The organism is Pontiella desulfatans (assembly GCF_900890425.1).
GTDB lineage: Bacteria > Verrucomicrobiota > Kiritimatiellia > Kiritimatiellales > Pontiellaceae > Pontiella > Pontiella desulfatans.
Genome location: NZ_CAAHFG010000001.1, coordinates 576,178 through 691,520, shown reverse-complemented (window position 1 = coordinate 691,520; position 115,343 = coordinate 576,178). Strand labels below are relative to the sequence as shown.

Below are 115,343 nucleotides of genomic sequence, written 5' to 3'. Positions count from 1 at the left end.
GCCTTGTTGCCCTGCTCGCGGATCTCGTTTCCCGTGCTCCACATCACGACGCACGGGTGGTTGCGGTCGCGCTTGATCATGGCGCGCAAATCCTTTTCGTGCCATTCGGGAAAGTGACGGGAATAGTCGTTGGATGCCTTGCCTTTTCCCCAGCAATCGAACGCCTCCACCTGCACCAGCATGCCCATGCGGTCGCAGAGGTCGAGCAATTCCGGCGACGGCGGATTGTGCGCGGTGCGGATGGCGTTGCACCCCATCTCCTGCAGGATCTCGATCTGCCGCTCCAGCGCGCGGGTGTTGACCGCCGCCCCAAGCGGCCCGAGGTCGTGATGCTGGCAGACGCCGTTCATTCGCACCTTTTTTCCATTCAGGAAAAATCCGTCCGCGGAGTACGAAAGGGTGCGGATGCCGAACGGGGTTTCGACTTCATCGACCGCCTCTCCTCCGCTAAATACCGTGGTCTTGAGCGTATAGAGATTAGGGGAATCCAGATCCCAGCGCCTGGGGAAATCGATGGACAACCGACACGTCGTGCCCTGGCCTGTTTTGCCCGTCTCGACGATCTCATGCACCACCTTGTCGTATGCCCCGTCAATCTCGGCTCGCACCTGCACGGTGGCGCAGTCGGACGACACCACGGGGGTAGAGACGAACACGCCCCAATGCGCAACATGCGTCTTAGCCGTTTTGACCAAACGCACGTTGCGGTAGATGCCGCCGCCCGGATACCAACGCGAAGATTCGGGTTTGTTGTCCAATCGAACGGCAAGCGTATTTTCCTGCCCCGGCTTCAGGAATGGGGTCAGCTCCAGCCGGAACGAGGAATAGCCGTAGGGCCACTCGCCAACATACTCGCCATTGAGCCAAACCGTTGAATCAGACATTGCACCGTCGAAATCGATAAACACCTTTTTGCCGGAGTCCGAAGCGGGCACATCGAAGGTTTTGCGGTACCAGCCGATACCCGCCCAAGGCAACTTGCCGGTCTGGTTGGGCAATTCCGCGCGGAACGGCCCCTCGATGCCCCAATCGTGCGGTACGTTTAACATGCGCCAGGCCGAATCATCGAACGCCGCTTTTTCCACCCCCTGCGGTTCAGCCTTTTCCGTACCGTCCGGCATCGCACCAAAGCGCGCAAAGCTCCAGCCCTCGTTAAAACGCAACGTTTCACGTTCCGCGGTCGCACAAACCGCGACCAGCGTTGCCATTGCCATCATCCATACTTTCATAGCTTCCATCATGATTCCTTACACATCGGATGAACGGTCATTCAATCCATTAAAAACAAACCGATGCCTTCTATTTAATTTCACCGGAGCAATTTCAGCAGCACATTTTCCTGTAAGATGGCCAAGTGCTCCAAACCAGGTCGATTTCAAAGTGAACATACTATCTGCAACCACCTTAATGGACTACTGGAGAAATCTCTAGGTAGGCAGGCTGAATAGTTAACCCAAAAGCCACAGAGGATGAAAAGGATCACCGGGCGGACGGCCCAGCGAACCGTCTGCCATTTTTCATTCCACCCGCAGTCGGATATATTGTTCCGGATGGACTTTGGCAGAGACGCGGTTGGTGACGGAATCGATTTCGGGGTCGATGGAGCCATAGCCGGCGCCTTGCACACCGGAGGAACTCCACAAACCGGAAACAAGATTGGTTGTTGCCTCTACCGAATAGTCCAAGCCACGGACAAGATAATCGCTGCGACGACGGTAGACATATTCCAGCCAATTGGCACCCGCCTCCATGGCGAACCGGGCTGTGGGACGAATGGTTGAGGCATCGTCGATGGTTGGATCACCGCCAAGCCAATATTCGGTTTGGTTATCCACTCCATCACCGTCCGAGTCCATCAACGCGTTGGCGACTTTGTTGGAAACCATCCATTGATCGAGTAGAGAAATCGAACCACTGACTTCAAGAGACACGTTGTCGATGTAATAGACATCGTTTCTCAGCGAGTTCGAGTCGCCATAAAGTTGGTCGTCGCCGTTGTTGTGATGGAAAAAGACGCCGATCCGATTCCCCGGGAAGGTCCCGGCCGCGGCAAGCTCCTCCGCTCCAAGCGTTACTTCGAACATGCCGGCGTCTCCGGTCACAGGGGCGTTCGTTTTTCCGAACACCAGTGAGTCGGGCGTCAACCGCTGAACCAGGGCGCCGTCGTCGGCCGAAAACTCGGCGACGCCCGCGATGAAGCCCCGCTGCACATCAACCACACTTCCGATCTCCCATCGTCCCCGGAAGGTGTAGGACTGGCCGGTATGGATCGGGACCGGCGTTGAGTAGAGCGCGACGACTTCGTCGTATCCCCAACCGATCCTTAGTTCATTGCCCTCGACCCCGTTAAACTCGCCGATATCGACGGACGCATCCGAGCCTTCCGCACTCCAACCATCCGTTCCCTGATGATGCCAACGGCTGACTGGATAAGGGGCCTCAGCAATGTTGCCCATATCATCCGACGTTTCAAAGTTATCTGAAAACAGGTCATAGCACGCGTGATGGTCCGGCAACCGGCATCGGACATGGGTGAAACTGGTACCCCCCACACTGAGCGGCAGCACGCGGAGGTCACCGACGATCTGCGCTTCGCCCACATTAACATCCTCCACGGTCGCCCCCTGGGCAAAGTTCATTACCACGGCTTCTACGATAGGTACGGGCAGTGCAATATCCAGTTCGACCGTTTCCGTGGATTTATTTAAAAAATAGAGATCAATGAAACCCTCATCCGCGGATTTTACGGCCAGGCTTCTGAACACCCCTGCCGTAACGGGTTCGTTAAGACCCAGCATCGTCCCCCCGGCGGCATTTGCGAATGCACGGTGAATATAGAATGCGGGCGATACATACGTTGCGGAACCATCGGTAAGATCACGGAAGCCGCCTCCGTCCGCCCCATCGTTCCACGTTAATGGCCAAATGCTTCCCATATGGATATTGCCGTCCATCATGACCATCAGCATGTCCGCCTGCACGAGCCCCTGATAGAGCGCAGTACCCGGGGTAGACCCGTCTGCCCCCTCGGCCGGGCCTAGGTTCCACTCCAGAAAGCCGATCTTCAGATGCGGTTTATCATAGGTATCGATCCATCCGTTAAACTGGTTGATATAACCCACCCGCCCATTCATGTCCCCGTCGTCCACGCGCCATTCATCGAGCCAGAACTGCCCCCAGGTGATGTTGTTGTAATACCAATGATGATCAATGAGATCCACATGGTCGCCATAATCGCGAATGATATCCTGAACCCTGTTGTTTCCCATGATATTCACCGCAATCCGGCCCAGCGGATCGGCGGCCTTGATTGCTGTGGAGTAGCCCGGAATGAGCAGGAGATAATCGTCGACGGGAACGTGGTTGTTCTTCTCGGGCTGGTGCCCAGCCTCGTTATCCAGATAGTAATACCGGGGGCCGTCAATCTGGTTTTTAACATAGTTCACCAGGCGAACAGCCTTATCAATGGAGTCCTGATCGCGGTTGAATTTGTAGCCTTGCAGCATGTTGATGCCGATTATGGGAGCCGCACCCGTCTCCCGGCATTCATCCAGATAATCATCGAGCGACAGCCGATGCTGGTTTGCCGCGAACAATGCATTGCTTTCGGCTGCAGTCGGGGCGTAGGACGCATTCCAGAAATCCCTGTAGCCCTCATGGTAGGGCCATTCCCAATCCCAGTAGGATACCACATGCCCCCCGGGGTATCGCAGATTACTCATCCCCGCACGCTTGAGCACCTCGGTCTTGTAGCCGTCTTCCCAGTCCGGCCCCACCTCCTTCGTGTAGACCACATTTGCCCCGACCAGATAGCGACCGATGGTTTCCGGAGCAACCACCGAACCCGACTCTATCACTGACGCGTTGTCGATGAAGATGCGGTGGGTCGCCTTTTCATTGGCCTTGATGATCCGGACCTGAATGTACTCCCCTGCATGGGTGCTCAGGTTGGCACCGTTAATGGTTCCTTCCAGCTTTTCCCAGCCACCGCCGGGGCGGGTGGTCGCGTTCCAGAAAAATCCCATCCTATAGCTATACGGGCCCTGCGGTGTTGCACCGGTATAGATCGAGGCATGCAGCGCCGGGACATTGGTACATGAAGAATTATCGGTGGGCTCATCGACCCGCATCATGACTGATAGCCGATAGTGTTTGGCCGGATTCACTTGCACGCCCAGGTTTTGAACCACAGCTCCCCGCTCCCAATAATTCGCGAACACGACGGATTGGCGCCCCGTATACGCCCGGTTGGTCGATACCCTCAACTGCCAATCGTCTTTTTCTCCGGACGAAAACCATGGGCTGGTTCCCTCGGCCGGTTCGCTTCCGCCCAGGGTTTCGAAACCCGGGTCGTTCAGGAGATTCCACGCTCCGGCCACATCGACCGTCATTGTGTGCACTGCGGCTCGGGAAGCGCCAACCAGCATAAGAAGGGCAACCGCCATTCGCATTCCCGGCATGATGCCTTGATGGTTCGTATATTTATGTTTTTTCATACAATACAGACCTTCTTACTTCAGGAGAACATGGCCGGACAGCATGCCCGGCCATGGCCAATCGATGCAGGGTGCTTCCAGTGCGGCTATTGCTCAACGACCAGTCTTGCAAACTTCCTGATCTCGTCAATTGGAATCGAGTTGGTCACAAAGTCAAACGATCCGCCAGTGACGTTGGTCGTCATAACCATGGTTCCGCTGTTGGTCCACGTGGAGGAAACAAGGTCGTCTGAAACCTCAATCCGGTACGTCAGCGCAGCATCGTCCGTGCGCATTGCATAGACATATTCAAGCACGGAACCGATATTGGCATAAACAGGAATATGGCCGTTAATAAAACCGTTGACCGGGTTTCCACCCAAAGCGTATTCCATCAGGTTGTCCCATCCGTCCCCGTCGAAATCATGATCCGGGTCGGCGTCCGGGCTGCCGCTCATGGAGGGATAGTCGGTCACCCAGGTTTCGTAGGAGGCATTGATAACTTCCCCGAAGATCGCAATATTGTCGAAGGCGCCTTTATCCCAGGGACCAACGGCATTATCAATGGAAAGACGGAAGGTCGCTTTTTCACCGTCTGCCAGCACGCGATCGGTCAGATTGCTGAGCGAAATGTCAAAATCATGGTAGTCGCCAGACGAGCCGGTCACGGCCAGATTGGTTGCGGTGAAAAGAACATCTTCATTGGCAATTCCAGAAAGATCGCCATAGGCATAGGCCAAGGCCACATCCTGCGGGCCGGCAGCCAACCAGCGTCCGTAATCAAAGCTGACTGAATCGAGCCGGAGCGGGCTCCCGGTATTGTTTAAAATCTGCACATCCACCCGTTGGTTTTTGTTCGTGGTGCCCATATGAACCTTGTAGCCCGTTGGTAGAATGGTAGCTCCGGAAAATGTGCCGTAGGTTCCGTCGGAAGAACCCGCCGTGGTATCAACTCCAATTCCATCCGCCGTACTGGTGTAAAGGCTTCCGCCAATTCCGGGTGCATGGAAATCGGGATTAGCCAATCTGGAACCGTAAAAACCCAGCAACAGATCCGCAGGAGGCGGGCCGGTCGTATACTCCCCGAACACAACATCGTCCACAAAAACCTCATATTCCGAATTCTTGGCATTGTTGAACTTCTTGAGCGTGAGCTGGAGGTATTCACCATGGTTGTCGACCAGAGCCGCATCCGAGCCATCGACCGTAAGCGTGATTGTCTCCCAGACGCCCGTTGTGGAAGGGGCCAGTTCGTAGAATGATTTCCCCGTCCAGGAATATGCACCTCCCAACACCGGACTACTCCCCAATGCAACACCGATAATGGTGGCATTGGTCTGGCTTGGGTTGGTCGACAGATTGTCCAACCGCATGGCGAAACTGATTTCATAGACCGTGTTCGAGTCAAGGGTGACTCCGAGGTTCTGGAGGGCGGCCGCATTGCCGGCCCATGTTGAAAACTTGAGCCCCTGCGCTCCGCTTTTTACAATGACCAGTTCCCGCGACACCCATCCAGCCTGATTCCCTTCCCCCGTAGAAAACCACGGGGCGGTATCCGCATTGGGATAGCTCCACACCGTCGACGTCTCAAACCCCGCATCAGCGACCAGATTACTGACCACCGCGCCATAACTAACGGCTGTAACTCCAACCACCAGTACCGCCAGGCCAACTCCTGACATTCTCATCATTCGCTCCTTGTTTCAGTTTCATTTTTTCGTACTGCAGTATTAAACTCTTCTAAATCTCTCTTGCCGGAGAAGCCCAGAGATCAACCCTGTTTTAAACTACTGTAAGTTCATCATCGCCCTCTCCATCCGGGTCATGACATGCGACAGTCGATGGCAGCACCACGATGGTGTAGGAAGGGTGAAGCGGAGACCGCCGAACGTAGCGAAGCTGCCGTAAGCAATTGAAGCTGTTATAGCATCACAAGGCGCCTTATCCAAAGCAGGCCGATTCCTCCCGCAGCGATTATCCCCAATGTAGCCGGTTCAGGGATGGTTTCGATCGCCAGCGAATCGAAGGCCATATTTTCACCGCTGCCGATATTGCTGAGCACGAAAAACCCGATGTCTTTGCCGAGAACCAAATCGTTGTTTGCCGTTTTGGTCGTAGCGGTGATGTTGTATGTGTCGACCCATTCCTCCCAGCCATCTACCGGATCCGTACGATCTGTCGTTACGGCAGAATTGATGCGTTCAGTCCATGCGTAAAGGCCATCGCCATTGACATCTGCAAACAGAAAGGCCGTTACGTCACCGGTCCAGGCCAAATCGTTTCGGTCTCCAACAGAATAGGTTACCTTAAGGCTCTCTTCCACAAATGTGTCAGAAAACAACTTCCATGTTCCCCGGGTATTGACCGCATTTGCCGCCGTCCAGAATTGAGTTCCAGAAACCGGGGCTAAACCACCAATGCTGGCCGTGTAAAATCCTCCACCGAGATTCGCCCAGCCATCGGTATTATCAACCGTATCCGTAATCAATGTGGCCGCAGCCAGCAGTGGAAAAACCGCCCCCAACGTGAAAACCGCCATTATCTGCTTTGACTTCCTCATTTCTTTTCCTTTCCTTGCCTGCTCGGGTGCTACTCATCAACGTGGACATCAAGATACCCCCACATACCGTATCCAATATAACATCAGAGTAAGTTATCACGAATAGCCGTGTCGTCTACTAGAGGAATCTCTAGGTGGGAAAAGACGGGTTGAGGTCGAACATCGGGAGGGTTTGAGCTTTGCAGGGCTGAAAGGAGTCCTGATTGACCATACAGGTATTCAGTTTGGCTGCGTTATCAAGCGGAGAAACTGTTCGGGAAATCCTTCGGTGGAGACACGGTTTGTGACGGAGTCGACTTCGGCGCTAATGGCCCCGGAACCGGCATCGAGCACCCCGTTGGTGCTCCAGGCTCCCGAAACAAGATTGGTTGTTGTTTTCACGGTGTAGGTCAGCCCGCGGGCGAGATAGTCGCTGCGACGGCGGTAGACATATTCCAACGTCTGGGAAGCTCCATCCATCTTGACACCAAACATTGGAAAAATGGAGTCGGCATCATCGACCATCGGATGCCCGCCAAAAAGATATTCGCCCCAGTTATCCACACCATCCGGTTCCAGATCGGCGGTTTTCCAGGCATTGGAACTGTAGAGTCCAAAGCGAGCGGCCCAGGATTCATAGTTTGCAAGGCCGGAAATCGAAATCGCCACATTATCAATTCCGCCACCCGAGTATTGACCTACAGCGTTAGAACCCTCCAGCCGGAAAACAGCATATTCGCTGTTCGCCAATGTGAAGTCGGGGAGATTGGTTAATGTGACTTCAAAGTCGTCATAATCAGCCACCCATCCCAAGATATTGTTTCCGGAGATCGTTGCCAGCAGAGTGTTCTCCGCGACCGCGAGATCGCCCGACAGATAGCTGACAGAAATCTTGGAAGGCGACAGATCGTACCAGCGGCAATAGTCGAACAGCATGGACTCGAGCTGGATGGCCGACCCGGTGTTGTTGGTGATCGACACGCTGATGCGGCTTTTATCGGCACTGTGCTCCACTCCCCGGACTTCATAGGAACCGTTAACCGTCGTTTCCACCCCGCTGAATGCCGACCCGAATGTTCCATCGGTGGACGATGCCCCCGCCCGAATCCCCTGCCCGCCCGGAACAATGATTCCGCCTATGCCGGTGATCGCCAGGGCCGGTTCCTTGCTGCCATCCCAGGCTATACCCATGACCGGGACTGTGATCGGCTGGAGTTTTTTGAGTACCAGCAGGCGAACGGAACCGGCAGGAATATCAACAGCCACTTCATCGCCGGGATCTGCCAGTATGCCGAGCGGGATCAACTGCGAGCCGAATTGATCGAAGACTTCCCATACACCGTCCGCGCTTCCGGATTTAAGGTTAACAGAACGGTTTGCCGGGGAAAGCGTGTTTGAATCCATAAAAACCCCGAACAGGGTATCCGGATCATCCTTCTGCTGGGTCACCTGCCAGAAGCATTCGTTCTCAACATAGAAAAGCTGATTGAATTTCTGGGCCACCAGCTCGGCGGCAATCGTGTCGCGGGCCGTCGCCAGGCTCCCGAACTCGTCCCAGCTGTCGCCATCGGTCTGAAATGCACGATTGCACCAGGCGTTGGATTCCAATGCCGCGCGATCTGAATACGGAACCACCGGCACAAATCCGCTCGGCGAAGTGGGCAGCAGGTTGTCCCACCGCCGCGTGTTGTTCAGCATGATCACGGTTAGATCGACATCAGGCGTATCCCTGTAGGCATCCCAGCAGGCCAGATGATTGATTACATAATCCTGCGGCGGGGCGGAATAGTTCTTGTAGTTATGGTTATAGGTCAGCTCCCGCAACCGGGTATGGTTCGGTTGGTACAGCGCGGCCGCCACGGGAGAAACCCCCTTGAGCCGGCTTCGGTCGGGGGTGTTGGGGTAGATGCCAGCCTCGACCATCTTCAGAAAGTTGAAGATCCCCTGCCGATAGGCGCTGCTGTATTCTGGCCCGGTTCCATCGCGGAGGAAAAGTGGATTCTCCTTGCCCTGGATTGAGGTGATACGGAAGACATCGGCCCCGAGGGCATATTGCGAAAGCAGGTGCCGCAGCACCACGTGTCCGTTGCGCATGCCGCCGAATTCCGTCACCCGGTTAGGTGTCAAATTGTCCCCGATGGAATTGCATCCCCAGCTTTCGACATCGCCGTTGAGCCAGAGCCCCACCCGCTCGGCGAAACTCCAATCCAGATCGCTGACGTTCGAGTTTTCCACTCCGGGAACAAAGACATCCTTGTAGGCCGGGAAATAAGTCGAGGCCTGCGAGGGCGTCATGACCGAAAAAACAGCACCCTTGGTGCAGATCATGATTTTCGGTGGTGCGACGCCCAGGCTGACGGCCCGCGCAATCACCGCGTCCATGTGCGGTTTATAGGAATCGATATCGTGCGCTTCGGCAAGTTCCTTCGTGCGCGCCATCATGTAGCAATGACCATTATGGATTGAGGCCTCGAAGATATCCGCCAGATGGCCAGGACTGATGTAGAGGTTGTTGCCCTTCCCGATAATCATGCAAAAGTGCGCCCCGCGTTCGGCCAGTGCGGCCGCGACATTTTCAAGGCCATTGGTGGCGGCGTGCTGAACCGTGGTGCCGTTGGATGCCGGGCTTAAACTTGCCGTCCAATAGATGCGCTGCGGCTCGTATCCGTTTCCGAACAACTCTTCGTTCCATTCGCCCATTGCGGCCACAACCTCATCCGCCCGCTCCGCAACCAATGAAGGATCGGTTTTATCCCAGAGGCCTAGGTAGCCCGCGAAATAGTCGATGTACCAGATGGGTTCGCCTCCCTCGGCAATGGTTCCTGCAAACGAATCGATGTCCCGAGCTAGATCATCCAGCGAACCGCGCACGTCGCCGAGCACACCGTTTCCGTCAATGGTCTTCGCATCTTCCTTCCACTGGTTGCTGTTCAACCCGACCACATAGAAATGGTCGTCGCCGTTTGCCGGGCCGGCGAGCACAACCTTATCCAGGCCGCCCGAGCGATCCTCGAGGCGCGCTGCATCGGTAAAGTGATACAGCGTGTGGGCATAACCATAATCCTTCACACGAAACCGCGTATTGGCCGATTCATTTACGGTGTCATAATCCAAAATGTAGAGATCGTCGCCATAGATCGTGAGCATTTCCGGCCCCGGGTAGGCCGCCCAGTTTCTGAAGTTGCCCGGAATCCCCTGTTGGAGAAGGTATTTTCCGGTATCCGTATCTTCATACACATCCGCGTATTCCTCCTGAAACCGCAACCGCTCACCCGTGGACAGCATCGTGGAAAGCAGCTGGGAGCCCGCCCCGTTTTCCGGATGCAGCACGCCCCAGTGGCCGACCAGTTCCTCATCGCCATCGCCATCCATGTCATAGGCGTGGGGCAATTGCTTGTCGGTCCATCCCATCGATTCCTGCACATCGTTGGTGTTCAACCCCGTCGCCCCCCAGTAGGCTGGCCGGGAAAGCGTATCGAGATCGGTTATTTCAAAATAGTTTCCACCGGAGAACGCATTGTCGTCGTAGAACGAAATAACCTCGTCGCCCCCGGCCCCATCATAGTTGCCCGCCACAACGCGGCGAACAACGCCCCATGACTGCGGACGGCTGCTGGAAAGCACCGCGCCGGTTTCATCGAGGATATAGATCCGCCCATCCACCCCGCCGGTCACAATGCGGATTGCTCCACTGCTGGAGACGCCGACATCGACACTATACAGCGCGCCTGCGCTGACCGCCCAATCTTCAAGCAACACCCCCGTTGAAGAAAGAATCCGCAAATGCCCATCCGTTCCCGGAACCAGCACCTCGTCGCCGGGGCTGTTCGTGATGGCCTCGCCCGCATCGATCATGATGTTAAACGAACAAGGTGTCTGGTATTCCCACAACCGGTTGGTGGTGGATGCTGGATCAACAATGAGCGCCGGACGTTGGAAAGCGATCACCTTGCCTTCAATGCTCATGCCGACGACATAATCCTTCGCCCCGACGCCATCGAAATCGGCCGTCGTCACATGGATCAGGTTATCGCCCTGTGCGCTGTAGGGCTGGAACGCGGTCTGCGATAAGGTATCATGCGCCAGCAAACCGGCAGAAAGCCCAATGCATAAACCGACCTTGTCCATATACGACATTTTCGAATCCCTCAAAAGCAACACCTGTCTTGCTTAGGTGATCACAAGACAGGTGCCGATTCCTTACCGCACTAAGCGGGATTTAGTTCTGCTCGACGCTAAGGCCGATAAATTTTGCGGCCGCGCCCATATCGGTTCGGTTGGTGACGGTCTTCCAGAGTCCGGGACCTGTTGTTGCACCGACTTGCTCAACATCGCCACTATTCCAGGACGGCTCGTACTGAAGGTTCCCTTTGGTGCCCACGCCATACGTAAGACTCGTGTCATCCTGACGTTCCGCATGCACATGGTACAACCAGTTGGTTCCGCTGTCTTCGGCCTGCCACATTGCGGCGGCAGATTCATCGGCTACCAGTGGATTACCGCCGGTGGCGTATTCCATCAGGTTGTCTTTGGAGTCGAAGTCCGGGTTGTCGTGCAGGGCGTCATTGACACCGACCGTCAGGCCTTCGCTGGCTGCCCATCCGCCAAACGCATCGGCCGTGCCCATCAGAGCAATATTATCGATCCACGTCCCGATGTTCTCCTGCCCCGCACTAATCGCGCCCAGGGTGTAGGTGAATATAACAGACTCGCCCGCCGCGAGGGTGTGGTCGGCCAGACCGGTCAGGTCCACGTCATAATCCTGGAAGTCATTATTCCTCCAGCCCAACGACACCAGACTACCTTCCAGCAACGCCGGAACCGAAGTTACGTCCCCTGAAATGGAAACCATGAAGTTGGTCGCACCATCATACCAACGGCCGATATCAAAATGGAAGCCGGTGAGTTCAATGGCGGCCACCGTTCGATTGGTGATGGTCAGCGTGGCCACGGGGTTCACTCCTTCAAATCTCCATGTCGTGGCACTATTGGTCGAAGCGAATGGGGCCGTTAGCGAACCATACGTTCCGTCCAGCGATCCCTTATCGGTAGTACTTTCAAGTCCGAAACCACCCTCAAACCTGCCCATCACGCCATTATAGGCAGCGTCCGGGGTCAGGAATTCGGTATGGAACAGGGCAACAATACCGTTGGTGGGCACGTCATCCGGACGGGTTCCGTAGGCATCGAAGGAATAGGTTCTGGGTCCGCCGCCCGGCTCTTCAAATTCCACAACGACTTCAGAGTACGCCCAGGTTCCGGGAGCGAGATTGGCCACGGAATTATCGAACACCAACGAGAAGACTGCGCTGTTGGTCACACCAGGCGTCGGCAGGGCCAGCGGGAACGATCCGATAGCACTGAAAGCACCCGGAACATCTTCATTCGCAAAGCTGACTCCGGTCACTACGATATTGGTATTCAGGTCACCCACGGCATACATCAGGTCGATCGTCTGACTCACGGTCGTATCCAAACCTGAAGCACCCAGGCTTTCCCATGGATAAGGGGAAATACGGCTCATGGTTGCCGGAGCAAAACCGCTTCCGATGATTGCAATATTGTCCAGCACCGCATATCCGGTGCCCAATCCCCCGTCAGCGAAGGCGAAAGTAAACGCAACACTCTCGCCATCCGACAACTTACGGTCGGCCAATCCGGTCAGGTCGATATCAAAGTCGCTGTAATTTCCAATATTACTTACCTGAACGAGTCCGGTGTGAGACAGCAACGTCGCACTGCCGAGATCGCCTGACATTGAGACCGTGACCGCATCCATAGAGGCGGCCCACTTTCTGGCGGCGTCAAAATTCAAGGAATCAAGTTCGAGTTCACCGCCCGTGTTGTTGGTGATGATTACCGTTGGATCCGGATTCCCATTGATCACGATGAACGTACCGCCACGGGTTTGCGCTCCGCCCAGCAGTGTTCCATAGCTGGTATCGTCGCTGCCAGAGTCACTGTTGCCCCAAGGGATTCCGGTAATCAGCGCATCAACGCCGGAAAAAGAAACATCGGCCCAACCACCATTTGCCGGACTTCTGAATGGCCCGTCCTCAAAAATGGCAATGACTTTGTTCGCAGCGAAACCAAGCCGGGTTGCACTGACCGCCACCGTCGAGGTTGAGCTTGAGGCCGATCCCATTTCATTCCAGATAACCTGAACGGTTCCGGTTGCTGATTCATTGGCCGAGAGCCCGGCGACACCATTGTCGAAGACCACCGATACCATCCGGTTGGAAGGATCCGGATCGGTGAGCATGAAGGAGCCCGGCGACACGGCAAAACCAGCATGGGACGGATTGATCAATGAAACCGATGAAACATTCACATTGGTCGGCGGGACGCCTTCTGAGTAGGATACTGCAATGCTATTCGAGACAACTGCGGCAGCATCGCTGAAATCCATCGTTATTTGGTCGGACGGATTCAGGAACAGCGTCGTCACCGGTTCATAGACCGCCAAGGACCAGAGGTAATGGCTGAGCACACCGAGGCCATTGTCATAAACATTCGCATAGTACCCTGCTTCGTCAAACGTTCCGCCAGTGATGATCGATACATCAACCACGGAACCGATGGTTCCGAGCGGAACCGTACCATTAACGGTGGATGGAGTGAACGTGTACCACGTGGCATCCGCAACTTCCACGGTATATTCAAATGTGCTGACCGTCGTTCTCGAGTGCAGCAGGGTGGCGTACCACCCATCCGCGGGGCCTTGCGTGCTGTCATGAAGGATCAGGTAGGTATCATCTCCCGCAACCCCGGCACCGTATGTAGACCCTTGCGTCGTGATCGTTTTCACCTTGGATGCCGGAAAATCAAACGCGACCATATAGTGGAAATTGGTGTTATCGTTGATTTGCATCCGATCATTAGCCAAAAATCTGGCCGTTGCAGGTTTGGCTGACTCGGAATTCACGCCGGCATACGAAAACGAAGGTCCCGTATAGCCGCTTGCCGGTGCGGATTCATAATTCTGCCAGGAGGTTGGTGTGGCAACAAAATTCTTATTCGCAGTGACATAATCATTGTTCTCCGAGTCATACACGAACACCTGCCCTCGGGCGGTTCCAGCACCGACTAGGAATACAGCAGCTAGTAAAGCAACAAAGCCTCTTTTCATCTCATCTCTCCCATCTTACTTGTGTTTAAACTCCCCACCACCTGGCGGAAGTTTCCAACCAGCCCCGGCACCCGCCGAACCAGTCCTGCATCGCAATTCCTTTTTTAAGCAATTACCCGTAGAAGATAGCGCAAAGCGATCCGACGTGTCACCTAGAGGAATCTCTAGGTTGTGATCAGGTGGCAAAAAAACCTCCCGTCTACGGGCTTCCCCGGCAGGATAACAGATGGACGCCTATCACAATCGTGCACCAGCCCCGCATGCCAATTTCCACCCGCTTCCTGCGTAAGCAACGGAAGCAGGTTTCCCGAATCATCCATCACCTGATCACGCAAGATTTCCTGTCCGGCAGATTCGGCAGCACCTGGTCAAACTCTCTTATCATATCAGCACACATATCCACGTGCTTCAAGGATGTGGCGAGGTTTCGTGTCTCCTGTGGATCGCTTTGATAATCGTATAGTTCGCGTCCGATCACTTCGCCAGAATGGGTATAGTGCAGGTTTTCCACCGTAGTCCTCCGCCATTCCACATAACGAAAGCGGCGGGTACGGACAGACCACCCCATCACCAGGCCTTCATCATCGATTTTCCGTAAATACTGACTTACGGCAGCGTTGTTCTCTTCGGGTCGCCTGCCCTGCATGAGGTCGACCAGGCTTTCGCCATCCAGCCCTGCCGGAGGCTCCAGCCCGACCAGTTCACACAGAGTTGGAAATACGTCAACCAGCTCGGTGAGCGCTTCATCCTCAACCCTGTTTCCTCGAATCGATGGCGATGCAATGATCAAGGGCGCGCGGGTGGCTTCTTCAAAATTGGTATGCTTGCCCCAGACCTGTTTATCGCCGAGATGGAAACCATGATCCCCCCAGAGACAAATCACGGTATCATCGATCAACCTGGACTCTTCCAATGCTTGGAGAAGTTTACCCACTTGGGCATCAACATAGGAAACGCAAGCCGCATATCCATGCATCATGTGGCGCTGGAGCTCTTCGGGTATCGGCCCCTTGCCCGGCACCGGATGAAAACCGCGTCCCTCATTATACGGCGTCTCAGCATACTTACTGCCCCCCTCAGGATAATCGGGAAAAGCGAGCCGGAAATCTTCCGGAGAATAAAGGTCCCAATATTTTTTCGGTGCCACAAACGGGAGGTGCGGCTTATAAAACCCAACCGCCAAAAAAAACGGTTTCCTGTTTTCACCGAACTGCTTAATGGCTTCGATTGCCGGTGCAGCCATGACGTTACCTTCGGCATAGGCCTCATCGGGAAGATCCATGGCCTCGCAGACCGGCCGAGCCCCTTCAACGGTCGATAGAAAAGCAGTACGATCCGGTTTTGTATCAATACCCAGTCGCTTCATATCAGCCATCGCTTTTCCGAGTATTCTCCGGGTAGCCGGATCCTGATAACCACCACCGGCGGGTTTAACCGGATAAAGGGAAGTATCCCACTCCCATCGAACGCCTTTCGGCCCGCTCCAACTTCGCGAATCCTGCCCCTTGTCGGTATTCCGGCTGTCCATGACTTTGCCGAATCCCATTGTGATATATCCATTCGCCTTGAAATATTCGGGGATCGTCCAGAGCTGAGGTGCGCGTTTACGGGCGGTGTCGATATGCCAGAGTTCCCCGCCCATATTGTAGACCTGCGTTGTATCGGGGCGCAGACCGGTCATGATACTCATACGCGTCGGGCCGCATAGCGCCACCTGGCAGTAGTTCCGGCGGAAAACCGTGCCCATCTCGGCCAAACGATCGATATTCGGGGTTTTCACCACCGGGTGGTCATAACACCCCAGCCAGGGCTTTAAATCATCGACCGCAATAAAGAGTACATTGTGCCGTTGCGCGTGAATATGCAAAGACAGCCCCGAAAAGAGGACAAGCAATACGTTCCTGACCATGATTTCCTTCATATTTTTAACCGACATGGATGAATCGCCAAGGCCCTTCCCCAATGATAAACAACCAGGATCGCGGAATAATTCAGGGCAAACCACGGGTGGAATCTCTAGGTCGGAAACACGTTGAACCCGGAACAGAACCGCTTCCCATTGTACCGACCGTACGCCCTCCGGCACTGATCGAAGCAACATCCATAGGAAACCTAAACCGGAGATGCGCTGGATGCTTAAACCATCTCCACCAGCCCCAAGAACCGGTAGCCCCTAGACCTTCGCGATTCCCGTTGCATAACGACTCAGGGAATCACCGAGGGAACGGGCAATTTCCGTAGCATCCGATTCTTTCAACAGATAGCCTGCGGCTCCGGCCTTCAGTGCTTTGGCAACCTTTTTCTTCTCGCTGAAAACCGTAAGCACCATCACCGCCAGCTCCGGCGTCTGAACCGATAATTTGCGGATGGCCTCGATGCCACCCATGCCCGGCAACCCCAAATCCATCAGGACAACATCAGGCACTTCGGAGGTCTCCAGCGCCACAAACAGATCCTCGCACGACGGAAACACCTGCCCCACCGAGATGCCGTCTTCCAATTCCAGCGACATCCGCAGATTCCGTCGATATCCGGGGTCATCTTCCACAATCCATACATTCATGGGCTTACCCATCCCAAATCCTTATTAATCCAGAAAGGACTATTCCGGTTCATGCGAGACCCGTCTACTGGAGAAATCTCTAGGTGGGATTCATGGATCAAATGTAGATTTCAAGCGCGCACAGCCCGAGGCAGAGGTAACATCCAGGCTTCCGGCATGCCGTTTTTCGATACATCCCAATACTCAGATCACCCCGGCACGAAGGGCCTTGGCAACCGCTCCGGTCTGAGACTGAACCTGAAGTTTCTTATAGATATTGGAGAGATGGAAACCAGCCGTGCTTATGCTGATCTCCAGATCGCTTGCGATCTCTTTCACCGCCAGTCCATCCGCCAGTTTTTCCAGAACTTCTATTTCCCTTTTAGACAACATGAAAACTTCTTCAGCAGAAGGTTTTCTCAGCTCCTGCACCACAATTTTAGCGACTGAAGGACTCAGGGGCGATCCCCCCATGAAAACCTGTTCGAGCGCTTTAATGATCTCCGTCTCATCGGACTCTTTAAGCAGATATCCTGCAGCACCGGCATCCAGGGCCTCCAGCACTTTTTCCTTATCCTTGAAAACCGTTAGAACCATCACCGCGAGATCGGGCGCGAAGTCGGACAGTTTCCGTATCGCATCAAGTCCACTCATTCCCGGAAGCCCCAAGTCCATGAGGACCACATCCGGCGCCTGCTCTGTTTCCAGTGCATCAAAGAATTCAATACAGGAAGGAAAAACCCGTTCAACGGAGATATGCTTCTCTTGCTCAAGTGACTTGCGCAGATTCCGCCGGTACCCGGCATCATCTTCCACAATCCATATATTTATCGAAATCATAAGATCTAGTTTGAAGTTTTATATGAATGGTCTGTTTTATCGGTTATTGCACGTAACGGCAATGTCAGAACGATGGTTGTTCCTTTCCCCGGAGCCGTCTGCAGATCCATTTTACCGCCGAGTTCTTCCGCCCGTTTGCGCATGCTATCCACCCCCCAACCTTCTCGATGAGCTTCCGGATCAAAGCCGCATCCATTATCCTGCAGGCGTAATTCCATGATCCCATCGTTTATTGAAGTGGATAAATCAACACGGGTCGCTCCGGAGTGCCGGGCGCAGTTATGAACCGCTTCCTTAAAAAACATAAGCAGGTGGCGTTTAAACGTCAGAGGCACTATGAGGTCTGGACAGTTTTCGGGCAGTTCCACTTCCAGAGCAATCCCGCTGAGAACGCGCGCGGCCCGCCCTCCCAACTTGTTCAACAGCTCCGGCAGGCGGATCTTGGCCTGATCAATAACCCAAACCACATCCTTTAACGAAGCGGAGGCCTCCCGGGCCATCAGAGAAAGTTCTGATAGGTCATCCTTCGTGGCTCCTTTATTTTCCATGCGCCGGGCCGCCAGATTGATACTGCCCAGACTACTCCCGACCTCATCGTGCAGATCCCGGGTAATTCGATTCTTCAGTTTCTTCAAGACCTTCCGGCGTTGCAGGCGCTGAAGTCCCATTGCCCCAATCAAGCAAAAACAAAGCAGGGCTCCTCCCCAAATGGCCGCACGAAGTTTCATATCACTCCAGGCCTTACGGGCCAGATTCAATTCATGCGCAACGACGACCAATCGCCGGTCTACCGGACGGCGCATCGCTAGGCCGCGGATCCACTCCACCTCACGCAAAATACGACGATTACGACTGAATCCATCCACCAGACGCGAAAGCTGGCCCTGGCCCGATTGAGGAATTCCCTCCGCAGATATTTCGCAGTTGAGAGACCACACTTCATCAAATTCTGATACACGGATCTCTCCGAGCCCCAGAATCTTCTGCTCCATATAGGTATCAAGATCACTGGCAACAATCCGGATATAGCGGGCTTTTTCTGCAGCAGTGATAACATTCAATACATTATCCGTATACAAACGGTCCCTGATTTTCTCCACCTCAAAACGGGTTGCATCTTTAAAGTGAGGATGAACGGAGATTTCGACGGTCACTTGATCAGGAAACCCAAAATGCGAAACCGCCATGCCATGGGGGGCCTTGGCCGGCCAGAGCTGCACCCGGCCAATAGGAAGAATCCGTCCCAGGTCCAACACAATCTGAACGGCCTCTCCGCCGGACGCATTTGCATCCCAGGCGACCATGAAATCATCAACCTTTGTAATCTCTTCGCTCAAAGGCATCCCTAACCCGACGATACCGTCATTCAGGTAGGCCACATCCCACAAGGGGGGTTTCGACAGGGCGCTCTGCGCATGCACCGAGACCGTATCCCAGGCCATCATATTATCCCCCAGTATCGGGCTGTGGTCGGGATCACGAAATAAATAGAGTTCCCCAAGGGCATGGAATGAGGAATCTCCCCCCCCCGTTGGCATCGTTAGCCGCAAGCGATTGATCCTGACCCGCTCCTGAATAGTAAAAAAAACCGGATAGGGGCCGGGATCTGGAAAATCGTCCTCCATCCAGTTGACTATTTCTTTCCATGAGTATGGAGGGGGCGGAACTTCCCATCGCCCGCCCTTGCCGCCGACCCACTTCCCGCCCCGATCCAACACCTCCATTTTAAAGCGTTTTGGAAACGCATACCCCCCCGACTCCCCCGGAACCAACGCGGGAACCATGGCAATCGCTCCCAGACCGGGATCAAAATCGAACTGAACTTCAATCGTATTGATCTTGCCCTCCCGACGAGAATCTTTCCAGGGCAAGGAATGATAGCCGAGATGATCGGATAGAGCCCGGGGTGCATGATGAGGCAGACGGGCAATTTTTTCCAGAAGCTCGCGGCGTTCCTGCTCCAGATTCCGAATGCGGTGCGGCAAAGAAAGCGCAGATACGTCCAGCTGGTTCTCGGCCTGCTGGTGTTTTTCGAGCGGATAAGGGGGATCCACGGGTGTTTTCTGCGCAACGGCTCGCGTAGCAAGCAACCACACCAGCACCATTCCTCTGCACGCCCAATATCTCATCTTCAGAACGATAACATCTTACGGATGCTTGTCGACACAGGAAAGGGAGGCGGAACATTCCGCAGATAAGATCCTGCAGGAATAGCGAATAGACACTGCTGATTAAAAGAAGGAGCAGCCCATGATTTGATTCCGCCAACGCCACGTTGATTCCGCGGGATCGCAACCGCCATCCCGGCAACCCAAAACGGTTGCATAGCCCTACTCTTTTTCCAGAGCATTTCTAAGGGTGTACATTTCATCCGAAACCGCCCGGCAAGCCTTGACCATTTCCGGATACGGGGTATCGGTTACATCAACAAATCCGATACGATAGTTTTCGCCGTCGGCTCGGCCAGTTAGCGGTTGATCCGAGAACTTAAACCAGTGCGAGCCTACGATCAGCCGATTCTTCACTGCCTCTCGGGTATAATTCCGGAACAGGTCGGAGGCTTGTTGAATATCCATTCCGGAACAGAGACCGCTACCCCACAGACCTCGTTCTGACACCGTGCCGAAATGATATTCCCCAATGATCACCGGAGCGTTGAACCCTTCAGGCGGCTCAAACCGGTTCGGCGTATAGTCATAGAAGTTAATGCTGACCACATCGGCATATTCACTGCAGATATTCAGCGCGCTTGAATTTTCCGTATGATTAATCCGGCTGCCCAGATAGAGCTTATCCGGTGCGCCCGCGCGCATGGCATCGCGACAGATCGAATAGTATTTCCGATACCACGCTTCACTGAATCCCACTAGGTCTGCATTGCGTTCCTCACTCCACTTTCCTTTAACAGGTGCGACAGCATCCCATCGCGCAAAGTCCGACTTCCAAACCTTGTTCAGCGCCCCAATCGTCGCATATTTTTCTTTAAGCTGAGCAATGAATACCATTCGGGAGGCATTATCCGCACCGGATTGCAGGGCCTTCTGCGCCGGGGTTACCGGTTGCTGAAACGGCAGTTCATTATCGATGAAGAAACCGATGCACCAGGGGTCTACCGCTTCTTTAGGAAATTTTTCCACAGCCTTGAACACCGCTTCCCGATAACCGGGATGAAAAACATCCGGCAAACTGCTGTGCGCATTATCGTCCGGCTCATGCAGCGACGGGCGGCGGAAATGGACTGCAACCACATACGGGGTCTTCTGTATCCGGTAAAAATCCGGACTACTCCAGTTTCCCAATGTATTCATGCCCCACGCCCGGATCCGGTCGTGGGTAAAGCGGGAATATTCTTCCTGCCAAGCCTCACCAAATTTCAACTTAAGATTACTTTGTCTCGGATTCCAGCTTCCGATTCCGGGCGTTTTTGTCCTTCCAAGGTTCAGATTGAAGCCGGTGGCACCGAGCGACCAGAACGGATGTCCCTCAGGATCCACCAGCCACCAGACGCCATTTTTTTCCACCGTCCGGAAATGCCCCGTGGCCTCGAACTGTACGTTGCCGGTCCACCCCCCATACCGGGTGCGGTCTTCCAAGGTCTTGAACTGTTCAAGCCACTGCAGCTCTGCGGCATGCGTAGCCGCAAGATCTTCATTCGATTTAATCTTAAACTTCCAGTCAGCATGACGGTTCTGGCCATATTGATCCGTCGCCGGAACATAATATTTTTTCAGTTCAGCCATTGTTGGAAGTTGAAAATCCACAGCACCGCGCAGGTTGGATACTTTACAATCCACCGACTCGGCATCCGTAAAAAACTCTAGTTTCACCCGGTTCAATAACGAGGCATTAATCACACGCCAGCTCGTTTGCTGATGTCCTCCGGGGTAGCCGCGCATACGATCGAACAGCCCCGTCAGCTCTTCCGTTCGCTCTCCGACTTCCCCCCGGATAATTAAAACCGGCAACGTTTTAGTCTGCCCAACCGGAACCACAACCGCCCCCTTATTCGACCCCCATCCTTGATTTTTCTCCGAGGATACCTCTGCGCGCACCAGCACCTGCCCGTTGCCCCGGTTTTCCACATCCAGTAAAAGCCACAGCTTCCTGGAACAGTCCCAAGGGGTTCCCGCGGGCCGGATCGCCGCCAGAAGGGGCCCTCCATCGTTCGGTCGTTCGCCCTGAATGATTCCATCTTCAAAATCCATAACTCGCATTGGCAGTTTTAGCGGAGCTGGATCCTCCAGCGGCGGGATCATTTTTTCCGCAACGCAAACCGCTACGCTACCTGCTGTAAAAACCCACCATACGGCAACATTTCGAAGCATGATCTTATTCACTCTAATTTTCATTTCATCCATCTTCTACTTGAGGCTGCGTATTCCCTTCGCCTCCACCCATTTTTTGAGTTGTTGCTCCAGTTCACCGGCCACTTCAGGATAGTCCGCAATCACGTTGGTCGTCTCCGAAGGATCCGTTGAAAGATTATAAAGGGATCGCTCTATAGCCGGTCGGCCCGGCGGCCATTTCGGCAGAGAAGGCTCGATGTACTTCCACTCGCCTTTGCGTAAGGCCAAGCCGAATGATTCTTCGATCATATATTCCTGCCCGTCGGGATCATCTCCAAGGAACGCCGCCAACGAACTGCGGCTGTCCGAACCGTCTCCATCACCCAACGAAACATCCAACAACTCGGCGAATGAAGCCAGCAGGTCAATCTGGCTCACCAATGCATCCGATGTGCCCGGCAGGACTCGTGCCGGCCAGCGAACAATAAACGGCACCCGCGTTCCACCTTCATAAATCTGGTATTTTCCGCCGCGCCAGACACCGGAGCCGTCATGCCCCTTTTCCCCTTCCTCTTGGGAGCAGAGCACGGTGGTTCCGTCGGCGTAGCCATCGTCATAAACCGGCCCGTTATCGCTGGAGAATATGACGATCGTATTTTCAGCCAGACCATGTTTATCGAGCGCCTTCATGATTTCCCCGACCGACCAGTCGAACTGCACCATGGCATCACCGCGATAACCCAGCTTGGTCTTCCCCCGGAAACGCGGGTGCGGCACACGCGGCACATGAATATCCTGCGAGGCAAAGTACAGGAAGAAGGGCGTCTCTTTATGATCCGCGATATAGCGTTCCATCTCTTCCACAAATACATCCGAGAGGGTCGCATCGTCCCACAGCGCTGACTTTCCGCCTGACTGGTAGCCGATACGGCCGACCCCATTGATAATGCTGTTATCATGATCGTGTGTGCTCGGATAAAAGGTCATGGCCTCACGGTGGGTCTTTCCATCCGGATACTGTGTACTGCCAAGTTTCTGAACCTCTTTCAGTTTATTCCCGACATAGAGCGGATCCTTCGGGTCCTGGCCGATCACCCGATGATTGCGCATCAGTACGCAAGGTACACGGTCATTGGTGGAGGGCAGCAGGAAGGAATAATCAAATCCGACTTCCAACGGACCGGGTTTCACATCCCCGTTCCAATCCACAGGTTTTCCCTTTTCACCGATACCTAGGTGCCATTTACCTATCACCGCGGTCTGATAGCCCGATTTTTTAAAAAGCTTCGGAAGGGTCAGCTTATCGGTCGGAACAATCAGCGGTGCATTCGGAGGCAGAACACGTGCATTGTGGCGGAAGCCATGAATGCCGGTCAGCATGGAAAAACGCGACGGAGTGCAGGTGGCGGCAGAACAATGACCATCCGTGAAACGCAACCCCTGAGCCGCCAACCGGTCAATGTTCGGTGTAGGAATCATTTCAGAGCCATATGCCCCAACATCGCCGTACCCGACATCATCACCGTAAATAATAACCACATTCGGTTGATCGGCTGCCTGAGCCAAAACCGCCAGCGTTCCCGCAAGCCCGATACCCATTATAGATCTATTTCTCATAAAAAAACTCAAGTTATTCATATAGAACAATATATGCACGAATACAGTTGTTCCATGATTACAATTACCTCTAAGCGTACCTCTGCCCTGTGAAAAAAGCATCTGGTGAAACCTACAGGTCAGCCAACTTGACCCCCTGGCCCGACTCATTCCTCAAAACGTCATCTTAAAACTCTCAAAAACTCTAATCCAAAACGACCCGCTTGTAGGGAGAAGAAATAGCGGTTTGCAGCGTTCTTAACGGCGCTTCAACATGCTTCCAATGACAGGAAAAAAGATCAATGCTTGTTGATCCATCCCGGACCGGAATCCTTCCAGACCAGCCTGTTTTTTCCTCATCCCATTTCATTTCCATCCAATTGTCATCGGGTATCAAGAGCTTCAGGTATGCATCCGACCCTTCCGGCGGACGATCAAACATCCAATACAAGCGCCCTCCTTCCGCCGGATCGTTTTCAGCAAACTTCACGGTCACGACTACTTCGTCATTTTCACGATGTATTTCCATTTCCGGCACCGAAAGCAATGAATCGGTCTCACCGGGGAAGAAGTGATACAGTAACAGCGCATCATGATTCTGCACCCCTTGTATGGCTCCGGGATGTTTAGACTTTTTTCCATGCCCGGAATTGGGCTGATAAAATACCGGGATTCCCGGATAATGCTCTCCGCCCCAGGCCACATCAAAACAGACAAAATCATGAGTCCCCGGCTCAAACAGCATTGCAGCGCCGCGTTTTTTCAATGCCTGGAAATTTTTGGAGATAAAAACCGCATCGGCCATCTCGCCTGCTAATTGCTGCAAATCCTCCCAGCTTCTTCCCATCCGGAGCGCATCCTCGTTATACACCGGGCCATAGGTTCCACCGAGGAAATGGTGCGGGCGTTTGACACCGGCCTCTTTATTGTAGTCCCGCAATCTATTCCAAGCCTTGGAATCACAAAGACGCAATGGAGATTCCCATAAGGGTGAAACCGTTGCATGCTGCGCGGTGATGCGATCATCATGAATCAGGGCCACTGAGGGGGATGCCCCGTTTTTAGAGCCGCCGGAAACCACGACGTTTCCAACTTCAAAATATTCCTCTTCCGCATACGCCGCCGTAACCGCCCGCATCAACGAAGCCGGCCATCCCCAATACTGAATGGAATATCGGGGATTCAGGGTTTTCAGAAAACGGGTACCCATCTCATTCCCCAGCGTCTTCTGTCCCCAGGTGCCCGGCTCCTGCACAATCGTATGCACGACACCGACGCCTCCCTCCAGCAGCTCTGTCGCTAAACGATTGAGCGCGGCATCGCCCTCAAATCCTTTCAGCTGATGTCCACCCGTCAGCCAGAAGCCTTTTGCTTTCGCCTCAGCAGGAACAATCAAGCGCACCGGCACCCGATAGTCCTGACCCGGCCAAAGTTCGCCGACGCTGATCGTCATTACTTTTTGCCGGGTTTTCAGTTTTCCGGAAACGGTATGCCAATCCCGCTGGATGTCCTCTTTCAATGTGGAGGCATCACGGATTTCGGTCATATTGAAAAGAGCAGGTGCTGCAAATCCAGCCACCACGCTCAATGCGCACCAGAACGATAACATGTATGCCGTCAATCCCATCCGTTTATTCCGCCGTCCATTGGATTATATTGAACAGGATCTTATCGGCCACCGGATCGGAACCCAGATTTTCCACCAGGCGCAGCGTATTAAGCACATATCGTCCGTTACCATGCGGCACGACTCCCATATCCATACCAAAGAACGCAGGTTCAGGACCGATGTAACTCTGCATATGCGTTTTTTCGCCGGCATAAAAACCATAGCTGATAGAACCCACAATCAGATCGTTCCCCATGTCTTTAAGGACATAGGGCGACCAGACATTTTCATATTCCTGCCCCATCATGCAATTGACCGGGAGTCCGTCAAATACCGGATGATCCGTCACGATGTGCGACACGCCGACCCACAGGCCCAGCGCATGCTCTTTATCTTTTTCGATCGGCAGGACCTCATCGGATGGGAGCTGCGCGCCCCAATAGACATTCCCCGGGCGGCGCAGAGCCTGAAGGTATACCGCCGTTCCGCCATCCTTCACAAATTGTTCCAGCGTCTGGAACCGGGTTTTGAGAGCCGAAGTCTTCGCTTCATTATCCACCACATAAACCGGCATCGACTCCGGGGTATCCTTATTGAATTCCACGAAGGGAATACCCGATTTTTCCAGGAAAGGTTTCAACTTATTATTCGAATCCAGCACCGCAATTTTTGCAGAAGGAGTTAGTAGATCCTTTGAACCGAAAACATCAAAGCCGAACGTGTTCTGGGCAACCAAAGCACCCGAGGCATCTTTCAGGGAAACCTCTGCCTTGAATGCGCCCGATAGCTTAGAGGCATCGAGAGCTTCTTCCAACAAGTTGGATACGCCTTTGCCTAGTTCAACGTTGCGCGACCACTTTTTCACCGGCTTACCCGATTCATTGACAAGCTGAACCGTAAGCGACCCGCCGATCATCCCTAAATCATTAATCCCGGTCACACGAACTTTCGCATCCTGTCCGGCATAAATATTACGAGGCATTACCCGAACCGCAAGATAACGCGGGGCGTTGGCTTCTTTGGTTCCATAGTAGGACTGCTTTGGATTACGCCACAGATCGAGCAGTCCCGCCCCGAGCACCCAATCACCACCGGTTAGCGCATGCACACAATACCCGCGAACCAAGGGGTTGGAACGTATCGCCTCGATCATGCGTTTATTGGCATCGGAATGAATCTGCTGTTGCTCAATACAAAACTCCTGCACACTTGGATAAATGGCATCCAGACCACTCTCTTTCAGCACCTGGGCCGTGGTCTCCTCAAGCATCTGGTGATATCGGTATGGCGGCACGAGCGGATTGCCCTTTTCACGGAACCGCTTATTATTCTCCACCACGTCCGGAATACTACCGTAACCAATCTCTGAAACCAGCGACATCAGCCCCGGATGAGCATGTTTATTTCTCACCCTTTTCGGATCAAAACCGACCGCGTTCATCTCCTGCGGGGTCATACCCAATGAAAGAAATGAGTTATAAGTATCGTCGTTAATCGGTGCGCCGCAATAAATATGAATGTCATTAAATTTCGTTGGTTCCACCTTATAGGGCAGATAGATATTCGCTCCGTCCGCAAAGCCCCCGGATTCATCAAGAATCATCCGCGATGGATCCAGCTCGCGGGCCAGCATCGACATCGGATGTTTCATCCGCTTGAGCTCGGCCCGCCAGATTTCATTAAAGATTTCCCACTGCACGATGCATGCACGGTTCCGGTCGCGCATGATGGCAGCACGCACTTCATGTTCAATGCGGCGCGGCATATCCGGCGTCACGGTCGGCCACTGTTTCATGCATTCAATCGGCAGCCCGCCAATGACGAGCACACCCATTTCATCACAAAGGTCAAGCCATGCCGGCGGCGGTGGTTTACGCCATGGGCGGATCATATTGAACCCGGCATCTTTCGCCAACTGGATTTCGCGATGTGCCATTTCCATATTATCCGGCAGGGCCAGTTTTGTCGGATAAAGGCCTTCAAAAAATGCCGCTTTGATATAAACCGGCTCACCGTTCAGTAAAAATTCCTTGTCTTTAATCGTCAGTTCACGCATCCCGAAGCGGGCGGACTCCTCATCGGAACCGTCCACCGAGACCGAAACGGTGTAGAGGTTCGGCGCATCGGGCAACCAGTATTGGGCATCAGGAATCTTAACCGTCCAATCGCCTTTGTTTGTCCCCGGATCCAGCAGCATTGACTCCTTATGTTCAGCTACGATCTGTCCCTCATGGGAGATCGAAACATGGACTTTTTTTCCCAGCCGCTTTGTACCGGTATTATTGAGCGTAAGTTCTACCTTGGCTGAATCGTCGGCCAATCGGGGGATCACAAATACATCGTCAATGGTGACGGGGCCGGCCGCCACCAATCGTACGGACTGCCAGATACCGCCGACAATGGCCCCACGCCAATGCGGCGCATCGTTTTTGCCCAGTCCATCAATCACCAGATCTTCGCGTGTCACAATCGGGCCCACTACGCGCAGGGAAAGAAAGTTTTCACGATCATAGTCCAGCAGGTCATCGACGCGGAACTCAAACGGACTGTATCCACCTTCATGACGTCCAACGCAATGATCATTCAGCCAAACTTCGGAAATATAGTTTACCGCATCAAACTGAAGCCGGACGGTCTTCCCTTTCCAATCCTTGGGAATACTGAAGGTTTTGCCATAGGTGACCACCCCTTCATAATCCTGTACAATCTCTTCCCAGCAGCTGGGCACTGGAATCGGCCGGCTTTCCAATGCCTGGAAAACGTCATGCGTATGCCATTCCGCAGCCCGTCCTTCATTGGCGGCATCAAAAACAATGTTCCATTCTCCGTCCAGCGATTGAGATTCACGCAACTCCGCATTTCCAATCATTGCAACCACCAGCGCCGCGAGGGCAAACATTAGTTTTTTCATTATATCGTCCTTTCAAAAAACGCTGCCGGAAATTAGTTCGAGCCGGCTTTCTTTGCATCCAACGCCGTCTTATGCGTCTTGTATTCCTCCCAGCTTAATTCACCATCGTTGTCTGTATCCGCATCAGGATGCCAGCCGAAATATTTATCCTTCCACAACTCATCCGCCGTCTTTGCAGCAGTCTCCTGTTTGGGCACATTTGCTTTCGGCGTTGTTTTTGGAACCATCGCATTCATTTGGGCAGCCAGTTTTACTTTGATGGCATCGTACTCCGGATGATGAGCCAGATTGTTCCATTCATTCGGATCATTGCGATGATCATACAACTCTTCGCCCCCGCCTTCATACCGGGTATATCGCCAGTCTTTTGTCCGGATAGAAAGATGCTGATCAACAGGCTTTTGCGATTTCCAACTGGCAATAACTGAAAGGGCGGCATCCGGCCCATCCCACTCGGTCGTTTGCGGATGCTCCAGGAATGGCCGAAGGCTGTGCCCATCGACCGGCGCACCACGGGAACCCTTCACCGTCTCCCCCGTAATACCGCAAAGATCGGTGATCGTGGGAAAAACATCAATCAGGCTGACCGGATGGCCGACCGTTTTCCCGGCACTTGCCGCGTAGCGCGAATCACGGATGATGAGCGGCACACGCGTGCTCTCTTCCCATAGATTATATTTCCAGAGATATTCTTTTTCCCCGATATTATAACCATGGTCACTGAACAGCACGACAACCGTGTTTTCCTTAAAACGGCTGCCGTCCAGAATCGCGAGCGTCTGCCCCACGATGTCGTCGGCAAAGGCCACCGAAGCCAGATAGGCCTGAACGTATTTTTTAAACTCCAGCTCGGGATCGTCCGCGCCGGCGCGCAACGCCTCTATGGTTTGTCGCCCACGCGAACCTTCGCCCCATGGAAGATCATCGATATCGTCTTTTTTCATGACGGGAAGCTGGACATCTTCGAGCGTGAATTGATCAAAAAAGGTTTGAGGAACCACCAGCGGCGTGTGCGGTCGCATGATGCCGAACGCCATCATAAACGGTTCGGCATTCTTGTTCCGCTCCAGCGCAACCATCTTTTTCCGGAACCATTCAACGCTCTGTTCATCGGTCATCAGATCGCGATCATCCTCAGATACATAACGAAACGGTTTTCTTGAATTGGAATCCCACCAACCGGTGTAGCCACCGACAGAAGGAACATCCGACAGAGAAGCATAGGTGGAATCCAGAGCGCCGAGTTCGGCCATGGTTTCAGGACAAGACGGATGCAAGGCTACCTTTTGGCCGTCCCATGCCATCGGCCCGTGATATTTTTTTATCCCTTTCTGTGTCCAGGCCGTTTGGGGAACATGGTGGAAGACCTTCCCCGTTTGATAGGCCTTGAATCCATTTTCGCGCGCTAGTTCCGGCAAGTTCTTCGAGTCATTCAGCACCTCGTTCTGCAACGGATTATTGAACCCCCAACACCCGCTTGAAAGCGGATGCACACCGGACATAAAGCTCGCACGCGAAGGCGAACAGACCCCGACATTCGCATGGGCATTCAGAAACAGCACTCCTTCACTCGCCAAACGGTCCATGTTCGGGGTCTTCGCCTGCGGATGTCCACCCATCACTCCTAGCCAGTCATTCATATCGTCTAACACGATCATCATGACGTTCTGCTTATCCGCAGAAGCCGAATGGAATGCCACCCCTAACAATATAGCTATAATACAGATTTTTTTCACAGATCTATTTCCCATCCTTATGCGCTTTCAGCTCCGCCCAGCTCAATACACCATCCCCGTTGCTATCCGCTGCGGGATTCTCTTCAAAATAGGTGTTCTTCCACTTTTCATTATCCGCCGCGGTAGGCGCAGGAAGCGGCTTCGATTTCGGAATGCGGGCCATCAGCTGGTCGCGGAAATTGGCTAACTGTTCTGCATACTCGGGATTCAGCGCCAGGTTGGTCCACTCTTTCGGATCCCGCGCGGTGTGGTACAATTCCTCTTTACTATTTTGATACCGGATATAGCGCCAGTCCTTAAAGCGCAACGAATAGCTCTGCTTCGCCGGATCATAGTAGGTATCCCATTTATAAAGGGCGGTCAATGCGGCATCGGGGCCGTCCCATCTTCCGGACACGGGATCCTCAAGCAACGGCTTCAGGCTGTGCCCATCCAGCGGACGGCCTTTTTCATTTTTCATCGTATCCGATGGAAGGCCGCAAAGATCAATCAGGGTCGGAAATAAATCAATCAGCGACACCGGCAGCGCCGTTGCCCCGCCGGCTTTAGCGATGCCGGGAGCACGAATCACCAGCGGAACACGGGTACTCTCCTGCCACAGGGAGTTTTTATACAGATAATCCTTCTCCCCCATGCCCCAGCCATGGTCGCTGGTGAGGACAATGATCGTGTTGTCTTTCAGCGGGGAGTTGTCAACCACCCCCAGAATGTCACCGATAAGATCATCCACCGAGGCCACGCTGGCCAGATAGGCCTGGATAAATTTCTTCAGCGCCAGCTCCCGATCCCCATCAAAGGAGGTGATCAGACTGTCATAGATTTTTGTTCCCCGGTCGCCGCCACGGTCATCTTCAGCAGATGTAACCGTTTTTTTATAGGTATCCGCGGCATCGTTTTCCTTGATCTGAGGTAGCTCAATAGACTCCAGCGGGAAACGATCAAAGTATTTCTGCGGAACAATCAGCGGTGTGTGCGGACGTAGAAAGCCCACCCCCATGAAAAATGGTTTTCCGCTCGGATCCTGCGCAATTTTTTTAAGATGCTCCACGGCCCAGATGCCGTTCAATTCATCGCCCGTCGAGTCCCGGTCGCTTTCCGACTCATAACGAAACACCCGCTGCTTCGCCCAGTTTCCAGTCCGCCAGGTAAATGGCCTGCCGTTCTCCGGAGAAATTTCACCCTGCAATTTAAAGAGCGGGCCGAAAGAACCATCGATCGCCCCGAAATCATCACGGAACGGCGCTTTATTCCAGGGATGCGCCACCGTCTTTTCTTCATTATACGCAAATGGACCATAGTCGGACGGGTGACCGAATTGCGTCCATTCCTGCTCGCCCCGGTTATGCATCATTTTACCCGTACCGAGAGAGACGTAGCCATTCTTACGAAAATGATCCATCAAGGTACGTGAATTTTTCAGCACCTCATAACCATCCCAGTTATCAAAGCCATAACACTGTGAGGTATGTGGATACAGCCCGGTCAGAAAACTTGCGCGCGAAGGGTTGCAGATTGGAATCGTGCAGTGCGCCTGCTTAAACGACACCCCGCTCTGGGCAAGCCGTTTCATATGCGGCGTGCTGATCTGGGGATGATCCCCAAACGACTCGACATAATCATTCAGATCATCGCAGACAATCAGAATCACATTAGGCTGCCGTGCTGCGCCGGTAACGTAGCAAAAGCCCAGTCCCAGTAGAATGCTTAAAACCTTCACACCCGATATTCCCCAATTGCTTCGGCAATGGTCCCCGCCTGGGTATAGGCCACGACATTAACCGCGACTTCAAAGCCCCGGATCCCGGAAATAATTCCGGGCAAAGCATCCACCCGCCTGTCAACCTCCAGGGCCAGATCGGCTTTTTCCATTCCATCCACCTGCGCCATAAGCTTCCACGAACCAACATGTTTATACATATAGCACTCCTTTCAGGCTCATTGAGCAACAGCATGCGCCTGTACCTAACGCAAAATGATTCCGTAATTTCGAATACAGCGTATAGACATAAAGCATAGGCGGCCATTTGGGCAACTGGTAGAATCTACAGGTAGGGAAACAAAAACGATACCGTGGGACTTATCAGGATTCTGGCTTCATCGGTCAACAACCACAGCTTGTCAGAAAAACCAAAAAAGAAACACCCCCCATTCGCAGGGGGAGGGGAAAACACCCCTCCGCCCGAAGTGGAAATCATTCGAGCCACTTGGGTTTCACCGCCATGATGCTGCCCCCCCCCTGCACCACCTTTGCAAACGTACCGGACCCACAAATGGATGCCGCTTTGGATCTACCTGATTTTCAGGGAGGCTATGCCGATGAGGGCGAAGATGATGGAAAGGATCCAGAAGCGGGTAACGATGACCGTTTCAACCAATCCGGGTTCGCGCTTTTCCTCGAGTGCGCGTTCTTTTTCAAGGAATTCAAAGTGGTGGTGCAACGGGGCGCACTTGAAAATGCGGCGCCCTTCCCCAAACCGTTTGCGGGAATATTTGAAATAGGAGCTCTGGAGCACAACGCTGGCGGCTTCGATCACAAACACCCCGCCGACAATGATGAGCAGCAACTCCTGCTTAATGAGGATGGCGAGCATGGCGATGGCGCCGCCCAGCGCGAGCGAACCGGTGTCGCCCATGAAAATCTTGGCCGGGTGGCAATTGTACCAGAGGAACCCGAGCCCGGCCCCCAGCAACGCGCCGCAAAAGACGGTCAGCTCGCCGCTGCCCCTGACAAACGGCACCTGCAGGTATTCGGCAAAGTTAAAGTGGCCGGCCACATAGGTCAGGAACAGGTAGGCTCCCGCAACCGAATTGGAACAGCCGATCGCCAATCCGTCGAGCCCGTCGGTCAGGTTGACGGCATTCGATGCCCCGACCAGCACCAGCACCAGGAAGATGAACGCGCCCACCATCGACATTTGAAACAAGGGGTGCTTGAGGAACGGCACCATGAAATCCGTCACACGATCGCGCATCTCCGGCACCGACCACAGCACCACAAAGGCAATCGCCGCCCAAACGAGCTGGGCCATGAACTTGGCCTTCACGCTCAGCCCGTTCTTGCGCTTGATCTTCCAATAGTCATCCAGAAAGCCAATCGCCCCCATCAGCACAAAGGTTCCGAGCGTGAGCAGCACATAGGTATTCGTGGGAATGGCCCAAAGCAAGGTGGAACCGACGGAAGCCGCAATGATCAACAGGCCGCCCATGGTCGGCGTTTCCACCTTGTCCCGCTTGTCCAGGTATTCCACCCGTTGATCGACTTTTTTTTCTTCGAAGTTGATGGCCCGGAGCCGCTTGATCAGCCAAGGCGCCAAGAGCAGCGAAATCACAAATGCGGTCGAAGCCGCCCCCAGTGTGCGAAACGTGATGTATTGGAAGAGCCGGAGTTCCGACAGGGAACCCTCCAGCAGCGAAAGATAGTATAGCATCCCCTAGTTCTCCTTAAAATAGGTCAGCACCCGTTCCAGCTGTTCGCCGCGCGACGCCTTCAGCAACACGCGATCCCCCGGATTCAGGTTGTTCGTTAAAATGGTTGCGGCCGCTTCGGCATCCGGGCACGGGTAGAACCGACCGGTCGAGTTGCAGACGATTCGCTGCCCCAGCTCGCCGACGGCAACCACGCCGTCGAGGCCGAGGGTATCGATGAACGCTCCCAGCGCCGCGTGTTCCTCTTCGGCCACCGAGCCAAGTTCCCGCATGCCGCCCACAACCGCCCACCGCTGTCCCGCGGTCGGCAACCGCGAAAACGTACGCAGGCTGGCGCGCATGGAAAGCGGGTTGGCGTTGTAGGCATCGTTGATGAACTGGACTCCGCGGATCTCCGACTCCTGCCAACGCATGGGCGGAGCCTTGAACCGGCGAAGCCCGGAGGCGATTTCATCCGGCTCCAGGCGGAGCTCCAGCCCGAGGGCAATGGCGCGCAGGGCGTTGCGCATGATGTGATCGCCGGGTTGCGGCATGATATAGTTGTGGCCGTTCACGTTCATGACACCATCGGCCATCTTGCGGCCCACATAGTCGGCAATCCCTTCGAAGGAGATGGTCCGGACCGTTGCACAGGTGTGGCGGCGCATCAAGGCATACCATTCGCTATCGCGGTCGAGAATCACGGTGCCGGAGCTGGGCACGCGCTCGGCCAGCTTCATTTTTTCCCGCGCAATGGCCTCCAACGAATCGAAGCTTTCGCGGTGTGCATTGCAGATGTCGGTCAGGATGCCAACCTTGGGCTGCAGCAGGTAGGCCAACCCTCCGATTTCGCCGGGCTGGCTCATGCCGACCTCGAAGACGCCGAAACGCGCCATTTGGGGCATGGCCAGCATGGTGAGCGGCAGGCCGATATGGTTGTTATAGTTGCCGGCGGTGCGGTGCACCTCCCCCTTCTGGGCCAGGATATCGGCACACATTTCCTTGACGGTGGTCTTGCCGACGCTTCCGGTGATGCCCACCGGGGAACCGATCCATTTCTTGCGGTAGCCGCGAGCGAGATCCTGCAAGCCCTTGATCGTGTCGGGCACCGCAAGCAACGGGTTTCCAGACCAGAGGAAACCATCGTTCACCAGGGCTCCGGCCGCCCCCTTGTCGAACGCGGCCGGAACAAAGGCATGGCCATCGAAGTTTTCACCGCGGATCGCAACATAGAGATTGCCCGGCTTGATGGTGCGGGTATCGTGCGAGATTCCCGTTACGACCCCTTCGGGCATCCCGTTTTTCCAAAGCCGGGAAACCCACTGCGACAATTCACCTGGACGGAACTGAACCATTATCCAACAAACTCCCTGACCGTCTCGCGGTCGTCGAACGGAATGACGGCCCCCCGGATTTCCTGATAGGTCTCGTGCCCTTTGCCGGCCACGAGCAGGATGTCTTTGCGCCCGACCGAACGTACACCCTTCTCGATTGCCTTGCGGCGGTCAAGCACGACTTCGAACTGCTCTTGGTTTTCGAAACCGGCCATCACCTCGGAAACGATGGCGCCGGGATCCTCGTTGCGGGGATTATCGGAGGTCACAATGCTGTAATCGGCGAGCTCCGCCGCCACACGCCCCATTTTTTCGCGCTTGCCGCTATCGCGGTTTCCACCGCAACCGAAAACCACCACCAACCGCCCCTTGCAGATTTCGCGCAGGGTGGTCAGCACATTCCTAAGCGCGTCGTCGGTGTGGGCATAATCGACGAACACCTTCTTGTTCCTGCGGTTGGGCACCAGTTCCAGCCGACCGGGGATGGCCTTGATGTTGCCCAGCGATTCCGCCATGCGCTTGAGGTCGATCCCGGCCAGGCCGCCAACGGCCAGCGCCGCCAGCGCATTGTGGACATTGAACCGGCCCAGCAGCTGCAACCCGACACGGGCTTCGCCCCATGGCGTGTAGACCTTGAAGGAGGTTCCGTTGGCATCGAGGTGGACATTGGAAGCGCAGACCATGGCGCGTTCGTTGAAACCATAGGTGACGACATTGGCCAACAGCTTGCGCTCCTCGACGAGCTTGCGCCCCCAGGGATCGTCCAGGTTGATGACGGCGGAGCGGTCGTGCCGCTTATCCAGGAGATGGAACAACTCCGCCTTCACATTGAAGTAGGTCTCCATGTCCTTGTGGAAATCGAGGTGGTCTTGCGTAAGGTTGGTGAAGACGCTGGTGTTGAAATCGATGCCATGGACGCGCTGCAGGGCAATCGCATGGGAAGAAACCTCCATCACGACCGAGTCGCAACCGGCCTCCTTCATCTGCTGGAGCATGGAGTGGATGTCCGGCGATTCGGGCGTTGTGCGCGATGCGGGAATGGAGCGCTCGCCGATTTCGTAGGCCACGGTGCCCAGCAATCCCGGCAAAAAGCCGCCGTCGCGCAGGATATCGCGAATCATGTAGGCCGTGGTGGTCTTGCCGTTGGTGCCGGTGATTCCCACCACGTGCATCTTGCGGGAGAGGTCGCCATAATAGGCGTTGGCGATTTCGGCAAGAGCGCGGCGCGCGCGCGGCACCTGGATGTGCACCGCACCGGCACCGAGTTCGAGCGGGTTTTCCGAAACCACGGCCACCGCCCCTTTCGAGAGCGCCTCGGTAATGAAGTCGGCCCCGTCCGCCCGCTGCCCGGATATGGCAACGAACAGCCAACCGGGCTTGACCAGCCGCGAGTCGTAGGCGATGCCCTCGATCCCCCCGTCGGTTTTCCCGGCGATGTCGAGCGTTGTTAAGGTTTCGAGCAGCTTGTTCAGCTTCATTCTTGTGGCCTCGCAACATAGACGCGGTTGCCGCCGGGGGCAATGCGCAGGTATTCCACCGCCATCGTGGCGATTTCCTGGAAGGCGGGGCCGCATACCGTGCCGCCGTAATAATTGATCTTCCGGCCGGAATCCGTGTATTCCCCCGGATCGTCGGCCACCACAATGATGCCGATCTCGGGATTCTCGACCGGCAGGAAGCCGGCGAACGAGGAGGTGAAGTTTTTGGAATAGTATCCGCCGCCCTCCTCCTTCGGGCGGATCTTCTGGGCGGTGCCGGTCTTGCCGGCCACGGTGTAGCCCTCGACCTGCGCCTTGGTGCCGGTGCCGCCTTCTTCCATCACGACCCGCGCCAACAATTGCTGCATGCGCCTTGCCGCCGGCGGGTCCAACGGGCGGCCGATCACCTCGGGCTTGTTTTCGTGCAACACCGTGCCGTCGGGAGTGACCACCCGTTTCACCAGGTAGGGCTGCATCTGCACGCCGTTGTAGGCGATCGCGTTCATCATCGAAAGCACCTGCAGGGCGGTGACACCAATCTCGTGCCCCATGCCGATGCGCGTGATGCTGATCTTCGACCAATGCTTGGGCGAGTAGAAAATGCCGCCCTCCTCCCCGGGCAAGCCGACGTCCAGGCGCTCGCCGAAATGGAATTTCCGGAGGCTGTCGTAGACCATTTGGTTGCCCATCTCCAAAGCGATCTTGGCCGTGCCGATGTTGCTCGAAACCTTGACGATGTCGGCGACGGTCAGGTCTTCTTCGCCGTGGCTGTCGCGCAGCGCCTTGCCGCCATAGACCCAGTAGCCTTTTTCGCAATCGAACACGTCGCCTTCGTCGACCACGTCGTGGTCGAGGGCGGCGGCGATGACGGCGGCCTTCATGGTGGATCCGGGTTCATAGTTGAAGCCGATGGCGCGGTTGCGCCGCCATTCCTCGGGTGCCTTGGAGTAGCGGTTCGGATCGTAGGTCGGGAACGAGGCCATTGCCAGGATTTCGCCGGTGCGCACATGCTGGACAATGGCCCAGACCGCCTTGGCGTTGAAGTCGTGGCAGGTTTTTTCGATGATCTTCTCCACCTGGTACTGGAGCCAGCTATCGAGCGTGAGCTCAACCGTGGCGCCGTCCTCGGGCGGGATATCCATTTCCCGCGTCCGGTAGATTTCGCGCCCGCTGCCATCGACCTGCCCCTTGCGGTAGCCCTCCTTGCCGCGAAGGTATTCGTTCATGCGCAGCTCGACCCCGGCGGAGCCGATGCCTTCAAGATTGGAAAAGCCCACCACGTGCGCCATCAGCGGCCCGTTGGGATATTTCCGGATCGGCGCCTCCTCGAACCACACGCCTTTGAGATAGATGTTGGTTTCAACTCCGCCTACCAGCTCCGCCGGCGTGTAGACGACGCCCATGTTCATGCGCTTGAAGCGCTTGATTTGATGGCCGGAAACATATTTCTTGATGCGGGTGTATTCACGGTGGGTCTGCGCCAAATCCCCGGCAAGGTCGGCCTCGGAAAGACGGAATTCGTCGGATAGATGGCGGGCAACCGCCACCGGATCGCCATGCTCGGATATCCACTTGGGATCGATGCACACGTGGTAGGATGGCGTGTCCATGGCCAGGATCCGCCCGGTTCGGTCGACGATGCGCCCGCGGTTCGCCGCCGGCTTCGATTCGAACGAACGCGCCTCCATGATGGGCCTGACCACCCAATCGACGGGCCGAAGATGGAGCATGGCCAAACGCGAACCAATGGCGGTGAACACCAACAGAACAACTGTTGCGAGCACCACGATCCTCCCTTTGAACCTGACTTCCGCCATGCGTTGGATTCCTACTCTGCATCAAGCCAAAACCCGCAACCTGCCGAGGCAATGTTACGGGCACCGGATTGCTGGCCTTAAGCCTCGCTAACGATGCTCAACCTTTGCCGTTCCCGCCTGGCCATCCCAGTTTGAAATCTTCACCACCTGGTTGCCCTTCGGCATCGTCATGTTGAGCCGGTATTTCTTGATGGCCCGCTCCAGGTTGACCGGGGAGGTGATGCTCGACCAACGATCCTGCTCGTGGGTCAGCCGTTTGTTGGCGGAGCGCAACTCGCGCTCCTTGTTCTTGATCTCCTTGCCAAGGGCATCGCAACGGGAACAGAGCCACATGTAGCTCAGGCCAAGCACGGCCACCATGACCAGCACGTTGGCCAGGACCACCGGGAAGGGAACCTGCACCTGGTTCTTCTTGGTTGGCTTTTTCTTTCTTACGGTTTTTCGTTTCGTTGCCATCTCATACCCCCACTTCCACGGCGCGCAGCTTTGCCGAGCGCGACCGCGGATTCACTGCCTGTTCCTGTGCCGTTGCAACCAACGGCTTTTTCCAAATCCATTTCACCGGCGGCTCCTCATAGATCCGCCGCACCCCGCCCTGCTGCAGCGATTCCTCGCGTGGCACATGGGCCCCGAAGAATTGCTTCACCAAGCGGTCTTCCAAACTATGGAAGGTCAGCACCACGATGCGGCCGCCCTCCTTCACCCGGTCAACCATCGTCTCCAGCACCTGCTCGATACCGGCCAATTCATCGTTCACCGCCATGCGCAACGCCTGGAACGTCTGCGTGGCCGGATGCGTTTTCCTGCCCTTGCGTCCACCCTTCGCGCGCTCGACAATCGCGGCCAACTGGCCCGTCGTCTCGATCCGCAGTTTGGCGCGCGCCTCGACGATGGCCCGGGCGATGCGCCGCGAGGCGCGGTCTTCGCCATAGCGGAAAATCAGATCGGCCAGCTCCTGCTCGCTTGCGGCATTGACCACCTCGGCGGCGGTCTGCCCCTGCGTCCGGTCCATCCGCATGTCCATCGGGGCATCCTGCTGGAAACTGAAGCCGCGTTCCGCCAAATCCAATTGGAAGGAGCTAACGCCAAGATCGAGCAACAGGCCGTCCACCTTATCGATGCCCAACCGGTCGAGTTGAGCGGCCATGTTCGCATAGTTGTCGTGCACCAGTTCCACGCGCCGGCCCTTTTCCGTTTTCAGCTTTTCCTGCACCCGCTCGATCGCATCGGTGTCGCGGTCGAAGCCGATCAGCATGCCGCCCTCTTCGAGGCGCGCCAGAATCGCCGCCGAGTGCCCGCCGTTTCCCAGCGTGCCGTCCACATAGATTCCCTTAGGATCGGTGACCAGCGCTTCAAGGCACTCATCGAGCATGACCGGTATATGCACTATTCTCCCTTGCCAGACTTTGGAAAACGCTCCTCCGGCATGTCGCGCCGACGGTCAGAATAAAGACACGAAAACAACCGGCCTGAATTGGCCATGTTCAGGTTGAAGTGGCGCTCCCGCTCACTCGGCATGTCCACCGACTTTGAATAGCTTAAAAATTTTGCCACATCCAACATGCTCATTCCGTTCCCCTTGCTCCCGTATTAATATCCACCGAAAAACAGATCCTCCGCCGCGGACGAATCCTGCGGCAGGGCCAAATCAAAATTCTCGGCGCTCCAAAGCTCAATGCGTGTGAGCGCCCCAACCAAAACCAACTGTTCCTTCACCTCGATGTGGGCGAGCAGGTTTTCGCCAACCCGAATGCGCCCCTGCGCATCCCACACCAGCATATCCCCGCCCGCCGTGATCGAGCGGATCGCCTGCTGGTCGTTGCGGTCGAGCGAGCCCCCGTTGCGCAGTCCGTCCAGCCGCCGCATCATTTCCGCCGCCGTATAGAGGTAAAGGCACTTTTCCTCCGGGTGCGGGAAGGCGAACAACTGGTTCGACTCCCCGGCCAGGTTGCGCCAGCTCGACGGGAAAATCATACGCCGCTTGGCATCAAGGGAATGCGTGAACGATCCCACGAACAGCGCTGGCATATTTTCTACCGTAGTCATCACTTATTCACCACCTTGCTCCCTTTCATGGGATTTTATGACACTTTGAACCACCGCACGTCAAAGGCTTTCCCTACTTTTTTTCCTGTTTTACAAACGCCCAAAAGCGGGCCAACACGGAATCGGAGGCGGAAATCCGGCATGGTCCCCCCCTCCACCCTCCTCCCCACGCCATCCCGGCAACAAAAAAGGCACCGGATCGCGATCCGGTGCCATGCTCCCCTCACCGTCTTTGCGACGGGAAGGATGCTGGAGGAAATCCTAGTTGGCGAAGTCGGCCAAGGCCGCCTTTTCGTTGGCCTCGTATTCCTTCATTTCCTTATCCAGCTCCTCGAATGCCTTGGAGGCCTGGAAGCGCTGGTAGAGGGAACGGTTGGAGGTGGCCTGCTGGGCAAGCGCCTTGTCGATGATGTTCGGGTCGATGGTCATCAGCACATAGGCCGAGGTGATGCCCTCTTCGGAGGTGCTGAACTTCTGCACCTTTGGCACACTGCCGGCGATCTCCTGGGAGGTGATGCTCTTGGTTGCGGAGCTGAAGAGCGCATTGATTTCGGTGTTGCCGCCCATTCCGACTTCTTCAGCGAAGCTCTTTTCGAGGTTTTCGATCTTCACCTTGATCTGCTGCGCGAGGTTTTTGCGGGCATCGAGCTTGGCTTCCGTAATCGCCAACTGCCGGTTGCGGGATTCGCCCACGCCCACTTCGGCGGGGATGCCATCGTCCGTCAGCTTCTTGACGGCTTCCTGCATATCCTCATAGGGCGTCTTGTTCGAGATTTTCGGAATCTTGCCCGACTTGCAACCTGCGAGCAGCCCCACCGCAACCAGCGCCGCAACCATTCCTGCCGTTTTCACTACCTGTTTCATGCTCTCTCCTTCTCCCGTCCACAAACGGGACTTTCCGGTTCAGGCCTGCTTCCAGGCCACATAACTCAGCGCCTATGGATTCCGGATTTCGGAACCTTCACCGCCACCAAACAAATTCCATCGTCAAGATCCACGGCGCGCCGCACCACCTGCACCCCGCGCAGTTCCAGATTGAACGATTCCTTGACCGCACTCTCCGTCAACGTCCAGCCATATCCGTGGGCCTCGACCTCCTCCGAGCGCTGCAGGCTGCGCACCTCCACCTGGATCCCCTCCGCCAAATCACGTACCGCCAGCTCTTCGGCCAAATGGAACGAACGCAGGGGAAATTCCGGATCGTATTTCCCCGCCACCGTGGTTTCTATCTCCTTTTCGGACTCGCGCCAGCCGATCGTCGGCAGATCATCGCGCCCCGGCTCGAAAAGCTCGACCGTCCGGGAAGTCCCCCGCCCGAAGGCATCCTCGGCCGGACTGAGCGTAAAGAGCGCATAGCGATCCAGCCACAGGCACTGGAGATGGCTAAAGATGATCTCGTTCAACTCGTCTTCGTTTTTCGCCTTCGAACAGGCACGGACGATGCGCATCAGGGTCGCGTGGATATCCTTGTCGGGAACAAAGTAAACCAGCGCATCCTCCTCGGGCAGCTCCGATGACCGGCCATCCACATCGAGGGCGAAGGATTTCACTTCCCCCTGCACGAGCATGCGTTGCATGCCGAGCGCGCGAACGGTTCCATAAATCATCCAGGGCGGGAGCGCATAGCGTTGCTCATAGGAACGCAACGTCTTCGGACACTTCATTTCCAGATCAACCGGCACCCCGTTGCGCTCCCGCGCATCCGGCGCCGTCATCCAGGCCGGCAACTTCAGACGCATCGCGGAAACCTGCCGCACGTCAGGAGCGGAAGCGCCCTGCCTAGTTGTGACGCAACCTGCGACCAAACATGTGGCAAAGGCGAATACTGTGGCAACAAGTAATCCGAAGATCGATTCAGTCAATTCCTGCACCGACATATTTCCGAGCCACCGCCAATATCATTTCCTAAAACAAAGGACGCATCATGCCATCAGACTTGGGCATGTAGGCTACTTATCTGGAACCCCATTGCTTGTTGAAGTCGAAGATTTATCAATGATATCAAAAAGTTCCTTCAACTCCTCTTCAAGCTTGGGCTCTTTACCGAAATAGACAATAAACTTTTTCTCCTCCTTGCCCTTTGTGTAAATGTCAAAAAGCTTCTTTGTGGCCGCCAAATAGAGTTCATATGCATCGCTTTCCCAATGGCGAGGCATCTTATATTCCTTGCCAGCCTGATCAAGTTGATGCTGGAGAGCTTTCCATTCATCAGGATAATATTCTTCAAGGTCTTCCTTGATCGAATCAGCGATATCATTATCCATTTCGGTATAGGTCTGAAGCGCTTTATTGGATATCCCCTTCAGCAAGTCTTCCAGCTTTTGCGAGGCAATCTCGTAGGCATTATAGACCGTCTCCCAGTCGTCCCCCGTTGCGTATGCCTCAGCGGCCGCTTTTTTCTGGACAGACAATGCTTTCCAATCCTCGGGAAACCACTTATCCGCCAAACCGATATCCAGTTTGGAGTAAAGCCGGTCAAACGCCTGTTTGGATTCATCTAATTTATCTTTCTCAGGCATCGACTCCGTCAAGCTGTTCAACATGGCCAGCGCCTCCCGGTAGAGCAGATTCACATCCTCCCACCGATCCCCTCGCTCGTGAGCCCGGTCGGCCTTTTTCTTTTGATCGGACAGCTTCTCCCATTGACCGGAAAACCACTTTTTCGCCAAGACCACATCCAGCTCGCCGTACAGGAGATCGAACTCCACCTTCTTATCGTCTTGATTCAGCTTGCCTATGAGCATCCTCACCTTTTCCGAGGCCGCCTTGTAGGACGTGTACGCCTCCCCCTTCCAGCGCTCCGGCTTGTCGTATTCGGTTTCCGCTTTTTCCTTCTGGTCGGACAAAGCCTGCCAATCGTCGGGCAAGCGCTCTTGCGCCATACCGACATCCAGCGCCTTGTACAAGTTAACAAACTCTTCCTTCGCCCGATCCATCTTGACCAGTTCGTCTCCAACCTCCAGCCGCTCTTTTCCAGAATCCTTGATATGCTCGATGGCCTGGATGTAAAGGAGCCGCGCATCATCAAACTCGAACTTCTCTTCTTGTTTCACCGCAGCCCCGGCCAGCCGTTGCGCTTCCTCCAAATTTCTTGAGGTATAGTTAAGCAGTCCCTGAACCTGGATTTTTTCCTCCTTCACCAAGTCTTCATATTGATCCTTGAACGGCTGCATGTTTTTTTCAGCGTCCATCAACACGGCCACCCGGTTGGTTATTTCAACCATCACGTTGTAGCGATCGACAATCAGGTTCAGGTTGGTCTGGGTTACATCCGTATCGCGCAATTGCTGAAGGTGCCCCCATTCCTCGTGGGCATAGTGCGCCGCATCCTTGTGGTTGCATGCACCGTACATTTCCTCGAACTCCTGCTCCATCGCACACAGATCACCACACTCCTGGATCAGGATTCTTGTTGTTCGCGAAGCCTGGCGCAACTGCTGAATCCCCTCGGGAAGGTCTTCGGCGGCCTCGGCCTGGGCAACCCATTCCTGCACCTCCTGCCATTTGATTCCGGCGTACTGGTCGAGGCTGGCCCGGGTTAGTTCCTGGCCGCACAGCTGGTTGAATTCATTTCTTTCATCCAGATAGCAGACCAGGTTGGATATCCCCGCCTCCGTATCGTAGCGCCAGCTAATCTGGATGGCACTTTTCGTTGCCTTTTCATAATCCCGATCCTCCAAGGCCACCAGGAAAGCCTCGATGTTTTTCCGGTACAACACCTGATCCACGCCAATGCCACAGAGAACCAAGACAATGACAACGGCGGCAACCGTCCGCTTTTTTTTCTTTTTGGCCAACGCCACATACTGCTGGCACTCCCGCTTGAGCTGCTCCGCCTCAGCATCCGAAACCTGCGGCCCGAGTTCCTGGAAATATGCGTCGTAGGCCTCGAGCGCCTGGGCATACTCCTTGGCAATATGCAAATCGACGGCCTTCCTTCGGTAGCGCTCCAGCCCGGTCTTGCGTTCGCTAACCTCCCGGCCCAGGGCTTTTTTCTCGTATTTATAATCTTCCAGCAGGGCTTTGACGGTGTAGGGCAGCTCATCCACCACGATCCCGCCCTTGAGGCGCTCAAGGACTTGCTGGCACTCTGCGATCCCCAAACATGCAAACCTGTTTTCCGGTGCCTTGCCTGCTCCGGATTCGTTCTCGATTCCATTCTCTTCCATCAGCCCATCATCCCGTTATCTTATCTATTCACACACCCCGTGTTTTCACCCTCAACCAACTTCAACGATGGCCTTGAGCTCAGTCCGGTTGGACTTTCCGAGGATCAAAAACGACAAAACCCTGGAAACCGAATTACCGCTGACGTTGGCGCAATCGTGGATGGAATTGTTGTAGGCCTCACCTTGCTGCACCGCCACCACCTTGAGATCGACGCTGGACACTTTTTCCGAAAGCCACTTGGCCAGAAGCGAATCGAAGCCCTCGCCCGTCCGCCCCGTCTCGTTGATCCACGCATAGAGCGCTTTCCCAACGGGCGAGATCTGGTTCACAAACGCCTGCAAGTCCCCCAGACGCGAACCCAGGCTAACCAGTTCGGCATAGAGCGCGGCGGCCGAGTTGCTTCCTTCCGCAAACGATTCCTTCACACACGCGCAAAACGCCCCAAGGGCCGGGGCCTCCCGGAACACCTCGGGCCAAAAATGCTTTTGGGAGGTTTCGAATTCGGAAAGCTGCTCCTCGAACCGCTTGCGCACCGCCGCCGCCTTGGTCTCGTATTGCTCCTGCGTGAGACGCAACTCCGCATCGTGCTTTGATTGCAGGGACTCCAGCTCCCGCCGGAGCTTCTCCTCCTCGTCCCGCAGTTTCTTCAACTCATCCTTGGCGCCGTCCAATTCCCGTTCGAAATTCCTTCTTTCCGCCTCAAACTTGGAAGACACCTTTTGCCTTCTATCGCGCTCCTTTTCGAGATCTTTTTCCATGCGCTCGATTTCAATCTCCTTGCGCTCGATCTCCTTGTCCTTGCGGTCGATCTCCTTGTCTTTCAGGTCATAAGGCTCGTTTGGGGATTGCGGCGAGGCTGCCTGCCCATCCGGCACGCCTCCGCCCAAGCCGGACGCCCCCCCCGTGCCGGCCCGGGTTTTACCGCCCGAGGATTTCCGGATCAAGAGCCAGGCCAACACGGCCACGGCCACCAGCAACAGCAGAATCGCCACCGTGGTGGCCATCCTGCTGCGGGCTTCCGCCCGCCTTAAGCGGTACTCCGCGAGGGCATCGGTGGGAACAGAGGTGCTCTGGCTGGAATAATCCGTGGCGGCAGAAAGCGATTTATATGGATTGGAGGCAAAATCCTTGAACCGAAGGTCCAGCCCCAGCCCTCCAAAAACATCGCCCAAGGATATATCGGTTACCGTTGTTTGCGGCATGGCATCCCCCTAGATTAGTTGTCCGATATTTTGTTGTAGTCGATTCCCAGCAAGACCCCTGCATCCAGGAAATGCTGCGCCTCGATCATTCCCCGGGGCACGATCTCGACATGCTCACCCACCACGGCTTCCACCACGGAACCATCCTCTGCCACGACCGAACCCTCGACCCCGGCAAGCACCAGGGATTCATCCGACCCGGCCTCCGCCCCGGCGCCGCGCTGGCAACTGAGCGTGGCCAACAGCCGCCCGTGGGGTTCGTAGCCTTTCGCGTAGCGCACGGCATAGGTAGGAACAGGCTGGCTACCGTCCCAACTGCTCAAACGCCTTGCGATGAAGATCTCGCGCCCGATGATCTCGACCACCTTTTCATCCCCGGCTTCGGCGGATTCGCCGGGTTTGAACAGCGCCTCGCTATTCCTGAAGGTCGTCTTGGTCTTGCTGACCTCTCCCCAGTAGTAGGAATAGAGTTGTTTCTTGTCGTCGTCCACTGTCACCTGCAGGCTCCCCAAGGAACCGTATACCTTGCAGAGGTGTTCGATTGCGCACCCGACCACCACCACGCTTTTCGGATCGCCGATAACCCCGGGGCGTTTGGGATCCGGCAACGGATACCACGACCCCGTGCGGTAGCTGCCCATGGGCACGATGCGCTTGTCCGGCAACGGCAGCATGGCCCGCACGAATTCCTGGATATCGTGCAGGTTGGAAGGCCTTCCCGCCAAGGTTACAATGTCGCAATCAAAACGGCATATCGTATCGCAGAAATTGGTCAGAACGGGGCGGAAAAGCTCCATGACAACACTCCGGAACTCATCGCGGTTGAAGCAGATTTCCTTTTCACCCAGCCCGCCGACAATAATGCTTCCACCCGACATGCTTTTAATCACATCTTCGAAATCATCCAGCGCCCGCTGGCTTTTCACCAGGCCGATCTCATTCAACTTGAATGAACCGCCGTCCTTTCCGTTGGCCATCGCAATATACCGGTTGGCCAGTGGCTTCCAGATTTCCCGCAGGAATCCGCTCTTCTTATTCACGAGCGTCTGGTCGCTCACGCCCTCGAAGAGCTGCCGGGTTGCATCGCGGCTCAACCGGACCTGGTTGGCTAATTGGGGAATAATGATTTTCTGCAGCACCGCCTCCAGCAGGTCGTCCCCGGCACGGTTGGCGCCATCGACGTGGCGGATTTCGCAAACGAGGCCGGTAACGGCCCCGCCGGCGCGATCCATGAAATCGGAGATCACCATGTCCGACGTACCGCCGCCGATATCGATCGTGGCGATCCTGACGCTGTGCTTGCCGTCCTGGCGCGGCCTTCCCACCACCTTCAGCCAGGAATCGGCGGATTCAAATGCGAGGGTTTCCCCGTAGATGAAGGCCAGCTGTCCGGCCGTCCCCTCGTCGATGGCCATGCGCAACTGGGTTCGCTCCTTGCCATCCAGCTTGTGGGTGTGGCAGAAGATCCGCACCGCCTTCTCCACCTGGATCCGGTAGCGCCCGAGCTCCTCGCGGGTCAACCCGGACGGGTAGCTCATAACCAAATGCTTCAGGAGACGCTTGCGGTTGGGATCCGGCGTATTCAGCCGGTACTCTTCGGAATTGATCTGCTGGTAGGCCCGGTTCAGCAATTCGAGCACACAGGCGGTGACCATGCTTCTCCGCGGATAGGCCGGCGCCGGGAGGGCCATGCTTTCATTTATCGGCACGGACTCCCAATCCCGGTCATTTTTGTCCAGGTGCTTGAAATATTCCCCCGCCACCTTTCCCATGGCATCCTGCCCGGGAATGAACTGGTGCCAATAGGATCCCGCCAGCTGGTCATGGGCCCAAAGATATCGTTTGGGGCTGCTCAAGCCCGCTTCCGGCCGACCTTCGCGTTCATAGCAAGATTGGGTGAGATGGAAATCCACTTCCGTCCCCATTCGAACCGGCGAAATATCGCGGAACAGATCCGTCCGGATCGCTTCATAGTATTCGCGCCCCGCCTCCAGCAGAACGGGACCGGACTTTTTCTTGAACACTTTGGCCATGAGCCCCTTGCCCGGATCCTCCTCCTCGTAACGGGGAGGGATCTTTTTCAAGACCTTGACGTCTACCGGAGGAACCGGGTCGGAAACGAAGACGAATCCGGACTCGAACACCTGTTGGCTGTGCTGCTCCTTCGACGTCGGGTTTCTCCAGAGCAGGTGATGGGAAGTCAGTTCAAAAGGCCGGGCGGGTAGCATATGGGTGACGCCCCCTCCCCGCGCGCCTTCGACCAGCAAGCCTACGGAACGGCTATTTCCCAGATCGAGCACCAGGGCCACATCCTTGGGCTGACCGGTTGCGCGGTCTTCCGAGATAATCGCCACCTCGATGCTTTCATCGATCCCCAGCGTCTCCAGCGGAATGCAGACGGGAGCCGGCGGGACGCCCTGCTCGGAACCCGAAACATGGAACGAAGATCCGGTATTCGTATCGACACAGAAAACCACTTCCCCCACATCCCGCGTGGTGCGGCATTGAATCCAAAGCTTATCGCCATCGAGATTGTGCCAACTCAGCCCCTGCTCAGGAGAAAGCAGCCCCGTGTAGATGAACTGCATGCCCGTGTTGGCGAACAGATTGTATTTTTTCGGCATTTCCCAGGTTCCTTTTTGCTATAGCGATGAGATCAGTTCAATCAATTCGTCGTTCCCCGCCGGCGGATCCACCAGCCCCTCCTCACCGAGCCCTTGGGACAACCGCTCCAGCAGGATGCGGCTGTAGCGGCTGGGTATGGTCGATGAGATCAGGTAATTTCCCGCCGCCGATTCCGCCGGCGAATCGCTGAAGCCTTCGCGCGGCCCGGGCGTCAGCAAATAATCGTCGAACACCATGGTGGAATAAATGGCCTGGCGATAGTCTTTCGGGTTTTCCACCAGGCTGCCCGGCGAAACATCGTCCCCAACCATTTCCTTCAAGGAGGCCGCCAGCTCTTTCGAGCAGCACTGGGTAATATAATCCTTCAAATACCCGGCATAATGGGTGAACACATCCACCTTGATGTCCGCTTCCCTGCACAGCAGCAGCATATCCTCCCATTTCCGGGACGACTCCCACTTCATCATGACTTCCGAGACCACCTCTTCGTAGTCCACTTTATTCTGGATGGCCATCGTACCCATCGCATCCGAAATCGTCCCGGCGATGAGGGCAGGGTCGCAACTGATCGCGTCGCGGAAATACTTCGAGCGCCATCCGGTATTGTCGCGCTCAAACCAGTCGATGATCTTCTCCGTGGATTCCTGCATCCGCTTCTTCACCTTGGCCAGGGAGGGATCGACAAACAGCCGTTCCATCTCGGACGACAACGCGCTCCAATGGTTGTCGAGCGAAAGTTTCAGCCGTTTGCGATGCGCTTCCCCATCGATGGATTGCGTCAGTTCCTTCAAGTACAAGGCCACCCCACCGTCATCCGTAAACGCGGCATCCCATTTTTCCCCTGGATTGGCGACATGCTTCCTGACTGCGGAACTATCGAGGAATTCGGCTTTCCAGTTCTTTTCATGGTCGGCATCGGTGAAGGCCGGGTTCCGGTCTGTCTTGCCCGGGTGGCGCAGCAGATAGACATTGTCGAACGGCGTGGAATCGCCGCCGAAACCCACCATGAAATGAAGGTTCGCGGCCAGCTGCCCGTGGATGATCCCGTCGAACACCTCGGTTTTGGGCGCGGCGTTCCACGAACACTCCTTATCGATCTGGGTCATGGCAATATACAAGGCATTCCGCGTCTCCTTACTGGTTCCCATGGCTCGGGGCCAGGCGGGGCCATAGGTGGATTTGCCCCATTTATCAAGCTGGGGGCCGATCTCGGATTTTGCGGTAATGTTTCCCCACCGCTGCATATACGCCAGGGAGACGATCTGTTTTTCCGCCGCATACTTTTCGAACAGGTAGCCCACGCGGCCACGCTTGAGAATTTCATATTCGGGGGGCGTCTGGCTGGTTTCCGCCTTTTTCTGAAGTTGGTCGGCAGAGAGCCGGGCCCGGCCGGCATCCCCCACCGCGCCGGGAATGTCCAGCACGTCGGCGGTTTCGAACAGGTGCCGAACCTGATCGGTCAGGTTTTCGGCATAGAGCGGAACCACCAGTTCGCAGATCAGCCCTTGGAACAGGCGCAAGTCCAGCCGGTTTCCACCGCCTTTCCCGACCAGCACTTTGCCGTCCTTGTGCACGGCCCCGAAATCGTTCCACGATGTATGCGGCAGCCGCTTGTGTTTGAATTCGTCCGGAGCCAGCGAGTCCAGGATGTAGGGAATCACGTCCCATTCCATGAAAACCAGGTCGGAGTCGCCGCCCACTTCATCCCGCAGCCCAAGGAGCTTCACGAACAGATTGTTCAGCAGCTCCATGTCATACCAGAACAAATGGCAGCAGAGTTTAACATAGCCCTGGTGATTCAACGGATATCGCCGCATGAGATCCGCCAGCGCGTCCTCTGAAATGGCAATGCTCCTGTCGCAATATTCCTTAACCAGGAAGTCATGCGCCTCGCAGATGTCCAGCCGCCAATCGGTATCGACCACCTCGGAAGGATAACTCCGATGGAGATCATCCTTCAAAAGACGCTCCACTTGATCGCCGTCCCAAACCTGTTCCTGATCGTCCGATTTGCATTCGCCCTTAAATCCCCGGGCCAGCGACTTGAGCAAATCGCTCCGGTTCAGCATGCGTCCCATAATCGGGTACCCTTCGGCCTTCATGGCATCCGTCAAGCCCTTGCCCAACGTGAACCGCGTCACCACGGCGGTGGCTTCGCCCCCGCCCTGGGGATTGAAATCGTTGAGAAAGTCCAAGTCGGGGATCGGCGCATCCTTGGGATCGAAACCAAGAACCGTTTCGCCCGGTTTGCGGCTTTCGAGCAACCGGCCAACAAACAAGGACTTGCCCGCCTGGCTCGCCCCATACACCGCAACGGCAACCGGCATCGAAGCGGCGAGGTTCAGATTCTTCAGCTCCCGGCACCGCTTCCGGTTCAGGTCGGCCAATTCGGAAGAGAGCTGATGCCGCGTTCCTACGCGTTTGGGAAGATTGCGCGCAATCCAATTATCGAAGTCCTTCGCACGGCAGAGGCACTTCTCCGTCAGTTCCTGCAACTCACTACTCATACTATTTATCTCCATGACTTCCCTTGGCACGCTGAAAACATCCATTGTCTTATGGCCATGCCAAACGCCCCCAAAACACCCCTACCACAATGCCGAAATGCCCCATGAACAACCGCTTGGATTATAAAGAAATCGTTTTTCCTTAACATGTCAATCTTTGGGTCATTGGTTTTATATCTTTCGGCGCTTGGATTCGACCCAGTCCCTACGCCCTTTAATCTGGGTTTCGAATTCCGGAGGCATGGAAACGGCTAGATCCAATATCTCCAGGATTTTCCCGGCTTTATCCACACACGCATCGCGCTCCGGGCCATCCAAAGCCAAACCTTCGGCACACTCCTTTTTCAACCGGTCAACCACGCGCATCAGGCAGTCGTTGCCCACCCGTTCGGCGGTCCGCGTGCTTTCCTCGCGCAGCTTGCTGAACACCTCGTGCTCCAGATACCGATGGCATAGGTTGTAGGCAAGAATCAGTTTTTTGGCATCGCTCAGATCCAGCTCATCCCCGGGTTTGAGACGGTCGGTGATCTGCCGGTATTGATTCAGGCCGGCATCCAAATCCGCCGCGCTTTTCAACGAGGCCTCAACGCACAGCCGATCCACCAGTGGCAGGACCCGATCTATTTCCCCGAAGCCGAGTTGCCGTTGCTCAAGCCCGCTTTTCCAACCACTGCAATGGGTTAGGAACTCAAGATTCGTCCATGTGCTGGAAATCGCCTCCAGCTGGCCGTAAAGATAGCTCGACACAGCGGCCAGCGGCGGAGGTTCCCCATAATAGTTCGGCACGGGGGCATCAATGGTCGTCCTTAGCGGCTGCATGACCCATCGTTCAGGTTCACACACCTTGGACTCGCCAGACTCCGTGTAGTTCGTCAAAACGGTGCCAACCTGATCAATCAAGCCTTGGTAGACGCTCCACATTTGCTCCCGGTAGTTGATGATTCCCCCGATTTTGGCGCACACGTCCGGGGCAATGCCTTCACCGGGATACAGCGCGTCGATGGATAGCTTCATCTCCTTTTCCTTGAACTTGGAAGGGGCGTCAAACGAGCTGTTCTCCAAATCGGTCCAGATATAGGAAATACTCTGGGTCTCATCCTGATACAACCTTGCCTTTTCGACAAGGTCCGCGGCTGCGACCGTCAGTTCAGCCGGGAATTCAGGTGCCTCGAGGCCGATCCCCTGCAACAGGGAGGAAACGGTGGCATACGAGGCCATCAGCTTGTCGCTTTCATTCTTGAGCGCCCCGAAGGAGAGCGAGGTGGAAAAATCAAACTCCAACCGCTCAATCGAGCCTCTTGCCTCCTCCATCCGTTTTTCATATTCCTTCAGCAACTCGACATTCATTTTTTCCAGCTTGCCGCACTGGGAATAGTATTCATCCAACTGCTTGCAGAACGGCACCAGGCTTTTGAACTTCGAATCTTTCGCCAGCCCGGCAAACCGATAGGCTTTCTTATCAAAGGAGGCATCATCCCGAATAATCGCCTGGATCCGATCGATATTCCGCTGACGAGCCGACTCTTCCTCATTCCGTGGTGGTTCGGTTGGGCGCAAGGGCAGATCGGAAACACCGGTTTCCTGAGTGGTTCCGGCAACAGAGGGAGAAGATTCATCCGGCTCTACGGATGGCCCGTCCGAGCCTCCGGGCTTCAACACCAAGAAGAGGGCGGAAGAAATGAGCAGCAATAGCACCACCACCAACACAGCCGGCAGGGCGATCGGCTTCCTGCCTCCGGACTCCTGCCCCTTCTTTTCTAAAACGCATTCGATGTCGCCAATGAGGAATTTTACGCCACACGGGACTTCCATGTCGGGGCTTTCAGGCTGCAACTCCCCCTTCAAGAACAGCCGGACTCCGTTAACGCTTCCCAGATCATGGACGTTCAGGACCTCGCCCGCTTCCAATTGCAATCTGCAATGGCGCCTCGACACCCCCGACGAATCCAGCGTGATATCGCATTCGGGGCTCCTGCCCACGGTATACTTCCGGTCGCGCTCGATCTCGAATTCAGCGCGCCCCCCGGCTCCTTTGGTCTTCAAGCAATAAACCTCGGGGACTTCAACATCGAAACGAAGCTTGCTTTCCCGGAACGTGACTTCCAAACCAGAGTCAATATTGATTTCCGCCCCCGAAGCCAGTTGCTTCCGGCCGCTCTTGTAGACCACGGGATTCCTGCCGGTGTTCTTGAGCGTTGGCGAACCTCCACGAAACGAGACTTCGAACTGGTGCCGGGAAACGGATTGATCACCCTCGCCGAATCGAATGTCCGCCTCGCCGCCTCGGCCAATGGTGATGGTCGATTCCGACATCTTGACCAAAGGAAGCTCCGTGGAATTACCGCCGCCATCGGTTTCCGTTAGTCGCAACACTGCATTAGAGTCCATAACAACACCTGCATTCATACCTAATCGGAGACCGCATCTATCGCCCTTTGCCTGGTTTTGTAGATTTTGCCTTGCTCTTCATGAGCCTTTGGAGTTCCACCGGATCGATGTAGCTGGTCTCATCCCCACGGTCGCCAACGGACGCAACCGTATGTCCGGCATCGCCCCCTTTTAGCGAAGTCCCCGAGCGAGCCGCTCCCTTTTTGCCGAAGGGGCCGGACTTTGCTTTCATGAGCTTCTGGAGCTCCGCCGGGTCGATATAGCTGGTTTCATCTTGCCGACCGGCACCATCCGAAACCGACATGCCCGATTCCCCCGTCAAAATCTTTTGAAGTTCCGCCGGATCAACATAGTTGGTTTCATCCCCTTGGTCTCCAACGGGCAAAGCTTGGTTCCCGGCCTTGCCCTGCGGTTGTTCGTGGAATCCCATCGTCTCAACAACGACCGTGTCATCCTCGATACCGGCTTCCGACGGCCCCGGCATAGCGGCCTCTTCATCCCCCGAAGCCCCGTCATCGCCCACGTTCCGCTCCGCATTTATAATCGTCGGGGATGGCTTGCTTTGCTTTGGAAGGATCAACTTTCCCGACAGGGACTGCCCCAGGATTTTCTCGTGGTCTTGATCAGCTTCATTCTTAGGAACCTGCTCCACTTCGCATGCTTGCCCGTCGGGCCGAGGTTGAGCCTCAGGCCCATCAAAGTCAACAAGGCTGGTTTCATCCGGTCGACCGGACGGCTCGGTTGCGCTTGTCGGAGCCTGCGGGGGCGTATTGCCCCGGCTCTCCTCGCCGGGGTCATCCTCAATAGGCTTCCCTTCGGCATTCCCGGAACGGCCTTTAGCACCCGCATCAATCGGATCTTCGGCCGGCCCCGATCCGACAACCTCGGCCGGAGCGGATTCCTCCAACTCCGTGGTGGGGGTTGCCGAATCCTCATCGGCATCCGGGCCATGCCCCAGCCCGCCTGAAGATTTTTCCCCCATGCAGTCAACCTGTATGAAAGAAGAACGTCCCAAGCAGACCTGGCAGCCGTCCTCGACCGTGGCGGCGCAACCCTCTTCAACGGCGGTTCCGTTCAGCAAGGTTTTATGCCGGGCTCCGAGATCGAACAGCTTCAAGACCCCATCTTCGCCAACGCTGAAAAAGCAGTGCTTGCGGGATACCAACGGATCATTGAGAACAATCTCGCAGGTTCGGGTTCGCCCCACCACAACCTTGTGGCCACGCGACAACATCACCTTGAACGGAGGCCTTGCTCCATCCCTAACCGTGAGCATCCAATGTGTTTGCATCCTCATGTCACGCCCTAGCATCACGACAACACCGATGAACAGGTATGGAATCCCTATTCATCGAATTATTGTTTATCCAACTCAACCCGGAGATCAATCGCCGTCTTGAAAATTTTGGCCAGTTCTTTCTTCACGACAGAGTCCTCGGCCGGCCAACGCTTCGCGTTCCACATCTCAATGTTGCTTTCGATCTGTTTCTTGCGGTGAATCCACTTGAAGTCGCGGTCGTTTTGCAGGTCGCCCTCGGAAAGCTTACCGCAATAAACGAGCACCAGGCCAAGGCGATCGCAACGTTCATCGAGTGAACTCCCCGGATTGCCTTTCATGAGTTGCAGCGGATAGCGCCCCAGCAATTTTTCCAAGCGGCCCATGAGACCTCCCAAAATCAATAGGTCAACCTCCTCGTAGATCGCGCTATCCTTAGCCAATTCCTTTCGGTTGTCGCTCGGGAACGTATCCACCGTCAGCAGGTCGCGGTTGGGATTGAGCCGGGGCTGGGACGATTCCGACGGATCGCCATATTCCTTGCCCTTCGCCCAGATCACGGCTTCCAGGTCATCGTTCACAAAATCCTTCGTCAGGGCAAACAACTCCATCGCCCGCTCGCCGCCATGGTCGCAAGAGACCTTGAGATCGACCGAAACGCGCTTTTGCCGTTCCACTTCCTTGCAGGGGTAAATGTCGACCGCCTGCTCGTGGATGGTCTGGTGTTCGCTAAAGTCCAGGCCTTTGATTCCATAATTCGGGTTCGGCTTGTGCGCGATGCGCTCCGTCCCCCGCTCAAGCGGTTTGACCGGGGTGTAGACGGGGTCTTTTTGCTCTACCGAATAATCCGACACCTCCCCCGAAACCACATAGTCGGTCTCGCCGGGAACCGGTGGAGGGAGCGACTCCTCGTCCAAGGTCTTGCCGCCGGGAACGGTGACGGCCCAGGCATAGGCGTTGCCGGAGCGTTCAAACGATTGCGCGGCCAGCAACCGGAGCTCCCGGCCGAGTTTACGCTCATCGGATTCAAAATCGTAGATGACCAACCGGCGCGACAGGAATTCCCCGACTCTCTTCTCCACATCCACCATAAGGTCGGCGATGTTCTTGCTCCAGGATTTCGCCTGGGTGTTGGGCTCAATGCCGGCTTCCTTGCAGAAATCAATCATTTCCAGCGCCATGCATCCGTAGACATGGGAGATGCCGAAAAAGTCCTCGCTATACTTCGAGTTAGCCCGGTCAAGATAATGCTTCATGGCCTGGTCGAGCACGATCCGATAGCCAACGCCGATCGCCTTCACCAAGTCCGCCCTGCGCGAAGCATATTGTTCCTTCACCACACCGACTTTTTCCCGGGCAAGTTGATAGGCCTCCCAATAGGCCCGGTTCTCCCCCAGCTCGGTAATCCGTTGGCGCCAATTGTTGCCCAGCGTATCGATGGTATCGTCCATAACCGCGTCGAAACGCTTGGGCATACCGCTCTTCACCTTAAAGGAATTGATTGTTGTATAGATCTTGAACAACTCGGGTTCCTGGGCCTCCGGCTCGCGTCGCTTGCAATCGACCAACCACTCGCGCACCAACCCCACCCAATGCACGGTGGCTTCTTCCAAGACGATCTCTTTCAGGCTCCCAATATCGCCATAGGCCATCAGGGCGGGAATTTCATCGAGCGCTTTGAAATAGTCGCGTTTTTGGCGGTAGGAATCCAATCGAAGCCGCGCGTTCTCGCTTTCCTTCTTCAGGTTGGTCAGGAACAATCCCGACTCGGTCAACTCACGTTCCCACGGGGTCGATGCCTTCGCCCCTTCGAATGAAAGCTTATCCTGGGAACGGCTCCAAAAATCCCGGAGCGCCATGAGCTCCTTCTGTTTGAGCACCGAAGCGGCACCCATCCACTGGTCCTCCTGGACAACAATCACCCGCTCCAACTCGTTCACATAGTTTTGCCACTGATCGAGCTTCTTGATGCCTTCGGCGGGCTTGACGACCATGCGCGACTTCAATTCGCTACTGGCAATCTGCTCCTGATAGCTCTCAATCTGCTTGCTGAAGGCATGGTAGTCGGCCTTCTGGCTGGCATCGTCCAGAATGGCCTTGCAACGCACATAGCCCAAATAGGGGTTTTCACTGATCGGCGGCGAAATGGTTCCGCATCCGGCAATCAACAACAGCAACGATGGCACGGCAAGCCGAACCCTTCTCCTTCTCGCATTTTTCATATCCAGCTCCTTGAACGTCTATCCTTAAAAATCATGGAACGGCAACGGGCGCACCACCCGGAAACCATATATGGATTCGCCGCCGATTTGGCCGCCCGACCAAGGCATCACCTGGGCAATGGAACAACGGCTTGCCGAGCCCCCACCCCGGGTAACCAGGTCGACCACCATCTGGCCCTCCGGCTGATCGGCGAGAGAGGCCATGCAGATTTCTTCAACGTTGCCGCACATGTCGTAAACGCCAAGGGGATAGGCATGGGCGGTATCCTTCTCGCGCGGCTCGCTCTTTTCATAGTACCAAACCAACTCGTTCTTCCGGTCTAGCGACGGCGCCATCTCCTGCCAACTCTTCCTGCCCGACTCCGGCCCGAAATCGAAGCCGAACCGGGCGGCATACTCCCATTCGTAGTCGAAGGGCAAACGGTAGCCATCCCTGCGCAAGTCGAGCGCCCACCCGCCGCTTTCCGTGCGGGAATACAGCTCCTCCAGCCCATCGGCCCGGCTTAACCAGTTGCAGAAAAGGATCGCCAGGTCCTCCGCCCCCTCGTCGAAGGGGCCCGACCCAGTAAAGCGCTTCGTCGGGAAAATGCTCGCCCTCTCGCCTGCTTCCAGCGAATCCTTGAAACAGCGTATGACCTGCTTGGAGACCTCGGTCTTCGAGAGGTAGAACGGATTGCGCACCTCCTCGCCGGTAAAGCCATCGTCCCCCATGGGAGATTGCCTGAAGCCATTGGGCACGAGAACAAAATCGAGAACCTCCTCGCGCGTCACCGTCCCTGTTTCCGACGTCAGCTTCAGGCGCCCGTTTTCGGGGAACAGCTTCGCCTTATGGGTGAAGGGCAGGGTTCCAACCACCCTTCTCAGATATTGGCCGGCTGCGTCGTTGGGCATCGTTTTCCAAACCTCGAATCCGGTCGACTTGCGCAAGGGAAGATAATCCGCCACCCCTTGCCCCTCAGGAAGCTCAACATCCATCCTGGCTTCAATGTTCCCCGTCATGGACGCGAAAATGGAGTCCACCTTCGATGTGCCGATGTCGAGCGCATGGCAGGGAAGCGCGGCGAAGAACTGCCCGCGGGCAATGGCCAGCAAATCGGTGGATCCATCCGCAACCGCATCCATCACATAGGCAATCTGCTTTTCCCAGAACACCCTTCGGGCCTTCAGCACCTCCGGCTTGCCGGAACGCTCGTCCTCAATGATTTCAAAATAGGTTTTCAAGCGGGCTTCACACGCTTTGGACAAACCATTGTAGTCGATCACCTCGGGATAGTTGCGGGCCTCGTCCTCGATGTCTTTGACCAGGTCTGAAACATCGACCTCCTTCGCAAAGATACTACCCAGCCCCTTCTTTTCGTCCACGGGCACGACCTGCGGTTCGGCAACGACTTCCGGCACGGGCACGGCCTCCACCACGGGAACAGGTTCCGCCACCGGATCGGCCGGTGCGACCGGCTCCGCGACGGGGGCGGATGCCACGACAGGCACCGTCTTGCCCAGCGCGGGGAATTTATTGTTTATCAGCGCCAGAAGGGCATCGCGTTTCCAGATGCCCACTCCAGCCGCAGCGCCGAGCAGGAAAAGCACCAGCACAAACACGACGCCCCGCCCTTTGCCCTTTCCTTTGGCCACGCGCCCCTTCTTTCCCGGGCGGAGATCGCCGGGATCAATGAACCGGGAGAGGTCGGCCGCTTCGCCCTGAACCAGGGTTGCGCTGCGTAGCTTATCGATTTCGCCTGCGGGGAAGGCGAAGGAACGGCAGAGCACATCCGCAACATCCTCCCACATCGCGGCCGCAGAGGCGTAGCGGGTTTGGGGATCCTGCTGGATGGCCTTTTGGACAATGTTGATCAGGTCGTGGCATTGCTTGAACGATTCATGGCCATAGTTGATCCGGTATTCCTTCTTGCCCTGGGATCGTTCAACCATCTCCACGATGGCATCCTTGTCGTTCTTCGGCAGACGGGGAAAGGCCGGCTGGCCGGTCAATGCCTCGTAGAAAGCCAATCCAAGGGCGTAGATATCGGTCTGCGGCGTGCCGCGGTTGTTGGTGGTGAACATTTCCGGCGCCATATAGTAGTAGGTGCCGGGCAGCTTGCCGGAGGTTTGCGTCCCGCTGACATCCTTGACAATGCCCATGTCCAGGATCTTGGCCGTGAAGGGGTCGTCCTCCGGCACGTGCAGGTTGGAGGGCTTGATGTCGCGGTGGATGATGGGGTTTTCGGCGTTATGCAGGAAATCGAGGGCGGAGAGATATTGCAGGAATAGCTTGAGCGTGAACGCGGTATCCATTCCGCTCTTGTTCTCGGCAACCGCCCGGTTGAGGGTTTCGCCTTCGAGGTATTCGAGCACCAGGATCGAGTTCCGCGAACCCGACGAACTTACCGTTTCAAAATAATCCAGATATTTGACGATCGCCGGATGCGAATATTGGCGCAGCACGCTGGCTTCCTTAATGAAACGCTTGTTTGGCCGGTTCGAATAAAGGCGCTTGACCGCCACCAGTTCCTTGTCCGACTTTTTCCGGCTCAGATACACCTCGCCGAAGCCCCCGGCCCCCAGTCCATCAAGCAACTCGTATTCTTCGACATTCTGGTGATTGATGGTGCGGTTGCGAAGGGTGCCCAGTTCCGAACGAACCTTTGCAAAGGTTTGGTAGCGCTCCTTGTGGTCGGCAGCCAGCCCCTTGCTGAAAAAGCGCGACAAGTGCGATACGACCCGGAAAACGATGTGCTTGTTCGAAAGCCGCGCATCCCCGGCCTTCCAGCGGTTCAGGTATTCCAACTCCTGGCGCTCGCCGAATTTGGGATAGGGCAACGCACCGGTAATCGCTTCGTGGAAGCAGGCGAACAGGCTGAAGATATCCGAAACCATGTCGCCACGGAAATTGGGTTCGTCCCGCAGAACAAAATCGGGGGCCATGTAGTCGAACGACCCCATCATGCCCGAACCGCCGGTATGGGTGCTCTCGGAATCCATGCGGGATATGCCGAAGTCGATCAACTTGGCCGTGCCATCCTCCAGAATGAAGATGTTGGAGGGTTTGATGTCGCGGTGGATGACGTTATGCTCATCATACGCGTGGATCAGGCCATCCAGGCACTGCTCGAAGATATCGCGCGCCTTTTCCCAGGGCATCCCCTTGGGATAGTCGGCAATCATTTCCTTGAGCGTCTTGCCTTTCAGGAATTCCATCACCAAATAGCGCTTGGACTCCCCCCACTCGCCTTCAACCTCGAAGACGCCGCGGTATTCCACAATATTGCGGTGGGACAACCGTTCGAGAATCTTGATTTCCCGCTGGAACCGCGCTTCGGACACATGGTCGCTGATATCGTGGGTGAACAGCTTGAGGGCAACCTCTTCCCCGGACGTCTCGTCGCTCCCGTGAAACAGCATCGCCTGCCCGCTCTGGGCCAGCTTGGAATGGATGGTATAGCGATTCGCCTGCGTATCGCCCTCGGCGGCCTGGGTTTCCATGGTGGCATCGACGGCTTCGAGCTGATCCTGAATGGAATCATGGTCGATGAACATGGTGGCGGCGGTTTCCGGATCGTGGGTTTCATCCTCTTCGCCATACAGGGATTCCGACGAGGCGTCCAGCTCCTCGGCCAAGGTGTACTTTAGCACGGTCTTGCCTAATTGAATTATGTCACCATGTGCAAGTTCGGCGTTTTCAACCTGATCGCCGTTTACGCGGGTCGGATTTGACCCGCTCACGTTTTTCACCTGAACCGCCCCCTCGACCTGCACAATCGAACAATGCGCTTTCGAAACCGTTAGATCGCTTAGGATCGCATCGTTGTCTTCCGTTCGGCCAATGTTTACCGTTTCCTGGGAAAATTCCCAGGACATCCCGGTTTCAGGACCATCGCAAACTTCGATGAAAATTTTTTTCAAATTATCCATAGTACCACTATCTACCTATACCGTTGGCAGTGCCTACTCCTGCTCCAGGCCATCCAAGGCCGCCAAGAATTCCCTTACGGCGGTGGAATCCAATGTTTTTGAATCATAGGCCCTTGTTCTTTGCCGGGGCGCCTGGGCAACTAGCAGATCCCGTGCCTTGTTAAACCGTTCAATGGCCGCACCTTTTTGCTCCAGGGCTTCCGCCGCGACAATCCCTTCCGCCTCAACCGAACGGGCAACCTGCGCAATCTCCATTGAAAGCCCGTTGAGCGTCTCGATGATTGCGGCAACCGTGGAAGCCGACAGCCGCGACATGCTTTCCACCTCAACCGGATAGCGCTCGTTTTTACCGACCCAACGCCGGAAGCCCTTAACCCTTGTCTCCAACGCATCGAAGCGTTCCATAAGGGTCTTGGCATCCCCGGCGGGATCTGCCGAATAGTGGCACAAGTCCTCAAAAACGGAACCGCCATCGGCCTTGAAATAGGCCAGCGAATCGTTCACCTCGGTACTGAAGCGGTCAAGCTCGCCGAACACGCGCAATTGCATGGAATATATTTTCCGGCAATAGGCATTCGCCAAGCCGGCGCCCGGTGCCGGCCAGGCATTGGAAACTTCAATAACAATCCGACCGCGGCCGATCAAGGCAACCAAGTCCGCATACGCCTGCTGGTAGGCTCCAAATTCACCCGCCGCATCGAACGAGGAACCAGAGGCTGCATCCCAGAAATCCTTCCAAGCCTGGATGGCCTCGAAATCCTGTTCATTCTTGACCGATGCATACCGCTCCGGGGACGCCTTCGCTGCACGATAGGCTCCAGCCCAGTCCCCCGTCTGGACGGCATGGTCCAGAATATCGGCCATGGAACCGCTCGGGATTCCCGAGGCTTGGCTGGACTTCGAAACAGCCCTTTCGGGTACAACCAACCCATTCGGACGCGGCTCCTCGATCGCATTTTTAGCGCGCGGTGTCAGGAAATAGACCACTGCCAGGACAACGACCACCCCCAGCCCCAGCCAAACTCTCCAACGACTGGAAGACGTTGCATCGTCGGCCACGGTATGCAACCCCGTATTCTCCATCCCGGCGGTTTGAATGCTCACCAAATCTGAACTATCGGTCGTTTCGCGCGGAAGCAAGGATTCGGTTGCTGCCGTTTCCGGCGTATCGGTGATGGAAGCATCACGTGGAAGCGGATTTTCAAACGGGATCGCGGCGGCTCCCTCAGGTAATTCGCTGCACTCATCAACCCGAACAACAACCACTGAGATATTGTCCCGCCCGCCCATTTTGTTGGCTTCGTCCACCAAGGTCTGGGCAATGGATTCAGGACTTCCCGCTTTCTTCGCACCAACGATTTCTCCAATCCGACTATCCGAAACCATATTCGAAAGTCCATCGGAGCAAAGAATCCAGATATCCCCGGCCTGCTGGTCGGAATGGGTCACCTCAAGGGAAACCTTTCGTTTCAGCCCCAGCGCATTGGTGATCAATCCCTTGAACTGGCTCGGAATCTCCTTGCCGTCATTGTTCCCGATGGCCTCCTCAATGGAATGGTCGGTCGAAACCTGCCTCAGCCCGCCGCCCCTGTAGAGATAGATGCGGCTGTCGCCCGCATGGAGAATATAGGGTGCCCACGGATAATCCTCCGACAACACCAGTGACACCAACGTGGTGCCCGTCCCCTTAACCTGATTCTGCTGAGCCCAGTTGAAAATCCAATCGCTAGCCTCGTTGGCGGCATCCGCAATGCACCGGATCTTTTCATCGAGCGGCATTTGGGGCGAATGGGTTGAGAGATGCGCCTCGATCAACTCAACGGTCTTTTGACTGGCAAGATCGCCACCGGACGCCCCTCCCATACCATCCGCCACGCAACAAAAACCGTATCGATCCATAATCAAGATCGAATCTTCGTTTTTCTTGCGAACGCGGCCGGCGTCCGTCGCACCACCACAACTCAACCTCAATGAATACATACCACCCCATTGCAACCTGCCACAGACTTTCAGCGGAAGGATTACCCATCTATATATTTATATACTTGCCGGTTATTTTTGCATCCCCGAAGTACTACAACAAGAAAAACATTAGAATTACTCGACCGGCAGATTGTAAATCAAACAGTCCAATATTAGAGAAAGAAAAAACCCATGCCAAAACGACCGATTTCTACAGCGCCTAAACCATAGGAAAAGAATCTCGGCATGGGACAGGAAGAAGGGACGCTCTTCCGGAAAGAACAAAAAAAAACGCCGGCTCCACTTGCTGGATGCCGACGTTTTTCAATGCCTATGGAAGAATCAGGCGTCTTCGAAAAGCCAGGTCGAGAGATAGCGCTCGCCGGTGTCGCAGATGACGGTGACGATCAGCTTCCCAGCGTTTTCAGCCTTTTTCGCAAGCTGAACGGCGGCGAACACATTGCCCCCGGCCGAGATGCCGCAAAGGATACCTTCCTCCTTGGCCAAACGACGCGCCATGTTGCCGGCGTCATCGCCATCGATCTGGATAATCTCATCGATGATGTCGGTATCGAGGTTGTTCGGGATGAACCCCGCCCCGATGCCCTGGATCTTGTGGGGCCCCGGCTTGCCTCCGGAAATGACGGGCGACTGGATCGGCTCGACGGCAACGGCCTTGACGGCCGGATTCTTTTCCTTCAACCCGGCACCAACCCCCGAAATAGTGCCACCGGTTCCAACACCGGCCACGAAGATATCGACCTTCCCGTCCGTATCCGCCCAGATTTCCTCGGCCGTGGTTTTACGATGGATCTCCGGATTCGACGGATTGTCGAACTGCTGGAGCATGATGGCGTCGGGATTCTTTTCGACCAGCTCCTCCGCGGCGGCAATGGCCCCGGGCATGCCTTTTTCAGCCGGCGTCAGCACCAGCTGGGCGCCAAGCACCTGCAACAGGCGCCGCCGTTCGATGCTCATGCTTTCGGGCATGGTGAGGATCAGCTTATATCCTTTGGCCGCGGCGGTGAACGCCAAGGCAATGCCGGTGTTGCCGCTGGTCGGCTCAATCAGTGTGGCCCCGGGCTTGATCAACCCCTTGGCCTCGGCATCCTCGATCATGGCCACTCCAATACGGTCTTTCACGCTGGAAAGCGGATTGCGCGATTCCAGCTTTACAGCCACCGTGCCCGGCAGGCCTTCCGTGATCCGGTTCAGCCTTACCAGCTGGGTATGTCCGACGGTTTTCGTGATGTCATCATAGATAGGCATGGCATATCTCCTGTTATTAAATACTGAAATTGATCGGTTGGTTTGCGGTGCGTTTCACATAGTCGTCGTGCAGCTCCTGCAGGGTGATCTTCGAGAAGTAAACCCGAAGCTGGTCGCTGGCGCCCTGCCAAACGCGCTGAACCACGCAACTGTCGGAATTGCTACAGCCTTCCGCAAGGCAACCCACCAGATTTATATCCCCTTCCGAAGCGGAAAGAATGTCGTAGACGGTGATGTCGGCCGGGTCCTTGGCCAAGCGGAAACCGCCGCGCAGACCGCGCACACTGTTCACCAGTCCGGCGTTTTTCAGCGGAACAATGATCTGCTCGATGTAGTCGGTGGAAATGCCTTCCTGCTCGGAAATACGCTTCTTCGGCACGGGCTGGTCTCCCTGAAGCCGGGAAATGCACAGCAGGATGCGGGTGGCGTAGCGTCCTTTGGTCGAGAGTTTCATGCTTTTTTTCTCCTGTTAAACTGTGAATTGTTTATAGCTTTTATCATCTATAAAGATGATCCCCTTACCCGTCAAGTCGATTGTTGGAAAAACCTGTAAGGGTTTTAGGGAGAAGCCAAGGGAAAGCCCCGAGAAGCCAAAACCGACGCCACACATCTCACGACGGCCGTGGCGAGATGCGTGGCCCCGGATTAGTAGTCGTACCGCCAGTTGGCGCCGATTCCGGGGCGCATCTTGGGGCCGGTGTAGGTTTCCAGGGAAAAGTGGCGGGTCACCTCGAATTCAGCCATGAGGTCGGTCTGTCCGCGGGCGTCGAGCGACCGGCTGACTTCGACATAGAGGCCGGAGGAGATATATTTTCCGGCCACCACCTCGGAGGCCTCCCCGGCGACTTCGGATTCGCGCCACTCGAGGGTATCGACCCCCACGGCCTGGCGCACCTGGTACATGAAGCCCGGGCCATTCAAGCCCCCGGAAAGCTGCCGTGCGGCGGCGGCGATCTGATAGGCCTGGTAGGGCGAGATCGAGCTGGTATCGCGATTGAAAAGCACGTGGGAGAGCACTTCGTCCTCCGGCATGGCGGGCGTCGACTCCAGCCTGAAACGAGGATCGTTCGCCCGGCCATTGAGCACCAGGCGCGCGGTTACATCGCGGCGGGAATATTCCGATGTCAGGTTGTCGAGGATGGCCTCCGTCGGCACCGCCCCGTCAAACACAATGTCGCCATCGGTGAAACGGAACTTCTTGCCGATAAAGTTCACGAATCCGCGGCGGGGCTCGATCTTGCCCTTCACGGAAACCCCGCGCGGGGTATCGGTGATGAGCAGGTTGCCCACCAGCAGCGTCTCGATCATGGATGCATTCACGAACACCTGGGGGAGCTCGACGCGCACATCCAACCCAACCGGAGGCGGCTTCCGCACCTTTTGCCCGGCCACGGCCACGGCATTGGTCGGTTGCTCCTCCAAATTGGTTAGAACCGGCGGAGGTGCGGAAGGAATGTTGTCGAGCAGGATTTCGGCGCGGTCGATAACGAGCGTCCCGCTGATATCCGGATGGAACGGACTGCCCTCCACCTTAAGCAGGCCGGAGACCTTTGCCTCGATTTCGTCGCGCCGGATAATGTTCGCACCATCGAACACCAACTGCAGATCAAGCCCTCCCTTGCCCAGACCGCCTTCCATTCCAACCGCCCCCGAGGCCCCGTCGGTGGCGATGGCATGGCCAACCTCGAAGCCCCCCGGAACAGCATTGAAGCCGGCATCGAAATCGCGGAAAAGGATGCCCCAGTCATAGTGCTCGTAGCGGCCATCCGCGATCCAGAGATATCCATTGGGCGTCTGGTTGGAATAGGTTATTTCGGTGGTGAGCAATCCCCCGATCAACTGGTTCTGGAACATGGCCAGCTGGTTAAAGATGCCCAGATCCAGGTCGGCTTCCACGCGGGCGTCGGCCGCGCGGAGGGATGGTTTGAAGTGGAACGGCGCAATGGAAAAACCACACGGAATGGCAGCGCTTGCGGCAAAGTGCCCGCTGGCATAGTTCGTCAACGTGGTGTCAGCGAACAGCCGGCCATCCTTCACACCGGCGTTGATGCCGAAGTCGAGCTCCGGAAGTTCATCGAGCGCCTCCTGCGCACTGGAAAATCCCTCCACCCGCACGCCGGCAACGACGGAGGGATCTGCCAACGATCCCGTCACCGAAATATCGCCCCGCACCGTTCCGGTAAAGTTGGAGCTACCGGCGATCGGCAGCAGGGCAACATCGAACTCCTTCAAGGCGCCACTTAGCGAGACCTGTTCCGGATCCACGGTGCCGGCCAAGGTAAAGGCCACGGCATTCCACCCCTCGATTTCCAGCGTTCCAACATCCACCCCCCAGGTTCCGTTGCTCGTCGAAACCGCAACCAGGCCGTGGATTCCGTAGTGGTTGGTGCTGGCATCGGTGAACGAGGAATCGAGCGACACATCGATCAGCCCGGGCGAGAACGCCAGCGCCAGCTCGCCGATGGCGGAATAGTCCGTATGGATGAATTCAAACTGCCGGAGGCGCAAGTTGCTGCCGGCAAACTGCAGCATCGTCGAGATTCGCCCGAGCCGGCCGGCCTCGCCCACATCGGCCTCAATCCGCGCCTCGACACCTTGTGCATTGATGGTGGCCGAGCCCTGTCCCGACAATCCATCGAGCCCAAAGGTTGGATTCGACATCTGCTGCAGCGCAACCTTGATCCCCAGGTTGTCCTCCGCACATCCGGTCAGCAGGGCATCGAGTTCCACCCGCCCTTCGGCATCGCCACCGACCATCAGCTCACCATTCAACCGGCCCGAAGAAAGATAGGCAATGCCTCCGGAGTGCACGGTGTATTCCAATGGAATTCCGGCCACGCCGCGTTCCAGCCTGAAGCGCTTGATATTGAGCCCGTCCAAATGCATTTCATACGGCTGGAACTCGGTTCGTTCCCGCGGCCCGGCCACCGGGCGGCCACCGGATTTAGGGAACCGGTGCAGCACGATTTCCTCCGCCCCGAGCCGGGCAAACCGGATGCGCTCGTCCAGCAGCTCGCGGATCATCCAGCGGCAATGCAGGTTGCGGGCGGAAAGCCACACCCCGTGCCCATCGCCGATTTCGAATTCGGCGATGTTCAGATCGCCGGGGATCCATCCGGTGATCCCCCCGATCCGGACATCCAGATGATCCGGCGAACTCAACAGCTTCGACAACGCAGAGGCCACCGCCGTCTTGCCCGGCGGCGTCTGGATCAAGGCGAACAGGAGCACCGGCAACAACGCCAGAAGCAGCAACAGCTTCAATAGCCTGGATATTCGTTTCTTCATCGCACTTCGGAATTCGACATTCCCTGTTCGTTATTCGTCATTCTAAAAGGCCTGCCCCAAACTAATGTAGAACTGTACGCGTTCAACCTGCGAATCGTCGGCATTGAGCGGATAGGCCATGTCGGCGCGCAAGGGGCCGATGGTGGTGAACCAGCGCAAGCCGATTCCGGCACCGTAGCGCAACGACCGGTTTTCGTCGTGCAGCAGATCGTTGTAGACCGTGCCGCCGTCGATGAAGACCACATAGCCCAACCGGTTGCCGGGCTGCATGCGCAGCTCCGCCGAAAACTCCAGCAGCTTGTCGCCGCCGGTCGGGGTGCCGTCCAGCTTGGGACCGACCGCCTGGTATTCGTAGCCGCGGATGGAGCCGCCGCCGCCGGCATAGTAGCGTTCGTCGGCCGGCACCGAATCAATCGCTCCGCCATCGATGCTTCCGAGGGTTAGGCGCAGCGCGCTCGACAGGCGGTATTTGTCCCAGAGCAGGAAGTAGTCGCGGCCCTCGAGATAGGTCTTGAGGAACGAGTCGTTCCCATGGGTGTCCTCGAACCAGGTTGACCGGCCGAACAGCTGGTGGCCGCGCATGGGGTTCAGCCGGTCGTCGCGATAGTCGAACACCGCCTGCAAGGGAAAGAGCACGTAGGCATAGCGATCAACCAAGTCGAACTGCTCCACCTTGGAGAACGAGTATCCCAGGCCAAGACCGCCCTGGATCTTGGCGGTGAAATCGCGCAGCACCATGCCGCCGGCGCGAACCTTTTCGGCATCGTAGGCATCCGGGGTTTCGATGGTTGCCGTGATATCCAGAACCAACGACTGGTTGGCATCGAGAAAGCCGGAACGGGTCAGCTTGCCTTCCAGCTCGGTCTCGATGGGGTTCCAGCCCAGGGACGATTCCAGCCGCTCGCCGCCGCCAAAGACATTGCGGTGCTCCCAATAGATCCGGCCGCCAGGGCCGATATCGGAATAGTTCACGCCCAGCCGGATGGTTCGTTGGTCGCGCTCGTTCACGGCCACCCGGATGGGAATGGCATTGGTCTCGGCGGAGGGCTGTTGCGGGGAAACGCGCGCCGAACCGAACAAGCCGCTACCGAGCAGCTTGGTTTCGAAATCGTGGACATCCTTGTCGTCGTAGCGGCGCCCCTCCCGCCAGGGAACCTGGCGGTGGATATATTTGGGTTCCAGGCTTTCCAACCCCTCAACCACCACCGGGCCGAAATAGGCCAGCAGGCCGGGATCGAACTCCAGCAACAGATCGACCTTTTTGTTTTCACGATCCACCGCGATGGTGCGCCGCGCCAGCTTGGGGAACGGGTAGCCCCGGCGCTTCATCAAATCCAGGATGCGCTGCTGCTCCCCGAACACGTTGGCCGCCACCACCCGGTTTTTCCGGCGCACCATTGGCTTGATCTTCTGCAACAGTTCGTCCGGTTCCCCCGAAAAACGCAACTCGACGTTGCGGAAGCGGTATTGCTCGCCTTGGTCCACCCGGATGTAGACGCGTGGCGGACTCTCCTCCACATCGAGATCCATCGTCACCTTGCCGTCATAGTAGCCGCGCGATTCGAGGATGGTTTCGATGCGGGTAATATCCTTTTCCATGCGGTGGCGCAACTGGCCGACGGTCGAAGGAGGACGCCTGCGCATCGTGACGGTCATGGCGGTTTCCTTGATGGCCTTCTTCACCGTGCCGTCCTTGGCCCCCTTGATCTTGACCTTGTAGACGATCCCTTCGTCGTCCGTTTTCATGGAAGCGCATCCGGCGCATGCCAGCACGCACGCCGCGACAACGATTCTATGGAGGAGCCATCTCATAACCACGCGAACAAGGTATGAAATTCCAGGCGCAAGGTCTACGAATCCCGCAAACTCTTTCCCATCGATTTACTGCGCAGCTGGCCGCATGCGGCGTTGACATCCACGCCCTTCGACCAGCGGACGGTGGTATTGATGCCGGCCCGTTCGAGTTGCTTGATGAAATACTCAACCGTTTCCCGCGCGGAGGTTTTTCCTTCGTATTCCTCGATCTCGCTGAGCGGGATCAGGTTCACGCGGCACGGGAATTTCGTGAGCAATCCGATCAGCTCGCGGCAGTCCTCTTGCGAGTCGTTCACATCGCGGATCATGGTGTATTCGAAGGTGATGATGCGCTTGGTGTTCCGGGTATAGAGGCGGCAAACCTCCATGAGTTCCTCGAGCGGCCACGACTGGTTCACCGGCATGAGCGAATCGCGAACCGTTTCCGATGGCGCATGCAACGAAACCGAGAGCTCCACCTGCAAGCCCTCGTTTTCCAGCCGCTGGATGCCCGGCACCACCCCGCAGGTGCTGATGGTGATGCGGCGCGCACCCAGGCAGAAGCCGTCGGGATCGTTGAGGATGCGGACGGCCCGCATGACTTCGTCGTAGTTATCGAACGGCTCGCCGATCCCCATGAAAACCAGGTTGGTGATGCGGTCGCCATATTCGCGCTGGGCGGCCAGCGCCTCGCCGACGATCTCGCCGGCCTTCAGGTTGCGCTTCACGCCCAGCTGCCCGCTGGCGCAAAAGGCGCAGCCAAACATGCAACCCACCTGGCTCGACACGCAAACCGTGCGGCGGTCGGGCGCGGGAATGAGCACCTCCTCGATCAGCTCGCCATCCACCAGCCGGCTCAAGATCTTGCGGGTGCCGGTGCTCGACTCCTGCACCTCCACCTTTTCCAAGGCCTGGAAGACAAAGGCGGCCTCCAGCCTGTCGCGCAACGCCTGCGGAATGTTCTTCATTTCGCCCCAGCCCTGCACCTCGTGGTGGTAGAGCCACTGCCAGATCTGCTTCGCGCGGAACTTTTTCTCGCCCGCCGCCACGATCCACTCCTCCAGCTCGGAAAGAAAGATGCCGTGGATGAATTGTTTTTCGCCTGTTTCCATAACGCGGCGGAGTAAGGCAGAAACGAAGGAAACTTGAAACCTGAAACTTGAAACAATAAACTGCGTTTTATGAAAATTCACCTTGGAGTGCTGGGGCCGCACACGACCACCGAAGAGCAATACCGGCTGGGCGTGGAGGTCGGCCAGGAAATCGCGAAAGCCGGGGCCATCCTCTTTTGCGGCGGGCTCGACGGCATGATGCGCGCCGCCGCCGAAGGGGCCAAGTCCGCCGGAGGCCAGACCGTCGGCATCCTGCCCGGCACCGACAAAACCACGGCCAACGAATTCATCGACATCGGCATCCCCACCGACCTCGGGGCCTACCGCAACGCCCTGCTCGTTCGCTCCTGCGATGCCGTCATCGCCGTCCACGGCGCCTACGGCACCCTCTCCGAAATCGCCTTCGCCCTGCGCCTCAAAGTCCCCGTCGTCGGGCTCCACACCTGGACGGTCTCCCGCGAAGGCCACCCCGACCCCGGCATCCACGTTGCCGAATCGGCAAAGCAAGCCGTTCAATTGGCGCTTCAGCTCGCGCGCACGCCGTAACGCCTAAACCATGAACCGGCGGCGAATAAACAGAATGGCCGCGCCGCTCAGAACGACGAATCCCAGGGTTGCCGGTTCCGGAATCACCTCGGCGAAGGCCGCGCCGGAAATCCCCCCGCTCTCGGCATTGGCCGCATCGGCGTTGGTGATGTCCCAGATATGCTTGACGTTGACCTCGCCGGAGCGGTCGGAATATCCGGCAAGACGCTTGCCGGATTTATCGATGTCCAGGAAAAAGCCGCCGACCGAATCGGTATTGGAAATCGTTCCCCGCAGCGAGGAGCCAACACCGATGGTTGCAATTCCGTCGTAGTCGCCCGCATTGGCGTTGGACCCCCACCCCATGAAATTGGTGATCGACCGCGACTCTCCGACCGCCATGTTGTAGCTTTTCGCATTGTAGGCCGCGAGTTCGATCAGGCCACTGTCGGCCGACAGCTTGTAGGCCCCCACCGTCGCGGTCATGCCCAGCACATCGGTGGTTCCGATAAAGTCGTAGGTGCCGGCCGTATCGATGACCAAGTAGCTCAGGTAGGAGTTTGGGTTGGCATCGTTGGCCAGCTGGGTGGCCGTATCCAGATCCACGAACGTACCCGCCGATGAGGTGAAGGTGAGCTTGTTCACGCTTTTCTTTTTGTTGGTTGCACCCACCATCACAACCACATCGCCCGCCGCAACGGTCAGCGCATTGGTTAATGCCCCAACGCTTGCGGACATGTTGCCGAGGTTTGAATAGGTTGTGGTAATGGATGCCATTGCGCACTGCGCCCCCATGGCGGCACTCATCAACAACACGGTATTTCTCTTCATTGCTTTTCTCCTGTTCTCTATTGAAATCAAGGGTTGTATTCGACATTCACGCGAATGAAGCCGGCGCCGGCTGCGACCGGCAGCCGATTCGTGACAACATTGAACGCGGCACCGGATCCGCCCGCACCCACGAAGACGAAGCCGCCGTTTGTCCAGGAACCGGAAAGGTCGCCGGTGGTTTCGACAACATAGCCAAGACCGCGCGCCTCGGCATCGTTGCGCTCGTAGTGGACATACTCCAGCCCGCCCTCAACGACCTGGTATTCCGGCCAGTTGCCGGTGGTTGCCGGATTGGTTGGATTGGCGCCGAAGGCATAGAAAAGAAGATTGTCTTCGATGTTGGTGCTTCCAACGGAAGGATAGTCCGCCAGCCAATCTTCATAGAGCGATGCGGGTGTCGCGGTGGCCGTCAGCAACGAGAACACGAGGTTGTCGGTGATGGCCGCATCGCCAAGCGCCCAGGCCGTTCCGCCGTTGGTGGTCTGCACGGCATAGCGCAGCAGGTCGATCCGGAACAAGGGGTGCAGCATGCCGGCCACCGTGCCCGCCATTTCGCCGCCGCCATTCGGTGTGTAGAAGAGCTTGAGAGAACCGGCCGCACCCCGGCTATCGAGATCGAGCACCATGCGAACGCTGAGATTGGTGAGTTGGTTTCCGGCAAAGGTGGCCAGGGTCTGGTTCGCGCCGTTGGCATCGGTGAGCTGCAGCAGGAACTCGTTGGCGGTTCCGTCGTAGCGGAGGCGGAAGGCCGCATCCTGGTTGCCGTCGGCCTCGGAGCGGATGCCGAAGCCGATGTTGGCCGACCCATCGGCGGCATCCGTGTTGGCGAAGTCGGCCGAGACATAGTCCCAGCCCACCTGGAACAAACCGGAGGTGGCGCCTGCCTGGCTCGAAGGCGCGGTGGTCTTGAATGCCGAGGGATCGGCGCCGTCCCACGCCCAGCGCGTGGCATTGTTCGAGATCGAAACAATGGCATCGTCCCCGAAGGCCGCGCCCCCCACGGCCCCCACGCTAAGCGCCTCGGAAAGCCCCGCCCCGTTGGCCAGCCCGTCGAAATACCAGCCGTCGATCACGGTTTCGCTGGGGGGCGGCGGCGGATCGCCGAGCTTGCGGAGCACGAGGTTGTCGGTAAAGAGTTGGTCGCCGGCGGCCCAGTTGGCACCACCATTGTAGGTCTGCACCACGGCACGCAATTGATCAAGCGCGAATCCGGCCACCAGCTGGCCGGTATGCGCCAGCACCTCTGAGGCGCCGTTCTTGCGATAGTAGACCTTGAATGATCCGGCGGAGCCGCTGGCAGCCAGATCGTAGACGGCACGCACCGCCAGATGATCCAGCGTGGTTCCGGAGAAAGAGGCCACGTTCAAATTGTTGTTGAGGGCGTCCTTCACCTCCAGTCGGTATTGGGCATTTGATCCTCCGCCGCTGACAAAGGTCAGGCGGAAGTAGGCATCGTTTCCACTGCCGTCCTTGATCCCATAATTCACCCGTCCGGTTCCGTTGGACAAAGCGGATGTCGCCGTGAAGTCGGCATCGAGGAAATCGACCGACAATTGGAAGAGGCCGTTGCTTGCCCCGTCGTAGGAGGAGCTATCCTTGCCTTGGTACATGCTGTCTGCAACACCATCGGACCGCCAGCGCACCGTCCCGTTCCCGATGGACGCGAGAGCATTGTTGTTGAAGAACACACCACCCACCACGCCGGTGCTGACCCCCTGCGCCAGCCCTGCCCCATTCGTCAGCCCGTCGTAGTGCCAGGCATCGACCACCTCGGAGGTGTTCGGATCGTCAGCTACGGATGAAACCAAACTGAAGACGACCGATTCATCGTTGGTTAGGGACAGGGCAGAGGCATATTCCTGCCCCTGATAGGTCACGGTGATATCGTACTCGCCCTTGAAGGCGCGCAGGCCGGTGCGGCCATCAAGACCCGAAGCGAGGGTGGCATCGGTGTTGAAGCGGATCCGGTGGAGGTAGTACCAAACCAGTCCATGGATGGTGGGTCTTCCAGCGTAGTCGACCAGCGCTTCGGTATCATCGTTGATGGCATTCCAGGCATTGAATCCGGTGACGAGAGGATGACTGAAATATTGCGTCATCATCTCCTCGGTAATCTGTGAGCGCTCTTCCTCGGTGTAGATATATTCCATCCAATCCCCGGGATCGGAATCCACCACTTCGAATTCAGTGCCGGCCATTTCCAGACCGTAGGCGTTGCCCCACTCTTCGAGACGGTCATAAATCAGCTGGGGTTCGCGGCGTTCCAGCTTGATGCGACTTTGGAAGCCGATACGATTAAGCGGCGCATTGTTAGCGATTAGACGGTCAATTTCGGCCATATAGCCATCACGACGGTTAATGTACGAATTCTCACTGCGGTTTGAGCTCATGGCGGAGATAATCTGGTATTCATTGATGAGCAACTTGCAGTCCGCCGAAACCTTGTTGCTTTCGGCAATTTCAAACCAGTCCGCCATGACATCATAGTCGTCCAGCGCATCCTGAACACGGTGGTTGCCCAATGGTTCGTTGATGACATCCCACTCGTAGACATCGTGCTGGGAAGCCCAGGCCTCCATCTCTGTTTTGATGGTCAGTTTCAAGTCATCGCGCAGGCCATCGATCACGGCCTGCGACGATCCGTTGGTCAGTGCAGCTTCCACGGCTTCGACATCGGCCAGCACCGCCGAGGTGAGATGGTTGTTGTTGGTGTTGCCCGGCCAGATCAGCAGGTGGCCGCGGATGGGCAGATCGTTCGCCGCCGCCCAGCTTTTCACGGCTGGCAAATAGGGATGGATTCCGGTCAGGCGCGGCTTGAATCCATTATTCAGGCCAACCGCATTGAACATCGAAAGCAACCGCTCCTTGTAGGTGGATGTCGTCATGGTCGGAGGAAGCGTTACCCCGTCAAAATCCTTGGCGGAAAAGGTGCCACCGAATTTGAAGTCGTTGCGCTTGAGTTTCACGTCAACCTGCGCCCCTTCGACGGGATCGCCGTTCATATCGACCACCTGGATGCCCAGCTCGGCTTTCCGATGGGTGTCAATGCGGCCATAAGCATCGGAACGCCACTGCGCGGAGTTGGTTGGATAAACCACCGCACTCAGTTTTGTGATTTCATTGGAGGAGAGCGTCATTCCGAACTCGGCCTCGATCTGGCCTATTTCAGCCGCGGTCAAAGAACCCGCCCGCGCTGTCAGCGCAAGAAAAATGACGAATGCCAGTGATGCAATGATTTTCATGAAAGCTCTTCCTCTCTTACGAGACCCGACGGGTCTTCACCCAAAAAGCCCCCCGCGCAAACGGGAGGCTTTCGTTTTGGTTGAAACTATGGTTACGGAGTGAACTGCGCTTTCGTGTTAATGAACCGCACACCCGCGCCTGCGTTAACCGCATTGGTGATGGAGCGCCAAGTATCATCGACGTTAGCTGCTCCGTAGATGGTGTAGAGGCTGGTGTCGTTTGTGAATGCCGGATCGAATATCAGATCGGTGTCCAACTCAATCCAGTGGCTAAGCCCCCGGATGGAGTTGTCTTGCCGACGCTGGTAAACGTGCAGGATGTAGTTGGTGCCACCGATATCAACCGTGTCGCCCATATTCGGAACATAACCAATATCATTTGGATCATCCGGATCACCACCAAATGCATATTCACCAAGGTTGTCCAGCGCATCCCCGTCCTTGTTGTCGGTCAGGTTGGTCAGAGCTCCGAGGGTCGGATACTCCGCTAACCAGGCATTATAAAACTCGGCCGCGGTCGGAATAACCGCAGTGGAAGTATACCTTAGGTAATCCACATTGATGTAGTCAGCTGGATCCATTCCGATTGTACCACCCACATTCAGCGTAAGCTTGACTTGCGCAATGTCACTGAGCGCGCCGAGACTCGCACCACTCACTACAGACACAGCATCATCCTCAGTCTGGTTGTCATACCACCATGAGGCACTGTAGGTTCCGGCATCCAGGTTAGCGTCGATACGAAGCACAACACCCGTGGATGCAACATAACCTGCATGATCATAGAAGTCCTGACCGGCTCCACCTCCATTGTTGGCCGCAGCACGGAAGCGCACGGTTCCATTGTTGGTGTTGACATCGATGCCGAACTGAACATTGTTGTTCCCGGTGGAATCGCCGAACCCAAACTTTAATGAGGAACTATCTTCAGAAGCAACAAGGTTCCATTCATCGAATGCAAACTCGAGGCGATGCAATCCATCAACATATGCAAAATCCAGATCGTGGGCGCGATAGACATCATTTGTGCCGTCACCGGAAGCCACGAGACTGCCCAAGCCGTTGGCAGCAATATTGGCATCGGCACCGACGAATTGACCCCCGTCCGTGCCGGTTTGTGCCAGCGCGTTCAGCAGGGTATCAACCGGGTCGTTCATCTCATAAACGACCAAGTTGCCGTAGACCGGTGGAAGTGGCATGGCTGCAACCTTTTCAAATCGAAGGTTGTCGGTTAGAATAGTATCGCCCAACTGCCAGCCGTTTCCGCCATTGACCGTCTGGACAATCATACGGTATTGGCTCAGTTCAAAGTTTGCATGAACCGTACCTTCATACGTTGCTCCAATTTCAACGCCTCCATCCAAGGTGTAAAGCAGTGCTGCCGAACCGGCTGATCCCGAATTGTCCAGATCCATGACCAAGCGGACACTCAGATTGCTTAGGGTACTGCCGGGGAAGGTTGCCATCGTCTGATTGTTTCCGTTGGCATCATCCATTTGCAGCAGGTGGTTGTTTCCATCAAACCGCAGGCGGAAGCCCATGGCAACATTTCCGTTTGCCGTGTCCCGAATGGTCATCCCCGCATTGCCGGTCGTGTTCGATGCGTCGGAGATGGAAAAGTCCGAAGCAACATAGTCCCATGCCAACTCATAAATACCTGTCGTTCCGCTGGCATACAGTGAAGGCGTGGCCGTCCGGAAAATACTGTCCTGGGATTCGTTGGTGCTCGTGTGCTGGAAGAGCAGCATGTTGTTCGTAATCACGGCCACATCGGCATTGCCAAAGCTAACCCCTCCTACATATCCCGTACTCACACCCTCACCCATGCCGGCGCCATTCGTATTGTCGGTATACGTCCATAGATCGATCAGCGCCAGAGCCGGCGGCGGCGCGGCGGATTCGAGCTGCGTGAAGGTTATGTTGTCAACGAAAAGCTCATCACCGACTTCCCAAATGGAGCCGCCGTTCAGAAACTGGGCTGCAATACGATACGTGGATATCGCCCACCCCGAGGGAAGCGTGCCATCGTGCAGCAAGGTTTCACTACCGCCATCAGGCGCGTAGTACGTTGTGAAAGTGGAATTATCGAGATCGTAGACCAGCCTGAGATGCAGATTGGCGATACTGCTCCCCGAAAAAGTCGCCGCCTCTGTCCAGTTGAAATTCGCATCCTTGACCAGCAGGGCTATGTGGTTTGCATCTGCATATATGTTGGTTACGCCCGCAACATTCACGTTTGTTACGTTTAACTGGCCTTCATACTGCAACCGAACCATGGCATCTGAGTTTCCGGCTCCCCGTATACCCAATGCCCACGTTGTTTTTTGATCTAGCAGCGCGGTATTGGCAAAATCAACCGATGTGAAATCCCATTCACACTGGAACTTACCAGTCGTTGCGCCTGCAATGCCAACCACTGAAGGAATAGCATCCTTGAAATAGTTCTGCGTCCCCGCGCGAATGAACTTGGCCTCCCCGCCTTCAATACTGGAGTTATTGTTGTCTGCCCAGGTAGCGCCACCGCCCCCAGCAATATCGGACGTACTTAGCGACGTCGCGATACTCGCATTAGGATCCGGATCCACAGTAAAGCTCCAACTATCTATAATATCCTGACCGTGCGAAATACCCGCATAGGCCACTGCCATTAATATTGCCAACCACTTTTTCATCTCTACCTCCATCGGTCTTTCGCTCTCTCTCCATCGCAGGAAGCACCCGCCCCCATGCACGAACAAGATCCACCTACTCCTTAGGCTGGAATGTGTATATATCATGACTATATCAATGTCAACCGGTTTTTTTACTTTTGATCAGCTGGTGCCCCCGATCGAGGCAACCCATACGGCATAAATAAGATTTTTGCGTTGGACTACAGCGACTTATCCCACCAGCAAGCGCACACAAATGGATGCCTATAAGATATATCACTTCGAACACTCTTGCCACTTTGATATAGCTATGTTCTACTCCACCATATCAAACACTTAGCACTGCGAGGCCGATATGAGAACCACAGCAACACTCCTTTTCGCGCTCCTGGCGGCCACCGGCCGCGCAAACGGACCGCAAAACCTGAAAGACCCCGAACAGATCCATCAACCGGTTATCGTGTTCGACCATTCCACCGAGCTCCTGCACAAGCGCCCGCCCTACCCGCCGGAAACAATCGGCTTCTCCACCGACCCCGTCGCGGGGATGCCCTTCGGCCAGTGCCTCACGCTGGACATCAAAAACCCCGGCTCCAGCCCCTATGCGCTGAACCTCCAGTTTTTCGAGACCAACCGCTGGGAGGTGGGCGACACCGGCCTCATCGCCTTCCACTGCCGCACGCTCGAAACCCGCAGCCGGCATGGCGCCAGCAGCCTCATGATCCAATACAAACCCAACTACGACGACTGGCGCGGGCACGTCCAGACCGACCTCTTCCTCACCCGGGAATGGAAGCAAGTCCTGATCCCGTTCGAGATCAAAATCGCGGCCACCGACACCCCGCAAACCGTGCTGAACCTTTTCCTCGGCGGCGTCGATCCGCATACCTTCCAAATAGCCGGCCTGCGCGTCCATGGCTTCGGGAAAACGGTTCCCCTTGCCAAGCTGCCCCGGTCGCAGATCCACTACCCCGGCATGGAACCCGACGCCCCATGGCGCACCGCCGCGCGCCAACGGATCGAGCAACACCGCAAGGCCAACCTGCAACTGAAGCTGGTCGACCCCACCGGCCAACCCGTGGAAGGTGCAACCATCCACGCAAAGCTCGAACGCCACCAATTCGGATTCGGCGCGGCCGTCCATACGCCGATGCTCGTTTCGCCGAACGTCCCGCAGGAGGAGCGGGAAAAGTATTCGGCGATCCTCACGCGCACCTGCAGCAAGATCACCCCCACCAACGCCATGAAGTGGCGGCTGCACAACCACTTCAAGCAACATGTTCCGGGCCTCGTCGCCTGGTGCGAAACGCACAACATGACCCTGCGCGGACACCTTTTCATCTGGCCCGGATTCGAACGGCTGCCAGACGGATACGATCTCCACAAAACCAACCCCGCCGCCTTCCGGAAAGACCTCACCGACCACATCGAAACGTTCGCCAACCTCTACCCGGATGCCTTCAGCGAGTGGGACGTCATGAACGAACCCTACACCGAACACGACTACATGGACCTGCTGGGTAAGGAGATTGTGCTCGAATGGTTCGAAACCGCGCGCAAGGCAAACCCCAACTACCTCACCTACATCAACGACTACGGCATCCTCTCCGACAACAACCAGGAACATCGGGACAACTACTACGGCTGGATTGAATACCTCATCCAAAACAACGCCCCGCTCGACGGCATCGGCTTCCAAGGCCACTTCACCACCCCCATGCCACCGGAGCTGATCCTCGAGCGCATCGACCGCTACGCCGCGTTCGGCAAAAAAATGCAGATCACCGAGTTCGACTTCGACCACCCCGACCCGGACCTGCAGGCGCGCTTCTTCGAGGACTTCGTCACCTTGATCTACAGCCACCCCCAAATGTCGGCGCTCATCAACTGGATCTTCCTCGAAGACAACTTTCGCCCCTCCGCCGCCCTCTACCGCAAAGACTTCACCCCAACCGCCATGGGCCAGGTTTGGGAGCGGCTGCTAACGAAAGAGTGGCACACCGAAGAACGCCGGAAAACCAACCCCGAAGGCATCGTCGAACTCCGTGGTTTCAAAGGAAGCTATTCCATCACCATTGAACACAACAACCAGACCCGCACGCACCACATCAAACTGGATGCCGACAAAACCATGCAACTGATTGCCAACTAACCCCCGGCGGCAGTCAACCCCGAACCCTCAATCGTTAAACAAAATGATGGCTGTCCGACGAAGGGCCGCTGAACGCTCCCGGCGTTCGGAACGTGGACAAAAACTCCAGTGATCCCTGTAATGTTTTGAATGGAAATTCAGTGTCTTTGGCGGCGGGTGTGGTTTAGCATCGGAAACCAATGAAGGGGATTTCCCATTTTATCTCGGGTGTGGCGGTGGCCTCGTGCTTTCCGTGGGCGGTTGCGGCGGCCCTCGAGAAGAATCCGGCCTACTTTATCCTGGGGGCGGCTTTCGGGATCCTGCCGGACACGATCGACTTCAAGTTCTACCGCTTTTTCTATCGCTACCACCAATCCATCACCCCCGATCCGCGCCGGCCCGATCCGCAGGCCATCGCCGACCGGATTGCCGAAGCCGTTTCCGCCTCGCTCGATCAAAAGGGCATGTTCCGGCTCAAGATCAACACCTTGCGGCTCTCGGCCGACCAGTGGCGGCAGTTCAGGATTCGCTTCGATCCGCAGAGGCAGGGCGTCGAGGTCGAACTCGGACCGGTGGTTACCACCGGCCAGCTCCCCGTCCCCGGCTCCTTCCCGGAAGCCGATGCCGCCAAGGGATGGGCAAGACTGGCGGCCCCCATCGAGGAAACCTACGAAGCCGTGACCACCGTCGATATCTTCGACGGCCCCGCCTTTGGTTTCGAGCAAGACGCCGACGGGCGGGTGAACATCCATTTTTTACCGTGGCACCGCAGCTGGACGCACAGCCTGGTGCTCGGGGCCGCGCTGGCGGCGCCGATGGCGGCATGGCTCGGGTGGCGGGCCGGAATCGTGGCGTTTTGCGCCTATGCCATCCATATCCTGGAAGACCAGCTGGGCTTCATGGGTTCGAACCTCTTTGCGCCATTCACCAAACGCCGGCTCAAGGGGCTGCATTGGATGCGCTCGGGCGATGCACTGCCCAACTTTGCAACCGTCTGGTTTTGCTGCATGCTGGTTTTCTGGAACTGCTACCGCATCATTCCCGATCCAACCTACCATTTTGGCTTCATCCGCCTCATGCTCTACGGTTTCGTTGCTCCGCTCGGCCTCTATGGCCTGTTGCATTTCCTGCTGAACCGGAAGTCGCTTGCCCGCGAGCCCATCGACAGCGCCAATGAATGGGGAGAAGGGTTTTGAGCGGCCTCGGTCGGCATGGCCTGTGGCTCAGCCATCTGCTTTGCGCGGTGGTGGTGCTGGCCACCTCGTGGCCGGCGCTTGAAAACCCGCGCCTGGAGGCCGACGACTACCGCTATCTTCACAACATCCAGCAGGTGAAGGCCGGCAACATGGCCGTCATCGAGGCCATGACCGTCGAAAACCGCTGGGACCATCTCTGGTTCATGGAGGAAGAGGGCCGCATCCGGTTTTTCAGGCCAACGGTTCTCGTGTCGTATGCCATCGATCAAGCGGTTTGGGGCACGGCCTATCCGCTTGGCCTCACCCTGACCAACGTCATGATCCACCTCGCCTGCTGCATGCTGGTGGGTTTCGTGTTGTTCCGGTTGCTGGGTGCGGGCTGGCCCGCGCTGTGGTCGGCCCTGCTCTTCGCCGGCTGGGCCGCGCATGCGGAATGCATCTGGTATATCGCCGGACGAACCGACTCGCTTGCGGCGCTCGGGTTCCTGGCCGCCCTGGCCTTGCACCTTGCCGGAAAACCGTGGTGGGCGCTGCCCTGTTTCATCTTTGGCCTCACAACCAAGGAACTGGTGGTGGTTGCCCCGGTGGTTTTCATCGTCCATGACGCATGGGTCGAAAAGCGCAGGATCGATTGGCTGCTATACATCGCCTACGGGGCCATCGCAATGGCGGTGCTGATTCTAAAAAACCTGGCACTCGGGGGCGAAGGAAGCGACTTCCTCCCTCCCTACCTCGTTTCGCCGCTCAGCCCGGGATTTCCGCAACACCTTTGGCTCCAGCTGCGGAGCTACACCGGCAACCTGCTGGCGGCGGAGGTTACCGTGCCGTTCGCCGATGCCGAAACCGTTGCCCTGCTGCATCGTCCCCTCTTTTTGGCGGTCGGCCTTTCACTGCTCGCGGCCATGGGGTGGTTGCTTCGCCGCGACCGGCGGTTTGGGTTGCTGGTCCTGCTCGGCGTCCTGACCTGGCTGCCCACCAGCTTTGTCTATTTGAGCGAGCGCTATCTCTACCTGCCATCGGTGGCCCTGGCTGGAAGCATCGGGCTCGTGCTGGCCAACCAACCGCTGAAGCGGAGGCTTCCGCTGGGCGTTGCCATGGCTGCATTCGTGGCCTTCCAGGCATGGGCGCTGCGGGCCCGGCAGGCCGAAATCGTCAACCAGCCCGGCTCCGTTCAGGAAATGGTGCGCCAGCTGGAGCCGGTTCGCGACGCAATACGAACAAGCGACCACCTGCTATTGGTCAACCTGCCCGGATTGTTTGTCCGCGCGCAGTTTGTGCTGGATATTCTCCGGGTGGAACTGGATAACCCCGACTTGGCGGTCGATGTGCTGACGATGATGCCCGGCCAAAACGGCACCGAATGGCACCCCGGCGATCCATTGCCGGTGATGGGCGCGGCGGTGCAGGTGCTGCCGAAGGGCCAGCACGGCCTGCTGCTCCAGGGGCGCGCGCTGGCGCCCGGGCAACCACCGCACCGAATTCAGGAATACGGACTCAAACAATTCAACTGGTCGGCCCTCGACGAAAACGAAATCCACTCAACCCCGTCGCTTCAGGCGCGCATTGTGTCGGCGGATCCCATCGGCGCAACGGGGATCGAATTCGAGGTGCCAAAGCCCTTGGGGCGGCATGGCATCCTGGTTTGGCAAGCGGACTGCTCCGATCTCAACGCGCATCCCTGGGCCCGCCGGAAAAATGCCACCGTGAGGTGCATGCGGCTCGATGGATAGGAGCTCCGCACGTCCGCCTTGCGCCGCCGTTCCAACCCTGTGACGGGCATACACAGAGATGCCAAAATCCTACAAGCCGGACCCAGGCGCCCCTGCTACCTTGGCTGCATGAACAGTGTTGCGCATGTGAAAAGAACGGGACGACGAATCAGGAATTCGAAATTATCCGCCTGCGTATTCCTTGGATTCCTTTGCTTCATCCTGCCGACCGGATTGCACGCAGACCATGCGGTGCTGGCGGGCTGGCATGATTTTTCGTCGGCCTTCCAGGCCCACCGCTGGTTGAATTCCGCGAAGGAAGCCGTCAGCGATCTCGACCAGGTTTCCGGTTCCCTGTATGGCGGCGATGGCGCCCGCAATACGTGGGGATCCACCGACGGAACCTATGGACCGGCCGTGGAAACCGGGAGCACGGCCGCCGATGGCGCCATGAGCATCCGCGTCGATAAGAACACCATTCATTTTTCGGTATCGAATGGCACCTCGCGCAATATCCACCTGGACAAGGTGGTGTTCGATTTCGCGAGCATCAACGGTAACTCGCCCCGGAACCTGGAACTCTATTATGACAGCGGCGACCTTGCCGATCCGGACGGAACCCTGCTGATGCGATGGACATCCATCCTGAACGGGCTGGCTTCCGTTTCGGACTACGAGGACAAGGAACTGGATTTAAGCCTGCTTGGCGACCAGATCCTGGGGCCCGGCGAAGAGGCCGTCTTCCGCTTCCAGGTCGATACGGCCAATGTCAACAACCAGGCGCTGGGGCTTGATAACATCGCCATCCTCGGAGGCTACGCCGACTTCGCCATCCTGACCTACAACATCCACGGGGGGTATGGCCCCGATGGCGAAGGAACCCCGCAGGACAACCTGACGGCCTTCCGCAACACGTTCATGAACGGCGAGGATGTCCTCTGCTTGCAGGAGGTCGACAACGGCGACTGCTGGACCGCCGTCCAGTCGGTCTTCCTCGACTATCCCTACCGCTTCCGCACCGTCAACCAGGAGACGGATTACTGGCCCTGGGAAACGCCCAAGCAAACCTCCATCGCCATCCTTTCGAAGCATCCCTTCCTCTCCACCGACGAGGAGTTGATCCAGACCGACCCCCAATACGACCAATGGGAGCGCCATGCCCAGCACGTTGCCATCCAGCTGGGCGCAAGCGAGGTTGATCTCTTCCACTTCCACAACACCTACAACTTTAACGACAACGACTGGGAATATGAAAAATCCGGATTAACCCGTTTCCGCGACTATGTGTACAACGAGCTGGGCATCGGCTCGCTGGGCGAGGCCGAAAACCTGATCATGCTCGGCGACTTCAACCTCCTCCACACCAATGTCGCCGCAATCCTCGACACACCGGACCGGAAATCCGACGGGCGCGACCACATCTGCAGCGTCCCGCATTTCACCTCGTCGGGAAAATATGCCACCGTCTCGGCCGACCTTTCGGATCATCCCGCGCTATGGGCCGCGCTGGACCTGCAGGCACCGGCCCCGGACCCGATGCAGTGGGCCTCCGCCCCTGCGGCCAACGGCGCATCGGCCCTATCGATGGAGGCTGCGGCGGCGTCCGATCCGTACGAAGTGGAATACTATTTCTCGAACACCACCATTGCCGACGGATCCCACGACAGCGGCTGGCAGAACAGCCCCACCTATCTGGACAGCGACCTCACCCAGGGAACCACCTATTCCTACACCGTAACGGCACGCGATAAATCGGCGAATGCCAACGCAACCCAACCCTCGGCGGCCGCATCCGCCGTTGCCATCATCAACTACATCGTGCCTCCCTATGCGGAAAGCTTCGAGGACGGCTCCAGCGGAGACTGGGTGCAAGTCCGCGACGACGACTACGACTGGACGGTCAACAGCGGCGGAACAACCACGGCCGCATCCGGCCCAAGCGGCGCCTCCGATGGATCCTACTATCTCTATGCCGAAGGTCATCATGGCCTGGGTTTATACAAAACCGCTTCCGTGGTCGCCTATTTCGATCTCAGCGGGCTGAGCGCCCCCGTAATGAAATTCGACTACCACATGTATGGCGAATACATCGACCACCTTTCCCTCGATGTTCACGACGGAGCATCCTGGACGTCCAATGTCTGGACGAAAAGCAGGCAGCAACACACCGGCAGTGACGATCCGTGGTCCACGGCAACCGTAGACCTTTCGGCCTATTCCGCCACCGGAAAAATCAAGCTCCGCTTCCGCACTGCGAATTTGCTTTGGAATGCCGCAGACCCGGCCATCGATCATATCCTCGTGGAGGATGCGCTTGGCACCACCTATGCGCTATGGGCAGACGCAGCGTTTTCCAATGCGCCACCCGGAACCGACGAAACCTTCGGCGGCAACCCGGACAGCGACCGCTTCAACAACCGGCAGGAGTGGGCCCTAGCGCTCAATCCGCTGGTGGCCGACCAACCCGCCGTGGAGCTTGCCGCAAGCAACGCCACCTTTGTGGCCATCTATCGCCGCCGCAACAACACCGGGCTGTCCGTCGATACCGTCTGGGCATCGGCCCTCACCTCGGCGGTCTGGCGCGGTGTCGGCGATGGCCTCACCGAGCTGATCCTCGAAACCAATGACCATCTGGAAACCGTCGCCGTGCAGGTTGCAACCGATGAAGACCGCAAATTCATCCAAATTAAAGTCTCCGAATAACGAGTCCCCAAAACCCGTACGGGTTCCCTTCCATGGAGAAAGTTCAAACGCCCCGCTCCGGCCGTCCGGGGCTGACGGAGACCCGATGTGCCGCTTGCTGTACCGCAGGCGTCCCGCCTGCCCCGCCGAGCGACCCCATTCCCATCAACGAATCTTTTTGACCGGATAACCGGATGGAAAGAATCGATGGGTGCTCCCAACGGAGCGGGGGCTTTCCTGCCCCGTCGGGGAAATACCACCGCACGCTTACGCTCCACTTGCTGTACCGCAGGCGTCCCGCCTGCCCCGCCGAACGGGCAACCACCGCGCGCCCCCAAAACCGCTAGTGATCCTTTGCATCCTTAAAGACCGGCTCCTGGTGGTTCCCACGGCACATCACGTGGTAGGTCGCACCTTCAAATTCAGCTCGAGGTTTTCTCGCCATGCCAGGCTCTCAAGCAAAGACATAGGCACTCGTCAACCAAAATGACGATTTAGGCGGCCTGACCCCTTTTCCATGCCTTCAAATTGTTTGTCAGCATGTTCTGCCCATTCCTCAAAGGTGTCTTCAATCACTTCTTTATCAACGGAGTAGGCTTTTAATAATGCCCACTGCTCAGGTTTGTACCATGCAATTGCAATTCTAGCTTTTTTACTCATGATATTTCCTTATTCGAACGTTAATCCTGACCCGCTTGGGAAATAGACGTTGCCTTCAAAATCGGGCGTTGTCCAAGTAGGGTCAAGGATCTGGTTAGGCCTGTTTTTCTTTCCATAGACTAAGTGAATTTACTGTTTTTGTCTCGGCCTTCTATAATCTCTTGCTTTTGAATATCTCTCTTTTTGCCCGCTCTCAAACCAATCTTGTTTCCAGTCCCCACATGATGTTTCCAAAATGAGATCCCTGAGATGGGAGATAGAATTTTTGTGTTTCTCAAAATAATAATCAGATATCAAGTTTGAATGGTATGAGTCTCGAATACAAACCATAAGATGTCCGTCAGAAACAAATACCTTCACAGCGATCTCCACTGATGAAAATTTATTAGCGGTTGTTGCAACGAGGTGATGATTATTCTTATACACCATAAGTTTATTGTCTTTAAGAACGCTTTCTATCACCGGAATCGGATCGCTTTCTATTTTTACTATCTCATGTGTTAGATCACATTTGATAAAGAAAGAAGATCTAAAATCGCTGCAGCTCAACCATCTAACTGCATCTGAACGAACCTTTTTTGCATTGGTAACAATAGACACCAAATAAAAGGTTATAAATGCAATGGATAATGCTATTAATACACTCATATTCATCACTGCCTAACGTTAAACGTGAGCCTGAGTGGATTGTGCTTCAACTTCATCAACGGGCGTTGTCACGATAGGTTCTACGTTCTGGTTAGCAATTATTTTTCTAAGTTCTCGGTAATCCGATCATATGTTGAGTAGTAATATTTGGATGGTTCGGACATCATTTTACTTTTGTAGCTGTTATATGGTTCTGAGTTTTTCTCAAATCCAGATTTGAAATTCAGAGAATAGAAGTATTGGACATCCATGTAGAGGTCTGACTTGGGATGCAAACCTTCTCTCACTCCACCCCGTGCCGCAGCATCTATTTCGATTAATTGCGCAAATGGTGTTCCAAGACTATTAAGACAAATGTGGTTTTGTGATTTTGAAATATGAAGTAATGGGTCGTCATAATACTCATTAGAACCTTGAGTGATGATTGCATATGTCGATAAGCCAAGTGTTTTAGAATAGATCTCGTTAATTTTTATCGATAGTTCAATGAACACCTCGGGAGAGTATGTATATTTTTGCTTAACTCTGAAATTTGCGGTAGTCCAATTGCTTTTTAATATCAGGCTGTCCGCAAATGATATAAACGAAATATTTTTATATTCCGTTGCAAGTTCATCGATTTGGTCTCGCAAAGAAAGTAGGACATCCCTTTTAACGAGACCGTCATCCATTCCCTTTTTAAAATCAGCGACATCTATTAGTGTAAAAATCGAATAATTTCTTCGGTACAGAGTGTTGTGCCAATCTGTTTTAACGAAAAGGTGTGGTTTTTCATCTGTTTGCCATGAACCGACACAGGTAACAAACTGATCCCGAGGGAGAGTTATATTAACGTGGTGATATCTGTCCCAAATATTTACTGCTAATGAAATTTCTACCGACTTGCTGTTAACTGCGCTGACAGACGCATAGCTTATGTAGCCAACGGGGTCGAAGTTTTCTCCATCACTAAAGAATTTTACTAGCTGTGCCTCATATTCTTCGAGGTAGATTTCATCCATGATGTAAATATCTTCGTTAAGAGGGATATCCTCATAATCGTAGACATCAAATTTTTCGTGTTCGAACAATGATCTGTTTTCCTATTTGCTGCTAACGTTACTCATGACCCGCTTGGGGGTTAATCGTTGCCTGACTCGACGGGCGTTGTCCAAGTAGGGTCAATGAGCTTGATACTCATCTAAGTCCTTCAGTTAGGACGATTATTCCTTAAACTAAAATTAGATGCCCCCCTCTGGCCAAGCAATACGGCTGACCACCCGAGGATGGCGTCTCCAATTAGCACTAATCGAAGGAGGCATGAATGAAGTATTACAAAACAACGACGAAATTCAACTGCGGAATCGACCTGCATACCCGACAAATGTACATCTGTGTGATGGATCAGGAGGGAAATATCCTGGTGCATCGAAATATTAGAAACAATGACTTCGCTTTTTTCTTAAAACTGGTGGAGCCGTACCGTCATGATCTGACCGTAACATGCGAGAGCTGCTTTGTATGTTTCTGGCTGGCCGATGCCTGCGAGGATGCCGGAATCAACTTTGTACTGGCCCATGCGTACTATGTGAAATCAATCGCAGCGAATAAGCATAAGAACGACAAAGAGGATTGCCGTGAACTGGCCGAATGCCTGCGCACGAACCGGATCCCGCCGGCTTATGTCTGTCCCCGTGATCTGCGACCTGTGCGTAAGCTGCTCAGGCGTCGAAACAAGTTTGTTAAAAACCGCTCAGAACTCACCGGCCATTCTACCAGCGAAGTCATGGCCGCAGGCAACCAGCCTCTGACGATCAGCTCCAATAGTAAGGAGCGCTGGAGAGAAGGCGTGCGGGCGAGTTTTGATAATCCGGTGGATTCGTTTACGAGTGAAGCTGAACTGTTCATTATTGAAAGCTACGATGAGATTATTCTTAAAATGGAGCAGCGCATCGAAAAGCATGCCCGGGATTTTCAGCAACAGGATTATCGGTTGATTCGCACAGCGTCGGGCATCGGAAAGATTCTGGCTCTCACGATTATTTACGAAACGATCGATATTAAACGTTTTCCTACGGTGAAGGATTACATCAGTTATTGCCGCCTGGTTTGCGGGACTAATGAAAGCGGCGGCAAGGACTTTGGCGGCAAAGGGCGTAAGATGGGTAATCCATATTTAAAGTGGGCTTTCATGCAGGCCGCTATTCTTGGTAAACGTGCCGACCCGAAACTCAATGCCTACTACCAGAAACTCGAGCGCAAGAAGGGCAAGCACACGGCCAACGCTATTATCGCAGCCAAGATTGCCAGGGCGGTTTATTTCATGCTCGATCGCAAAACCGGCTTTAATGTCGACCAGCTGATTAAGGGGCGACGATGATTTAATATACACTTTTATAAGGAGGCGGTGGTGATCCGGATATTCTAACTGGGACAAAGTGGTCATCCGATGCACGGCATAATAAAATGGTTTGAATCCGAATCAGCCGCGCTGGAAAGAACCCGTACCCGATCGTCTTGATTGGAACCGCCGCCTCCGGTTTTTACAGAACCTGATTTAATAAGGAGCCGACCCTGTCGCAAGCCCGCACCAAACTGGACTCTGCCTTCCACTGCATTATCGTTACACCGGAAGACGGTAAGCGATCCGCGAAGCACCCCTTGACAACTATTGATCATAGATTTTGAAAACGTCATAGGTGGCCATCTATGACGTCTATGATGCGAGTTTCATAGACCGGGCCTTGGCCCAGGCGCGGGGTGTGACCGAGGGGATCTGCCGGATGGTCATGTCCGGCAGGCGTTCGAGCACGTCCTTGAGGTAGGCGTAGGGGTCGAGGCCGTGGGTTTTGCAGCTGGCGAGGATGGTGTAGATGACGGCGCTGCGCCAGCCGGCGTCCTTGTCGCCGATGAACAGCCAGTTCTTGCGGCCGAGCGCGGCGGGGCGGATGGCGTTTTCGACGCCGTTGTTGTCGATCTCGACCTGGCCGAGTTCGACGTAGGCCCGCAGTCCTTCGCGCTGGCGCAGGGCGTAGGCGACGGCGGTGCCGGTGAGCGATCTGGGTTTGTAGTATCCGCCTTCGAACATGGCCCCGAAGACTCGGAAGAGGCGGTCGAGGATGGGACGGCTTTCGCTTTCGCGGATGGCGGCGCGCAGGTTGGGCCCGGCGTTTTGTTCGCGAAGCTTTTTTTCGATTTGGTAGAGCTGTCCGATTTGGTGGAGGATCCAGCCGTTGCGCGCCCGGTGTTCGCCCATCTCGTATGCCTTGAAGAAGCGGCGGCGCACGTGTGCCCAGCACGCGGCGTGCGCGGGCAATGCGAGTTCCTTCGTTAGTTTGGCATACGGTTGGTATTCGTCGGTCTGGATGATGCAGTCGAATTGGTCGGGCAGCCATCGCTTCAGGTGTTCGTAGCCGCGGCCCGGCGCCCAGTGGAAGACGGTGTCTTTGTTCCGGGGTGCGTTCGACACCCACAGGTAGCCTTTGGCGGTTTTGCCGCGCCCGGCACTCAGATACTGCACCGGTGTTTCATCGAGCTGGACATAGCCGCCGGCGAGCTGTTCCTTGAACATCTGTTGTGCGACCGGCTTGAGCCATTCGGCAACGAGCTCGACGCCGCGGCAGAGGGTGTTGCGCCCGAGGTGGACGTCGTACCGTTGTTTGAAGATCTGTTCCTGCCGGTAGAGCGGAAGATGGTCGGCGTACTTGCCCACGACCACATGCGCCAGCAGGCCGGGGGCCATCATGCCGCGCTCGAGCAGTTTCGGCGGAAGCGCCGCGGTGGTCGGCACGGCATCGGGATCGTTGCGCTTCACGAAGGTGCGGCGAACCTGCCGTTTGATTTTGAAACGGCCTGGCTCGTAGTCGAGCTGTTCGCTGACCTGCTCGCCGATCTGGCGGAAGAGCGAGGGGTTGGCCTTGACGGGCTCGGGGTCGATGATCTCTTCCTCGACGGGAAGGTTTTCCGGATAGCGGGGCCGGCGGGGCTGGCGCTTGCGCGCGGGTTCCGGGGCTTCCACAGCGGCCGGTTCATCAGCGGAAGCCTCCGGCTGTCCCGGCGTTTCGTCTCCGAAAAGCATCTCGATCTGGTCGGGGGAAAGCTTCTCGCTTTTGCCGCCGCCGAAGATCTGGCGAACGAGCAGATCCACCTTCTGGCGCAGCAACCGGTTCTCCTCGCGGAGGAACTCGATTTCCTGGTTTTGGCGGGCGATGATGTCAGCTTCACTCATGCCTCCCTTAGACAGCAAAGGCCCCGTTGCATTCAGATTTTTCCAGACTTTATTCGCGCTCGTACCACGGGCGCATCTTCGCGCCTTTGAGATCCACCCCGTCGGTCAGCAGCGCCAGCGCCTCCGGCGTGAGCGACAGCCGCTTCTGGCCGGAACGCGACGGCTGCGGCCAGCTGAAGCACCCCTGTTCGAGACGTTTCGCCGCAACCCACAACCCGGTGCCGTCCCAGAACAGGATCTTGAGCCGGTTGCGCCGCTTGTTTGTGAACAGGTAGAGCGCCCCCTGGTATGGATCGCCCCCGAGGTGCTCCTGCACCACCGCCGCCAGCCCGTTGAAACTCTTGCGCATGTCCTGCGGTTCCATCGCCGCATACACCTTCAGCGCCCCCGTGAAACTCAGCATGAGTGCTCCAGGTACTTCAGCAGCGCCGCCACCATCGGGAACTGATCGGCCCGGTCGATAACCAAGCGGGCCCCGCCCGGCAGCTCGATCCCCAACCCACCTGGGCCCGCCGCCGCCCGTTGGATTTCAATCTCCTCGAAAAACGGACCCGAGCGCGCGTCGTCTTCGTTGCGCGCCTCCTCGCGGCGTTTCCGCCAATACGCAAAGGTCGGGTACTTGATTCCATGCAGTTTCGCAAACGCGGCCCCCGACATGCCGCTCTGCTCGAACGCGTCAAGCAGCGCGTTCCGTTGTTCAATGGGGGTTCTCACGCGGCCGGCCGTGTCGGCCTTGAGTATCGTCAGTTCGGTTGGAGGTATTGAATCATTCATAGGTCATAGCCTATGACATTTTCAGAGCCTATGAATAGAGAGGCTTGGCGGAACGCTTGCGGAAGACGAACGCAGACAGCCGCTGTTTTTCTTGAATAGGTAGCGCACAGGGATGTACCGCATGATTTTCTGGGACGTCATGGATCTTAGTAATCCGTGACAGCCGCCACCCCGTTCGTCGGGGAGATCTGGCCGCCTGAGCCCGCACGGTTGTTTGAGGGAGCCTTGCTCCACTCGCCCATGTAGAAATAAAAACGGCACAAGTTGAATCCGGGTTGGATAGTTCAATCGATAGCGAAAGTTGGAAAAACGCAAAAAGATTGGATCAGGGGATTTTTTGTCTTTACTCAAAAGGACTTAATGGTGGTTCGAATCATTTATTCATTTTTTGCTGAAGAGCCTCTTTTGCCTCAAGTACTTTTTCATAAGCAAAATCGGAAAGTGGTTTAGTATCAATTTCCCCACCACAAGCTGAGCAGAATGAATTTTCCTCAAACCAACTTAGGGGCACTGATATCTTTTTTTTACAATAGGGGTATTCACTTCGCTGGACTAGACCCACATGTTGTGGTACACACGTTTCATGGAAGCGTATCCAAAGGATCTGGAAGAATTGGAACTGAACTTTTCAAGTGAAGAAGCATGTCGCGACTATCTTGCATCATTGCGATGGCCGAACGGCTTCCTTTGCCCGGCCTGTGGCCATGGGGAGTCGTGGCGACTGGCAGACGGCCTTTTCAAGTGCAAGAAGTGCAGTCGTAAAACATCTGTAACCTCGGGTACGATCTTTGAGGGCACCCGCAAACCGCTGGCGTCCTGGTTCAGGGCGATCTGGTGGGTGACAAGCCAGAAGAACGGAGCCAGCGCCCTGGGACTGATGCGCGTTCTCGGCCTCGGAAGCTACAAGACCGCATGGACGTGGCTGCACAAGCTCCGCCGGGCGATGGTACGTCCGGGACGGGAAAGACTGACCGGAACCGTGCAGGTGGATGAAACCTTCATAGGCGGCACAAGGCCCGGGAAACGGGGGCGCGGAGCCGAAGGTAAGACCCTTGTGCTGATCGTGGCGCAGGAGAATGGTAAGGCCGTCGGTCGCATTCGCCTTGTAAAAATACCCGATGCCTCATCCAAAAGTCTTGAAGGGGCCATCCGAGAAACAGTTGATCCGGGTACGCAGGTGAAGACGGACGGGTGGAAGGGGTACAATGGTTTGGGAGCTTTGGGCTACGACCATAAAGTCGTTCGGAAATCCGAGGATGTTGGCGCGAACCTGCTCCCCCTTTGCCATCGAGTCGCCAGTTTGCTTAAGCGGTGGCTTGGCGGAACACATCAGGGCGCAGTAAGTCACGAGCATTTGGCATACTATCTCGACGAATACACGTTCCGCTTCAACCGGCGCACTTCCCGCTCGCGGGGAATGCTGTTTTACCGTCTGCTACAAAATGCAGTCGCTATGGAACCCGTTCGGTTCAAGGAAATATCCCTGTCGGTCAGGGGAAGAAACCACAAGATACAGACTTAGTCCAGCGAAGTGAATACCCCTATTTTACAATTTGTGCATGCTGTTTCAATGATTGGTTCTTCACTCATTTTACTTCCTTTCTGTGTGGGTTGAAATGTTGAGTTATAGCTTTACTCCAAATGTTTCATTAACCTTTTTAGAGAATTCACCATATGAAATCGGAATTTGACTTTTTCCTTCACGCACACCAGAAACTCGGATTAACATCCCATCTTTGATCCCATAAATAGCGATGGAATTCATTATGTCTGAACAGGACACTCTCACGACAACGAAGTTGTAGTTTCCTTTTGTTAAAACCCATGATTTGGATTCTAGTGGGATGGGTTTATTGGTTTTTCCATATTTTTCTTCATAGAGGTTCTTGAAGTTCTTTTGCATCCTGTTCTTTATACTTTTCTCCAAAAGACTACAGGCATTCGAGCTGTTTAGACTTTCATTCGTTGCTCCCTGTGCATCTTGCTTTGTAACAGAAAGGACAATGTCATTTTTGGCTGAAACCAATGTCGTCATGGAAAGTAACGATATGATCAACAATAGCATTAATTTTGGTTTCATAATCTTCCTTCTATTTTTTATTCGAACAGTTGCGTCCATGGAAAATATTCCACCTACGTACCCTATGGGCTGGACGGATTCTCCATGTATGACGCTATTTTATGTTAAAACCGGAAAAATCGCTGGCCAATAATCCATAGATGACCTAATCTTACGATCCACTCCAGATATGAATATATTAGTGAGGTTTTTATGGAAGACAAGAAGAAGTTTAAACCCGACAAAAACCATAAACTAATGGATCAAGTGCGCGAAACGATGCGCTATTACCACTATGCCTACCGGACGGAGCAAACGTACTGCGACTGGATCAAGCGTTTCCTGGCGTTCGCGGAGGGATGCCGTCTCATGCCGTAGAACCAGGCTGTGGTCTTTGTACTTTTTGCGCCTCCTCGTGGCCATCCCAACGCCTGCGATGCCTTGCTGGAGGGGCGCACGCCGTGCGCCCGGGCGGACGGCGTCCGCCCCTCCACGAACGGCTCGGATGGAACCTCGCCCTCCAACCCGTTTTTTTCACAAGACGATTAACGACAGGACACTTTCCGGTGCGGCGCAGGGGAAATTCGTGTTCATTGGTGTTCATTCGCGGTTAAGCAAATCGTGCAATTTTTTTGACAGAATAATTAGGACAAAATAATTCATGGTTACGGCATAAAGGAAATCATTCTGTCCTAATTGTTCTGTCATTTTTTCTGCTGCGAAGCCGCTTTGGTGAGAATCATACCCAATTAAACAGGTTTGTTTTTCACCACAGAGGTCACCGAGACACAGAGCAATTGAACATTCCCGCTCCTCTGTGCCTTCGTGTCCTCTGTGGTGAGACCATTCAAGTTAAGTTCATATTAGGGATGAAGAGCCTGGCGGTGGTCTTTGTGCTATGCGCGCAATTGCTTCTCAATTGTGTGGCCATCCCAACGCCTGCGATGCCTTGCTGGAGTGGGCGCACGCCGTGCGCCCGGGCGGACGGCGTCCGCCCCTCCACGAACGGCTCGGATGCAACCTCGCCCTCCAACCCGTTTTTTTCACAAGACGATTAACGACAGGACACTTTCCGGTGCGGACGCAGCGGTTTAAAAAATCCACCCGCACCGAAATAGTCTTGTCGTTCAATTGTCCTGTAGAAATACCATCCGCACCGGTTTTTAAAGCGGCGTGGTCTTTCAGTTCCCGCAGCACTCCAAAAAATCTTTCCGCCCCGTCCTTGCGTTTCCCTGCGCGATACTTGACCGCCGTAGCCTTGGCGAAGGAGGTTCGCGGCGAATAACGATCCGGGGCGGCGGGCGGCTCGGATGGAACCTCGCCCTCCAACCCGTTTTTTTCACAAGACGATTAACAACAGGACTATTTCCGATGCGGACGCAACGGTTTAAAAAATCCACCCGCACCGAAATAGTCTTATCGTTCAATTGTCCTGTAGAAATACCATCCGCACCGGTTTTTAAAGCGGCGTGGCCTTTCCGTTCCCGCCGCACTCCAAGATTTCTTTCCGCCCCTCCACGAAAGGGCCTTACGGTCTAGCGTCCCGGTGCGGTGGGTTGGCCGGATTGCAGGATGTCCATGTATTCCTTGAACATGGTTTCGACGAGCTTCTTGTATTCCGGATTCTTGATCAGGTCTTTCTTTTCGCCGGGATCGTCCTTCAGGTTGTAGAGGGCCTTGGGTTCATACTGGGTGCGTTTGAAGTTGCTCTGGATGATGAGTTTCCACGGCATTTTCCGATACATCAGCTCCTGGTTGGCGCCGGCCTGGTTGACGAAAAAGTCGCGTTGGACAAACCGGCCTTTCCCGGTGAGCAGCGGCAGCAGGTTGTTGGAATCCTGCGCCTGGCCTTTGGGGATCGTGGTGCCGACCAATGCGGCGAAGGTGGCGACCATGTCCTGGTTGACCGCCAGCTCGCCGGTGACGCCGGGCTGGATGTGGCCCGGCCAGACGGCGAAGGTCGGGACGCGGTGGCCGCCTTCCAAGGGCAGGTTCTTGCTGCCGTTCCATCCGCCGCCCGGCTCGTATCCGATTTCCTGCTTGGCCTTGCCATCGGTCAGGCCGCCGTTGTCGGAGGAAAAGACGATCAGCGTGTTTTCGAATTCGCCGGAGGCCTTGAGCGCATCGACGATGCGTTTGACCTGCATGTCGAGATCGGCGGTCATGTCCAGATGGTCGGAGACCGAGCTGCCTTTGATCTTTCGGCCGTCGAACTCGTCGGGCGGGCAATGAGGCAGGTGGACCGTCGGGCTGCAGTAGTAGAGGAAGAAGGGTTCCTTTTTCTGCGCGTTGGCCTTGATGAAGTCCACGGCCTTGGCGGAAAGCAACTTACCGACCTTGCGCGCGTCCCAGTTCGAGTCGCCCGGCCCCGGCCCCTTGTCGCTTACATCCTTGGGGTTGGTGGCATTGTCCTTGTTGAAGAAGACGATCTTCGAATCCTTGGCCAAGGGGGCCCACTGCTGGTTTTCATAAAACAGATACATGGGGCCTTGCACGCCGCACGGGGTGGTGAAGTCGTAGTCGAAGCCGCAATATTTCGGGCCGCCGCCGATCCAGCGGGTCACATCGACCTGGTCGATGATGTCGCCCGACTTGGGGCCGCGGTAAACCTGCTGGGTGCCGGGCACCTGGAAATCGCCGCCCATATGCCACTTGCCGAAAAAGCCGGTGCGGTAGCCGGCGTCGCGCATCAACGTGCCGAGTGTAACCTCTCCTTCCTTGAAGGCCGTCGGCGCGAAGGTGCTCCACACGCCGGCGGGCGCGTAGGAGCGATAGTTGTTGTTGCCGCTCATCACGCAGTAGCGCGTTGGTGCGCAGAGCGCGGTGGCCGAATGGCCGTCGGTGAACCAGAGGCCCTGCTCCGCCAGCGCATCGATGTTCGGCGTTTCAACGAACGGCTCCTTGTTCAAAATCCTGCGCGCATGGTAGCTGACGTCGCCCAGCCCGAGATCATCCGCCAGGATGAAAACAACGTTCGGCTTTTCAGCGACCGCGGCTGAAACAACCGCAAGGAATGTAGTAATAAACAGTTTTTTCATGTATCGGATTCTCCGAATTTATTGACCGCAAAGTCGCAAAGAAACAAAGGTTCTCCCTTCTTCGCGCCTTAGCGTCTTCGCGGTTAAGTCACTCAAGTTAGAGTTTAAGTTTTTTATCGTCCGCGCCGGGGGCGAAGTTGCTGCGGGAGACCTCGGTTCCGTCGCCTTTGGCATTCCAGATTACTTCCACGCGGTTGTCGCCGATCACGATATTGAGCAGCTTATCCTTCATTTTCATCGCAATGCCTTTGTACTCCGGATTGAAGGCGAGGTTGTTGAGTTCGTCCGGATCGCGCTTCATGTCGTAGAGCACCGGTTCGAGGTCTTTGTATGAGGCGGTCATGGCCCACTTCATGTCCTTTCCGCCCATTTTGTTCTTCGGGCGGGACTTGATGGAAAACATGTAGTCCGGGGTGCGCAGCGTTGCGCGCGGCCCGGTTACGGCATGGCTTTCACCAACGATGTAGTCGCGGGGTTCCAGCTCGCCGGAGGTGACCTTGGCGAGGTCGTAGCCATCGAGGTAGGCATACTGCGGCTGTTCCAGGTTGGCGCCGCCGGCCGCCATGATGGTGGGCGCAATATCGACGAATTCGGTCAGGTCGGTGACGACCTTGCCGGCGGGAAACCGCTTCTTGTCGGAGGAGACGACAATGATCGGATCGAGCGCGTCGGTTTTCCACGGGGCGAACTTATAGATGGATCCATGCTCGTTGAGCCGCCATCCATGGTCGCCGCAGACATAGACGATCATCCACGGTTGCTTCTGCTTTTTGCTGTAGGCCAGGAACGCCTCGACCGCCTCGCCAATGAGGTGGTCGCCGTATGCGCAGTAGGCATAATAGTCCTGAACCATCTGCTGCTTGTCTGCATCGGAATAGTGTTCCGACGCCGCCTTTTTGATGAGGCCCTGCAACTGCGGCGGCAGCTTGCCGAACTCATCCTTATCGACCACCGGAATGGTGTATTTCTTTTTGAGGAAGCGATCCCGGAACGATTTTGGCGGCAGCACCGGGGTGTGCGGGAAATCGTAGCCAATGTTGGCGAACAGCGGCTTGCTTGGGTTCACGCCGGTAAAGGTCTGCGAGCCGACGGCCAGTGTTTGGCTGGGGTTTTCCAGGAAGCGGACCAGCTCGGTCGTATAGCGGCCGTCGCGGTTTTTTCCGGCCGGCTGGGAACTGACGCCGCCGATGATCTCGCCATAGCCCGGCTGTTTTTCCTCCGGAGATGCATACTTGCGCAGGATGTCGTATTTTTCATCGACCTGCTTGCTGTGGTTTTCGAGCCCGGCGATTTTGTTGAGTTCATAACCGGTATATTCCCACGTCCCTTCCAGCGTCCGCAACCAGTCGCAATGGGTAGGTTTGTCCAGTTTAATCCCGGCCACCTCGGTTACCTCGCCTTTGCTCCAACCGGTCAGGCCTTCATCGAACATTCTATGGAAGCTGATATCCTGCTGGTAGATTTGGTGGGTCCCGAATTTTCCGTTCCTGTTGGTGGTGCGGACGCGCACGCCCAGCTTGCCCACGTGGAAGGTCTGGTAGCCCAGCGCGGCCATCTGCTCGGGCAGCGAGGGTTTCCAATGCTCGGTATCCTTGTTGAACCACTCGAACTCATAGATCCCGGAGCGGAACGGATAGCGCCCGAGGTGCATCGACGCCCGCGACGGCGCACAGCCCTGCGCATGGCAATAGGTATTGATGAAGGTCGTGCCCATTTCCGCCAGCTTGTCGGTGCTCGGCGACTCCACATAACCCAGCGGGCTCATCTCGTCGCCGGTCATCATTTGATTGAATGCGCGGATCGAGTCGTAGCGGTGGTCGTCGGTCAGAACCCACAGCACATTGGGCTGCGTCTTCGCGAAAGCCGATCCTGCGATCAGCAGTGTCAGGTAAAAACTATGTTTCATCATGCGCCTCTCCTATTTTGCGTAATACGCCTTTTGCTCTTCCTTGGTTGCAAGGCCATCCTGGTTGGCATCGATCTGATCGAACAGCTTTTCGACCTGGGCCTGGACATAGGTTTTGCCCTTCTTCTCCATCTCGGTCTTTTTCCAGCTGCAGAAGGCGTCCTTCGTTTTCCCCTGCCCCTTCGGGGTGGCGGACGGCATGGAACGCGGAGGTTCCTTTTTTGCCGGAGGGGCCGGCTTTGCCACCTCTTCGGGCTTGCGGCCGTAGCGTTTCGGGTTGAAGGTTGACCCTCCGGGAACGCCGGGGGCATTGAACTCCTCATAATACAGATCGAAATCCGGCAGGATGTGCAGCAGCTCCTCGCGCTCCGCGCGGTGGACTTCCGAAACGCCGCCCCACTCCCTGATTTCCGAGAAACTGATCAGGTCGGCCGGGTTATCGGCAACGTTCCACCATTGGTCCCGCCCGTCCTTGAGGACGTGCGTTCCGCGGATCAGCTGCTCGGGGCCGCGCTGGGTATAGAGCCAGTCGCGGTGCTCCTTCCCGTCGGTATAAAGGAACGGCACCAGGCTTTTCCCGTTGACTTCATAATCGGCCGGAATCTCAAACCCGACCAGGTCGGCGATGGTCGGCATGATGTCGGCCAGGCTGACGAGCACATCCTGACCGCCCTGTTTTTTCATGCCCGGCGCGTAGATGATCATCGGCACGTGGCAGCCCTTCTGCTGCTCGCCCTTGTTCTTGCCGTATTCGGCCGAGCCATTGTCGGCACAGAAAACAATGACGGTGTTTTCGGCAATGCCCATTTCCTCCAGCTTCTGCCGATACCGCCAGATCTGGTAGTCGATGTAGTTGATATGGCTGTGCATGCCCGGCTCCGTGATGGTTCCGTGCAGGTCGTAGACCCCGTTGTCGCCGGTCACAACCGGCTCGGTGCGCGTGTATCTTCCCCCCTCCCAGGCAATCTTCGGCGTACCGGGCCAACACTGGCCGTTTGCGGGCGTAAGCCAGTCCCACGCGCCGTGTCCGAGATGGGTGGTGTGGTAGATAAAGAACGGCTTGCCCTGCTGGTGCATGCGTTCCATGAAATCGATGGAAAACGCCTGCTCCACATCCGGGCCGAAGGTGGACAGCCCGAAACGCTTCTTCGCTTCCGGTGTATTCGGCCACCAGACCGTCTTGCCGGGATCGGTCGGATGGTTCATTAGCTTAACGTGGGGGCAAAAGTTCCAGCCATGCTGCAGATAGGTGTCGCAGATTTCGCCGTTGTCCACATTGACCAGCACCTTTTCGCCATTGACCTTTTTATACACGTGCTTGAGGTCGGTATAGGGGTTGTCCGTGTCGCTCAGGCTGCCCGGGGTGAAGCACCCTTCGTCGAAGCCGTGCTCGGCGTATCCCCCCGCCATCTGGGTTTTCCCGGACCAGTAGGTGCCATAGCCCGCTTTTTGCGCAACGTGCCCGATCAGCAGCGGCGAACTCTCGTACACGGGATAGGTGGAAAGCTTCCCCTGCTCGTCGTAGGAAAGCCCCTTGTCCTTGTTGTTCCACCATTTGGTGATGTGTGCGTATCGGCCGGACATCATCATGGCGCGGCTGGGGTTGCAGACGCAGGCCGCCCACGCGGTCTTGATCCAGCAGCCTTCCGTTGCCAGCCGGTCCAGCACGGGGGTCACGGCCCGCAACGCCGGATCCGAGGTATCGCCCCGTTCCGGCTTGCTCCACACCGCCGATCCGTAGACCGGCAGTTCGCGCGCACTGATGTCGTCCGCGAAATAGACGATAATGTTGGGTTTCGACAAGCCCGTCGCCGGCGAATCCGCCTTCGCCCATGCGCTCGCGGCAAGCAACGCACCGCTGAAAAAAATGATCCCTGACGGTTTCACATCAACTCTCCTAAATAACCATTCACTAAAGAGACGGCAAACGTCTCATGTTTCCTCCCCTCGCGAACCTATCTAAAAGGCCTAGGCCTTCAACCTTACGGCAATCCAAGCCAAACGATCCGGCACAAAATGTCCAGATCCTGTCCAAAAGAGCAGTTGTGAACATTTAACCTTCAATGTTAGTCCTCTGAACAAGGATCACATCGGGCCATGAAAAAACCGTTTCAACCACTGAAGTTCCAGACTCCGTTCTATGAGGAAGACCGTCCGGTGTTCCCGGATTCGCCGTCGCGCATCACCCCCTACATCCTCCATAACATGAAAAACTGGACGTGGGAGGTGGAAGTCCAGGTGCTGACGCTTCAGTATGTGATGGGCGGCCGCATCCGCTATGCATTGAACGGCCAAACCCATGAAGCAACCAAGGGGACCTGCTTTCTGTTCCTGCCGGGGCAGCGACTCTCCGGCCATGCCCTCGACGACAAACCGGTCACGATGTTTGCGGCCCATTTTGCGGAACTGCCGGCAACCGAAGCCTCCGGCGAACTCATCCACACCCCGATCCGCGAGGTCAGCCTTTTCGAGGAAGTGGCCGCATACGCGGTCAAACGCAGGCAGAAGGACGATGAACGTTCAACCCGGCACACGGAAACCGCATTGCTACAATTATACCACCTCCTGGAGCAAAACCTGGCCTGCGGGCCGGTGGGCGCAGTCCAGCAGAAGGTGGAGGAGCTGATTGAAAACATCAAACACGATCCCGGCCGCGACTGGCGGGTGGAGGTCATGTGCGATTCAACCGGACTCTCCCGCTCCCAGCTGACCCGCTGGTTCAACCGCATCACCGGCAATGCCCCAAACCGCTACGTGATTGAGCATCGCATCGCCCAGGCCGTCCAGATGCTGGGAACGTCCAACTGCCCGATCACCGAAATCGCCGACTCGCTGGGCTACCGCGACGTCCCGTTCTTCATCCGGCAGTTCAGGAAGGAAACCGGCATGTCCCCCGGATCCCTGCGGAAATGAGCATGCGACAATAGTGCAACTTTTGGAAAAATATTACGCTTAGCAAAGCGAACATTCCCATGGTAGACCGTTCATCATGAAAACAGAAAAAAGCAGATCCACCCTCTCACGTCGCAGTTCCCTCAAGGCGGGGTTGCTGACCGGAAGCGCGCTTGCGTTCCCGGCCATTGTCCCCTCCAAGGTGCTCGGCGCGGAAGCCCCTTCCAACCTCCTTGCGATGGGTTTTATTGGAGTCGGCAACCAAGGCACCCAGGTCAACATGAAGAGCTTCCTTCAGGAAAAGGATTGCCGGGTGGTGGCCGTCTGCGATGTCAAAGCCAAGAACCAGGCCAACGCCCAGAACATCGTCAACGCGCATTATGGAGAGCAAGGCTGCGCCGGCATCCCCGACTTCCGCGATCTGCTCGCCCGCAAAGACATCGATGCCGTCTGCATTTCCACCCCCGACCACTGGCACGTGCCGCTCTCCATTCTCTCCATGAAAGCCGGCAAGCATGTCATCAGCGAAAAGCCAACCCTCACCATTGCCGAAGGCCGCGAACTGGTGAACGTGCAGAAGCAAACCGGTAAGGTCTTCACCGTCGGCCTCGAAGACCGCGCGGTGATTCACTACTACAAACTGGCCGAAGCCGTCCGCAACGGCGCGATCGGCGACCTGATCAAAATCGATGTGGGGCTGCCCTATAAATCCTGGTCCTATCCGAACCTGCCCGAAACCCCTGTTCCGGCAGACATCAACTATCCGATGTGGCTGGGGCCGGCCCCATACAAGCCCTACACGGCGAACCGCACCGACCCCCAGGCCTGGCGCCAGCAGGATGCCTTTGCGGCCGGCGTGCTGACGGACTGGGGCATGCACCTCTGCGATACCGCCCAAGTGGCCAACTTTTCGGAACGCACCAGCGCCGTGAAGGTGGAACCCATCAAACACATCACCCCGAAAGATTCGATGAACGATGTGCCGAACTATTTTGACCTGAAATTCACGTATGCAAACGGGGTCACCATGAATGTGATTTCCTCCCAGCCGCGCATCATGTTCTACGGCACCAAAGGCTGGTGCGGCTGCGATGGATGGCGCGGACAGCTGATGGCGCACGACAAGAAGATCCTGAAGGGCACCTACGAAGACAGCAAAATCTGGAACATGCCGCCGTATGAGCAGCGCAATTTCCTCGATGTAGTCCTGAAGGGTGCGAAGCCGAACTATGATGCCGAAGACCTGCATCGCCTCAGCACCACCCTGCTCACCGGCTCCATCGCGATGAAGCTCGACCGTACCGTCAAATGGGATCCGGCAACCGAAGAGTTCCCCGGCGATGCCGAGGCCAACGCGCTGCGCTCCCGCAAGGCATCCACCGATTGGATGAACGCATAGTTCTTTTTGACAGGATTACAGGAGGAACTGGATGAATATAATCCTTAAGATCCTGTTATCCCGTCTAAACAAAATACAATTGAGGTACGTCATGAAACGATGGATCATCCATACTGCACTGCTGATTTCATCCGCAACATTGGCCGAAGAAGGATTCCATACATACAAAAGTCCGGGCGTGACCTGGACGCCTAAAATTCCCGGACAAAAATGGATCGTCCACCAGGTCGACCGGCCGCAGCCACCGCGCGTCATTCCCGGTGAATACACGGGGATGGCTCCGGCGCCATCCGATGCGATCGTCCTGTTCGGAGGCACCTCGCTGGAAAAGTTTGCTCCGAACAAATGCACGATCGAGCATGGCGCGATCCGGCTCGCCGGCGGCCTTTCAACCCAAGACGCCTTCGGCGACTGCCAGCTGCACATTGAGTGGCGGGCTCCAACGGAGATCAACACAAACAAGATCAACAATTCCGGCAACAGCGGAATTTTCCTGATGGGAAAATATGAACTGCAGGTTTTCGATTCCTACTCCGTTGAACTCTATGCCGACGGTTCCGCGGCGGCGGTCTATGGACAGACCCCGCCCCTGTTCAACGCCTGCCGCAAACCCGGCGAATGGCAGAGCTACGACATCCATTTCACGGCGCCGGTGTTCAACGGCGGTGAGCTGGTTAAGCCGGCTCGCATCTCGGTCATCCACAACGGCGTGTTCGTCCATATCAACACGGAAATCACCGGGCCAACCAAGCACAACCAGGTGCTCCCCTACGAAGTGCACGAAGCTAAACGCCCCTTCTTCCTCCAAGGGCACGGCAGCCCGGTGGAATACCGCAACATCTGGATCCGGGATCTGGCTCCCGCAGGCATATAATTCAACCACAGAGCGCCTGGAGCAGCGGTGCCGCAACCAAATTATTTGAAGCTACAGATGAACACCGAAGACACGGATTTTTTACCACAGAGATCTCAGAGACACAGAGCATCCTAACCCTCTGTGCCTCAGAGTCCTCTAGCGCAGCGGGTGGTAAAAAAAATTGCCAGGAAAACAAGAAATTGACGGATAGTTGTACGGAGACACAGAGAAACCGGAAACTCAGTGCCTCTGTGTCCTCTAGCGCAGCGGGTGGTAAAAAGGGAACTAGAATCCATGACTTAAAGAGAACGATTCTTATGTGTGCTGGACGGAGAAATCCCGGACTGTGTTCCGGTAACGGTCATATAGGCCCCGGAAACCAAAGGCCGGCCACTTCCGGAAGAATAAATTCCTAGCCCGCAGCGTTAAGTGGCAGACTGATTATCCCCTCATTGCCCGAGGAGAAATGCCGAAGGCTTTACGGACGCATTTATTGAAATACTGCAGGTCGGTGAAGCCGCAATCGATGGCGACGGATTTGACGGGTTGATCGGTCTCGGTTAAGAGGTGCCGCGCTTTGGTCATGCGCCGCTGCTGGATATATTCGGTGATCGTGCAGTCCTGATGCTCCTTGAAGAGTCGAACAAGATAGGGATGCGAAACGCCCGCAAGCCCAATCAGCTCCGCAACACTGAGTTTCGCCGCAAGGTTGAGTTCAATATACTGGAGGCATTTTTCCAGCGCAGGATGCAGCGCATTTTCCCGTTGCTGAACCCGTTGTCCCATCCGTTCTGCATCCAGCAATACATCCCAAAGTTTGATGTCCGCCGCAAACGGGCTGGCCGCATGAAGATGAAGTATTTTCCGGAAGGCTTCCGAAAACTCAGGATAGAGCGCTCCGGACGGCATCATGGCCGGCAGGGTCCGGGGCGGTCTGCTCCCTCCGCCCATATAAAAATGGCAGGCCAGATGAACGCCGGTTCCATATACGGCATAGGTCACGGTTTTTCCGGGAGGGATGAACCCGATGTCGCCCGGGTGCACATCGAGACACCCCTCCTCCATGGTCAGCGTCCCCTCAAAGTCGTACAGATGAAGGCACCACAGGTTCGGCAGGCAATAGATCCTGTTGTGGTGTTCTTCCGAGATTCCGGTGCCGATGTAATGACAGGTCGGTTTTTCAGCCAGATTGATATGCCAGAATAGATTTTCCATTTCAGTTAATATAAATACCACCTGATTAATGGATATCAACTTCTACATGGGAATTATAAGCGCTATAACCAATCTGACATAATATAAATACCACCCGGCCAAAGGAGTTCCATAATGGGCATGACATCTAAGGAACGCGTTCGCGCGGCATTTGAACACAAGACGCCCGACCGGGTTCCCTGTTTTTTGAAGGGCGTCGATGTGGCCTACGGAAAACTGATGAAGCATTTCGGGGTGGATTCGTATGAAGCGGTTCACGATAAAATGGATATTGATGTCTGGAATCTATGGGCCCCCTATATCGGGCCGGAGCTTCCGGTTCAGAAAACCGCGGACGGGCACGATGAATTTACCCACGAATTCGGTTATCGGTATATCATGCATTGGAACGGCGCTGAGTATAATGCCCACACCACCTACTATCCCCTTCAGGAAACCGAAACCATTGAGCAGCTCGATGCCTGGACCTGGCCGAACCCGGATCATTTTGACTATGAAGCCGTGGCCCGAGAATGCGGAAAGCATGAAAACCGCGCGCTACGCATCGGCTGGCCGGGTGTCTATCAGTTTGTCACCAATCTGGTGGATGCGGAGAAGCTCTACATCGATATGGCCACGGAACCGGAATATGCCCAGCACCTCTTCGACAAGATGGTGGAATTTGAACTGGAATACTATGGCCGCATGTTTGAGGCCGCCGACGGACGGATCGATATCCTCTGCGTCTGCGACGACTACGGCACCCAGAACGGCATGCTCTTCAGCAACGACATGTGGAATCAGTTCTTCGCAAAGAACACCAAACGTTTGGCCGACCTCGCACATCGGCACGGCGCCTTCTATCTGCAACACTCCTGCGGCGCGGTTCGTCCAATCATTGGAAATTTAATCGACTGCGGTGTAGACGGGCTCGATCCCATTCAGAAGGTCGCCGGCATGGAACCCGAAGGGTTGAAGGCCGACTTCGGCGACCAACTCTGCTTCCACGGCGGCATCGACACGCAGGATCTGCTGCCGCACGGCACCCCTGCCGCAGTGACCGCCGAAGCCGAACGCTTCATCGAAACGCTCAACAAAAACGGCGGCTACATCCTCGGCCCGAGCCAGGATTTCGAAGGGGATGTCCCGGTGGAAAATATCCTGGCGCTCTACGCCGCGCGCAGGATCTAATTTCTAGCCCTTGAACTTTAGTCTTCTAAAACCCAACCTCGAATGAGAACATGAACATCATGAATAAGAGAGCGTTTATTAAGGTTTCAGGTGCAGCAGGGGTTTCGCTTCCGCTGTTCAGCATTGGTGCACCCAAGGCAACGGCGATTGAAGAACTGCGGGTGGGTTGCATCGGCATGGGCCGCATGATGTACTGGCATGTGAACGGGCTGATGGCGCGGACCAAGCTGGTTGCGGTGTGCGACGTGGATAAAACCCGCCGTGAAGCCGAGCAGGCTCGTGTGAATGAAAACTATGGCAACAAGGAGTGCGCTGCCTATAACGACTATCGTGAACTATTGGCGCGCGATGATATTGATGCGGTCTGCATCGCCACGCCCGATCACTGGCACGCTCAGATCACGATCGATGCAGCAAGGGCGGGTAAGCATATCTACTGCGAAAAACCGCTCACCCACGATATCGACGAATCGATCCGGGTGATGGAAGAGGTTCAGAAGGCCGGGGTCGTGCTGCAGACCGGATCGCAGCAGCGTGGCATGCAGGAATTCCGCGTGGCGGCCGAGCTGGCACGCAATGAAATTGCAGGAAAGGTGCTCAGCATCAAATCCGATTTCTGGGGGCCGGGGCGTCCGTTTGATTTGCCGGAAGAAGAGATGGAGCCGGGGCTGGACTGGAACATGTGGTGCGGGCCTGCTCCATTGAATCACTATAATTCACAACTGAGCCCGCGTGGTGTCCATGAAAAATTCCCTATGGGCTGGCGTCAGACCATTGAATACGGTGGCGGGGGCATCTGTGACATGGGTGCGCACCATCTCGATATTATTCAGATGGCATTGGGCATGGATAAGTCCGGTCCAATCAAAGCGTTGCCGCCGGAAGGTGGCGGAAATGATTACGGGGCCAAACTGGTTTATCAAGGAGGACTTGAGGTCACTCGCGAAAAAGGATTCATGGTGGACTTCATCTGCGAAAACGGCCGCATTCAGGCCAGCCGCGGACAATTCCAGTTCGAGATCGACGGAAAGGTTGTTCATAAATTTCTGGAACCGTCCGATGGATCGCTGGCCCGCGAAGTGGTGCTGACCGAACGCGAATATTTGGAGCATGCGAAAATCCGTTTCCCGCAACAGAAAAAAGGCGGTCACACCCAGAACTTCCTCGATGCCATCGTCAACGGCACACAGCCGATGGTTCCGGTGGAAGCGGGGGCGCGTTCCGCCATCTGCTGCCATCTGATGAATCTCTCCTACCGACACCAGCAAGAAATCGGTTGGGACCCAAAGGGGTTAATGTTTACTTCCGACGTTCCGTCCGAATGGATGAAAGGGGCGCGGCGAGACTATGAAGCTTAACTTGATGATCAAGGCGATCATAGGAATCGCCTGTTTGTCTGTGCTGAGTAGTCGTGGGACTGGGCCGCCGGTAACGGTGACGGTTCATCTGTTGGACGAACAGGTGCTTGGCGACTCATCGGAGCTGGACCGCAGCAAGTTCTTCAATGTGCACAGCAGCTATACCGGCGGAGCCTTGACCGAGGCGGATCTGGAGCAGCTGAAAGCGCTGCATGTCGGATTCGGGCGCGCGTTCGATGGACCATTCAGCGGACATCAAATGGGAACGCCATATCCGGATACGGAAACGATCAAGGCTCGCGCGCCGGGCGTGATTGCCAGGGCCAAGGCCGATCCCCTATTCGCCTATCGCACCCCCCGCCGCATTGTAACGAGTGAGGCGCGGGCCACCTTTAATATGGAGGATGATCCAGCGGCAATGGCCCGGTATGCGTCCGATGTTCTTGAATACAATTACGAGGATGATTTCCGGCCCGACTTTTATTCCCCCATATCGATTCCCTTTGTGGCCGCCGGGAGATACGGCGAAGATCAGGCCGCCGTTCGGGCCCGCATGACTGAGGTGATTGCCGAGATCGGGAAGGAGATCGACCGACGCGGGCTTTCGACGCAAGTGATCGGCTATACCAGCGCATGGCCAATGATGCATTTCTGGGATTTCGGCCATTGGGAATCGCGCATGAAAATGTTTATGGATGTGGCCGGGCCGCACATCGATGCCATCGACTTTTTATTTATGGATGCAACGCACACGCAGCAGGCCGGCAGCCGGCGCAGCGGCAGCCGGGTTGAGGCGCTGATGGATCTGGTCGAAACCTATGGGTCCATGAAATGGGGAAAACCGAAACCCTTTGCCATCAGCGAATACGGCGATGTTTCATCCGGTTGGCCTGAGGGCGACACCTATTCCCCGGCCCGTGCTTCGGCCGAGTTGAATTCATATAATCATTTTCTATTCTCCCTGCTCGGCCGCCAGGACCGCCTGTTGATTGCGGTGCCATTCATCACCACCAAAAGCCCGTGGTATTACAATAACCCGAAGAACCAGGGACAACCCTTCTCCGCCGATCTCTGGCGGCCGGATCCTGAAAGTATGGTGGACGGCAAACCGACCCGCTTTCTGGAAACCGAAAAAATGGAGTTCTATCGCCTGTGGCGCGACGTCAAGGGGCAGCGGGTACACACCGGTTCAAGCGATCCCGACATCTCGGCCTTCGCTTTCGCCGACGGAGCTGATGCCTTTATCTGTCTGAACAACTTTGAAGATAAACAGCGTGACGTTTCTATCCAGCTACCTGATGGACTTCCGGAAATAAAATCCGTCGAACTCAAACGCATGTATATTCCGAAACAACAGGCCGTATTGTACACCAACAAAAAAGTCGCATCACTCCCGAGCCATTTGGTGATGCAACCGCACGAAACCATTGTGTTGCATGTGACCTATTCCGCGCCGCTGGTTCCTCAGCGCTCGGTGAAGACAACAATCTACTACAGTTCCTCCTATCTTCAGCCGATTGTCGCGGATCAGAATATTTCCTTCCATATTAACGGCGTGAATGCAAATGAATCCTCGACGGGCACCCTGCGCATTGGGCTCGCCCGCGAACACGACTTAAGCAAAACACCCCGGCTGACCATTAACGGACAACCCGTTGAGTTTCCCAATGATTGGATGGGCTCCGATCAGGCCAACCGGAAAGGCGGGTTCTTTGGAGCCATGCCGGTTCCCCTGCCCGCCGGCCTGATTCGGACAGACAACGAAATCAACCTCACCTTCCCCGATGATGGCGGACGGGTGAGCACCGTGGTCTTGGAAGTTTATTCAGCTCCATTCTAAACAGGACTTGAGCCTTATTTTTTTATCCGGATGTTCGGCTTCACGTAGGTGTTGTTTTCGAAAACGGTCGATTCGTGTCCGCCGTGGTCGCGAATGCCTTCGATACTGGAACTTTCAAACATGGCGTTCTGCGCAACCACGCAGCCGGTCAGGTTTTTGACGATGATCCCGTATAGCGGGTCGGCATCCTTGTAGTCATGCTCCCCACGGTCGAACCACCCCCACAAGGTGTTGCCGGTAACGACGGTGCCCTTGCAGTCTTCCAGATGAATCTGGCAGCTCAATTCGCCCTCGCAATCCACTCCGTTGGTGCGGATCTTGGATCCGGTAATGGTGTTGGCCGTCGAATCGATCATCATGATTCCGGGGCCGAAATTATGGTCGATCGAACACCCGTTGATCTGCATGGAGTTTGATTTATTCAGAACAATGCCGCCCGCGCGGTTCCACTCGATCCGGTTGGCCGTCAGCATCACCGATGCGCTTCCAAAAAACCCGATGGCCTTCTTTTCTTTTTCCTCCATGCCTTTCGGCGCCTCGCCTCCAGCATAAAAACCGGCGCCGGCATTGGCCGTCAGCATGGTATCCATCACCCAACCGTCATATCCGCCGGTGCAGTCGATCCCGTGTTCGCCGTTCCACATGACCAGGCAGCGGCGGACGGCGAACACCCAGGCCTTCTCCAGCCGAATGCCGGAACCGGTGAAATGGTTGATCCGGCAATCCTCAACCACCAGGTGCAGCTCGCACCCGGTATGGCGGGCATAGATGCCATGCATCGATTCGCCCTGCTTATTTCCATCCAAGGTCAGGCCGATGATGCGCGTTCCGCGCGTATCGTGGCAATCAAGCAAGGCCCGGGCGTTGCCGGAGAGCGCCTTGAGCGTCGTGCGTCCCTCGAAGTCCGGATCCTTCTTTCCCTTGTTTTCATAGCCCCAGTTGGAGTCGCCCCGCAGCGCAATATGCGAAGGAACCTTGACCGGGTGGATGCAGTAGGTGCCAGTCGGGAACCAGATGGTTCCATTCCCGGACGTTGCCTGCTCCATTGCTTTCAGCAATGCGGGGGTGTCATCGCTCTTGCCATCCCCCTTGGCCCCGAAATCCTTAATGTTCAGATATACAGCAGAAGGAAGTTCCGCGCTCATTTCATGCTCTCCTTTTGAAGCCGCTGACCAACAGGACAAGAGCACGGCCCCGGCTATTACTATGTTTGATTTCCATTTCATCATGCGTGCGGCCTATGGGTTTAATTTAAAAACATATGCATGGGCTGGCGTTATGCTTTGCGGAATGCTCACACGCAGTCCGTCGGCTTCCTGCACCCATTTGATCCCGCCGTCATAACCGAGTAGCGAAACGGTTTTTATTGCGTCTGTACCGCGCACCACCTTCATCAACAGAGACCCCTCCGGCTTGTCCAAAACGATGGCATAAACCGTCCGGTTATCTTTCGTGCGGGTGTAGCGGATATCTTCGGCGGTATAGTGCAGGTTTTTCAGAAAGCCCTTCGATTCCTTGATAACGGTGGGGCCTTCGCCTGCCGTATGCCATGGACGGGTGCCGTATATCGCTTCACCGTTGACCTTCAACCAGGTACCAACCGTGCGCAGAATCTGTTTCTCTTCCTCGGGGATCACGCCATCCGACGTCGGGCCGACATTCAGCAGCAGGCATCCGTTCTTGCTGACAATGTCCGCGAGAATATCGATGACATCGTTGGCGGTCTTCACGCCCGGTCGGCCCGAATGGAACCAACCCGGCGCAACGGTATCATCCGTCAACCAGGGTTTTTCCTGCAGATCCTTTACCCGGCCTTTCTCGTAGTCGACGATCGCGCCGGGCAGATACGGCGAATAGCTTTTGACCGTCGTCGCCACTTCCTTCTCTTCGCTCAGACCGTGGTTGTAGTAATCGGCCAGAAAGGAATACATCATGTCATCCGGAATATCGCGCGTGCCCATGTCCAGCCAGATCATGTCCGGGCTGTATTTTTCGATGTATTCATCCAGCAGACCGCGCCACCATTTCTTGAAACGCGGCGACAACGGATCGCCGTATTGATGCGGTTCAAAATAGAGATCCACAAATTCCGGATCCGCACCGTCGTGGCGGTAGGACGGCAGAAAATAGCGCCAGGTATGGCTGTGGTGGAACGAGGCGATATATTTCATGCCGCGCCTGCGGATTTCACGTTCAAGTTGATTCGACGGATCAAAGCCGGCCTGCTGCTGCGCGCACCACCGCGTCACCTGGCTGTCCCACATCGCATAGCCATCGTGATGAATCGCCACCGGCCCGGCAAAGCGGGCCCCGGCTTCCTGAAACAGCTCCGCCCATTCCGCCGCATCGAACGATTTCGGCTGAAAGGTTTTCAGCAGATCTTTCCAACCGAACGCGGAGGGATCGCCGTATTTTTTAACATGCTCGGTATAGGCCCAGTGCGGGCCGGTGTTGACTTCCGTCGGCTCCCCCTGCCGTTTGCCCTCTCCACTGCTTCGCTCGATCGAGACATCCGCATACATGAAGAAGGGATACCACCCGACGCCGGCGATCTCATTTCCCATCGTGGTCGGCGTCCAGTGGGTATAGATCCCGAACTTGGCATCCTTAAACCACTCCGGTGCCTGATGTTGATCCAGGGATTGGAAGTTTGCCTCAAATGCAGCGGCGGCACTCCCGACCGCCAGTACCCCGGCCCCGATGGCAAATGCTTTTTTCACGAACGTTCTCCCGCATCCCGATGCTCCGGATTTTCTACCGGCATGTTGGCATCCACATCCTTCAGCCATTTTTTAAATTTGCGCTTCAGACGCTCGGCCAGCTCGGGGTTTCGCGCGGCGAGATCCTGTTTTTCACTCGGATCATTTTTCAGGTTATAGAGCTCGACCGAGTCGTCGTCATACCAGTTGAGCAACTTGAAATCCCCTTGAATGATCGCGCCGCCGAGCCGGTTCTTCGCATGCCAGGCATAGTTCGGGTAGTGGAAGTAGACGGCGTCGCGCTGCATGCCGCCCGTGCCGGCCAGAACAGGAACCATGCTCTCGCCGTCGAGGATCTGATCCGGCCCGACCGCAATGCCGGCCGCCTCCATGAAGGTCGGGAAAAAGTCGAGGTGCGTTACGCGCTCCTCGCTGACGCTCCCCGGCTTAACCTTTCCCGGCCAGCGCACGATGAGCGGAATGCGCAGGCCGCCCTCAAAAAGCCAGCTCTTTGTCCCGCGCAGCGGGGGATGGTCGGTGACCCCGTAATTAAAGCCGCCGTTGTCGGAAGTCAGCATCACGAGCGTGTTGTCCCGCAGTCCGAGCTCATCGATTTTTTGCAGCAGGCGACCGAGCACGTTGTCGGCCGCCTCGACCATGCCGGCATAGACCGGATTGCCGACCTTCGCGCCCGCCTGCTTGCGGGCCTTGTATTTATCGGTCAGTTCCTGCGTGGTTTCGATCGGTGAATGGACGGTATAGTTCCACATCGCGATCAGGAAGGGCTTGTCCTTGTTGGCTTCCATGTAGGCCACCGCTTCATTGGCGAGACGCTCGGGCAGGTATTCGCCTTCGGGGCCGTTCGGGAGGTAGGGGTTTTTATACGGCGAAAACCATCCGCCGGGCGGGCCGCCATTGCCATTGCCGCCGACGTTGTTTTCAAACCCCTGGTTATCCGGCTGGGTGCGTTCGTCGACCACCCGGTTGCTGGCGTCGGGCTTCTGGCGCGACAAATGCCACTTGCCAAAAAAGCCGCAGGAGTAGCCGTTGTCGCGCAGCTTCTCGGCAAAGGTGACGGTTTCCGGCGGAAGCGCCGTCACCTCAGGCGCGTTGAGCAGAATGGGATTCTCGGGCGCGAAGTGCTGATTCGAAATATGGTTGGTCAGGTGCAGGCGCGCAGGCGCCTGCCCGCTGATCACCGCTGCGCGCGATGGCGTGCACACCGTCGATCCGGCATAGGCATTGCTGAAGAACATCCCCTCCTCCGCCAGCTTGTTCGCGTTCGGCGTGTCAACCGCCTTGTAGCCGTAGCAGTTGAGGTCGTACAGCCCCAGGTCGTCCACCATCACCATGACGATGTTAGGCTGCCTGATGTCCGATGCATACCCCGCACACCCAATGAAAACTGCCAGCGCCGCAACAATCCATTTCATGATTTTTTCTCCAAATGTTCGAGCATGATATTCCTCATGCGGATTTCAGATTTATATACTCACCTTCTATAGAGTGTCTTTTTACCCATGGTTCCCACCGGCCAGTCGTCGGTGCGGAACGGGGTGACCGGCAGGCTGTTGCGGTCGTAGAGATTGACCACCGGATTGTCCGCCCAGCCATAGCGCACCGCCACCGGTTCCGGAACTTTTTCCGACCAGACCTCGACCGTGTTTTTTCCAACCATCCTTGCTTCGGCCCAAACAAACGTTTTATCCGCACCGGCTATGGCAAAGCCCTTCACCTCGGGAACATCGAAGGCATAGAGGTGCGTGGCGACGTGGTCGAATGTTAAAACCGCTTTGCTCCCCTCGATTTCCATGGATTGGAAACGCGGACTCTCGGTGGCGATCTTGTAGCCATAGTCCTTGGCCAGCGCGTGGCGGACAAGGCGCGCCGCAGTCGTCTGCTTGTTGCGGTAGTGGATGTCGCGCGCTTCGCCGAGATCGATCACCACGGCTTCTCCAGTGTTTGGAAGCTGCAGCGCCATCGTCTGTGCCTCGCGCAGCTCGGCCCAGTAGCTCTCGCCCGGCTCCGGCTTCTCGTCGTTGTGGTCGGCCAGCTGAATCCAGTAAAACGGAAAGTCGCCCTGTCCCCACCATTCACGCCAGGAGTTGATCAGCAGCGGGAAGAGTGCACGGTATTCATAGGCGCGGCCAATGTTGCTCTCGCCCTGGCACCAGATGACGCCCTTCATGCCGTAGCCGATGGTCGGATGCAGCTTGCCGTTGTAGATGTTGGCCGGGCGCTTCTGCGCCGTGCGGACATCCACCGGCGGCCAACGCTTCGCCCCCGGCTTCCCGGCGGCGAGCCACTTTTCATATTCCACCGCATCGTTCGCCAGCGTCGCGTCGGTATACGTTGAAAGATATTCATCCCATTCGGCCAGGTATTCATCCTGTCCGGCCTCTTCGAGCACCTTACGCGGCAGCCACGCCTCCAGATCGGAACCGCCCCAGGCGTTGTAGATCAGCCCGACCGGCACCTTCAGCACCGTGTGCAGCTGCCGCCCGAACAGATAGCCCGGCGCGGTAAAACCCTTCACGTTCTCCGGCGTGCAGAGCTTCCATTGGGCGTCGATGTTGAACTGCGGCTCCTGCGTCCCGACATGCGGAACCTGCAGCAACCGGATATGCGGATAGTCGGCCGTAGCCACCTCCATGTCGGCATCGTTGATGTTGTCGATCGCCCACCCCATATTGGATTGTCCGGAGCACATCCACACCTCGCCGACGAGGACGTCGGTGATGGACACTTGAGACTGGACACTTGAAACCCGAAGAATCTGCGGCTTAGCATTCGCGGGCATGGCGCTCAGCTTTATGCGCCAGTCGCCTTGTGCATCGGCAACCGTTTCGTATTTCTGCCCGGCGAATTCCACCGTCACCCTTTCACCGGGATCGGCCTTGCCCCAGACTGGATTGGGCAGATTGCGCTGCAGCACCATGTGGTTGCTGAATAGATTCGGCAGCACCACTTCGGCCCGAGGCCCGGCCACCCCCGCACCCAGTACAAAGGCAACGACGCCCCATTTGAAAACCATGCTCTTCATCCTAGAAACGTAAATGAACCACAGATGAACGCGGATAAACATAGATACCCAAACAGGAGGTGCATAACCGATATCCAACCCACGGGGAGGTGGAACAAATTTTGTATCTACTTGAATATCAGCGTTCATCCGTGTTCATCCGTGGTTCCATTCCCGAATTAAGGTTCATGGGTTGGTCCCCTGCCTTTAATCCTTCGACATCCGGTAATATTTTTTCATCTTGCGTTGCGGATCATCCGGAACGCCCGGCTCATTGTATTCGTCGAAATAGAGATCGTATTGCGGAAGAATTTCCAACAGCTTTTCCTGCTCGGCGCGATGCACCTCAAGCACCGAACCCCAGTCCTTGATTTCGTCGAAACTGATCAGGTCGTCCTGGTCCGTGGAGACATCGAACCATTTCCCCCGTCCATCCTTAAGCACTTTTCTTCCGCGAATGAACTGTTCCGGCCCGCGGTAGGTGTAGATCCAGTCGCGGTGCTCTTGCTGGTCGGAGAACAGGAACGGAACCATGCTTATTCCATCGATCTTATAATCGTCCGGAATCTTGAAGCCGACCAGGTCGGCAATGGTCGGCATAACGTCCGCCACACTCATCAGCACCTCCTGCTTGCCGTGTTTTTTCATGCCTGGTGCATGGATGATCATGGGAACGTGGCAACCCTTCTGGATTTCCGGGCTGATCTTCCCGTATCCGCTGGTGCCGTTGTCGGCGCAAATAATGATGACCGTATTGTCGGCGATGCCCATCTGCTCGAGCTTCCGCCGATAGAGCCAGATCTGGTAGTCGATATAATTGATGTGGTGATGGATCCCCGGTTCCGTGATGGTGCCGTGCGTCTCATACTCACCCTTGTCGCCGGTGATCTTCGGTTGCGTCCGCGTGTAGTTCCGGCCATCCCATTTCACGATCGGCGCATTCGGCCATTTGCTCTTGGCCCACTTCTTGTATTCGGGATCGAGCCAGTTGAAGGCGTCGTGCCCGAGATGGGAGGTGTGGTAGACGAAGAAGGGTTTTCCCTCCTGGTGCTTCCGTTCCATGAAATCGAAGGCAAAGTCGAGCTCCACATCCGGCCCATAGGTATGCGGCCCGAAATCCTTTTGGCTTTCCGGCGTATTGGGCCACCAAACGGTTTTGCCCGGAG

The 115,343-nt window shown here is 56.1% G+C and carries 76 protein-coding genes (2 of these 76 only partly in view); 16 read left to right on the top strand and 60 right to left on the bottom strand.

The window, feature by feature from the left end:
• The 41 genes from E9954_RS02565 to rlmN form a co-directional block, all read right to left on the bottom strand.
• On the bottom strand, positions 1 to 1,229 hold the 5' portion of the coding sequence (locus tag E9954_RS02565; protein WP_136077678.1) for a glycoside hydrolase family 2 TIM barrel-domain containing protein. 1,195 nt of this gene lie to the left of the window's left edge; only the first 1,229 of its 2,424 coding nucleotides appear in the window; the start codon lies at positions 1,227 to 1,229; its stop codon lies beyond the left edge, outside the window.
• 288 nt (positions 1,230 to 1,517) lie between these two features.
• Positions 1,518 to 4,496, bottom strand: coding sequence for a hypothetical protein (locus E9954_RS02560; RefSeq protein ID WP_136077677.1), 2,979 nt, complete (start codon positions 4,494 to 4,496; stop codon positions 1,518 to 1,520).
• Positions 4,497 to 4,582: 86 nt separating this feature from the next.
• Positions 4,583 to 6,166, bottom strand: coding sequence for a hypothetical protein (locus E9954_RS02555; RefSeq protein ID WP_136077676.1), 1,584 nt, complete (start codon positions 6,164 to 6,166; stop codon positions 4,583 to 4,585).
• Between the two features lie 230 nt (positions 6,167 to 6,396).
• Complete coding sequence (locus E9954_RS02550) at positions 6,397 to 7,035, bottom strand: PEP-CTERM sorting domain-containing protein (RefSeq protein ID WP_136077675.1); 639 nt, start codon at positions 7,033 to 7,035, stop codon at positions 6,397 to 6,399.
• A gap of 219 nt (positions 7,036 to 7,254) precedes the next feature.
• Entirely contained in the window at positions 7,255 to 11,151 is a 3,897-nt protein-coding gene (locus E9954_RS02545) for a hypothetical protein (RefSeq protein ID WP_136077674.1), read from the bottom strand.
• A gap of 82 nt (positions 11,152 to 11,233) precedes the next feature.
• Positions 11,234 to 14,143, bottom strand: coding sequence for a hypothetical protein (locus E9954_RS02540; protein WP_136077673.1), 2,910 nt, complete (start codon positions 14,141 to 14,143; stop codon positions 11,234 to 11,236).
• Between the two features lie 319 nt (positions 14,144 to 14,462).
• The gene (locus E9954_RS02535) at positions 14,463 to 16,079 is read right to left on the bottom strand and encodes a sulfatase (RefSeq protein ID WP_168441909.1); all 1,617 of its coding nucleotides are present in this window, start codon (positions 16,077 to 16,079) and stop codon (positions 14,463 to 14,465) included.
• Between the two features lie 237 nt (positions 16,080 to 16,316).
• Positions 16,317 to 16,706: a response regulator gene (locus tag E9954_RS02530; protein ID WP_168441908.1), complete on the bottom strand. Its 390-nt coding sequence runs from the start codon at positions 16,704 to 16,706 to the stop codon at positions 16,317 to 16,319.
• Positions 16,707 to 16,889: 183 nt separating this feature from the next.
• Positions 16,890 to 17,525, bottom strand: a complete 636-nt coding sequence (locus E9954_RS02525) for a response regulator (protein ID WP_136077670.1) — start codon at positions 17,523 to 17,525, stop codon at positions 16,890 to 16,892.
• A 5-nt stretch (positions 17,526 to 17,530) separates the two neighbouring features.
• Positions 17,531 to 19,630 carry a sensor histidine kinase gene (locus E9954_RS02520; protein WP_168441907.1) on the bottom strand — a complete coding sequence of 700 codons (2,100 nt, stop codon included), beginning with the start codon at positions 19,628 to 19,630 and terminating at the stop codon, positions 17,531 to 17,533.
• Positions 19,631 to 19,855: 225 nt separating this feature from the next.
• The gene (locus tag E9954_RS02515; protein ID WP_136077668.1) at positions 19,856 to 21,730 is read right to left on the bottom strand and encodes a hypothetical protein; all 1,875 of its coding nucleotides are present in this window, start codon (positions 21,728 to 21,730) and stop codon (positions 19,856 to 19,858) included.
• 156 nt (positions 21,731 to 21,886) lie between these two features.
• Complete coding sequence (locus E9954_RS02510) at positions 21,887 to 23,428, bottom strand: sulfatase family protein (protein WP_136077667.1); 1,542 nt, start codon at positions 23,426 to 23,428, stop codon at positions 21,887 to 21,889.
• Between the two features lie 184 nt (positions 23,429 to 23,612).
• Complete coding sequence (locus E9954_RS02505) at positions 23,613 to 24,995, bottom strand: hypothetical protein (RefSeq protein WP_187357942.1); 1,383 nt, start codon at positions 24,993 to 24,995, stop codon at positions 23,613 to 23,615.
• 43 nt (positions 24,996 to 25,038) lie between these two features.
• Positions 25,039 to 27,927 carry a glycoside hydrolase family 2 protein gene (locus E9954_RS02500; protein ID WP_136077666.1) on the bottom strand — a complete coding sequence of 963 codons (2,889 nt, stop codon included), beginning with the start codon at positions 27,925 to 27,927 and terminating at the stop codon, positions 25,039 to 25,041.
• 32 nt (positions 27,928 to 27,959) lie between these two features.
• Positions 27,960 to 29,588, bottom strand: coding sequence for a sulfatase (locus tag E9954_RS02495; protein ID WP_168441906.1), 1,629 nt, complete (start codon positions 29,586 to 29,588; stop codon positions 27,960 to 27,962).
• Positions 29,589 to 29,667: 79 nt separating this feature from the next.
• Positions 29,668 to 31,380 (bottom strand): sulfatase, encoded by a 1,713-nt coding sequence (locus tag E9954_RS02490; protein ID WP_222847026.1) that lies wholly within the window; start codon positions 31,378 to 31,380, stop codon positions 29,668 to 29,670.
• Positions 31,377 to 31,580 (bottom strand): hypothetical protein, encoded by a 204-nt coding sequence (locus E9954_RS02485; RefSeq protein WP_136077664.1) that lies wholly within the window; start codon positions 31,578 to 31,580, stop codon positions 31,377 to 31,379. Before E9954_RS02485 ends, E9954_RS02490 begins: the two co-directional genes overlap by 4 nt.
• A 371-nt stretch (positions 31,581 to 31,951) precedes the next feature.
• A complete protein-coding gene (mraY, locus tag E9954_RS02480; RefSeq protein ID WP_136077663.1) occupies positions 31,952 to 33,091 on the bottom strand; it encodes a phospho-N-acetylmuramoyl-pentapeptide-transferase in 1,140 nt (379 codons plus the stop codon).
• A 3-nt stretch (positions 33,092 to 33,094) separates the two neighbouring features.
• Complete coding sequence (locus E9954_RS02475; RefSeq protein ID WP_168441905.1) at positions 33,095 to 34,363, bottom strand: UDP-N-acetylmuramoyl-tripeptide--D-alanyl-D-alanine ligase; 1,269 nt, start codon at positions 34,361 to 34,363, stop codon at positions 33,095 to 33,097.
• 59 nt (positions 34,364 to 34,422) lie between these two features.
• Positions 34,423 to 35,880, bottom strand: a complete 1,458-nt coding sequence (locus tag E9954_RS02470; protein WP_168441904.1) for a UDP-N-acetylmuramoyl-L-alanyl-D-glutamate--2,6-diaminopimelate ligase — start codon at positions 35,878 to 35,880, stop codon at positions 34,423 to 34,425.
• The gene (locus E9954_RS02465; protein ID WP_136077660.1) at positions 35,877 to 37,697 is read right to left on the bottom strand and encodes a peptidoglycan D,D-transpeptidase FtsI family protein; all 1,821 of its coding nucleotides are present in this window, start codon (positions 37,695 to 37,697) and stop codon (positions 35,877 to 35,879) included. The genes E9954_RS02470 and E9954_RS02465 overlap by 4 nt, the downstream gene beginning before the upstream one ends.
• A gap of 87 nt (positions 37,698 to 37,784) precedes the next feature.
• Positions 37,785 to 38,153, bottom strand: coding sequence for a hypothetical protein (locus E9954_RS02460; RefSeq protein WP_136077659.1), 369 nt, complete (start codon positions 38,151 to 38,153; stop codon positions 37,785 to 37,787).
• 1 nt (position 38,154) lies between these two features.
• Positions 38,155 to 39,084, bottom strand: a complete 930-nt coding sequence (gene rsmH / locus E9954_RS02455; protein ID WP_222847025.1) for a 16S rRNA (cytosine(1402)-N(4))-methyltransferase RsmH — start codon at positions 39,082 to 39,084, stop codon at positions 38,155 to 38,157.
• Complete coding sequence (locus tag E9954_RS02450) at positions 39,084 to 39,266, bottom strand: hypothetical protein (protein ID WP_136077658.1); 183 nt, start codon at positions 39,264 to 39,266, stop codon at positions 39,084 to 39,086. The genes rsmH and E9954_RS02450 overlap by 1 nt, the downstream gene beginning before the upstream one ends.
• Positions 39,267 to 39,287: 21 nt before the next feature.
• The gene (locus tag E9954_RS02445) at positions 39,288 to 39,743 is read right to left on the bottom strand and encodes a division/cell wall cluster transcriptional repressor MraZ (protein ID WP_136077657.1); all 456 of its coding nucleotides are present in this window, start codon (positions 39,741 to 39,743) and stop codon (positions 39,288 to 39,290) included.
• A 261-nt stretch (positions 39,744 to 40,004) separates the two neighbouring features.
• On the bottom strand, positions 40,005 to 40,607 hold the full coding sequence (locus E9954_RS02440; RefSeq protein WP_136077656.1) for an LPP20 family lipoprotein: 603 nt from the start codon (positions 40,605 to 40,607) through the stop codon (positions 40,005 to 40,007).
• 65 nt (positions 40,608 to 40,672) lie between these two features.
• Positions 40,673 to 41,482, bottom strand: a complete 810-nt coding sequence (locus E9954_RS02435) for a hypothetical protein (protein ID WP_136077655.1) — start codon at positions 41,480 to 41,482, stop codon at positions 40,673 to 40,675.
• A 210-nt stretch (positions 41,483 to 41,692) separates the two neighbouring features.
• Positions 41,693 to 43,912 carry a hypothetical protein gene (locus tag E9954_RS02430; protein ID WP_136077654.1) on the bottom strand — a complete coding sequence of 740 codons (2,220 nt, stop codon included), beginning with the start codon at positions 43,910 to 43,912 and terminating at the stop codon, positions 41,693 to 41,695.
• Between the two features lie 51 nt (positions 43,913 to 43,963).
• Complete coding sequence (locus tag E9954_RS02425; RefSeq protein ID WP_136077653.1) at positions 43,964 to 45,115, bottom strand: hypothetical protein; 1,152 nt, start codon at positions 45,113 to 45,115, stop codon at positions 43,964 to 43,966.
• A gap of 14 nt (positions 45,116 to 45,129) precedes the next feature.
• Positions 45,130 to 47,739: a virulence factor SrfB gene (locus tag E9954_RS02420; protein WP_136077652.1), complete on the bottom strand. Its 2,610-nt coding sequence runs from the start codon at positions 47,737 to 47,739 to the stop codon at positions 45,130 to 45,132.
• Between the two features lie 18 nt (positions 47,740 to 47,757).
• The gene (locus E9954_RS02415; protein ID WP_168441903.1) at positions 47,758 to 50,247 is read right to left on the bottom strand and encodes a virulence factor SrfC family protein; all 2,490 of its coding nucleotides are present in this window, start codon (positions 50,245 to 50,247) and stop codon (positions 47,758 to 47,760) included.
• Between the two features lie 171 nt (positions 50,248 to 50,418).
• Positions 50,419 to 52,635, bottom strand: coding sequence for an FHA domain-containing protein (locus E9954_RS02410; RefSeq protein ID WP_168441902.1), 2,217 nt, complete (start codon positions 52,633 to 52,635; stop codon positions 50,419 to 50,421).
• 37 nt (positions 52,636 to 52,672) lie between these two features.
• Positions 52,673 to 53,932: an FHA domain-containing protein gene (locus E9954_RS02405; RefSeq protein WP_168441901.1), complete on the bottom strand. Its 1,260-nt coding sequence runs from the start codon at positions 53,930 to 53,932 to the stop codon at positions 52,673 to 52,675.
• Positions 53,933 to 53,991: 59 nt separating this feature from the next.
• Positions 53,992 to 56,133, bottom strand: coding sequence for a hypothetical protein (locus E9954_RS02400; RefSeq protein WP_136077648.1), 2,142 nt, complete (start codon positions 56,131 to 56,133; stop codon positions 53,992 to 53,994).
• Positions 56,134 to 56,157: 24 nt separating this feature from the next.
• Complete coding sequence (locus E9954_RS02395) at positions 56,158 to 60,033, bottom strand: protein kinase domain-containing protein (protein ID WP_168441900.1); 3,876 nt, start codon at positions 60,031 to 60,033, stop codon at positions 56,158 to 56,160.
• A gap of 42 nt (positions 60,034 to 60,075) precedes the next feature.
• Complete coding sequence (locus tag E9954_RS02390) at positions 60,076 to 62,022, bottom strand: PP2C family protein-serine/threonine phosphatase (RefSeq protein WP_136077646.1); 1,947 nt, start codon at positions 62,020 to 62,022, stop codon at positions 60,076 to 60,078.
• A 324-nt stretch (positions 62,023 to 62,346) separates the two neighbouring features.
• Positions 62,347 to 63,273, bottom strand: a complete 927-nt coding sequence (gene cysK / locus E9954_RS02385) for a cysteine synthase A (RefSeq protein ID WP_136077645.1) — start codon at positions 63,271 to 63,273, stop codon at positions 62,347 to 62,349.
• Positions 63,274 to 63,289: 16 nt separating this feature from the next.
• Positions 63,290 to 63,727 (bottom strand): RrF2 family transcriptional regulator, encoded by a 438-nt coding sequence (locus E9954_RS02380; RefSeq protein ID WP_136077644.1) that lies wholly within the window; start codon positions 63,725 to 63,727, stop codon positions 63,290 to 63,292.
• A gap of 191 nt (positions 63,728 to 63,918) precedes the next feature.
• A complete protein-coding gene (locus E9954_RS02375) occupies positions 63,919 to 66,561 on the bottom strand; it encodes a translocation/assembly module TamB domain-containing protein (RefSeq protein ID WP_136077643.1) in 2,643 nt (880 codons plus the stop codon).
• 42 nt (positions 66,562 to 66,603) lie between these two features.
• A complete protein-coding gene (locus E9954_RS02370) occupies positions 66,604 to 68,307 on the bottom strand; it encodes an autotransporter assembly complex protein TamA (RefSeq protein WP_168441898.1) in 1,704 nt (567 codons plus the stop codon).
• A 104-nt stretch (positions 68,308 to 68,411) separates the two neighbouring features.
• On the bottom strand, positions 68,412 to 69,467 hold the full coding sequence (gene rlmN, locus E9954_RS02365) for a 23S rRNA (adenine(2503)-C(2))-methyltransferase RlmN (protein ID WP_136077641.1): 1,056 nt from the start codon (positions 69,465 to 69,467) through the stop codon (positions 68,412 to 68,414).
• A 69-nt stretch (positions 69,468 to 69,536) separates the two neighbouring features.
• On the opposite strand from rlmN, the gene E9954_RS02360 reads away from it, so the two are divergent.
• On the top strand, positions 69,537 to 70,013 hold the full coding sequence (locus E9954_RS02360; protein ID WP_136077640.1) for a TIGR00725 family protein: 477 nt from the start codon (positions 69,537 to 69,539) through the stop codon (positions 70,011 to 70,013).
• A 3-nt stretch (positions 70,014 to 70,016) separates the two neighbouring features.
• On the opposite strand, the gene E9954_RS02355 is transcribed toward E9954_RS02360, so the two are convergent.
• From E9954_RS02355 to E9954_RS02345, 3 genes are all read right to left on the bottom strand, one after another.
• Complete coding sequence (locus E9954_RS02355) at positions 70,017 to 70,823, bottom strand: hypothetical protein (protein WP_136077639.1); 807 nt, start codon at positions 70,821 to 70,823, stop codon at positions 70,017 to 70,019.
• Between the two features lie 26 nt (positions 70,824 to 70,849).
• A complete protein-coding gene (locus tag E9954_RS02350) occupies positions 70,850 to 74,065 on the bottom strand; it encodes an endo-1,4-beta-xylanase (protein ID WP_136077638.1) in 3,216 nt (1,071 codons plus the stop codon).
• 92 nt (positions 74,066 to 74,157) lie between these two features.
• A complete protein-coding gene (locus tag E9954_RS02345; RefSeq protein WP_136077637.1) occupies positions 74,158 to 76,737 on the bottom strand; it encodes a hypothetical protein in 2,580 nt (859 codons plus the stop codon).
• A 334-nt stretch (positions 76,738 to 77,071) separates the two neighbouring features.
• Here E9954_RS02345 and E9954_RS02340 point away from each other — a divergent pair, with 334 nt between their 5' ends.
• The 5 genes from E9954_RS02340 (at position 77,072) to E9954_RS32225 (ending at position 84,781) form a co-directional block, all read left to right on the top strand.
• Positions 77,072 to 78,868 carry an endo-1,4-beta-xylanase gene (locus tag E9954_RS02340; protein WP_136077636.1) on the top strand — a complete coding sequence of 599 codons (1,797 nt, stop codon included), beginning with the start codon at positions 77,072 to 77,074 and terminating at the stop codon, positions 78,866 to 78,868.
• A gap of 179 nt (positions 78,869 to 79,047) precedes the next feature.
• Positions 79,048 to 80,043 (top strand): metal-dependent hydrolase, encoded by a 996-nt coding sequence (locus E9954_RS02335; protein ID WP_136077635.1) that lies wholly within the window; start codon positions 79,048 to 79,050, stop codon positions 80,041 to 80,043.
• Positions 80,040 to 81,773 (top strand): hypothetical protein, encoded by a 1,734-nt coding sequence (locus tag E9954_RS02330; protein ID WP_136077634.1) that lies wholly within the window; start codon positions 80,040 to 80,042, stop codon positions 81,771 to 81,773. Before E9954_RS02335 ends, E9954_RS02330 begins: the two co-directional genes overlap by 4 nt.
• A gap of 126 nt (positions 81,774 to 81,899) precedes the next feature.
• On the top strand, positions 81,900 to 84,455 hold the full coding sequence (locus E9954_RS02325) for an endonuclease/exonuclease/phosphatase family protein (protein ID WP_168441897.1): 2,556 nt from the start codon (positions 81,900 to 81,902) through the stop codon (positions 84,453 to 84,455).
• Between the two features lie 173 nt (positions 84,456 to 84,628).
• Positions 84,629 to 84,781, top strand: a complete 153-nt coding sequence (locus E9954_RS32225; protein ID WP_168441896.1) for a hypothetical protein — start codon at positions 84,629 to 84,631, stop codon at positions 84,779 to 84,781.
• A gap of 130 nt (positions 84,782 to 84,911) precedes the next feature.
• On the opposite strand, the gene E9954_RS02320 is transcribed toward E9954_RS32225, so the two are convergent.
• From E9954_RS02320 to E9954_RS02310, 3 genes are all read right to left on the bottom strand, one after another.
• Complete coding sequence (locus E9954_RS02320) at positions 84,912 to 85,094, bottom strand: hypothetical protein (protein WP_136077632.1); 183 nt, start codon at positions 85,092 to 85,094, stop codon at positions 84,912 to 84,914.
• Between the two features lie 129 nt (positions 85,095 to 85,223).
• Entirely contained in the window at positions 85,224 to 85,742 is a 519-nt protein-coding gene (locus E9954_RS02315) for a hypothetical protein (protein WP_136077631.1), read from the bottom strand.
• 98 nt (positions 85,743 to 85,840) lie between these two features.
• A complete protein-coding gene (locus tag E9954_RS02310) occupies positions 85,841 to 86,812 on the bottom strand; it encodes a hypothetical protein (protein WP_136077630.1) in 972 nt (323 codons plus the stop codon).
• A 233-nt stretch (positions 86,813 to 87,045) separates the two neighbouring features.
• Here E9954_RS02310 and E9954_RS02305 point away from each other — a divergent pair, with 233 nt between their 5' ends.
• Positions 87,046 to 88,101, top strand: coding sequence for an IS110 family RNA-guided transposase (locus E9954_RS02305; RefSeq protein ID WP_136077629.1), 1,056 nt, complete (start codon positions 87,046 to 87,048; stop codon positions 88,099 to 88,101).
• A 336-nt stretch (positions 88,102 to 88,437) separates the two neighbouring features.
• On the opposite strand, the gene tnpC is transcribed toward E9954_RS02305, so the two are convergent.
• The 3 genes from tnpC to tnpA are packed head-to-tail and all read right to left on the bottom strand — an operon-like array spanning position 88,438 to position 90,723.
• Complete coding sequence (gene tnpC, locus E9954_RS02300; RefSeq protein WP_136077628.1) at positions 88,438 to 89,949, bottom strand: IS66 family transposase; 1,512 nt, start codon at positions 89,947 to 89,949, stop codon at positions 88,438 to 88,440.
• A gap of 49 nt (positions 89,950 to 89,998) precedes the next feature.
• Positions 89,999 to 90,352: an IS66 family insertion sequence element accessory protein TnpB gene (gene tnpB, locus E9954_RS02295; protein WP_136077627.1), complete on the bottom strand. Its 354-nt coding sequence runs from the start codon at positions 90,350 to 90,352 to the stop codon at positions 89,999 to 90,001.
• Positions 90,346 to 90,723, bottom strand: a complete 378-nt coding sequence (tnpA, locus tag E9954_RS02290) for an IS66 family insertion sequence element accessory protein TnpA (protein ID WP_136077626.1) — start codon at positions 90,721 to 90,723, stop codon at positions 90,346 to 90,348. Before tnpA ends, tnpB begins: the two co-directional genes overlap by 7 nt.
• A gap of 583 nt (positions 90,724 to 91,306) precedes the next feature.
• Between tnpA and E9954_RS02285 the strand changes: the two genes are divergently transcribed.
• Positions 91,307 to 92,245 carry an IS1595 family transposase gene (locus E9954_RS02285; RefSeq protein ID WP_136077625.1) on the top strand — a complete coding sequence of 313 codons (939 nt, stop codon included), beginning with the start codon at positions 91,307 to 91,309 and terminating at the stop codon, positions 92,243 to 92,245.
• A 102-nt stretch (positions 92,246 to 92,347) separates the two neighbouring features.
• Here E9954_RS02285 and E9954_RS02280 read toward each other — a convergent pair whose 3' ends face one another.
• Positions 92,348 to 92,803: a hypothetical protein gene (locus E9954_RS02280; protein WP_136077624.1), complete on the bottom strand. Its 456-nt coding sequence runs from the start codon at positions 92,801 to 92,803 to the stop codon at positions 92,348 to 92,350.
• Positions 92,804 to 92,995: 192 nt separating this feature from the next.
• On the opposite strand from E9954_RS02280, the gene E9954_RS02275 reads away from it, so the two are divergent.
• Together E9954_RS02275 and E9954_RS32220 are read left to right on the top strand one after the other, a co-directional pair.
• The gene (locus E9954_RS02275) at positions 92,996 to 93,160 is read left to right on the top strand and encodes a phage integrase N-terminal SAM-like domain-containing protein (protein WP_136077623.1); all 165 of its coding nucleotides are present in this window, start codon (positions 92,996 to 92,998) and stop codon (positions 93,158 to 93,160) included.
• A 9-nt stretch (positions 93,161 to 93,169) separates the two neighbouring features.
• Positions 93,170 to 93,331, top strand: coding sequence for a hypothetical protein (locus E9954_RS32220; protein ID WP_168441895.1), 162 nt, complete (start codon positions 93,170 to 93,172; stop codon positions 93,329 to 93,331).
• Positions 93,332 to 94,317: 986 nt separating this feature from the next.
• On the opposite strand, the gene E9954_RS02270 is transcribed toward E9954_RS32220, so the two are convergent.
• The 3 genes from E9954_RS02270 to E9954_RS02260 form a co-directional block, all read right to left on the bottom strand.
• On the bottom strand, positions 94,318 to 95,820 hold the full coding sequence (locus E9954_RS02270; RefSeq protein WP_136077622.1) for a sulfatase family protein: 1,503 nt from the start codon (positions 95,818 to 95,820) through the stop codon (positions 94,318 to 94,320).
• Between the two features lie 97 nt (positions 95,821 to 95,917).
• A complete protein-coding gene (locus E9954_RS02265) occupies positions 95,918 to 97,729 on the bottom strand; it encodes a sulfatase-like hydrolase/transferase (protein ID WP_222847024.1) in 1,812 nt (603 codons plus the stop codon).
• Between the two features lie 9 nt (positions 97,730 to 97,738).
• Positions 97,739 to 99,613 (bottom strand): sulfatase-like hydrolase/transferase, encoded by a 1,875-nt coding sequence (locus tag E9954_RS02260; RefSeq protein ID WP_222847023.1) that lies wholly within the window; start codon positions 99,611 to 99,613, stop codon positions 97,739 to 97,741.
• A gap of 210 nt (positions 99,614 to 99,823) precedes the next feature.
• Between E9954_RS02260 and E9954_RS02255 the strand changes: the two genes are divergently transcribed.
• From E9954_RS02255 to E9954_RS02245, 3 genes are all read left to right on the top strand, one after another.
• Positions 99,824 to 100,639 carry a helix-turn-helix transcriptional regulator gene (locus tag E9954_RS02255; protein WP_136077621.1) on the top strand — a complete coding sequence of 272 codons (816 nt, stop codon included), beginning with the start codon at positions 99,824 to 99,826 and terminating at the stop codon, positions 100,637 to 100,639.
• 76 nt (positions 100,640 to 100,715) lie between these two features.
• On the top strand, positions 100,716 to 102,017 hold the full coding sequence (locus E9954_RS02250) for a Gfo/Idh/MocA family protein (RefSeq protein WP_136077620.1): 1,302 nt from the start codon (positions 100,716 to 100,718) through the stop codon (positions 102,015 to 102,017).
• Between the two features lie 91 nt (positions 102,018 to 102,108).
• Positions 102,109 to 102,891, top strand: coding sequence for a 3-keto-disaccharide hydrolase (locus E9954_RS02245; protein WP_136077619.1), 783 nt, complete (start codon positions 102,109 to 102,111; stop codon positions 102,889 to 102,891).
• Positions 102,892 to 103,314: 423 nt separating this feature from the next.
• On the opposite strand, the gene E9954_RS02240 is transcribed toward E9954_RS02245, so the two are convergent.
• Entirely contained in the window at positions 103,315 to 104,088 is a 774-nt protein-coding gene (locus E9954_RS02240; RefSeq protein WP_136077618.1) for an AraC family transcriptional regulator, read from the bottom strand.
• Positions 104,089 to 104,202: 114 nt separating this feature from the next.
• Between E9954_RS02240 and E9954_RS02235 the strand changes: the two genes are divergently transcribed.
• Genes E9954_RS02235 through E9954_RS02225 form a run of 3 tightly spaced genes read left to right on the top strand, consistent with a single transcriptional unit; the run spans position 104,203 to position 108,456 of the window.
• Positions 104,203 to 105,258, top strand: a complete 1,056-nt coding sequence (locus E9954_RS02235) for a uroporphyrinogen decarboxylase family protein (protein WP_222847022.1) — start codon at positions 104,203 to 104,205, stop codon at positions 105,256 to 105,258.
• 59 nt (positions 105,259 to 105,317) lie between these two features.
• Entirely contained in the window at positions 105,318 to 106,616 is a 1,299-nt protein-coding gene (locus E9954_RS02230) for a Gfo/Idh/MocA family protein (RefSeq protein WP_136077617.1), read from the top strand.
• Positions 106,606 to 108,456, top strand: coding sequence for a hypothetical protein (locus E9954_RS02225; RefSeq protein WP_136077616.1), 1,851 nt, complete (start codon positions 106,606 to 106,608; stop codon positions 108,454 to 108,456). Before E9954_RS02230 ends, E9954_RS02225 begins: the two co-directional genes overlap by 11 nt.
• Before the next feature lie 14 nt (positions 108,457 to 108,470).
• On the opposite strand, the gene E9954_RS02220 is transcribed toward E9954_RS02225, so the two are convergent.
• The 5 genes from E9954_RS02220 to E9954_RS02200 form a co-directional block, all read right to left on the bottom strand.
• The gene (locus tag E9954_RS02220; RefSeq protein ID WP_168441894.1) at positions 108,471 to 109,601 is read right to left on the bottom strand and encodes a right-handed parallel beta-helix repeat-containing protein; all 1,131 of its coding nucleotides are present in this window, start codon (positions 109,599 to 109,601) and stop codon (positions 108,471 to 108,473) included.
• Between the two features lie 93 nt (positions 109,602 to 109,694).
• The gene (locus E9954_RS02215) at positions 109,695 to 111,176 is read right to left on the bottom strand and encodes an alpha-L-fucosidase (RefSeq protein WP_222847021.1); all 1,482 of its coding nucleotides are present in this window, start codon (positions 111,174 to 111,176) and stop codon (positions 109,695 to 109,697) included.
• Positions 111,173 to 112,588 (bottom strand): sulfatase, encoded by a 1,416-nt coding sequence (locus E9954_RS02210; protein ID WP_136077613.1) that lies wholly within the window; start codon positions 112,586 to 112,588, stop codon positions 111,173 to 111,175. Before E9954_RS02210 ends, E9954_RS02215 begins: the two co-directional genes overlap by 4 nt.
• A 59-nt stretch (positions 112,589 to 112,647) precedes the next feature.
• Positions 112,648 to 114,189, bottom strand: a complete 1,542-nt coding sequence (locus E9954_RS02205; RefSeq protein WP_187357941.1) for a sialate O-acetylesterase — start codon at positions 114,187 to 114,189, stop codon at positions 112,648 to 112,650.
• A gap of 195 nt (positions 114,190 to 114,384) precedes the next feature.
• A protein-coding gene (locus E9954_RS02200; RefSeq protein ID WP_136077611.1) for a sulfatase-like hydrolase/transferase crosses the window boundary here: on the bottom strand, positions 114,385 to 115,343 show its 3' portion. It continues 673 nt past the right edge of the window; the window shows 959 of its 1,632 coding nt (coding positions 674-1,632); the start codon falls outside the window, past its right edge; it ends in the stop codon at positions 114,385 to 114,387.

Excerpts from the sequence above, each read along its gene's own strand:
- mraY (WP_136077663.1), bottom strand. The coding sequence starts at position 33,091 with ATGCTATACTATCTTTCGCTGCTGGAGGGTTCCCTGTCGGAACTCCGG.
- E9954_RS02430 (WP_136077654.1), bottom strand. The coding sequence starts at position 43,912 with ATGGAAGAGAATGGAATCGAGAACGAATCCGGAGCAGGCAAGGCACCG.
- E9954_RS02500 (WP_136077666.1), bottom strand. The coding sequence starts at position 27,927 with ATGAAAAAACTAATGTTTGCCCTCGCGGCGCTGGTGGTTGCAATGATT.
- E9954_RS02225 (WP_136077616.1), top strand. The coding sequence starts at position 106,606 with ATGAAGCTTAACTTGATGATCAAGGCGATCATAGGAATCGCCTGTTTG.
- E9954_RS02240 (WP_136077618.1), bottom strand. The coding sequence starts at position 104,088 with ATGGAAAATCTATTCTGGCATATCAATCTGGCTGAAAAACCGACCTGT.
- E9954_RS02355 (WP_136077639.1), bottom strand. The coding sequence starts at position 70,823 with ATGAAGAGAAATACCGTGTTGTTGATGAGTGCCGCCATGGGGGCGCAG.
- E9954_RS02245 (WP_136077619.1), top strand. The coding sequence starts at position 102,109 with ATGAAACGATGGATCATCCATACTGCACTGCTGATTTCATCCGCAACA.
- E9954_RS02440 (WP_136077656.1), bottom strand. The coding sequence starts at position 40,607 with ATGAAACAGGTAGTGAAAACGGCAGGAATGGTTGCGGCGCTGGTTGCG.
- tnpA (WP_136077626.1), bottom strand. The coding sequence starts at position 90,723 with ATGAATGATTCAATACCTCCAACCGAACTGACGATACTCAAGGCCGAC.
- E9954_RS02205 (WP_187357941.1), bottom strand. The coding sequence starts at position 114,189 with ATGGTTTTCAAATGGGGCGTCGTTGCCTTTGTACTGGGTGCGGGGGTG.
- E9954_RS02350 (WP_136077638.1), bottom strand. The coding sequence starts at position 74,065 with ATGAAAATCATTGCATCACTGGCATTCGTCATTTTTCTTGCGCTGACA.
- E9954_RS02425 (WP_136077653.1), bottom strand. The coding sequence starts at position 45,115 with ATGCCGCAAACAACGGTAACCGATATATCCTTGGGCGATGTTTTTGGA.
- E9954_RS02250 (WP_136077620.1), top strand. The coding sequence starts at position 100,716 with ATGAAAACAGAAAAAAGCAGATCCACCCTCTCACGTCGCAGTTCCCTC.
- E9954_RS02275 (WP_136077623.1), top strand. The coding sequence starts at position 92,996 with ATGGAAGACAAGAAGAAGTTTAAACCCGACAAAAACCATAAACTAATG.
- E9954_RS02550 (WP_136077675.1), bottom strand. The coding sequence starts at position 7,035 with ATGAGGAAGTCAAAGCAGATAATGGCGGTTTTCACGTTGGGGGCGGTT.
- E9954_RS02465 (WP_136077660.1), bottom strand. The coding sequence starts at position 37,697 with ATGGCGGAAGTCAGGTTCAAAGGGAGGATCGTGGTGCTCGCAACAGTT.
- E9954_RS32225 (WP_168441896.1), top strand. The coding sequence starts at position 84,629 with ATGGAAAGAATCGATGGGTGCTCCCAACGGAGCGGGGGCTTTCCTGCC.
- E9954_RS02520 (WP_168441907.1), bottom strand. The coding sequence starts at position 19,630 with ATGGTGCTGGTGTGGTTGCTTGCTACGCGAGCCGTTGCGCAGAAAACA.
- E9954_RS02220 (WP_168441894.1), bottom strand. The coding sequence starts at position 109,601 with ATGAGCGCGGAACTTCCTTCTGCTGTATATCTGAACATTAAGGATTTC.
- E9954_RS02515 (WP_136077668.1), bottom strand. The coding sequence starts at position 21,730 with ATGGATTTTGAAGATGGAATCATTCAGGGCGAACGACCGAACGATGGA.
- E9954_RS02315 (WP_136077631.1), bottom strand. The coding sequence starts at position 85,742 with ATGAGTGTATTAATAGCATTATCCATTGCATTTATAACCTTTTATTTG.
- E9954_RS02345 (WP_136077637.1), bottom strand. The coding sequence starts at position 76,737 with ATGAAAAAGTGGTTGGCAATATTAATGGCAGTGGCCTATGCGGGTATT.
- E9954_RS02280 (WP_136077624.1), bottom strand. The coding sequence starts at position 92,803 with ATGAAACCAAAATTAATGCTATTGTTGATCATATCGTTACTTTCCATG.
- E9954_RS02265 (WP_222847024.1), bottom strand. The coding sequence starts at position 97,729 with ATGATGAAACATAGTTTTTACCTGACACTGCTGATCGCAGGATCGGCT.
- E9954_RS02335 (WP_136077635.1), top strand. The coding sequence starts at position 79,048 with ATGAAGGGGATTTCCCATTTTATCTCGGGTGTGGCGGTGGCCTCGTGC.
- rlmN (WP_136077641.1), bottom strand. The coding sequence starts at position 69,467 with ATGGAAACAGGCGAAAAACAATTCATCCACGGCATCTTTCTTTCCGAG.
- E9954_RS02270 (WP_136077622.1), bottom strand. The coding sequence starts at position 95,820 with ATGAAAAAACTGTTTATTACTACATTCCTTGCGGTTGTTTCAGCCGCG.
- E9954_RS02210 (WP_136077613.1), bottom strand. The coding sequence starts at position 112,588 with ATGAAATGGATTGTTGCGGCGCTGGCAGTTTTCATTGGGTGTGCGGGG.
- E9954_RS02435 (WP_136077655.1), bottom strand. The coding sequence starts at position 41,482 with ATGCGTCTGAAGTTGCCGGCCTGGATGACGGCGCCGGATGCGCGGGAG.
- tnpB (WP_136077627.1), bottom strand. The coding sequence starts at position 90,352 with ATGCTGAGTTTCACGGGGGCGCTGAAGGTGTATGCGGCGATGGAACCG.
- E9954_RS02375 (WP_136077643.1), bottom strand. The coding sequence starts at position 66,561 with ATGAAGAAACGAATATCCAGGCTATTGAAGCTGTTGCTGCTTCTGGCG.
- E9954_RS02460 (WP_136077659.1), bottom strand. The coding sequence starts at position 38,153 with ATGGCAACGAAACGAAAAACCGTAAGAAAGAAAAAGCCAACCAAGAAG.
- E9954_RS02535 (WP_168441909.1), bottom strand. The coding sequence starts at position 16,079 with ATGTCGGTTAAAAATATGAAGGAAATCATGGTCAGGAACGTATTGCTT.
- E9954_RS02235 (WP_222847022.1), top strand. The coding sequence starts at position 104,203 with ATGGGCATGACATCTAAGGAACGCGTTCGCGCGGCATTTGAACACAAG.
- cysK (WP_136077645.1), bottom strand. The coding sequence starts at position 63,273 with ATGCCTATCTATGATGACATCACGAAAACCGTCGGACATACCCAGCTG.
- E9954_RS02530 (WP_168441908.1), bottom strand. The coding sequence starts at position 16,706 with ATGAATGTATGGATTGTGGAAGATGACCCCGGATATCGACGGAATCTG.
- E9954_RS02510 (WP_136077667.1), bottom strand. The coding sequence starts at position 23,428 with ATGAGAAATAGATCTATAATGGGTATCGGGCTTGCGGGAACGCTGGCG.
- E9954_RS02370 (WP_168441898.1), bottom strand. The coding sequence starts at position 68,307 with ATGAAAACGGACGACGAAGGGATCGTCTACAAGGTCAAGATCAAGGGG.
- E9954_RS02400 (WP_136077648.1), bottom strand. The coding sequence starts at position 56,133 with ATGAAAAATGCGAGAAGGAGAAGGGTTCGGCTTGCCGTGCCATCGTTG.
- E9954_RS02340 (WP_136077636.1), top strand. The coding sequence starts at position 77,072 with ATGAGAACCACAGCAACACTCCTTTTCGCGCTCCTGGCGGCCACCGGC.
- E9954_RS02305 (WP_136077629.1), top strand. The coding sequence starts at position 87,046 with ATGAAGTATTACAAAACAACGACGAAATTCAACTGCGGAATCGACCTG.
- E9954_RS02545 (WP_136077674.1), bottom strand. The coding sequence starts at position 11,151 with ATGTCGTATATGGACAAGGTCGGTTTATGCATTGGGCTTTCTGCCGGT.
- E9954_RS02560 (WP_136077677.1), bottom strand. The coding sequence starts at position 4,496 with ATGAAAAAACATAAATATACGAACCATCAAGGCATCATGCCGGGAATG.
- E9954_RS02495 (WP_168441906.1), bottom strand. The coding sequence starts at position 29,588 with ATGATGATCGTGTTAGACGATATGAATGACTGGCTAGGAGTGATGGGT.
- E9954_RS02470 (WP_168441904.1), bottom strand. The coding sequence starts at position 35,880 with ATGAAGCTGAACAAGCTGCTCGAAACCTTAACAACGCTCGACATCGCC.
- E9954_RS02320 (WP_136077632.1), bottom strand. The coding sequence starts at position 85,094 with ATGAGTAAAAAAGCTAGAATTGCAATTGCATGGTACAAACCTGAGCAG.
- E9954_RS02485 (WP_136077664.1), bottom strand. The coding sequence starts at position 31,580 with ATGTATAAACATGTTGGTTCGTGGAAGCTTATGGCGCAGGTGGATGGA.
- E9954_RS02445 (WP_136077657.1), bottom strand. The coding sequence starts at position 39,743 with ATGACTACGGTAGAAAATATGCCAGCGCTGTTCGTGGGATCGTTCACG.
- E9954_RS02525 (WP_136077670.1), bottom strand. The coding sequence starts at position 17,525 with ATGATTTCGATAAATATATGGATTGTGGAAGATGATGCCGGGTACCGG.
- E9954_RS02540 (WP_136077673.1), bottom strand. The coding sequence starts at position 14,143 with ATGAAAAGAGGCTTTGTTGCTTTACTAGCTGCTGTATTCCTAGTCGGT.
- E9954_RS02555 (WP_136077676.1), bottom strand. The coding sequence starts at position 6,166 with ATGATGAGAATGTCAGGAGTTGGCCTGGCGGTACTGGTGGTTGGAGTT.
- E9954_RS02230 (WP_136077617.1), top strand. The coding sequence starts at position 105,318 with ATGAATAAGAGAGCGTTTATTAAGGTTTCAGGTGCAGCAGGGGTTTCG.
- E9954_RS02420 (WP_136077652.1), bottom strand. The coding sequence starts at position 47,739 with ATGCCGAAAAAATACAATCTGTTCGCCAACACGGGCATGCAGTTCATC.
- E9954_RS02450 (WP_136077658.1), bottom strand. The coding sequence starts at position 39,266 with ATGAGCATGTTGGATGTGGCAAAATTTTTAAGCTATTCAAAGTCGGTG.
- E9954_RS02475 (WP_168441905.1), bottom strand. The coding sequence starts at position 34,363 with ATGCCCGAAGGGGTCGTAACGGGAATCTCGCACGATACCCGCACCATC.
- E9954_RS02255 (WP_136077621.1), top strand. The coding sequence starts at position 99,824 with ATGAAAAAACCGTTTCAACCACTGAAGTTCCAGACTCCGTTCTATGAG.
- E9954_RS02410 (WP_168441902.1), bottom strand. The coding sequence starts at position 52,635 with ATGGACTCTAATGCAGTGTTGCGACTAACGGAAACCGATGGCGGCGGT.
- tnpC (WP_136077628.1), bottom strand. The coding sequence starts at position 89,949 with ATGAGTGAAGCTGACATCATCGCCCGCCAAAACCAGGAAATCGAGTTC.
- E9954_RS02405 (WP_168441901.1), bottom strand. The coding sequence starts at position 53,932 with ATGAGGATGCAAACACATTGGATGCTCACGGTTAGGGATGGAGCAAGG.
- E9954_RS02360 (WP_136077640.1), top strand. The coding sequence starts at position 69,537 with ATGAAAATTCACCTTGGAGTGCTGGGGCCGCACACGACCACCGAAGAG.
- E9954_RS02380 (WP_136077644.1), bottom strand. The coding sequence starts at position 63,727 with ATGAAACTCTCGACCAAAGGACGCTACGCCACCCGCATCCTGCTGTGC.
- E9954_RS02415 (WP_168441903.1), bottom strand. The coding sequence starts at position 50,247 with ATGAGTAGTGAGTTGCAGGAACTGACGGAGAAGTGCCTCTGCCGTGCG.
- E9954_RS02285 (WP_136077625.1), top strand. The coding sequence starts at position 91,307 with ATGGAAGCGTATCCAAAGGATCTGGAAGAATTGGAACTGAACTTTTCA.
- E9954_RS02390 (WP_136077646.1), bottom strand. The coding sequence starts at position 62,022 with ATGTATTCATTGAGGTTGAGTTGTGGTGGTGCGACGGACGCCGGCCGC.